The 115343-nt window shown below is 51.1% G+C and carries 93 protein-coding genes, 4 tRNA genes, 1 other RNA gene and 2 pseudogenes; 44 read left to right on the plus strand and 56 right to left on the minus strand.

Annotation, left to right across the window (positions count from 1 at the left end):
* Positions 1–120 precede the first annotated feature (120 nt).
* The gene (locus AC53GJ_RS16585) at positions 121–1539 is read left to right on the plus strand and encodes an aminotransferase-like domain-containing protein (protein ID WP_496729379.1); all 1419 of its coding nucleotides are present in this window, start codon (positions 121–123) and stop codon (positions 1537–1539) included.
* 14 nt (positions 1540–1553) lie between these two features.
* Here AC53GJ_RS16585 and AC53GJ_RS16590 read toward each other — a convergent pair whose 3' ends face one another.
* Positions 1554–3356, minus strand: a complete 1803-nt coding sequence (locus AC53GJ_RS16590; protein ID WP_496729381.1) for a hypothetical protein — start codon at positions 3354–3356, stop codon at positions 1554–1556.
* Positions 3357–3595: 239 nt separating this feature from the next.
* On the opposite strand from AC53GJ_RS16590, the gene AC53GJ_RS16595 reads away from it, so the two are divergent.
* Together AC53GJ_RS16595 and AC53GJ_RS16600 are read left to right on the plus strand one after the other, a co-directional pair.
* Positions 3596–3934, plus strand: coding sequence for a MerR family transcriptional regulator (locus AC53GJ_RS16595; RefSeq protein ID WP_496729383.1), 339 nt, complete (start codon positions 3596–3598; stop codon positions 3932–3934).
* Positions 3935–3990: 56 nt separating this feature from the next.
* Positions 3991–4866: a PhzF family phenazine biosynthesis protein gene (locus AC53GJ_RS16600; protein WP_496729385.1), complete on the plus strand. Its 876-nt coding sequence runs from the start codon at positions 3991–3993 to the stop codon at positions 4864–4866.
* A 72-nt stretch (positions 4867–4938) separates the two neighbouring features.
* Here AC53GJ_RS16600 and AC53GJ_RS16605 read toward each other — a convergent pair whose 3' ends face one another.
* Both AC53GJ_RS16605 and AC53GJ_RS16610 read right to left on the minus strand, forming a co-directional pair.
* Positions 4939–5073 (minus strand): diguanylate cyclase domain-containing protein, encoded by a 135-nt coding sequence (locus AC53GJ_RS16605; RefSeq protein WP_496729387.1) that lies wholly within the window; start codon positions 5071–5073, stop codon positions 4939–4941.
* Positions 5074–5088: 15 nt separating this feature from the next.
* Positions 5089–6063 (minus strand): LysR family transcriptional regulator, encoded by a 975-nt coding sequence (locus tag AC53GJ_RS16610; protein WP_496729388.1) that lies wholly within the window; start codon positions 6061–6063, stop codon positions 5089–5091.
* Between the two features lie 224 nt (positions 6064–6287).
* Here AC53GJ_RS16610 and hutH point away from each other — a divergent pair, with 224 nt between their 5' ends.
* The 3 genes from hutH (at position 6288) to hemH (ending at position 11063) form a co-directional block, all read left to right on the plus strand.
* Positions 6288–7796, plus strand: a complete 1509-nt coding sequence (gene hutH, locus AC53GJ_RS16615; protein ID WP_496729390.1) for a histidine ammonia-lyase — start codon at positions 6288–6290, stop codon at positions 7794–7796.
* 11 nt (positions 7797–7807) lie between these two features.
* Positions 7808–9808, plus strand: a complete 2001-nt coding sequence (gene hutU / locus AC53GJ_RS16620) for a urocanate hydratase (RefSeq protein WP_496729392.1) — start codon at positions 7808–7810, stop codon at positions 9806–9808.
* Positions 9809–9977: 169 nt separating this feature from the next.
* Positions 9978–11063: a ferrochelatase gene (gene hemH, locus AC53GJ_RS16625; protein ID WP_496729394.1), complete on the plus strand. Its 1086-nt coding sequence runs from the start codon at positions 9978–9980 to the stop codon at positions 11061–11063.
* Between the two features lie 317 nt (positions 11064–11380).
* On the opposite strand, the gene AC53GJ_RS16630 is transcribed toward hemH, so the two are convergent.
* Both AC53GJ_RS16630 and AC53GJ_RS16635 read right to left on the minus strand, forming a co-directional pair.
* Positions 11381–12676 carry a type II toxin-antitoxin system HipA family toxin gene (locus AC53GJ_RS16630; RefSeq protein ID WP_496729396.1) on the minus strand — a complete coding sequence of 432 codons (1296 nt, stop codon included), beginning with the start codon at positions 12674–12676 and terminating at the stop codon, positions 11381–11383.
* Complete coding sequence (locus AC53GJ_RS16635) at positions 12676–13026, minus strand: hypothetical protein (protein ID WP_496729398.1); 351 nt, start codon at positions 13024–13026, stop codon at positions 12676–12678. Before AC53GJ_RS16635 ends, AC53GJ_RS16630 begins: the two co-directional genes overlap by 1 nt.
* Positions 13027–13321: 295 nt before the next feature.
* Here AC53GJ_RS16635 and AC53GJ_RS16640 point away from each other — a divergent pair, with 295 nt between their 5' ends.
* The 3 genes and pseudogenes from AC53GJ_RS16640 to tnpC all read left to right on the plus strand — a co-directional run.
* The gene (locus tag AC53GJ_RS16640) at positions 13322–13696 is read left to right on the plus strand and encodes a transposase (RefSeq protein WP_496729400.1); all 375 of its coding nucleotides are present in this window, start codon (positions 13322–13324) and stop codon (positions 13694–13696) included.
* On the plus strand, positions 13693–14040 hold the full coding sequence (gene tnpB, locus AC53GJ_RS16645) for an IS66 family insertion sequence element accessory protein TnpB (protein WP_496729402.1): 348 nt from the start codon (positions 13693–13695) through the stop codon (positions 14038–14040). The genes AC53GJ_RS16640 and tnpB overlap by 4 nt, the downstream gene beginning before the upstream one ends.
* A 49-nt stretch (positions 14041–14089) precedes the next feature.
* A pseudogene (gene tnpC / locus AC53GJ_RS16650) lies at positions 14090–14992 on the plus strand (IS66 family transposase); the annotation flags it as partial.
* Positions 14993–14999: 7 nt separating this feature from the next.
* Here the strand turns inward: tnpC and AC53GJ_RS16655 are convergent.
* A protein-coding gene (locus AC53GJ_RS16655) for an IS3 family transposase (RefSeq protein WP_496732760.1) occupies positions 15000–16174 on the minus strand; the annotation gives its coding sequence in 2 pieces (ribosomal slippage) (positions 15000–15907 and positions 15907–16174; 1176 coding nt in all).
* A gap of 72 nt (positions 16175–16246) precedes the next feature.
* Between AC53GJ_RS16655 and AC53GJ_RS16660 the strand changes: the two are divergent.
* Positions 16247–16747 (plus strand): annotated as a pseudogene (locus AC53GJ_RS16660) (IS66 family transposase); the annotation flags it as partial.
* 303 nt (positions 16748–17050) lie between these two features.
* Here the strand turns inward: AC53GJ_RS16660 and AC53GJ_RS16665 are convergent.
* The 3 genes from AC53GJ_RS16665 to AC53GJ_RS16675 form a co-directional block, all read right to left on the minus strand.
* The gene (locus tag AC53GJ_RS16665) at positions 17051–20668 is read right to left on the minus strand and encodes a leucine-rich repeat domain-containing protein (RefSeq protein WP_496729404.1); all 3618 of its coding nucleotides are present in this window, start codon (positions 20666–20668) and stop codon (positions 17051–17053) included.
* A 178-nt stretch (positions 20669–20846) separates the two neighbouring features.
* Positions 20847–22085, minus strand: a complete 1239-nt coding sequence (locus tag AC53GJ_RS16670) for an IS110 family RNA-guided transposase (RefSeq protein WP_496729406.1) — start codon at positions 22083–22085, stop codon at positions 20847–20849.
* Positions 22086–22646: 561 nt separating this feature from the next.
* Positions 22647–23597, minus strand: coding sequence for a LysR family transcriptional regulator (locus AC53GJ_RS16675; RefSeq protein WP_496729408.1), 951 nt, complete (start codon positions 23595–23597; stop codon positions 22647–22649).
* 107 nt (positions 23598–23704) lie between these two features.
* Here AC53GJ_RS16675 and AC53GJ_RS16680 point away from each other — a divergent pair, with 107 nt between their 5' ends.
* Positions 23705–24139 (plus strand): DMT family transporter, encoded by a 435-nt coding sequence (locus AC53GJ_RS16680; protein ID WP_496729409.1) that lies wholly within the window; start codon positions 23705–23707, stop codon positions 24137–24139.
* A 23-nt stretch (positions 24140–24162) separates the two neighbouring features.
* Entirely contained in the window at positions 24163–24642 is a 480-nt protein-coding gene (locus tag AC53GJ_RS16685) for a DMT family transporter (RefSeq protein ID WP_496729411.1), read from the plus strand.
* A 427-nt stretch (positions 24643–25069) separates the two neighbouring features.
* On the opposite strand, the gene AC53GJ_RS16690 is transcribed toward AC53GJ_RS16685, so the two are convergent.
* The 6 genes from AC53GJ_RS16690 to dnaQ all read right to left on the minus strand — a co-directional run bounded on the left by AC53GJ_RS16690 (position 25070) and on the right by dnaQ (position 27857).
* Positions 25070–25146: transfer RNA gene (locus AC53GJ_RS16690), tRNA-Asp, on the minus strand.
* 54 nt (positions 25147–25200) lie between these two features.
* Positions 25201–25277: transfer RNA gene (locus AC53GJ_RS16695), tRNA-Asp, on the minus strand.
* A gap of 26 nt (positions 25278–25303) precedes the next feature.
* A tRNA-Asp gene (locus tag AC53GJ_RS16700) sits at positions 25304–25380 on the minus strand.
* Between the two features lie 17 nt (positions 25381–25397).
* Positions 25398–25474: transfer RNA gene (locus tag AC53GJ_RS16705), tRNA-Asp, on the minus strand.
* Between the two features lie 107 nt (positions 25475–25581).
* The gene (locus AC53GJ_RS16710; protein ID WP_496729412.1) at positions 25582–27162 is read right to left on the minus strand and encodes a TIGR03503 family protein; all 1581 of its coding nucleotides are present in this window, start codon (positions 27160–27162) and stop codon (positions 25582–25584) included.
* Positions 27150–27857 (minus strand): DNA polymerase III subunit epsilon, encoded by a 708-nt coding sequence (dnaQ, locus tag AC53GJ_RS16715; RefSeq protein WP_496729414.1) that lies wholly within the window; start codon positions 27855–27857, stop codon positions 27150–27152. Before dnaQ ends, AC53GJ_RS16710 begins: the two co-directional genes overlap by 13 nt.
* Before the next feature lie 65 nt (positions 27858–27922).
* On the opposite strand from dnaQ, the gene rnhA reads away from it, so the two are divergent.
* Positions 27923–28390, plus strand: a complete 468-nt coding sequence (gene rnhA, locus AC53GJ_RS16720) for a ribonuclease HI (protein ID WP_496729416.1) — start codon at positions 27923–27925, stop codon at positions 28388–28390.
* An 83-nt stretch (positions 28391–28473) separates the two neighbouring features.
* On the opposite strand, the gene AC53GJ_RS16725 is transcribed toward rnhA, so the two are convergent.
* The 3 genes from AC53GJ_RS16725 to AC53GJ_RS16735 all read right to left on the minus strand — a co-directional run bounded on the left by AC53GJ_RS16725 (position 28474) and on the right by AC53GJ_RS16735 (position 30252).
* Positions 28474–28686, minus strand: a complete 213-nt coding sequence (locus AC53GJ_RS16725; RefSeq protein WP_496729417.1) for a YgaP family membrane protein — start codon at positions 28684–28686, stop codon at positions 28474–28476.
* Positions 28687–28746: 60 nt separating this feature from the next.
* Positions 28747–29508: a sulfite exporter TauE/SafE family protein gene (locus tag AC53GJ_RS16730; RefSeq protein ID WP_496729419.1), complete on the minus strand. Its 762-nt coding sequence runs from the start codon at positions 29506–29508 to the stop codon at positions 28747–28749.
* A gap of 195 nt (positions 29509–29703) precedes the next feature.
* A complete protein-coding gene (locus tag AC53GJ_RS16735; protein ID WP_496729421.1) occupies positions 29704–30252 on the minus strand; it encodes a glutathione peroxidase in 549 nt (182 codons plus the stop codon).
* A gap of 261 nt (positions 30253–30513) precedes the next feature.
* Between AC53GJ_RS16735 and AC53GJ_RS16740 the strand changes: the two genes are divergently transcribed.
* The gene (locus AC53GJ_RS16740; protein ID WP_496729423.1) at positions 30514–30726 is read left to right on the plus strand and encodes a PA3496 family putative envelope integrity protein; all 213 of its coding nucleotides are present in this window, start codon (positions 30514–30516) and stop codon (positions 30724–30726) included.
* A gap of 95 nt (positions 30727–30821) precedes the next feature.
* Here AC53GJ_RS16740 and AC53GJ_RS16745 read toward each other — a convergent pair whose 3' ends face one another.
* From AC53GJ_RS16745 to AC53GJ_RS16755, 3 genes are read right to left on the minus strand one after another with little or no spacing between them, the layout of a single operon-like run.
* The gene (locus AC53GJ_RS16745; RefSeq protein ID WP_496729425.1) at positions 30822–31628 is read right to left on the minus strand and encodes a DUF4198 domain-containing protein; all 807 of its coding nucleotides are present in this window, start codon (positions 31626–31628) and stop codon (positions 30822–30824) included.
* A 1-nt stretch (position 31629) separates the two neighbouring features.
* Positions 31630–32136 carry a DUF2271 domain-containing protein gene (locus tag AC53GJ_RS16750; protein WP_496729427.1) on the minus strand — a complete coding sequence of 169 codons (507 nt, stop codon included), beginning with the start codon at positions 32134–32136 and terminating at the stop codon, positions 31630–31632.
* Between the two features lie 11 nt (positions 32137–32147).
* Positions 32148–32786, minus strand: coding sequence for a PepSY-associated TM helix domain-containing protein (locus AC53GJ_RS16755; protein WP_496729429.1), 639 nt, complete (start codon positions 32784–32786; stop codon positions 32148–32150).
* Between the two features lie 172 nt (positions 32787–32958).
* Here AC53GJ_RS16755 and AC53GJ_RS16760 point away from each other — a divergent pair, with 172 nt between their 5' ends.
* From AC53GJ_RS16760 to AC53GJ_RS16785, 6 genes are all read left to right on the plus strand, one after another.
* Positions 32959–33684 (plus strand): polyphosphate kinase 2 family protein, encoded by a 726-nt coding sequence (locus AC53GJ_RS16760; protein WP_496729431.1) that lies wholly within the window; start codon positions 32959–32961, stop codon positions 33682–33684.
* Positions 33685–33854: 170 nt separating this feature from the next.
* The gene (locus AC53GJ_RS16765) at positions 33855–34106 is read left to right on the plus strand and encodes a twin-arginine translocase TatA/TatE family subunit (RefSeq protein WP_496732808.1); all 252 of its coding nucleotides are present in this window, start codon (positions 33855–33857) and stop codon (positions 34104–34106) included.
* A 2-nt stretch (positions 34107–34108) separates the two neighbouring features.
* Positions 34109–34558, plus strand: a complete 450-nt coding sequence (locus tag AC53GJ_RS16770) for a twin-arginine translocase TatA/TatE family subunit (protein ID WP_496729433.1) — start codon at positions 34109–34111, stop codon at positions 34556–34558.
* Positions 34558–35349 carry a twin-arginine translocase subunit TatC gene (gene tatC / locus AC53GJ_RS16775; protein WP_496729435.1) on the plus strand — a complete coding sequence of 264 codons (792 nt, stop codon included), beginning with the start codon at positions 34558–34560 and terminating at the stop codon, positions 35347–35349. The genes AC53GJ_RS16770 and tatC overlap by 1 nt, the downstream gene beginning before the upstream one ends.
* Before the next feature lie 246 nt (positions 35350–35595).
* Complete coding sequence (locus AC53GJ_RS16780) at positions 35596–37023, plus strand: alkaline phosphatase PhoX (protein ID WP_496729437.1); 1428 nt, start codon at positions 35596–35598, stop codon at positions 37021–37023.
* An 81-nt stretch (positions 37024–37104) separates the two neighbouring features.
* Complete coding sequence (locus tag AC53GJ_RS16785) at positions 37105–37674, plus strand: hypothetical protein (RefSeq protein ID WP_496729439.1); 570 nt, start codon at positions 37105–37107, stop codon at positions 37672–37674.
* Between the two features lie 106 nt (positions 37675–37780).
* On the opposite strand, the gene AC53GJ_RS16790 is transcribed toward AC53GJ_RS16785, so the two are convergent.
* Complete coding sequence (locus AC53GJ_RS16790; RefSeq protein WP_496729441.1) at positions 37781–38134, minus strand: DUF2750 domain-containing protein; 354 nt, start codon at positions 38132–38134, stop codon at positions 37781–37783.
* Positions 38135–38323: 189 nt separating this feature from the next.
* Here AC53GJ_RS16790 and ettA point away from each other — a divergent pair, with 189 nt between their 5' ends.
* On the plus strand, positions 38324–39985 hold the full coding sequence (gene ettA / locus AC53GJ_RS16795) for an energy-dependent translational throttle protein EttA (RefSeq protein ID WP_496729443.1): 1662 nt from the start codon (positions 38324–38326) through the stop codon (positions 39983–39985).
* Positions 39986–40082: 97 nt separating this feature from the next.
* Here the strand turns inward: ettA and AC53GJ_RS16800 are convergent, their stop codons facing one another.
* The 3 genes from AC53GJ_RS16800 to AC53GJ_RS16810 all read right to left on the minus strand — a co-directional run bounded on the left by AC53GJ_RS16800 (position 40083) and on the right by AC53GJ_RS16810 (position 42987).
* Positions 40083–40820: a substrate-binding periplasmic protein gene (locus AC53GJ_RS16800; RefSeq protein ID WP_496729445.1), complete on the minus strand. Its 738-nt coding sequence runs from the start codon at positions 40818–40820 to the stop codon at positions 40083–40085.
* A 152-nt stretch (positions 40821–40972) separates the two neighbouring features.
* Positions 40973–42163, minus strand: a complete 1191-nt coding sequence (locus AC53GJ_RS16805; RefSeq protein ID WP_496729447.1) for an amino acid aminotransferase — start codon at positions 42161–42163, stop codon at positions 40973–40975.
* Positions 42164–42258: 95 nt separating this feature from the next.
* Positions 42259–42987 (minus strand): GAF domain-containing protein, encoded by a 729-nt coding sequence (locus tag AC53GJ_RS16810; protein WP_496729449.1) that lies wholly within the window; start codon positions 42985–42987, stop codon positions 42259–42261.
* 173 nt (positions 42988–43160) lie between these two features.
* On the opposite strand from AC53GJ_RS16810, the gene AC53GJ_RS16815 reads away from it, so the two are divergent.
* Positions 43161–43523, plus strand: coding sequence for a translation initiation factor (locus AC53GJ_RS16815; protein WP_496729450.1), 363 nt, complete (start codon positions 43161–43163; stop codon positions 43521–43523).
* A gap of 72 nt (positions 43524–43595) precedes the next feature.
* Here the strand turns inward: AC53GJ_RS16815 and AC53GJ_RS16820 are convergent, their stop codons facing one another.
* From AC53GJ_RS16820 to AC53GJ_RS16830, 3 genes are read right to left on the minus strand one after another with little or no spacing between them, the layout of a single operon-like run.
* Positions 43596–44909: an amidohydrolase family protein gene (locus AC53GJ_RS16820; protein ID WP_496729452.1), complete on the minus strand. Its 1314-nt coding sequence runs from the start codon at positions 44907–44909 to the stop codon at positions 43596–43598.
* A gap of 2 nt (positions 44910–44911) precedes the next feature.
* Positions 44912–48034 (minus strand): amidohydrolase family protein, encoded by a 3123-nt coding sequence (locus AC53GJ_RS16825; RefSeq protein ID WP_496729453.1) that lies wholly within the window; start codon positions 48032–48034, stop codon positions 44912–44914.
* 24 nt (positions 48035–48058) lie between these two features.
* On the minus strand, positions 48059–51028 hold the full coding sequence (locus AC53GJ_RS16830; RefSeq protein WP_496729455.1) for a bifunctional diguanylate cyclase/phosphodiesterase: 2970 nt from the start codon (positions 51026–51028) through the stop codon (positions 48059–48061).
* Positions 51029–51175: 147 nt separating this feature from the next.
* Here AC53GJ_RS16830 and AC53GJ_RS16835 point away from each other — a divergent pair, with 147 nt between their 5' ends.
* Complete coding sequence (locus tag AC53GJ_RS16835; RefSeq protein ID WP_496729457.1) at positions 51176–51631, plus strand: c-type cytochrome; 456 nt, start codon at positions 51176–51178, stop codon at positions 51629–51631.
* A gap of 64 nt (positions 51632–51695) precedes the next feature.
* On the opposite strand, the gene AC53GJ_RS16840 is transcribed toward AC53GJ_RS16835, so the two are convergent.
* Positions 51696–52370, minus strand: coding sequence for a cytochrome b/b6 domain-containing protein (locus tag AC53GJ_RS16840; RefSeq protein ID WP_496729459.1), 675 nt, complete (start codon positions 52368–52370; stop codon positions 51696–51698).
* 65 nt (positions 52371–52435) lie between these two features.
* Here AC53GJ_RS16840 and AC53GJ_RS16845 point away from each other — a divergent pair, with 65 nt between their 5' ends.
* Positions 52436–54781: a penicillin acylase family protein gene (locus AC53GJ_RS16845; RefSeq protein WP_496729461.1), complete on the plus strand. Its 2346-nt coding sequence runs from the start codon at positions 52436–52438 to the stop codon at positions 54779–54781.
* 168 nt (positions 54782–54949) lie between these two features.
* On the plus strand, positions 54950–56146 hold the full coding sequence (locus AC53GJ_RS16850) for a chorismate mutase (protein WP_496729463.1): 1197 nt from the start codon (positions 54950–54952) through the stop codon (positions 56144–56146).
* Between the two features lie 49 nt (positions 56147–56195).
* Here the strand turns inward: AC53GJ_RS16850 and AC53GJ_RS16855 are convergent, their stop codons facing one another.
* Entirely contained in the window at positions 56196–57602 is a 1407-nt protein-coding gene (locus AC53GJ_RS16855) for an MBL fold metallo-hydrolase RNA specificity domain-containing protein (protein ID WP_496729465.1), read from the minus strand.
* Between the two features lie 192 nt (positions 57603–57794).
* Between AC53GJ_RS16855 and AC53GJ_RS16860 the strand changes: the two genes are divergently transcribed.
* Positions 57795–58688, plus strand: a complete 894-nt coding sequence (locus tag AC53GJ_RS16860; protein ID WP_496729467.1) for an LOG family protein — start codon at positions 57795–57797, stop codon at positions 58686–58688.
* Positions 58689–58774: 86 nt separating this feature from the next.
* Positions 58775–59008, plus strand: a complete 234-nt coding sequence (locus tag AC53GJ_RS16865; protein WP_496729469.1) for a hypothetical protein — start codon at positions 58775–58777, stop codon at positions 59006–59008.
* A gap of 269 nt (positions 59009–59277) precedes the next feature.
* Here AC53GJ_RS16865 and AC53GJ_RS16870 read toward each other — a convergent pair whose 3' ends face one another.
* Complete coding sequence (locus AC53GJ_RS16870; protein WP_496729471.1) at positions 59278–60873, minus strand: isocitrate lyase; 1596 nt, start codon at positions 60871–60873, stop codon at positions 59278–59280.
* A gap of 171 nt (positions 60874–61044) precedes the next feature.
* Between AC53GJ_RS16870 and AC53GJ_RS16875 the strand changes: the two genes are divergently transcribed.
* Positions 61045–61986 (plus strand): LysR family transcriptional regulator, encoded by a 942-nt coding sequence (locus tag AC53GJ_RS16875; RefSeq protein ID WP_496729473.1) that lies wholly within the window; start codon positions 61045–61047, stop codon positions 61984–61986.
* 71 nt (positions 61987–62057) lie between these two features.
* On the opposite strand, the gene aceB is transcribed toward AC53GJ_RS16875, so the two are convergent.
* Entirely contained in the window at positions 62058–63653 is a 1596-nt protein-coding gene (aceB, locus tag AC53GJ_RS16880) for a malate synthase A (RefSeq protein ID WP_496729475.1), read from the minus strand.
* A gap of 285 nt (positions 63654–63938) precedes the next feature.
* Between aceB and AC53GJ_RS16885 the strand changes: the two genes are divergently transcribed.
* The 5 genes from AC53GJ_RS16885 to AC53GJ_RS16905 all read left to right on the plus strand — a co-directional run bounded on the left by AC53GJ_RS16885 (position 63939) and on the right by AC53GJ_RS16905 (position 70149).
* Entirely contained in the window at positions 63939–64559 is a 621-nt protein-coding gene (locus tag AC53GJ_RS16885) for a DUF2726 domain-containing protein (RefSeq protein WP_496729477.1), read from the plus strand.
* A gap of 224 nt (positions 64560–64783) precedes the next feature.
* Complete coding sequence (locus AC53GJ_RS16890; RefSeq protein ID WP_496729478.1) at positions 64784–64969, plus strand: hypothetical protein; 186 nt, start codon at positions 64784–64786, stop codon at positions 64967–64969.
* A gap of 132 nt (positions 64970–65101) precedes the next feature.
* Positions 65102–65815, plus strand: coding sequence for an SIMPL domain-containing protein (locus tag AC53GJ_RS16895; protein WP_496729480.1), 714 nt, complete (start codon positions 65102–65104; stop codon positions 65813–65815).
* Positions 65816–65926: 111 nt separating this feature from the next.
* The gene (locus tag AC53GJ_RS16900) at positions 65927–67729 is read left to right on the plus strand and encodes a PAS domain-containing HWE histidine kinase family protein (protein ID WP_496729482.1); all 1803 of its coding nucleotides are present in this window, start codon (positions 65927–65929) and stop codon (positions 67727–67729) included.
* Positions 67729–70149: a two-component system response regulator gene (locus AC53GJ_RS16905; protein ID WP_496729484.1), complete on the plus strand. Its 2421-nt coding sequence runs from the start codon at positions 67729–67731 to the stop codon at positions 70147–70149. Before AC53GJ_RS16900 ends, AC53GJ_RS16905 begins: the two co-directional genes overlap by 1 nt.
* Here AC53GJ_RS16905 and pelA read toward each other — a convergent pair.
* From pelA to AC53GJ_RS16990, 17 genes are all read right to left on the minus strand, one after another.
* Entirely contained in the window at positions 70146–71387 is a 1242-nt protein-coding gene (gene pelA / locus AC53GJ_RS16910; protein WP_496729486.1) for a pectate lyase, read from the minus strand. The two genes, AC53GJ_RS16905 and pelA, sit on opposite strands and share 4 nt — an antisense overlap.
* A 72-nt stretch (positions 71388–71459) precedes the next feature.
* Positions 71460–74543, minus strand: coding sequence for a TonB-dependent receptor (locus tag AC53GJ_RS16915; protein ID WP_496729488.1), 3084 nt, complete (start codon positions 74541–74543; stop codon positions 71460–71462).
* A gap of 194 nt (positions 74544–74737) precedes the next feature.
* Positions 74738–76360: an aldehyde dehydrogenase family protein gene (locus tag AC53GJ_RS16920; RefSeq protein ID WP_496729489.1), complete on the minus strand. Its 1623-nt coding sequence runs from the start codon at positions 76358–76360 to the stop codon at positions 74738–74740.
* Positions 76361–76405: 45 nt separating this feature from the next.
* On the minus strand, positions 76406–77356 hold the full coding sequence (locus AC53GJ_RS16925) for a sugar kinase (RefSeq protein ID WP_496729491.1): 951 nt from the start codon (positions 77354–77356) through the stop codon (positions 76406–76408).
* A 28-nt stretch (positions 77357–77384) separates the two neighbouring features.
* The gene (eda, locus tag AC53GJ_RS16930; protein ID WP_496729493.1) at positions 77385–78083 is read right to left on the minus strand and encodes a bifunctional 4-hydroxy-2-oxoglutarate aldolase/2-dehydro-3-deoxy-phosphogluconate aldolase; all 699 of its coding nucleotides are present in this window, start codon (positions 78081–78083) and stop codon (positions 77385–77387) included.
* On the minus strand, positions 78080–79639 hold the full coding sequence (locus AC53GJ_RS16935) for a mannitol dehydrogenase family protein (RefSeq protein WP_496729495.1): 1560 nt from the start codon (positions 79637–79639) through the stop codon (positions 78080–78082). Before AC53GJ_RS16935 ends, eda begins: the two co-directional genes overlap by 4 nt.
* A 49-nt stretch (positions 79640–79688) precedes the next feature.
* Complete coding sequence (gene uxaC, locus AC53GJ_RS16940) at positions 79689–81104, minus strand: glucuronate isomerase (protein ID WP_496729497.1); 1416 nt, start codon at positions 81102–81104, stop codon at positions 79689–79691.
* Between the two features lie 43 nt (positions 81105–81147).
* The gene (locus AC53GJ_RS16945) at positions 81148–82791 is read right to left on the minus strand and encodes a UxaA family hydrolase (RefSeq protein WP_496729499.1); all 1644 of its coding nucleotides are present in this window, start codon (positions 82789–82791) and stop codon (positions 81148–81150) included.
* A gap of 105 nt (positions 82792–82896) precedes the next feature.
* Positions 82897–84396 (minus strand): glycoside hydrolase family 28 protein, encoded by a 1500-nt coding sequence (locus AC53GJ_RS16950; RefSeq protein ID WP_496729501.1) that lies wholly within the window; start codon positions 84394–84396, stop codon positions 82897–82899.
* 264 nt (positions 84397–84660) lie between these two features.
* Positions 84661–87696 carry a ligand-binding sensor domain-containing diguanylate cyclase gene (locus tag AC53GJ_RS16955; protein ID WP_496729503.1) on the minus strand — a complete coding sequence of 1012 codons (3036 nt, stop codon included), beginning with the start codon at positions 87694–87696 and terminating at the stop codon, positions 84661–84663.
* A gap of 115 nt (positions 87697–87811) precedes the next feature.
* Entirely contained in the window at positions 87812–88840 is a 1029-nt protein-coding gene (locus tag AC53GJ_RS16960) for a LacI family DNA-binding transcriptional regulator (protein ID WP_496729505.1), read from the minus strand.
* A gap of 91 nt (positions 88841–88931) precedes the next feature.
* Positions 88932–89708: an IclR family transcriptional regulator gene (locus tag AC53GJ_RS16965; protein ID WP_496729507.1), complete on the minus strand. Its 777-nt coding sequence runs from the start codon at positions 89706–89708 to the stop codon at positions 88932–88934.
* Positions 89709–89723: 15 nt separating this feature from the next.
* Positions 89724–91019, minus strand: a complete 1296-nt coding sequence (locus AC53GJ_RS16970; RefSeq protein WP_496729508.1) for a TRAP transporter large permease — start codon at positions 91017–91019, stop codon at positions 89724–89726.
* Between the two features lies 1 nt (position 91020).
* Positions 91021–91518 carry a TRAP transporter small permease gene (locus AC53GJ_RS16975; RefSeq protein ID WP_496729510.1) on the minus strand — a complete coding sequence of 166 codons (498 nt, stop codon included), beginning with the start codon at positions 91516–91518 and terminating at the stop codon, positions 91021–91023.
* Positions 91511–92569: a TRAP transporter substrate-binding protein gene (locus AC53GJ_RS16980; protein ID WP_496729512.1), complete on the minus strand. Its 1059-nt coding sequence runs from the start codon at positions 92567–92569 to the stop codon at positions 91511–91513. The genes AC53GJ_RS16975 and AC53GJ_RS16980 overlap by 8 nt, the downstream gene beginning before the upstream one ends.
* 148 nt (positions 92570–92717) lie before the next feature.
* Positions 92718–93575, minus strand: a complete 858-nt coding sequence (kduI, locus tag AC53GJ_RS16985; RefSeq protein ID WP_496729514.1) for a 5-dehydro-4-deoxy-D-glucuronate isomerase — start codon at positions 93573–93575, stop codon at positions 92718–92720.
* A 39-nt stretch (positions 93576–93614) separates the two neighbouring features.
* Positions 93615–94382, minus strand: coding sequence for an SDR family oxidoreductase (locus AC53GJ_RS16990; protein ID WP_496729516.1), 768 nt, complete (start codon positions 94380–94382; stop codon positions 93615–93617).
* 557 nt (positions 94383–94939) lie between these two features.
* Between AC53GJ_RS16990 and AC53GJ_RS16995 the strand changes: the two genes are divergently transcribed.
* From AC53GJ_RS16995 to AC53GJ_RS17010, 4 genes are all read left to right on the plus strand, one after another.
* On the plus strand, positions 94940–97723 hold the full coding sequence (locus AC53GJ_RS16995) for a TonB-dependent receptor (RefSeq protein WP_496729518.1): 2784 nt from the start codon (positions 94940–94942) through the stop codon (positions 97721–97723).
* 65 nt (positions 97724–97788) lie between these two features.
* On the plus strand, positions 97789–100269 hold the full coding sequence (locus tag AC53GJ_RS17000; RefSeq protein WP_496729520.1) for a DUF4861 family protein: 2481 nt from the start codon (positions 97789–97791) through the stop codon (positions 100267–100269).
* Positions 100269–101417 (plus strand): hypothetical protein, encoded by a 1149-nt coding sequence (locus tag AC53GJ_RS17005; RefSeq protein ID WP_496729522.1) that lies wholly within the window; start codon positions 100269–100271, stop codon positions 101415–101417. Before AC53GJ_RS17000 ends, AC53GJ_RS17005 begins: the two co-directional genes overlap by 1 nt.
* Positions 101414–102286 (plus strand): rhamnogalacturonan acetylesterase, encoded by an 873-nt coding sequence (locus tag AC53GJ_RS17010; RefSeq protein WP_496729524.1) that lies wholly within the window; start codon positions 101414–101416, stop codon positions 102284–102286. The genes AC53GJ_RS17005 and AC53GJ_RS17010 overlap by 4 nt, the downstream gene beginning before the upstream one ends.
* Before the next feature lie 31 nt (positions 102287–102317).
* Here the strand turns inward: AC53GJ_RS17010 and AC53GJ_RS17015 are convergent, their stop codons facing one another.
* Positions 102318–103232 carry a LysR family transcriptional regulator gene (locus AC53GJ_RS17015; RefSeq protein ID WP_496729525.1) on the minus strand — a complete coding sequence of 305 codons (915 nt, stop codon included), beginning with the start codon at positions 103230–103232 and terminating at the stop codon, positions 102318–102320.
* 95 nt (positions 103233–103327) lie between these two features.
* Here AC53GJ_RS17015 and AC53GJ_RS17020 point away from each other — a divergent pair, with 95 nt between their 5' ends.
* Entirely contained in the window at positions 103328–103819 is a 492-nt protein-coding gene (locus AC53GJ_RS17020; RefSeq protein WP_496729527.1) for a PACE efflux transporter, read from the plus strand.
* On the opposite strand, the gene AC53GJ_RS17025 is transcribed toward AC53GJ_RS17020, so the two are convergent.
* Together AC53GJ_RS17025 and AC53GJ_RS17030 are read right to left on the minus strand one after the other, a co-directional pair.
* Positions 103802–104926 carry a serine hydrolase domain-containing protein gene (locus AC53GJ_RS17025; protein ID WP_496729529.1) on the minus strand — a complete coding sequence of 375 codons (1125 nt, stop codon included), beginning with the start codon at positions 104924–104926 and terminating at the stop codon, positions 103802–103804. The two genes, AC53GJ_RS17020 and AC53GJ_RS17025, sit on opposite strands and share 18 nt — an antisense overlap.
* A 20-nt stretch (positions 104927–104946) precedes the next feature.
* Positions 104947–106461, minus strand: a complete 1515-nt coding sequence (locus AC53GJ_RS17030; protein WP_496729531.1) for an NAD-dependent succinate-semialdehyde dehydrogenase — start codon at positions 106459–106461, stop codon at positions 104947–104949.
* A gap of 197 nt (positions 106462–106658) precedes the next feature.
* On the opposite strand from AC53GJ_RS17030, the gene AC53GJ_RS17035 reads away from it, so the two are divergent.
* The gene (locus tag AC53GJ_RS17035; protein ID WP_496729533.1) at positions 106659–108275 is read left to right on the plus strand and encodes a methyl-accepting chemotaxis protein; all 1617 of its coding nucleotides are present in this window, start codon (positions 106659–106661) and stop codon (positions 108273–108275) included.
* A 169-nt stretch (positions 108276–108444) separates the two neighbouring features.
* Here the strand turns inward: AC53GJ_RS17035 and grpE are convergent, their stop codons facing one another.
* Together grpE and hrcA are read right to left on the minus strand one after the other, a co-directional pair.
* The gene (gene grpE / locus AC53GJ_RS17040; protein ID WP_496729534.1) at positions 108445–109020 is read right to left on the minus strand and encodes a nucleotide exchange factor GrpE; all 576 of its coding nucleotides are present in this window, start codon (positions 109018–109020) and stop codon (positions 108445–108447) included.
* A 30-nt stretch (positions 109021–109050) separates the two neighbouring features.
* Entirely contained in the window at positions 109051–110079 is a 1029-nt protein-coding gene (gene hrcA / locus AC53GJ_RS17045) for a heat-inducible transcriptional repressor HrcA (RefSeq protein WP_496729535.1), read from the minus strand.
* Between the two features lie 170 nt (positions 110080–110249).
* Between hrcA and nadK the strand changes: the two genes are divergently transcribed.
* From nadK to AC53GJ_RS17060, 3 genes are all read left to right on the plus strand, one after another.
* Positions 110250–111131, plus strand: a complete 882-nt coding sequence (nadK, locus tag AC53GJ_RS17050; protein WP_496729536.1) for an NAD(+) kinase — start codon at positions 110250–110252, stop codon at positions 111129–111131.
* A 107-nt stretch (positions 111132–111238) separates the two neighbouring features.
* Positions 111239–112915: a DNA repair protein RecN gene (recN, locus tag AC53GJ_RS17055; RefSeq protein WP_496729537.1), complete on the plus strand. Its 1677-nt coding sequence runs from the start codon at positions 111239–111241 to the stop codon at positions 112913–112915.
* Positions 112916–112988: 73 nt separating this feature from the next.
* The gene (locus tag AC53GJ_RS17060; protein WP_496729538.1) at positions 112989–113354 is read left to right on the plus strand and encodes an outer membrane protein assembly factor BamE; all 366 of its coding nucleotides are present in this window, start codon (positions 112989–112991) and stop codon (positions 113352–113354) included.
* A gap of 81 nt (positions 113355–113435) precedes the next feature.
* Here AC53GJ_RS17060 and AC53GJ_RS17065 read toward each other — a convergent pair whose 3' ends face one another.
* Together AC53GJ_RS17065 and AC53GJ_RS17070 are read right to left on the minus strand one after the other, a co-directional pair.
* Complete coding sequence (locus AC53GJ_RS17065; RefSeq protein ID WP_496729539.1) at positions 113436–113780, minus strand: RnfH family protein; 345 nt, start codon at positions 113778–113780, stop codon at positions 113436–113438.
* A complete protein-coding gene (locus tag AC53GJ_RS17070; protein ID WP_496729540.1) occupies positions 113773–114216 on the minus strand; it encodes an SRPBCC family protein in 444 nt (147 codons plus the stop codon). The genes AC53GJ_RS17065 and AC53GJ_RS17070 overlap by 8 nt, the downstream gene beginning before the upstream one ends.
* Positions 114217–114332: 116 nt before the next feature.
* On the opposite strand from AC53GJ_RS17070, the gene smpB reads away from it, so the two are divergent.
* Positions 114333–114815: an SsrA-binding protein SmpB gene (smpB, locus tag AC53GJ_RS17075; RefSeq protein ID WP_496729541.1), complete on the plus strand. Its 483-nt coding sequence runs from the start codon at positions 114333–114335 to the stop codon at positions 114813–114815.
* 160 nt (positions 114816–114975) lie between these two features.
* Positions 114976–115333: a transfer-messenger RNA gene (gene ssrA / locus AC53GJ_RS17080) on the plus strand.
* Positions 115334–115343 lie beyond the last annotated feature (10 nt).

Genomic DNA, 115343 nt, shown 5'->3' on the forward strand with positions numbered 1-115343 from the left:
CCGTAATGGCGGCATTGTAGTGCTGCTAAAAAAAATACACAGATACAAAAAAGTAAAATAAAATAGATACAGTTTAGCCGAGCTCCAACATGGCAATAACCACAGTTTGAGGTAGCAGCAGTGCCGGTATTTCGTTATCAACAACTTTGCGATGAATTACGTCAGGGCATCCAAAGTGGGCGCTGGCAAGCCGGTGAAAAACTGCCGTCGATCCGGGCATTATGCCAGCTGTATCAAAGGTCGCTGGCGACAGTGCAACATGCCTTGCACCGGCTGGAAGCGGAAGGATTAGTCCAGGCGGTGGCTAAAACCGGTTATTTTGTCTGTAAAACTGCGCTGAATGCACCTATGACGACCAGCATACGGCAACGCAGCAGCACAGCTTTGCCAGCGCCGTCGGCAGTGACAGTGCCACAACTGTGGTTTGAACTGATGAACCGTGGCGCTGCTTTTGATTTGTTTCCGGCCGGCCCTGCCAGCACTTTGCCTTATCTGACGTTGCTGTATCGACAGATCGGCAAAGCCATGCGCGCCAGTCCGTATCAGAACGCCATGTATTACGACGAACCAGCCGGCTCTGCTCAGCTGCGTTTTCAACTGCAGGAACATTACCGCACTATTGGTTTAGAGCTGGACGCGGCCGAGCTGGTGATCACTGCGGGTTGTCAGCATGCGTTGTTTCTGGCACTCAGTGCCAGTTGTCAGAATGGCGATACCGTGGCGGTGGAAGCGCCAGCTTTTTATGGTGTGCTGCAACTGTTGCAGCAATTGCAATTAAAAATACTGCCAATCCCATCCTGTCCGGTCAATGGACTGGATGTGACCGCATTGGCGCAGGCACTGACGCAGTGGCCAATCAAAGCTTGTGTGCTGAGCCCGGCCTTTGCCACTCCGACCGGCGCCAGCCTGCCACTGCCGGCTCGCCATGCCTTAATTGCACTGGCCAATCAGTATGATTTCACCCTGATTGAAGATGATATTTATGGCGATCTGGGGTTTCATCAGCGGCCGGTGCCGCTGAAAAGTCTGGATACCGAGCAGCGGGTTATTTTGTGCAGCTCTTTTACCAAGTCGTTATCACGGGATTTACGCGTCGGCTGGATCGCCGCCGGTAAATGGCAACCGGCGGTGCTGCGGTTGAAGCTGGTCAGTCAATTGGCCAGCAGTCCGGCGCTGCAACAAGGTATTGCCGCTTTTATGGCCGAAGGCTATTACAAACGACATCTGCTGAAATTCCGCCAGCAACTGCAGCAGCAGCGCGATCAACTGATCCAGGCACTGCAGCAGTACTTTCCAGCCGACTGCCAATACAGTATCCCGAGCGGTGGCCTGGCGCTTTGGCTGCAGTTACCGCAGCCGCACGACACTGTAGCCCTCTATCAGCAATGCCTGCAGCATGGCATTTACCTCACCCCTGGCCGGATGTTTGCCACCAGTCCGGAATTTGATCACTGCCTGCGGCTCAGCTTCGCCCACCCACTGACCGGCAGCAGGTGGCAGGCCTTGCTGCAAGTGGCGGGGTTGTTGCGCATCTGTTGATCACTGGATCTTTGCTATTTTTGCTCCGGCAATGGCTGGGCATTTAAAAAGCCCCAGACAAAATCCGTCTGTAATACCTGCAGCTCGGGGCTGCTGTTATTGTCGCGATAATACCAGTCGGCATGCGGGATACCCTGGTGGCTGCGGAAATAGCCATAATCCGTCAGGCTGGTTTCAAACACCGACAGCGCCAGAAAATGTTTGAAAGTGGGCAGCGCCGGATTTTTACTGCCCGCTTGTTGGCCAAGTCCGGCCACGCCTGCTCTGGCATGGCAACTGATGCAACTGGAGCCGTCCATAAAACCGGCCTCGGTTACTGAATTGCCGAGCATGGTTGGCTGGCCGACTGAATTGACAAAATCGACCTGTGAGCCTTTTAGCCGGTAATTCAGCCAGGCCTGGTCGGTGCTGGCGGGTTCATGCGGATCTTGATCCGGCAAAGTGCCTATTTGCAGCTTTGTCAGCAATTGCTGCCATTGCGCTCTGGCTTGTTCCACCGGATAACCGGCATCTGGCCGGAATACCACACTGCTGTCATTCAGTCGGTCCGACTGCTGGTTAGGTTTGACATAATTGTCGGCGGTGCCAGCCGGTCTTGAGTCGGCGCTGCGATAACCATAAGCATCATTACAACCAATAGTGTCACAGCGGCCTGGCAGGTTGATGTGTTCAAAGGTGGTCCAGACCCAGTTCGGCGTGTCTTTGGAGGAAATATGAAAGGCAACCAGATAATGCGGTCCAGCCAGATTACATTGGGCATCAGGCTGTTCGCTCAGACCTAGCGGCGCCAGATTAATTTGGGTCGATAAATATTTACTGGCGTAAGCCTTGGCATCTGCCGGTAAACCAAGCGCCGCCATCAACTGATGATGCACCCAGTTGCTTTTAATCATCACTGCATCTGCCGGTAAATCGATTTTCACTAACTGCGTTTTACCAGTGGCGGTGGCGGCAACTGCAGCCCGATGATAAGGCGCTTCCTGCTGCAAATTGGCCTGATTGGCAAAAAACACCTCCAGCGCACCATCGGCATTATATAAATTGTGGCGAAACAGGTAATCGTGAAAAGACTGATTGCGAATAGTCAGTTCGGCATTGGTCTGGCGGATAATCCGACCGACACTTTGCGCATCGGCTGGCTTAAAACTTTTCAAAATGGCTGGTACCAAATCCACTGAACCACTCTGTTGTGGCACTGCACTGCAAGACGGCGTGCTGTTACGATCCGCTTTTAGCATGGTTGTGGCGCTGGCCTGGTGCAGCGAATTCAGTTGATGGTGAAACGGAATGCGGGTATGGCGGTTCAGCTCAGCACTGCGCGCCTGAGCAGCGGCTTTCTCCCCCACGGCGCTGGCAAAGGCTTTTAACTGCAACTGATAACGGCGGCCTGGAAACACCGGACAATGGCTGGCACTATTACCAGCAGCACCGGGCTGGCAACAGGCATTGGCCGCTGGCGACTGGCCGGTCTGGCACAGCGGGTATGGCTGTGCCGGCCAGTTTTGCTGTTCATCCGCCCAATTCGACCAGAATTTATCCTGCACAGCTTCGGCAAACAGTTTCCAGGAAAACATATCGGGACAGGTCATCGCCGGGTTGGAAATGGCCTTGCCAGTATCCCGGTTGATGGCCTGCAACTGGCCATCCGACAGCCGCATACTGCAATAACTGGCATCACGGATATCGGCCTGAAAATACATCGCCGAGTCAATAGCGGTCGGCTTGGGATTGGCGGCACTGGCAACACCACAATACAACAGCGGGAGCACTGTGGCAGCTTTCAGATAAGTGAATGTTTTATTGAATGAGATAGCCATATTGCACTCCTGTGGGTTGCCTGAGATTGATCATACAGTTGACTGACAACATCCACAGACTAGATCCAGCGAGTGCAAATGCCAGCCTGCAGAAAGCGGAACAGATGATAATTCTCTGATAAAAAGTAGCAGTGACTGCAACAGAACCGCGACTTGGCCTCGAGTGATGCCGCAGCTGTCAACCATGGCAAAACAGGTTAAAATCCGTTCTGTTGCCAATCCTGCATGAGTGCCTTCTGATGAAAATTGCTGCCGTCAGCCAACAAACCGGCCTGAGTACATACACCATTCGTTATTATGAAAAACAGGGTCTGATCGCCAAGACCAGCAAAGATGGCAGTGGTCATCGTCACTATACAGACAACGAAGTTGAGTTGCTGAATTGGGTCTCCTGTCTGAAAAAATCCGGCATGTCGCTGAATAAAATCCGCAGTTACAGCCAGGCCTGTCAGCAGGGGGAGCAGGCCCAGGCAAGACTGATTTTGCAGCAACATCTGCAAAAGCTGTTACAACAGCAACAGGATATTGCCCATCATATTGAAGTGACAGCAGCAAAAATTCTGCGATTGGGGTCTTGACTTAGAGCATGCTCTAACTTGTTAGCATCGGTCACAGCTAACAACAGGAGAGCAAAATGAAAGTACAAGTTGCGATAGTGCGGGCATTTGTCGAACATCACCAAGGTGGTAATCCGGCGGGTGTCGTATTACAGGCTGACCAGCTGAGTCAGGCACAAAAACAGGCTGTCGCCAAAGCTGTCGGTTATTCCGAAACTGCTTTTGTGTCCGCGTCTGCCGTCGCCGACTTTAAGCTAGAATTTTTTACCCCAAACCGTCAAATCGCTCATTGTGGGCATGCCACAATTGCAGCCTTTAATCTGCTGCGGGCGCAAGGATTACTGCCACAACAACACAGCAGCAAAGAAACCATCGACGGCATTCGAACCATCCGACTGCAGCAGGATCTGGCCTTTATGCAACAGCAGGCTCCAGTCTATCAGTCGGTAGAAGCGTTCCGGCCACTGATTTTATCGGCTTTAGGGCTACAAAACTCAGACATCAGCGCCAATCCGCTGCTGGTGAATACCGGCAATCCGTTTGTGCTGCTGGGTGTACTCGACAAAGCTCGGTTGAGCGCGATAACCCCTGACTTGAACATGCTGGACAAAATATCACAGCAGATTGATTTAATTGGTTTTTATATATTCAGCACTGATACTTATCAACCAGGGCGAGCCGCAACGACCCGGATGTTTGCTCCCAGATACGGTATTGCCGAAGAAGCTGCCACCGGCATGGCAGCTGGACCACTGGCCTGCTACTTACACGATTTTATGCAGCTGAAGCAACAGACGCTGTTGATTGAGCAGGGTTATGCAATGGCAGAACCATCGCCCAGCCTGTTGCAGGTGGAGCTGACGGTAAAAAATGATCTGATTTTAAATCTGGAAACCGGTGGCCGCGCAGCCGTCAGTCACTGGCTGGAGCTGGAGCTGGACCTGGCGGACTAAAGATTGACACCAGCATTGAGGTCAACAGCCAAGGGTCAGATCCGGCAATCAGCGGTTCTGACCCTGCGCCCCTCAGGCACCGGCATAAATCTGCGTTTGATCCCGGCCTTGTTTTTTCGCCCGGTACAAAGCAGTGTCAGCGGCGGCAAATAAATCATCGGCAGCGGCGGCACACTCAGTGGACGCCAAGCCAATACTGACAGTCACAGGCCACCAGCCTTGTTAGCCAGCTTCAGTGTTGAGTCCTTCACCAACTGGCGTGGCCACTGCAGACGAGCCAGCAATGCCCACAGTGTCCGCCAAGGCCTGATGACAGCGCTGGAGCACCTCAATGGTCGCTTGTGCCAGAGGGGAAGCGTTGTGGTTTTTTGAGGTGATCAGCATCACTGGAATTTGATAATGATATTGCTTTGGCAAGATGGCTTTAAACAGGCCTTTGTCGACCCAGGCGCTGGCGTAATGTTCGGGTAAATAACCGATAAATTGACCGGATAAAATCAGCAGCGCTATACCTTCATCGTGGTAAGCGCTGGCGCTGTGCTGGTAATTCAGGCCGTCGTTGCGACTGTCTTTGTCGCGCAGATAGTTACTGCTCACCACTTCGGCTTGTGCCAGCAGCGCTTTAAGATCTTTGTCAGCACAATCAAACAATGGATGCCCCAACCCGCAGTACAGATAATTGGTTTCATTGTGCAGGGGCAAATAATCCAGCCCGCGGATCGGATGCCGGCTCACGCCGATGCCAACCAAAGAGCGGCCGTTCGCCACTGAGGTCTCGACTTCGCGCGCTTCACAGACATAAATTTCAAATTGCAGATTGTCACTTTTGTGTTTTAGCCTGGCAATCGCCTGCGCCACTGCGCAGCGTGGATCACTGATCAAAGTATCGATAATGGCGATGGTGACCCGACCGGACAACTGATGTTTTGAGCCCGCCACTGTGGTGGCAAAAGTCTCACATTGTTGCAGTAATTCCAGCGATGCCTGATAAGTGATGCGGCCAGCATCGGTCAGTTCAAAACCACTGCGGCCACGTTTACACAGGGTCAGCCCAAGACGGATTTCTAAATCAGATAAATGGGTACTTATGGTGGAACGGCCTATATTTAACCGCGACTCAGCCGCAGATAAGCCACCACATTCAACAATGGTGACAAAAATGCGTAATAACCTTAAATCAACGTCCTGCACTTGCATCTGCCTGCTGTCCTGATTGCGCTGCACCACTGGTGCAGCTGCGACTTTTCAGCAGCAGAGCCCAGAGCACATTAGTTTGATAAAGCCGGAATAAGATACGATTATTATGTATTTATAAAACATCAATCGCAAGCTAGCATGCAGGTATCGCTGCACTCGGCTGCTGGCATCCAAGTCGATTCTGTCGGTGCAGACCATCCCATTCACAGTTGAAGGAGTTACCCATGGCGTTTAAATATGGCATAGACCGGTTGGATCTGGACAGCGTCAATGGCATTGCCGATGGCAGTATTGAGGCTATCCTGTGCCCGGAAGCAATAGCCAAACTGAACCTGAGCCGTAGCCGGGTCGAAGTCATGGCCGCTTCTGATAAAGCAATTTATGGCATTAATACCGGCTTTGGCCCACTTTGCGATACCCAAATATCACCGGCTGAAACCGCACTGCTGCAAAAAAACTTATTAATTACCCATGCGGTTGGCGTCGGTGAACCGATCGACAAAGCCATTTCCAAACTGATGCTGATCACCAAAGTGCATGCCCTGAGCCAGGGGTTTTCCGGCGTGCGGTTAGAAGTGGTTGAGCGGATGCTGAAATTTATCGAATTGGATCTGATCCCAGTGGTGCCAGAACAAGGCTCAGTCGGCGCGTCCGGCGATTTAGCACCGCTGTCGCATCTGTTCCTGCCATTAATTGGCGAAGGCGAATTCTGGCATGGTAAAGAAAGTATCCCTGCCCGCGAGGCACTTAGCCAGCATGGTTTAGCCCCGATGGAATTGCAGGCGAAAGAAGGTTTAGGCCTGATTAACGGCACTCAGTTTATTTTATCGCACGGCATCACTGCACTGACCAAGATGCGTTATTTGCTGGATCTGGCGGATGTGGCCGGTGCCATGAGCATCGAAGGGATGCAAGGCAGCGGTTCACCATTTAGACCTGAACTGCATGAAATTCGCCCTTTTGCTGGCAACATCGAAGTCGCGGCGCGGATGCGGCGTTTATTCAAAGACTCGCAAAATATGGCGTCCCACACCGGCTGTGCCCGGGTGCAGGATCCGTATTCACTGCGTTGTATCCCGCAGGTGCACGGCGCATCGCGCAACGCCTACAGCCACTTAAAAGAATTGGTTGAAATTGAGATGAACTCGGTGACCGATAATCCAATCGTGATCAGTGCCGAAGAAGCACTCTCTGGCGGTGGTTTCCATGGCCAACCACTGGCAATGGTGCTGGATTACAACTCGATTGCCGCCGCTGAACTTGGCAATATCAGCGACCGCCGTTGTTATTTGTTGTTAGAAGGCCTGCATGGCTTACCACGGCTGCTGACTAAAGCCGGTGGTTTAAATTCCGGCCTGATGATCCCGCAGTACACCACGGCCGCCTTGGTGACAGAAAACAAATCTTTATGCTTCCCGCCGTCAGCCGATAGCGTGCCAACCTCAATGGGGCAAGAAGATCACGTCTCGATGGGCAGTATTTCAGGTCGTAAACTGAATCAAATTCTCGGCAACCTGGAAAAAATCCTTGCGATTGAACTGATGTACGCAGCCCAGGCGATTGATTTCCGCCGGCCAAACACCTGTTCGGATCTGATAGAGCAAAACCATGCCATCATCCGGGCCAAAGTGGCCAAACTGGAAGAAGACCGCCTGCTGAAGCCGGATATCGACGCCATGATCAAGCTGGTGAAAACCCAGGCCTTGGTTGTTAACTTTGCCGTGAATGCCTAAGGAGCAGCAAGATGACGTTTCAGGATCAAATTAAACAAGGTATTCCGGCACAATTGCCTAAAGCTAAGCCTTATCCGGCCGATGCCAACCGGGCGCCAAAGCGCAAAGACATCTTAACCAAAGCGGAAAAGCAATTGGCGGTGCGCAATGCGCTGCGCTATTTTCCGCAGCAGTGGCACGCTGAACTGGCGGTGGAATTTGCCCAAGAACTGAATGACTTTGGCCGTATTTATATGTATCGCTTTAAGCCAGAGTTCGCCATTAAAGCGCGGCCTATCAGCGATTATCCAGCGCAATGCCAGCAAGCTGCCGCCATTATGCTGATGATTGACAACAATCTCGATCCGGCCGTGGCGCAGCACCCGGAAGAGCTGATTACTTATGGTGGCAACGGCGCTGTTTTCCAGAACTGGGCGCAATATCGCTTAACCATGAAGTACTTAAGTGAAATGGCAGAAGATCAGACCCTGCACATGTATTCGGGCCATCCGATGGGGTTATTCCCATCCTCAGTGGAAGCGCCACGGGTGGTGGTGACCAACGGCATGATGATCCCGAACTATTCCAAACCAGATGACTGGGAGCGGTTTAATGCGCTGGGCGTCACGCAATACGGCCAGATGACCGCCGGTTCTTTTATGTATATTGGCCCACAAGGCATAGTCCACGGCACCACCATTACAGTGATGAATGCCTTTCGTAAAGTGCTGGCCAAAGGCGACAGTCCGAAGGGTAAAATCTTCTTAACCGCCGGTCTTGGTGGTATGAGCGGAGCCCAACCCAAAGCCGGTAATATCGCCAACTGCATCACCGTCTGCGCTGAAGTGAATGCCAAAGCAGCCACCAAACGCCATCAACAAGGCTGGGTCGACGAGCTGATTGATAACATCGAGACGCTGATTGTCCGCGTTAAACAAGCCCAGGCACAGCAAGAAGTGGTGTCTATTGCTTATATCGGCAACGTGGTAGAAGTGTGGGAAGCCTTTGACCAACATGATATTTTTGTGCATTTAGGCTCAGATCAAACCTCACTGCACAACCCTTGGTCGGGCGGTTATTACCCGGCCGATCTCAGCTATGATGAAGCCAATCGTCTGCTGCGCGAACAGCCGGAATTATTCAAAGAAAAAGTGCAGCAGACGCTGAAACGTCACGCCGCTATTGTGAATAAACACACCAGCAAAGGCACTTATTTCTTCGACTACGGCAATGCGTTTTTATTAGAAGCCTCCCGCGCCGGTGGCGATGTGATGGCACAAAACGGTATCGACTTTAAATATCCATCTTATGTGCAGGATATTTTAGGCCCAATGTGTTTTGACTATGGCTTTGGCCCCTTCCGCTGGGTCTGTACCTCTGGTAAGCCGGAAGATCTGGACAAAACCGATGCCATTGCCGCCGCAGTGCTGCAACGACTGATGGCACAAGCGCCCGCAGAAATTCAACAGCAGATGCAAGACAATATCAGCTGGATTTTGGACGCCAAACAAAACAAACTGGTGGTCGGTTCACAAGCGCGGATTTTATATGCCGATGCAGAGGGTCGTGCTGAGATTGCCGCCGCCTTTAACGAGGCGATTAAGCGCGGTGAGATTGGCCCTGTGGTGCTGGGCCGCGACCATCACGATGTCAGCGGCACCGACTCACCATTCCGTGAAACCTCCAACATCTATGACGGCAGTCGTTTTACCGCTGATATGGCCATTCACAACGTGATTGGCGACAGCTTCCGCGGCGCCACCTGGGTGTCGATCCACAATGGCGGTGGTGTCGGTTGGGGTGAAGTGATCAACGGTGGTTTTGGCATGTTGCTTGACGGCTCTGTCGAAGCCGAGCGGCGGTTAAAATCGATGTTATTTTTTGACGTCAATAACGGCATTGCCCGTCGCAGCTGGGCCCGCAATCAAGAGGCTGATTTTGCCATCCGCCGCGAAATGGCACGCACGCCAAAACTGCAAGTGACGCTGGCCCAGCGGGTCGATGATGACCTGCTCGCACAGTTGCCGTTTTAATCATTGGTCTTGACCAGACCGAGCCGGATAGCACAGATCCGGCCCGGTCTGTTTTTTACCACATTTAATCAGACCGATACTGCTACAATTGCCGCTTTGCTTCGCTAAACCATTCGGGCAAAATTGACGTAATCTTCTTTTCATCAGCCAGCAGAGCAACTTGTTACCTATGCGCTATCTCAACACTCCTGATTACAACCACCAACAAACCGACAAAATAGGTATTTTATTAACCAATCTCGGCACCCCTGATGCACCGACGCCAAAAGCGCTGCGACGTTACCTAAAACAGTTTTTATCCGATCCGCGGGTGGTGGAAGTGCCACGGTTATTGTGGTGGCTGATTTTAAATGGCGTTATTTTGCGGATCCGGCCGCGTCGCTCAGCCAAAGCTTATGCCACCGTATTCACCGAGCAGGGCTCGCCATTGCTGTTTAATACCCAAGCGCAAAGTGATGCCATTGCTGCCCAGTTACAGCAACAGGGCCTGCAAAATGTGGTGGTTGATTTTGCCATGCGCTATGGCAACCCAAGTTTTGACACTGTGCTGGAAAAAATGTTTGCCAAGGGCGTCCGGCAATTACTGGTGTTACCGCTGTACCCACAATATTCAGGCTCAACTTCTGCCTCCACTTTTGATGAACTGGCGAAAAACTTTATGCGCCGGCGCTGGCTACCGGATTTACGCTTTATTTCGCATTATCCTGATCACCCGGCTTTTATTCATGCCGCGGCGGAAAAAATCCGCCAGCACTGGCAACAACATGGCCAGGCCGATAAATTGATTCTGTCTTATCATGGCGTGCCAAAACGCTATTTGCTCAATGGCGACCCTTATCATTGTGAATGTTATAAAACATCGCGCCTGATCGCGGAACAATTGGGGCTGCAAAAAGATCAATATCTGACTACTTTCCAATCGCGTTTTGGCCGGGAAGAATGGTTAAAACCTTATACCGATGACACGCTCAAAGCCTTACCGGCCCAAGGCGTGAAAAGCGTGCAAATATTCTGCCCGGGTTTTGCCGCTGATTGCCTGGAAACCATTGAAGAAATTGGCGAAGAAAACAAAGAGTATTTTTTACATGCCGGTGGCGAGCGTTATGAATACATCACTGCACTCAATGCCGAACCTTTGCATATTGCCGCTTTATGCCAGTTAATTCAGCAAAACCTGCAAGGCTGGCAAGTCAGCCCGGATCCAGACCGGGCCACGCGCGCAGAGTGTCTGCGGGCCGAGAAGTATCCGAAATAACAGGACCCCAAATAAACGCCGCCGGAGTGGATGAGCAAGCTTCAGCCACTCCGTTCTTGTGGCGTCGAAGCAACTACAGCACAATCCAATGACCAACAGTGATCAAATGATTAATTGCGTTTAATTTACCACCTCAGTGCAACCGTTCCTTACCACGTGTTGCAAATTAATCGCACCACCACTGTAAGCGGAAAGTACCACTTCGTCAGATCGCGGCTTTGTACCAATTGCAGACATTTGCATTATAGTTATCAAAAATTAGCTTTCGATCCGTTGCTGATATTCATACCTTATCAATCTAAACGTCAGTTGACACACTACAGCCAAGGGCGTGACATTGTTTCCATTCGCGCTCGAATGCGTTTGAACATGACGAGCTTTAGGTCTTCAAAACCTGCCACACTTTCAAAAGCTTTATCCAAATTTTGCGACATTTTTTTAACCAAAAAATGGATCAGTTTCTTAGCAGCCTTTTGGTCCAGCCCCAGTTGAGCGGCAAACGCAACAAAGTCATGTTCAGTGTAATAGCCATAGTTGTCGTATGAACTGGTGCTTTTTGCGTTTTTTACCTCAGTTTCCATGAGCCAGATACTTAGCTCTGATCCGTCGTACTCTTTGTATGGCGCGACTGATACCATGTCATAGATTTTTGAAAATCCGGTCGCAGTATCACTATCGAGCTGCCTGACCAGACTCAGGTTTTTCAGGTGTAAATCGTTATTACCGGCCAGGTACGCCATTAGCACTTGCAAAAAACCATCCCGAAGCACTTGAGCGTGGTAACCGCAGCTTGCATGGGCAACTTTCAATGCGTATTCGTAGGATAATGCCTCGCTACTTTTATTCCCGGGCGCAACATCCATAACAGAGGCTAAATCTTCGATGAATCCGATGCTTCTGCCGGCGGTGTCCAAATCAAAACGACCTGTCACGTAGGCCAGTTCACCACAGGAAAAGGGGACCAGAGCATGATCTGCTACATTGAACCCAACCAACTGGCATAGCCGCATAATGATAAATTCATTGACCGCTAAATGGGGTAAATCTCGTGGAGATGGTTTCACTATGTATGGACCCATACCTACACTTGCTGTCAATGTTTTCTTGGCGCCAGCTTTATGAGTGAGAAACATTTTAGGCTGAACACCTGAAATGGAAGCTCTGCCAAACGACCTGATGGCAACTTCATTAAATTCATCTCTGGCAAAGTCAATGGTGAAACCTTTTAGGTTTTTCTGTGGTCGCTCTGGTATACGGCCTGCTTCTTCATTTTTCAGCAGACTCGGAAGCACCCTGATCGGTCCGATAAGCTCTGCACCATGCGCAAGCAAAAGGCCAAATTTATCATCTACATCAAGTCTAGCCAGCTGTGCCTGATGGCGCTTTACCCACCCCTCGCTCATTAAATTGGTGAAAAATGCCGGCAGATGGTTTTTGCGCAATGGTGCGTCAGTCAGTGGGAGGTTGGTGCCAATCCTGGCGAGCCCGATTTGCAAGTAATTCGTATCATAACGAAATTCATATTCGTAACCAGCCTGAACCGAATACTCAGTGATAGTCCCTGCCAATCTATCATTGCAGTACACGAAACCTATCCGTGTGGGGGCGTCCATTATTTATTCCCTTGACGCTTGCCAATAAAAAGCTGCAAACCAACAGCACCGATCAGACTGTTGAGCTTTCCTACTGATACCACGTCTACGCGCTGTATCGAGTTGTAATAGGTTTGCATCGATACACCAGCAAAAGCTACCAAATCAGAGATAGAAAGATCGCCTCTGTGCGCCTCTATGCTGGATTGCACTGACTCGCTGCTCACCAACCGATACCCTTCCATTGCTGACTGCTGCAATTTAGTCTGGATGCTTTCGTCCAAATGAGCCATTAGCTGCTGAAGCCTGATGCGCTCTTGAACGAGCTCTGGCAGTGATGCTGCGAGGGAATTTATATTATTTTTTGACATATTTACGCCTCGAAATTAATTCATAAAATACATTATCAAACTTTAGCTTATTTTTTTTATTCATAGAGTAATATTGTGATGAGATTAACTTTACAGACAAACTATATTTTATAAATTTTCGAAAATTAATCTATAGATAAAATATTGAGGCGAAAGGTCTGATGTCATGACGATTTTAACGTGCAATTTTAGCTGGCCAACAGCGGATTTTCGTAAGCGTCCGGCCATCACATCTTTTATTAACTGACTGATCACGCATCATAGCTGTCACTGTTCCCAACCGTGAGAGTTATGAATGTCTGCCTTAAAACCATCCGATGTGCGTCGGAGCTTTTCGCCCGAATTTAAATGGCAGGTTGTGCAGGAATCCAAAGCTAGATTACTGTCGGCCTCTGCGTTAGCGCGCAAATATGATGTGAATACCAATCAGCTGTTTCGTTGGGTGCGGGAGGCTCAGCTTGGTAAAGCCTTGTGGGTCCGGCAGGCCAAAAATGAGCAAGCAACTCCTGAGCAACTAAGCCCGTTCCTTCCCATCAGCGTCCAAGCCACTGAAGCACCTCCGGTTGTTTATCAAGGCGCCGTAACTGTGTCGTTTCGTAGCGGTCACCAATTGGTTTTGCACGATGCAACGCCAGACATGCTGCGTCAACTGGTGGCGGCACTGTCATGATGATGTTATCGCACGATGTGCGCATCTGGCTGTGTGCGGGTTACACCGATATGCGCAAAGGCTTTGATGGTCTGGCAGCCATGGCGCAGCATGTCCTGCAAAAAGACCCATTCAGTGGTCATGTGTTTGTCTTTCGTGGGCGACGCAGTGACCGGGTTAAATTACTCTGGTGGGATGGCCAGGGATTATGTTTGTTTTACAAACGCTTGGAGCAAGGCCAGTTCGTCTGGCCACACGTCAAAACCGGTGCTGTACACTTAACTCAGGCCGAGTTGGCGTTGTTGCTCGAAGGCTTAGATTGGCGGCCACCTGCCCGAAAAAATGCGCCGAAAAACACCACATAAGCGCCATTAATCAATGAGTTAGCTTGTTTTTTGTGCTATGATGCACGACATGAAAACGATGGCATCTTCCTTACCCAATGATCCGAAACAGTTGCAGGCAATCATCCTACAGCTGCAGCAAACACTTGCTCAGCAAGAGTCGGTGATTGCCACCTTACGCCATCAATTATCGGTGTTAAAGCGGGCGCGTTTTGGTCGCTCCTCTGAGCTGCTCAACACGCAAATCCATCAGTTGGAACTGCAACTCGAAGAGCTGGAGATGCAGACTGCTGCGCTTCCTAAGCTCAGTGCGCCAACCACCGAAGACACAGCAACACCACGTCGACGCGCTGCTTTACCTGAGCAACTGCCGCGGGAAGAACTGCGCGTTGAAACTACGTGCCAATGCCCGGCATGCCAGGGTGAATTGACTCATATTGGGGATGACGTCTCAGAAATGTTGGATGTAGTCCCGGCTTCATATCGGGTCATTCGCATTGTTCGGCCTAAATTCAGTTGCCAGCATTGCGACATTTTAGTGCAAGGTGTAGCACCAGAGCGTGTGATTAAAAAAGGACTCGCCAGTGCAGCATTGCTCACGCAAGTGGCTGTTGATAAGTACCTCGATCATCAACCGCTGTACCGTCAGGCAGAGCGGATGGAGCGCGAAGGGATTGATGTTGAACGCTCGACCTTAGCTGACTGGGTCGGGCAAATCGGCGCTTTACTCACACCACTTGCAGATGCCATCGGACGTCATGTCAAAGCAGCGCAACATATCTATGCGGACGATACCACAGCGCCAACCCTGTCTCCGGGCAAGGGGCGCACACAAACAGGCCGGTACTGGACCTATGTGCGCGATGGTCGTCCATGGGGTGATACCACAGCGCCAGCGGTCTGGTTACAATACAGCGAAGACCGAAAAGGCCTGCACCCGACAACCCATTTAAAAGGCTATCAAGGTTCGCTTGTAGTGGTCAACTAATTTTGGCCACATCGTTGTAGCCAAGCCAGTACCTGCGCTCGGATTCATTCGGAGCCAAACCACCGTTATAGTGATGTGGCCTGAGCTGGCTGTAATAGCCCAGCATGTAATTCAGTATCTCTCGTTCTGCTTGAGCAAATGAGCTGTAACCTACGGTCGGAACCCATTCTGTCTTTAAGCTTCTGAAGAAGCGCTCCATCGGGCTATTGTCCCAGCAATTACCACGACGACTCATGCTTTGCCGAATTTGAAAGCGCCACAGCAATTGCCGGAACTTGGTACTGGTGTAATGGCTGCCTTGGTCTGAATGGAACATCACTCCTTCAGGCCGACCTCTGGATTCAAACGCATGACTAAGCGCCTTGCCGGTTAATTCACTGTCAGGCGAGAACGACATGGCCCAACCAATTGGTTTTCTTGCAAATAAATCCATCACTACAGCTAAGTAAGCCCAGCGGTTGCCTGTCCAGATGTAGGTCACATCGCCACACCACACCTGATTTGGTTTGGTTACGGCAAACTGGCGCGCCAGCAAGTTTGGGATATCAATCCGTTCACTGCCTGTCTTTTTATATGAATGCGCCGGTTGCTGGCAGCTGATAAACCCTAGTTTTTCCATGCATTTAGCCGCCAGGTATCGGCTCATTTTAACACCCTGAGTGCTTGCCATCGTTGCAATGCTGCGAGAGCCTGCGGAGCCATTGCTGGCATCAAACAGCTCCCGGACTTTGCTTAGCCGAACAACCTGCTCTGGCTGAATCGCCTTGGGCTTTTTCCAATACTTAAAGCTGCTGCGATGGACTTCAAACACCCGGCACAACTGCGCCACGGCATAACTCTGCTTGAGCTGAGCAATTATCGTGAATTGTTCAGCGAGTCCGACATCAAGAGAGCTGTAGCCTTTTTTAGGATTTCTTTTTCCAGCTCTATCTGTTTGATTCGCTTCTCTAATTCGCGAATTTTAAGTTGGTCTGGCGTCATCGGTGTGGCTTTGGGCGTGATGCCTGAGCGCTCTTCACGCAACTGCCGAACCCATTTATCCATGGTGGATTTACCAACATTCATCGCTGCCGCTGCTTTAGCAACCGAGTAACCTTGGTCGAGCACCAGTTGGGCACATTCCAGACGAAATTCTGGGCTAAAAGTAGGTCTTGTCTTTTTGTTCATCATGTCACCTAATTGCTTACGAGGTATAGCATAACACCTCTAATCAGGTGGCCAAATTCAGTGTGCCACTACAAAGCGATAAAGATAATCCAATCGCTGTATGTGGTTGAAAAGCAAGCACGCGGCCAACCACCGAATGCACGAGAACACATCCGGGCGACACAAGCAAAGCCAATTCTGGAGCGCTTCCATACCTGGTTGCAGGCAACCTTGCGCACCTTATCAAAAGGCTCGCCGTTGTCCAAAGCCATTCACTATGCGCTTAAGCAGTGGGATGCGCTGGTTGCGTATGTCGACAATGGCTATGCTGAATTAGACAACAACAGCGCAGAGCGGTCATTGCGCCCCATCGCCTTGGGCAGGAAAAACTACCTGTTTGCAGGCTCTGTCGCCGGTGGGCAGCGTGCGGCTGTGCTCTACTCGATACTCGGTACTGCCAAACTCAATGGCATCAACCCGAATCACTATCTAACTGCCGTTCTCAAACGCATCGGCAATCACCCAATCAACCGCATCGATGAACTACTACCATGGAACATCGACTTAGCACCACAATCTGGCGACGCAATTTAAGACACTCAGTGTCCACTAAAATTAAGTGGACACTTAAATTAGAGCATCAACCTGTGATCGCCGGACGCTTACGGATTTTCTGCAGTGTTCTCCCCTAAATGCCTGGTTAACTAATGTTGATTTGATAAAACTGGTTAATTGCATTTCATTTACCACCAGATTGCAACCTGCCCTTACCACGTGTTGCAAATCAATCGCATCGCCACTTTCATGGAAAGTACCACTTCAGCGGATAGTGGCTATGTGCCAAAAGCGGACAACTAGGAAATTACAATCTAAACGTCCCTGAGAGATTAATTAGAATTAGAATGCTATACCGCAGCCAGCTAAAAATGCTACGACTCTATTGCTCAGCTCTTTTCCTTTCTCAAGCAATTCAACTACTTCAGCGAAGCGTTCTAATGAGCCTTGGATGATGTGGCTGTTCGGCGTCACACGTTTCAGTTCCTCTTTAACGGATTCAAGGTAGGGTATGAGCGGATTTATACTATTATTTTTCGCTTCTTTTAGCAGATCGAGTAGCTCAGTGACTTCTGCTAATTTATCTGACCGCTCTTTATCATTTGAACCAATATTGATTGTGACGTCTGAATTATTAACATCTCCTAGGATTGCCCCTGGTGAATTAATGTTAGTTCTGTTCATATAAATGTGCTCCTCGTAAATAAAGTTAATGCTTCTTTGTTCGACAGACGGTGATTCTTTAACTGCCATACATTTAATGTCTAGTAAGTCATAGTAAACCATCCCGTGATGAGCTTTGCCGTCATTGTCTATTATGTGTTCGCTTAATAATGCAAACTTTTTAATATCATCGACCTGGCACCACCCTTTATCATTTAGCCGAATTTCCTCTTTGATGGGGGAGGCCACTTTGGTTTCCTCAATGGTCTTTATAACCCTGGGTAAGACTGTTTTAATGCCCCGACTATTACCCCAGAATGCCAGGTTAAGGTACTTGCCTTCCGTATTTGCAGTTATACTGCATTGAATGTTATCGCTAACAACATTGATACCTATGCCATTACGCCACCAGTAACTCTCTGAAGATAAGTGGCTGCATTGGACGATAATCCGCTCTATTGCTAGGCGATGTAGCCACGGGTAATACAGGCGGTATTCCATATAAGCACTATCTGAGGAAGGAACACCTTTGGGAGCATCGTTTGGCAGTAAGGCTGGCACAATAAATATTTGAGAAGCAAATTCCTTGTTTGAGTAGTCTACGAGACCAAATATCATTTGTGCTTGGAGCATAAAATCAACGAAGAGCGCTGTTTCTTCTGGCGAATATACGCTGTATATTTGCAAGAGTTGAATGCCTGTCACTTTTCCGTTTTGACCAAGAACTACCGCTCTAGGATTTCCCAAAATATCACTAATTTCAAACAATCGATATATAGCATTTAATGCCCAATTTTGGTCAATAAAAATCGTGTCACTAAAATGGCTTTCCCTGTAAAACACATCGCCGCATTGGTTCAAATATACTAATAATGTCTCAGCATGTAAGACTCCATGCTTTTGACACAAAGCTTCGAAATCGAACTTTTTTATTACCCCACCTTTTTCCTCAAGTGTTTTTCTGACTTTTCCCCAAGACCGAGGAATTCGAGTTTGAAGCTTACTCTGTGTCTTTATCAACTCAAGAATTGCAGTATTCAAAACATTTACATTTTCATAGTGCAAAGCGCTTATGCGTAAATGCAGTAACTTACAGTAAGGAAAGTCTTCTAGCGCTTCATTGTTAAGACCACGTGTATCGGCCACATCAATTTTATTTTTGACTACTATAACAGGGACATCCGTATTGTTTTCATAAACTAAATCCAGCCAATATCGAAGTGAGTGATTGTGCTCTGTCGTTTCTTCTTGTGTTGTTTCAGTCCATAACAGGCAATAAATTCCAGATTGCGATTGAAACAGACGGTGCGTGGCGTGATAAAGCTCCTGCCCACCAAAATCCCACATTTTTACAAGCCATTGAGTACCCGAAGAGTCTGTAACTTGCCAGTCTAACAACGAAATGCCAATGGTTGATTCATGCAGTGATTTACCAATCTGGGATTGACCATCTTTTAAAGCGTGAGCGAGAGTGGTTTTTCCAACTCGACCATTACCAAAAAACAATAACTTAAAGCGATTGTTTTCAAGAAACCCTGTTTGAAGAATCTCTGATTGGTAGGCTCGAAATTCGCCTATGTTATTTAAAAAAGCTTGAGGGATGTGTTTAATCGGATTGTTGTGACTTGTAAGTTTATTTAATTGAGTTAGATGCTGAACACATTCGAGGCTGGTGAGTTGGTTGTCACTACAGTCTAGCTCTGTCAACGCAGTAAGCTTTTCAACACCTTTGAGGCTGGTGAGTTGGTTCTTCCCGCACATAAGCGTTGTCAGCGCAGTAAGCTCTTCAACACCTTTGAGGCTGGTGAGTTGGTTATCGATGCAGATAAGCGTTGTCAGCGCAGTAAGCTCTTCAACACCCTTGAGGCTGGTGAGTCGGTTTCTAAAGCAGTTTAAGTATATCAACGCAGGAAACTTTTCGACACCGGCGAGGTTGGTGAGTTGACATTTCCAGCAGTCTAGTTCTCTCAGCGAGGTATGCTCTCCAACACTGGCGAGGCTCGTGATTTGGTTGTCATAGCACATAAGCGTTGTCAGCGAGGTAAGCTCTCCAACACCTTCGAGGCTGGTGAGTCGGTTACTCCAGCATTTTAGCCTTGTAAGCAAAGTAAGCTTTTCAACACCTTTGAGGCTGGTGAGTTGGTTGACACTACAGTCTAGATCTGTCAGCGAAGTAAGCTTTTCAACACCGGCGAGGCTGGTGAGTTGGTTGTTAGTACAGTCTAGCGTTGTCAGCGCAGTAAGCTTTTCAACACCTTTGAGGCTGGTGAGGGGGTTGTTCCCGCACCTGAGTTCTGTCAGTGCAGTAAGCTTTTCAACACCTTCGAGGCTGGTGAGTTGGTTGTTAAAGCATCTAAGATCTGTCAGCCGGGTAAGCTTTTCAACTCCGGCGAGGCTCTTTAGTTGGTTGACCCCGCAGTTCAGCAATGTCAGCGCGGTGAGCTTTTCAACACTGACGAGGCTCTTGAGTTGGTTGCTCCAGCAGCATAGCTCTGTCAGCGCATTAAGCTTTTCAACACCAGCGAGGCAGGTGAGTTGGTTGCTCGAGCATTTTAGCTTTGTCAGCGCAGTAAGCTTTTCAACACCAGCGAGGCTGGTGAGTTGGTTTTGTCCGCAGTATAGCTTTGTCAGCGCAGTAAGCTTTTCAACACCAGCGATGCTGGTGAGTTGGTTGTCACTACAGTCTAGCTCTGTCAGCGCAGTAAGCTCTTCAACACTGACGAGGCTCTTGAGTTGGTTGCTCCAGGAGTATAGCTCTGTCAGCGCAGTAAGCTTTTCAACACCAGCGAGGCTGGTGAGTTGGTTTTTTCCGCAGTATAGCTTTGTCAGCGCAGTAAGCTTTTCAACACCAGCGAGGCTGGTGAGTTGGTTGTCACTACAGTCTAGCTTTGTCAGCGCAGTAAGCTCTTCAACACTGACGAGGCTCTTGAGTTGGTTGCTCCAGCAGTATAGCTCTGTCAGCGCATTAAGCTTTTCAACACCAGAGAGGCAGGTGAGTTGGTTGCTCGAGCATTTTAGCTTTGTCAGCGCAGTAAGCTTTTCAACACCAGCGAGGCTGGTGAGTCGGTTGTCACTTAAGTCTAAATATGTTATCTGGTTAAGCCCCTGAATGTCGGCTGGCAAGTCAATAAGACCTAAGCCACGGAGACTTAAGGCTGTATCCTTTCGAGCAAAACAATCATTAATAAGACGTTTCACTTCCTCATGCATTATGTTTGGGTGCTCGCTTTTTGTATAAGGAATGCGATTTATATAGGTGTTTCTTATTAGAGCGTTAATTGAACTAGATATGCTCATTCATCTTGAAAGGTTATCCGTAAAAAAGAACAATGTAAATAGTGACTTATGTTGCATCTTGGATGCCTACAACAGATTCCACTTAGAACAATATGCTGAGTTATTTTGGAGCCGATGTTTTTAGTTAGTTAAAGGCGTGCCATGTCAGCTTCACGCCCTGAGACTTTCGACAAGCTTTTTATGCTTCCAATAAAGGCGACTTTCTATCCTTAAGCGCCTTTAAATACTTTGCTTCGTCGTAACAAGTCTTTGTCTTCCAGCAACGGTAGATAATCCTTATCCACTTAAAAGCCAATGCTCTGATCGCGGACTGATGGGACTTTCCTTTTGCTCGTTGGCTTTGATAGTACAGTTCTGCCCAGTAAGATGCCTGAACTGTTTTAGCGGCCCACTCTACAAACGTTTGCCTGACGAATTTGGCGCATTGCCATCGCCAATGAACCCACGATTTTTGACCACTTCGTTCGGTTACAGGGGCAATACCTGCGTAATTCTGAATTTCTTCAGCGCTGTTGAAGCGATTTCGATTGTCACCTAATGCCGCAAGCATCCGCGGGCCCATGCAGGGTCCCATACCTGGAAGTGATTTGAACAAGTCAGCGTCTGGCAAGGAGTCAAACAACTCATCAATTCGTTCGCTATATGTTTGGATCATCTCGACCACAACTTTGATTTGTGATGCCAATGCCGTTGCCATCAATGCATTGGCTTCGATGACACTATGGTCAGTGGTAAGTGGGATAGCACTAGTAATGCTAGCGACGCGCTGCTCTGTGTGTGGTACAGCGCGACCACCTTTGGCGTTGAGGAAGCGACGAATTGTATCGCTCTTTGCTCGTTTTAGTTGTTGCAAACTTGGCCAGCGAATTAGAAATTCACAGAACAGTGCGCTACCCCTGTGTGAGAACCACTCTAGCGGTTGTGGGTAATACTGCTTAAGCGTGTTGATTAACCGGTTCACAAAACGCCGTTTGTCTTCCACCAGTTGTCTGCGTTGTTCAACTAATTGCTGAAGCAAGCGGATTTGCGGATTACTGGGTTCAATGGGCTTGATCTTGTCTGGGTAGCGCAGCATCAAATCTAACGCTAGCTCGGCATCTTGTGGGTCATCTTTTGCGCCACTTGGCGAGAAGGCCTGGCGATAGCGAGCCAATGACAGAGCATGAACAGGAAAGACAGTGACAAATGGATACTTCTGAAGAGCGTACACTACTGGCCCTTTTTTTAACTCAAGCGCGACCGCTATCTTTCCTTTTACCTTTTTGTGCAAATCGTTGAGCCAGGTATCAAGTGCTTCCGGGGTATGTTCAATTACATGGAATGAGCGCTCACCATTTTTGAGCTGAACACACACATCGTGCTTTTTATCGGCCCAATCCAACCCTACATGGGCAGAATATTGATTTATCGTAGTCATAACCAACTCCTTTTCATTGAGGACTGGTATGCATTCCACGCTCTTCGAAAGAAATATAGCCAGCAGTATATGTGCATGCCCTGAGTATTCGTTTGCGAGCAGTGGAGCACTTACTGACTCGAAAGAAAAGCGGCGATCGTCGAATGATACTCGCTCAATATTCGTAGTCAGTAAGCGCATACCCTGAACCACTTCTAAGTGTAATATTCAGGGCGTGAAAGACTATAATTCGCTCATAGCTAACGCTCAATTAACTGGATGATTGCTGAAACTGGTGGTTACATGAAAGTGCAACTGGCGGTAAGCATCCAGTGATCGTGGTGGTAAATTGGGGTGACGTTTTACAATCAAACCGGTAACGCTAAAAAAAACCAGCACCAGGCTGGTTAATTTTTTTATTCAATTAGCGTTAGTCAATTTACCGGGCTCTTTCGTCTACCATCAGGCTGACCCCAACACAGACCAGGGTTCAAGAGCATTCGTTGAGCAAGTTATCTTTATCAGCGTTAGATAGCTGAATCAAGATAGACTTATCAGCTGTTTTCATCAAAATACAGTGCTTTACTCCAACTGCCAATAAAGAGGCGAGCCATAGACTGCAATAAAATAGTCAATCAGCACACGAACATTCAACGGTGGATGGCGAACATGAGGGTAAATAGCCGCTATACACTGCGGCTGCGTTTTAATAGCAGCTTCATAGTCGGGTAATACTCGGATCAGCTTGCCTTGTTTCAGGCTGTCGCCAATCAGCCAGTCAGGAAACAGCACCAGCCCCATACCTGTTAGCGCTGCGGTAAATAAGCTGTCGGCATTGTTGGACGTTAAAATTGCGTTGACTGGTAAATGAACCCAACTGGTTTGTTTTTCTTTGGCTTGGACTTCCCTAAAAAGCCAGCGATTTGGCCCTGAAGAGCCGCGATACACCAAGGCCTGATGCTGTAGAAGATCGGCCGGTGTTTTGGGTTCGCCGTATTTGTTGATATAGTCAGGCGATGCCGCCAGATAATAAGTTTGGTTTCCGATAACCCGCGCATGAAAAGAGGAATCCGCCAAAGCACCAATACGGAAAATCAGGTCGGCCGCTTCACGGTGAGGGTCAATAAAATCGTCGGTTAGACTCAGTTCTATTTGTAGTTTTGGGTATCTGTTGCTTAATTCGGCTAACCAGGGTGCTATATGTTTCTGGCCAAAAAATACCGGCGCATTAACCCGAACCACACCTGCTGGCTGCTGTGTTTTATCCTGCAACTCTTTTTGCGCTGCAGTTAACTGCTCTGCCATGGTTCGCGCATAGTCCGCAAAAATCCGCCCCGCTTCTGTTGGCATCACAGCCCTGGTATTGCGATAAAACAATTGTTGACCCAGTGCATCTTCTAATTGCTGCACAGAACGCGACACCATAGAAGCAGACACCCCTTCCCTTCGCGCCACTCTTGAAAAACTCTGTGCATCAAACACGCTGATAAAAAACAGCAGATTTCTGATACTAATTGCATTTAAGTCATTCATTCGTGCAAATCCTGCAAAAGTAATTTCTGGATTATAGCGTTTTTCGCAATCAAGCACTGCTATATGCTGCGCTGCTTGAATTAACCTCTGAGTCGTGGAGAAAAGTTATGCAGTTGTTGTTATTGCTACTGGTGGTGGCAGGTGGCATGGGATTGTCGGTGGAGGCAGGTTTACTAGGGCCATTGGGGCTTGAAGTGGGTAAGTTATGGGCCACCTTCAGTATTTTTGCTGTGGGTGCCGCCATCACTTTTATGTTGATGCTGTTTTTTAGCCCACGTAACAGTCCGTCTTTTTTTAGCCAGCCGTCATGGCAACTGCTCGGTGGCGTATTAGGGCCTGTCTATGTGGTTATTCTGACTGTTGCGGTGCCCATTATTGGTATAGCTATGACTATGGTCGGCATTTTGGCCGGTCAGGTGTTTAAAAGCCTGCTCATTGATCACTATGGCTGGTTTGGTGTGCCGCACCGCAGGATGGATACCAAACGTCTGCTCGCACTTTTTTTCATTGTGATTGCATTGGTATTAATGGCCAACAGCTAATAATCAAACTCTAAGGAAAAACCATGACCATTTTAATGATTATCCTGGCTGTGCTTGCCGGCTCGGTCTTAAGTATTCAGGCCGCTATTAATGGCCGTTTGGGCACTCAGGTCGGCGTGTTTCACTGTGCTTTTTTAACCTTTGCGTTAGGCGCATTAATCACGGCTTTATTGATCTTTTTCTTTGAACCTAAATACAGCGTCACTTTGCTGGATGTGCCTAAATGGCAATTACTGGGCGCGCTACTGGGTGTGCCTTACATCTTGATTATGGTGCTGGCAGTGCAGCGTATTGGCACAGCTATAGCCACTGTTGCGGTAATTTTTGGTCAGTTGACGATGAGTATGTTGATTGATCATTTTGGCTGGCTGGGCAACAGCGCCATGCCACTTTCAGAACAGCGGCTTGGCGCTATTGTATGTTTGGGTAGCGCACTATGTTTTATTTATAGCAGCGGCAAAACTAACGAAGCTAAGCCAAGCAACAACTTAGCTTCTGAATAAACGAAGCAGCAAAATCAGGATGAAAAAGCAGCTACTTAGTTTGTGGCTGCTTTTAAAACCGCTGGTGAACAGGCTGCAGGCCCTGAATATGTGGCGCTCATATAACAATGATTGCCAGAAACATCGAATTATTATGGCTGCAAGTAGACACAGTCTTTCTGCTATTTTTGAAAATGTAAATCATTGACTTGCTGTGGTGGGCCGGGCGGATTTTATAATTATTCGCAAAAAAACTTGCACGCTGGTTGGAGGAAGAACTGTGTCCAGGCTGACACCCAGCCTATGTATAGAAACACCCAGCATGACAGGCCGGTTTGTTTCACAAAGAGTAACCAACTGAACTATCTTCGCCAGACGGCCACATTCAACAATAAAAAAAACCAGCACTAGGCTGGTTGATTTCTTTACTAAATTAGTTTTAGTAAAGTGGCGGAGCGGACGGGACTCGAACCCGCGACCCCCGGCGTGACAGGCCGGTATTCTAACCGACTGAACTACCGCTCCGCGCTGGAGTGAGCTTGCGCTCTTTGGCATTTGCCTTGCGGCTACTTTCTGAAGTGGCGGAGCGGACGGGACTCGAACCCGCGACCCCCGGCGTGACAGGCCGGTATTCTAACCGACTGAACTACCGCTCCGGAATCAGAAAGCGTTTTCGACGTAGTGGCGGAGCGGACGGGACTCGAACCCGCGACCCCCGGCGTGACAGGCCGGTATTCTAACCGACTGAACTACCGCTCCGGTGTACATCGAAAAATTGGCGGAGCGGACGGGACTCGAACCCGCGACCCCCGGCGTGACAGGCCGGTATTCTAACCGACTGAACTACCGCTCCGCGCCAAGCAATACAGCATTTTCAATTGGGTATGCTGCGTTGCGGAGCGAATAATACGGATCCACGGATAGGCCGTCAACACCTTTTTTGGTGCATTTGGCTATTCCTTAATCATCCGGTAACGAAAGGTCTAAAATTTCATCACGCTTGCCGTTTTTTTGCGCTGTTGCACTGTTTTGTGTCGCAGCGGGCGGCATCTTCATTTCAGTCGCACTGGCATTTTTGCCTTTCAGCAACAGTTTAGGATTCAGTTTCGCCAGGATCATGGTCAGCATCGTTTTGGCTTGATCATTCATCAGCACCAGAATAAAGCCACCACCAAGCAGCAGGATCAGCAGATTCACACCAATCACCAAACCAACTGGAAATGGTTCCGGTTCAGGCGCAACGGCTTGCTCAGCTAATGCAGTGACAGAACCGGCGGATTTATCTTTCACCAGGATCACCTGCGAGGTGCCGCTGCCATCCGTTGCGGCCGCAGGGGCTGCGGCTATTTCCGGCACTGCCACTTTCTGGCCAACAGCAGCAAAGGTCACTTCCGGCAAACTCAGCACAAAATCGCGACCCGCCACGGTTTTACCAAACATGGTATTTTCCACCCGGTAAGTGCCAATCCCGGCATTGGCAATGCCAAGAGTACGTTTAACCCCAGGTTGTTCGCCAATGGTATAACTTTGCACTTCGCCATTCGGGAAACGGATGCGGCCTTGTAAGGCAATGGAATCGCCTTGCACGACATCGACTGCCACCAGATAGCTCAGTTGATGTTTATCAGCCTCGCTAAAAGATTCTACCACTTCGGTTTTGACCGGAGCACGCGCAATCACCACCGGATCCTGCAACAACTCACGGGTATAAAGCGGAGTTTTCACAATATATTTCGGGATCCACTCGCCAGCGGGCATATCCAGTTTAAATTCACCGGTAAAGATGGCATCCCTGGCGCGTTCATCATAGTTTTTACCATCATCACGAAACGAGGTAAATTCGAGCACTGTCTGGTTAAAGTTATCGTATTGCTCTTTTTGCGTGCTGATCAGTAATACGTCCAGTTGCAGCACATCACGAAAATCGCGGGCATTAATTAACTGGCCGTTATTGGTGAGCCGCGCTGTCACTTTTAAGGTTTCACCAGCCATCATATCTTTTGGCAAGGGGTCGACCACCAGATCGATATCGGTCAGCACCATGATCCGGCTTTCCGGTAAAATCTCACCGACGGCTTGCCAGGGGCCTGGCGTCGGTTTTTTCATTTTAATCAGATCATAGGTTTTATCGTCATGCCATTCCATCTGCTGTTCTTTTGCCGTGCGGGCATACACTTTGCTGCCATCCGGTTTCACCAGCACCACCGAAGGGCTACCTTTTTTGCGGAAAAAAATCAGCGTAATTTCTTCCACCGCTTCATCAATGCGGAATCTGTTATCCAGCAGTGGAATTTGATTGGAAGCTGAAACCGGCGGCAGTTCAGTTAAACCCAGACTTGATTCAGCCTGGACTAGCGTGGGTGCTGTGCTGTCAGCCGGGTCAGACTTGTCAGCAACAGCTGTGGTTGCTTTCGCAGGCTCTGCCGTTTGCTGCGCCTGCAGCGGCGCTGCCAGCCAGCAAAAAGTGCAGAGCCAGAATAACCAAGCCCATTTGCCTGCCGTCAGTTGATGCCGACCGCCGCCAACCGTTAATTGCGCCACAAACAGCTCCCACCTTTTTTCTGCACCAGATCCAGTCGTTTTTCATGAGCAGCCAGTTCTTCAGCCGAAGCGGCTATCACCCGCAAGGCGCCGCGCCGGACCAGCCCTTGTTGCTGCTGTTGTTGCTGTTGTTCGGCATTGTCCTGATGCGACGCCAGATTCAGACTGACCTGACCGCCGGTCATCGCCAGATAAACATCGGCCAGGATCTCAGCATCGAGTAATGCACCGTGGAAAGTCCGGTGACTGTTATTGACGTCGTAACGACGACACAGCGCGTCTAAGTTATTTTTCTGGCCTGGGTGCAGATCACGCGCCATTTTCAGCGTGTCCAGCACAGTACAAATACTTTCCACCGGCGGTAGGGCTGGATTGAGCAGCCCAAACTCGTGATTAATAAAACCGATATCAAAGGCGGCGTTATGGATCACCAACTCAGCGCCCTGAATATAATCAAAAAACTCGCGGGCAATTTCCCGAAAGCGCGGTTTATCGGCAACAAACTCATTGGTAATGCCGTGTATGTTGATAACTTCCTGATCCATAAAACGATCAGGGTTGATATACACATGAAAGTTCTGGCCGGTTAACCGGCGGTTGAACATCTCCACACAGCCGATTTCGACAATGCGGTGGCCTTCCTGCGGGTTAATACCTGTGGTCTCGGTATCAAGAATAATCTGTCGTTTTGCCATCTTGGTTTCGTTTTTCTGCGCTTTTGCGTTAGATTATACGCCGTTTAAGCGGGTGGGAAGTGTTGATGCGTAAAACTGTGGCGATCTTTACCGATGGTTCTTGTCTGGGCAATCCGGGTCCTGGCGGTTATGGAGCTGTATTGAAATACAAACAACATCTGAAAGAGCTCAGCGGCGGTTTCAGTTTGACCACCAACAACCGGATGGAATTGATGGCAGCCATAGTGGCGCTGGAGAGTCTGACCGAGGATTGTGACGTGGTGCTGACCACGGATAGTCAGTATGTCCGGCTCGGCATCACCCAATGGCTGAAAAACTGGAAACGAAATAACTGGCGCACCAGCCAAAAAGAACCAGTCAAAAACAAAGATTTATGGCAGCGGTTAGATGCCGCCAGCCAGCGCCATCAGATTGATTGGCGTTGGGTGAAAGGCCACGCCGGCCATCCGGAAAATGAACGCTGTGACGAACTGGCCAGAGTCGCCGCCAGCGACAAACCCAGCACACCAGACAGCGGTTTTAGCGCGGATTAGCAACAGCCTCAGCTTGTGGCAGGCCACACTGGCAGGCCACACTGGCACGCCACAAGCTGATGCAAAACACCGGATAAAAATGCTCAAGCTCTGGCTTTTTCTGCTTCTGTTGGCAAACCCAGCACTTTTTTCAGCACTATGGCCGCCGGACAAAAACCGGTAAAAGCACTTTGCAACAAGTTGGCACCGACAAACAACGTCAGCCAGACAAAATTCGGATCGAGCCACAACGTCAGCGCGACCGAAAGCAGGACCATAAAACCGGCAAATGCCATTATTGCACGTTCAACTGTCATATCCACCTCACTTAAGAATTAACTAATATAAAGATCAACAAAATGCCCTTGTCTGCGTTGTTAAGCCCGCAATACAGTTTTTAGCAATAGCAGAAGCGCTAGCATCAGCAATAACAACGCAAACCCCCTGCGCAGCAACATCTGTGGTAAGCGCTCACTAAAGCTCAGCGCCAGCAAACTGCCAAGGGCCCCTATCCCGCCAATCATCCCAATCAGCGCCAGATCCGGCTGCTGACCAAGCTGCTGTAAGTGCAGATAATGAGTGACAAAACCACTGCTGCTTTGCAACACAATCAGCGCCAGACTACAGCCTATCGCTGCAGGCACCGTCAGGCTGGTGAATGCCAGTAACAGTGGCACAATCAGAAAACCACCACCGACACCAATCAAACCTGTGACGCAGCCCAATCCGGCACCGACCAACAACAGCTGCCAGCTTCGCCGCAGTGGAAAAGACCAGAGTTGCTGTCGCCACATATTGATGGCACTGGCAGCCATCAGCACTGCCAGCAGTGCCAGTTGCCAGCGACTGTCCAGCCACTGACTGGCAACACCACCCGCCCAGGCACCAAGGATCCCCGGCACAGCTAACTTAGCCAGTAAAGCCCAGCGCAGATGGCCACGCCAGATATAAGGCAACAAAGCCATGGCACTGATCAACGCAACTATCCCCAGCGCAGTCGCAATCGCCACTTTCTCTGGTAAATGCAGCAAATACAGCAACACCGGCACTGTCAGAATAGAGCCGCCGGAGCCAAATAAACCCAGTGCCAAGCCAATCAGCAGTGCACAAAGCAATGTCAGCGTTAGCTCCATCTGCATCTCTTATTCAATTGAGGAATATGCTAATAACTAAATGAGATATTAGACCTGCCGCCGGTCTGATGCAAGCACCCAATGGCGTAATCCATCGAAGGATTGTGCTGAAGGTTGTAACAACAGCCCAACAGCGAGTTGGCGCTGAAAAAACAAAAAGCCCGACAGGCGGGCTTTTTCTGGTTGGCATGCAATAGGTGATTATTGCGCCAGCATTTTTTCAACTTCAGCAATAAAGCCTGCATCCATTGGGCTGACTTTGCTGCCAAAATGCTGCACTGTCTGCTCATTTTTGCTGACTAAATATTTATTGAAGTTCCAGGATGGTTTTTCGCCGGTTTTGGCAATCAAGGCTTTAAACACCGGATTGGCGTCTGAACCACGGACAGCGCTGGTGGAAAACATCGGGAATTTCACACCATAATTGATATAACAGACTTCAGCGGTTTTGCCTTCGTCATCATGCTCCTGCATAAAATCATCCGAAGGGAATCCCAACACCACCAGACCTTTGTCGGCATATTTTTCCTGCAACGCCTGCAGTTCTTTAAATTGCGGAGTAAAACCACATTTACTGGCGGTGTTGACGATCAGCAGGGTTTTATCTTTAAACTGCTCACACAGATCAACAGTTTCTTTGCTGCGCAACTGCTGCATAGAGTGACTTAAAATGTCACCACATTGATTGGCCTGTACCAGCGCACTTTGTCCTGCCAACATCACACTTAATCCTAATATCCAATGACGCATCTCAGTTCTCCTATTGGGGGCCGTGCTGGTTACGGTCAAGCTGTCACAGCGGATCGCAAAATTCGCCGTGAAAATGAGCAGACAATCAGCCAAATTGGCCATCACCATAGCTGAAGTCAGGCTGAATATCCAAAGAACTGCGATAGATGGCAATCACTTAGCGCTTAATCAAGTAAAATTTATCGTGACAATAAAAATAAATCGCTTTAGTGTGGAAATATTTAACGCTACAACAAGTTCGCGCAACAAGATAAAAAATCCATGGAAGTAATAAAAATGGCAGAAATGATCGTTGGGGACTACGACACTGCAGATCTTGCAGCAGAGTTGAAACTAAGTAAGGCAAGCAGCAAAGAAAGTAAAAATAAACATAAGCTTGAAGCCAGACGCAAAATCGATGATTTACTGGAACAAAAGCGCTTACGCCGTTTGCTGGATTTGGACGACGAAGACGACCTGGGAATTGATTATTGATCCTTTGGCAAAAAAAGGCCGGTAAATAAAATTACCGGCTTTTTTAACAAACGACTGCTCAGCTTGATGCTCAACCAGCCATTGCCTGCAGAGGATTAAGGTAAAGCCGCTTCAAAACTTACGGTAAAACCTTCCCGCACTTTATCCGCCAGTTCAGACTTACTGTCCGCCTGATAAGAGGCTTCTAACAGATAACGACCCGCCTCCGGCGCTGTGAAGACAAACTTACCACTGGCATCTGTGCTGTGGTGGACACGGCCAGGTTCATTCCGGTACAGCTCGCCATCACGGGACAGGTCCAGTTCAACGCCTTTCGCTGGTTTGCCATCCATCAATAAAGTCACAGTCACTTCCTCACCAGCAACAATATCAGCCGGGTGACGGTCAAACTGGAATTCGAGGCCCTGATTGCTCAGCTTTAACACAGTTTCAGACGGCTTATTCACAGTCACAAAAGCCATGGCACGGCTGCGACCTTGGGTGGTGACCACTTTTTCTGCGCCGGCTGGCAATTTCGCTGCCCGCTCCTGCTTATTGGCCATCAACCGTTCGCGTTCACCTTTTAATTCATAGCTGGTGAAATAACGGACGCCATTACCCAGTTCCAGTAAATAAGTCCCTTCTTTGGCCAATTCGACATCGGCCTGCGATTTGCGTTTACCTTGATACACAGCGCCTGGTTTGACTTTGCTGCCATCTGGCAGATAGACATGAAAGGCGTCCAGTGGGATGCCTTTATCGGCCTGGAAAGTCATGTTAGAGGCAGAAACATCCACACTCACCCAACCACCGGTTTTTGACTGGACATAATGAGATGGCACCACAGTCAGCGTATGCGCAGCCACTTGGGCGGCAAACAGGGAAACCAATAAACCTAAAGCGGATTTTTTCGCCAGCGACATATTATTTTGCTCCTTTGGTTAAATGGACAGCGCCAATTTCGCTGCCGGCTTTGATCTGAATATCTACTGCTGAGCCATCCCAGGCAAAAGCTTGTTTCACCAGATTACGACCGCCGTGTTCACGTGCCGCTTCCAGCACCAACTGATATTGACCTGGTGCTACAGCTTTGCCGTCATTGTCTAAACCATCCCAGCTCAGACTATATTGACCCGGGCCTTTGGTGGCGCCAGTCCGGGCATCGACCAGCGCCTGATCAGCACGGCCGGTTTTGCGCCAGAAGCGACGTAAATCTTTGATCCAATCTGGTTTTTCCCGCCAGATTTCCAGCAAACGTACCGGTTTTTCCTTGGCATCTTCAACCCAGACCGCGACATAAGGCCGATGATAAGGGCCGTGTTCCGGTTTAGGTAACTCCAGCTTAATCAGCAGCGTATCTGCCGCCAGCACGGACGTTGTGACCAAGCTGCAACCCAGCATCAGCGCTGCGCCAATCCGATGTAACTTCATGTTTTCCTCATTCAGTGCAAAGCGGCCAGATAGGCCAGTAACAACACAATCAGACCGGCAATCGCGGTATTGACGCCACTGCGTCTTCGCGACGGTTGCCGCCATAACAGATAAAAACCGGTCAGACCAAACAGCAGACATGCCACGGCTGTCACGTCAATCAGCCATTTCCAGCTGGTGCCGGCATAACGGCCTTTATGTAAATCGTTGAAGAGCGCCAGGGTGCCAGCAAATTCGGTACTGAGTTCGACTTGACCGCTGTCGAGTTCAATCACGGCGTTGCTGTAACCGGCTGGTCTTTTAAAATCCAGCTCTAACAGTTGTTCGTCCGGCTCAAAACTAAAATTAAAGACCGCGCCTTCCACCTGATGCTGCTGGCGTAACCAGGCGGCTATTTTGCCGGCCTGAGTAGCTTGTTGCAGCGCATCGTCTGTCCACTCCAGTTGTTGCAAGGCGTCGGGCAATTGCAATTGCTGTTGCGCACTGCTGGCACCCCAGGCACTTTGCCAGTCAGGATGATTCAGCGTGATGCCGGTCGCGGCAAAAAACAGCAGCAGGATCAACACCAACATCGAACTATAAATATGGATAAGCCGCATCCATTTACTGAAACGGGCTTTGGCCGGGCTGGTTGCTTGTACTGCTTTCATCGTCTGACTGCTTCTGGCTTGATATAGCGATCTTACTGAGAATCTTTCTCATTAGCAATCCAGTTCAGTCGTTTTTCACCGCTCTTTACCTGATCTTTACCTTGCGCCAGCGCAACATAAGTCATAGCAAAGCCGGTTATACTGCTGTCATCGCTATGTTTTATCGGAGCAGATGATGGACAAAAAAGCTGAGCTGGTCGCGTTACAACATCAGCTGGCGCTATTGCAACAAGCGATGGGCCGGCAACAACAAAGCACTATTCTGGTGCTGGAAGGACCGGATGCAGCCGGCAAAGGTGGCATTATCCGCCGGATAGGCTGGTGTCTGGACCCACGCTGGCTGCATGTCTGGCCGATCAGTGCGCCGGATGCCGCAGAGCAGCAACAACATTGGCTGCAGCGCTTCTGGCAACGGGTACCGGCACGTGGCCACTTTGCGATTTTTGACCGTTCCTGGTATGGCAGAGTGTTGGTCGAGCGCGTGGAAGGTTTTTGCCCGCCAGCGGCCTGGCAACGGGCTTATCAGCAAATCAACCAGTTTGAACAATGCTTGCTGGATGAAGGGATCAAGCTGGTGAAAATCTGGCTGGATATTTCCGAGCAGGAGCAACTGCAGCGTTTCCGGCAACGTTTTGACGATCCGGCCAAAGGCTGGAAACTCACCGCCGAAGATTTGCGCAACCGCGCCCGCTGGCCCGATTATCAAACCGCTCGTACTGAAATGCTACAGCACACCAGTACCAAAGATGCGCCCTGGCATCTGATTGATGCCAACCAGAAACAGCAGGCACGGCTGGATTGTTTTAATTTGCTGCTGACACAGCTAAGGCCAGGCGTCGATTTAACCACCCCGCCCCAACCGGAATTTCTGCGTCAGTTTTTTGCTGATACCGAATAAACCCGTCGCAACAGCCCGCAATATCACAACGCAGTCAGATTGACTGGTAACAGCCAGCAATCTGACTGACAACCGCAAGTCCCCGTCTGCTGTTGCCAATTGTTCATTTTTCAGTCACACAACCGCAATACCGGCACTGCAGCATATCAGGCAGGATTAATTTGGAATTGATGATGATGAGTCTGAGTATCTGGCAAATTTTACTGGTGGTGGTGCTGTTTATTCTGTTATTTGGTCGTGGCCGTATCCCGGCGCTGATGACGGACTTAGCAGCCGGTATTCGCAGCTTCAAGCAAGGCATTGCCGAGCCCGAAAGCACGCCGGCATCCCCCGATACCCACAATGAAACGACGGTGCTGAAGGATACCACCACAGCGCCCGTCACTCCGGCTGCGGTAGATCATCGCGACAGACCGGTCTGATCATGTTTGAATTAAGCTGGGCTGAGTTACTGCTGGTGGCGGTATTGGCATTGTTGATCATTGGGCCAAAAGATTTGCCGGTGTTGTTTCGCAATCTGGCTAAAGTGGTGGCTCAAGGTCAGCGCTTATGGCGCAAGTTATTGCTGAGTATGCAACAATTAGAGCGTGAAGTGAGTCAGAGCCCCCCTGCGGCCAGCAACGAAGACTGGCAACAATGGCTGCCGGAACAGCTGCGGCATTTACCCGCCGATTATTTACCTGGTTCGATGACGGCAGAACAGCATGCCGCCCGTCAGGCTGAACAACAACGCTTGCTAGAGCAAGCCCGACAGCAGCTACATACCGAACAGAGCGCTGCATTGCCGCCACCCCAAAGTGCCGGGCCGGCGGCGATAGCCGACAGCCCTGGAGTAGCGCCAGCCGCAGTCGCTCAACAGCACAGGAGTTTGTGATGACATCTGCACAGGCTAAAGCACCGATACTGAACCATCTGACTGAATTACGCCGTCGTTTGTTATATTGCCTGGCATTTTTCAGTCTGGCTTTTTTATTGTCTTATCAGTATGCTGGCGTTATTTATCAGTTTTTACAACAGCCTTTACTGGATATTTTTGGCGCCGACAGTGGCCGCAGAATGATTTATACCGCCTTGCATGAAGCCTTTTTTACCTATCTGAAACTGGCCTTTTTCAGTGCTTTATTCTTTACCCTGCCGTTGTTACTGATCCAATGCTGGCGTTTTCTGACCCCAGGTTTATACGCCCATGAACGGCAGGGCATACAACTGTTGTTTTGGTTAACCCCGCTGCTGTTTTTACTCGGCGCTGCGATGGCGTTTTATCTGGTGATGCCACTGGCCTGGCAATTTTTTATCAGTTTTGAACAAACTGGCGCTGAGGCGACGCTAGCGGTGGCGCTGGAGGCGAAAATCAGCGAGTATCTGACGCTGGTCATCCAACTCATTTTAGCATTTGGCCTTTGTTTCGAGTTACCGATTTTATTACTGGTGCTGGCCAAAGCCGGACTGGTCAGTGCCATGCAATTGGCACAATATCGTCGTCATGCCATTGTGCTGCTGTTTTTAGTGGCGGCCCTGTTAACGCCACCCGATCTGATTTCGCAAATTGCCCTTGGTGTGCCCCTGGTATTGTTATACGAGTTGTCGATTTGGCTGATCCGCTGGACTGCTTCCGATCAAATAGCCCAACAACGTGCCGCCAGACGCGCTGCCGCAGAGTTATAATTTTATCCCCGCGCTGCTGGCTGCAGCTTTAACTTGCACTGCAGCCATGCATCTGACTTGCGCAGCAGTGTTAGACCAAAAGTCTGCACTTGTCACAAGCTGTTCATTTTTTAATCAAACAGCTGTCATTTCAATTCCTTAGTCTGGTTTGGCTGCGCGCAAGCCAACGCGGCCAAACCCAAAGTAAAAATAATCCCCTGAAAAAACAACGCAGCCCAGGCTGCACTAAAAAACAGGTATAAAAAAATGACTGATCATTTAACTGCAGGCGCTGAACACGAACTCCAAGTCAATCGCCGTGATTTTATTAAAGGCACTGGCGTTGTTGCCGCCAGTACTGCTTTTGCCATGCTGGCCAGCAAAGCTGCAGCCGCCAGCCTGCCTTACTCAGATTCCTATGGCCCACTGAGCGTGAAAGCCTGTAAAGCGACAGGTTTAAATTTACTGGCATTACCTGAAGGTTTTGAATATACCTCATTTGGCTGGACTGGCTCTGTCCAGTCCGATGGTCAGCCAACCCCAGGCCTGCACGACGGTATGGGAGTCGCAGCAGCCAAAGGCAATGTAATTTGTCTGGTCCGCAACCATGAACAGGGCAGCAGCGGCCATACTTCAGCCCCACGTGGTGGTCGCGGTGTCTACAACAGCGCGCAGCGTGGTGGCACCACCAATGTGTTATTTGATGTACTACAAGGTAAATTCTTATCTTCTTACAATAGCTTAGGCGGTACTATCCGCAATTGCGCTGGCGGTAGCACCCCATGGGGCAGCTGGTTATCCTGTGAAGAAACCTATCAGACGGCGCAAGGCAAGTTGCATGGTTATGTGTTTGAAGTTCCGGGTTTTGGTATTTCCGATGGCAAACCTATTCGCGAAATGGGCCGGTTTTCGCATGAGGCCGCCGCTGTCGATCCAGCCACTGGCATCGTTTATCAGACCGAAGATACCGGCAGCAGTGCTTTTTACAAATTTGAACCAGCCGGTGCCTGGGGCGATTTACGCTCCGGTGGTAAATTATATGCCATGGTGCTCAATGCCAGCTCTAGGGTCGATCTGCGTGGCGGCCTGGCCGATGGCAGCAGTTGGGATGTCAGTTGGCAGGAAATTGCCGATCCGGATGCCATCAATCAAAGTTGCTACAACCAGGCTTACAACGCCGCCATCATTGCCCGTGGTGAAGGCTGCTGGTACGACGACGGCAAAATTTATTTTGTCTCAACCTCCGGCGGTGCCGCTCGGATGGGCCAGGTATTCTGCTACGACCCACGCCAGGAGTTACTGACACTGGTATTTGAATCCAAAGGCCGTCATCAGGTCGATGGGCCGGACAATATCGCGGTCAGTCCACGCGGCAATTTATTGATGTGTGAAGACGGCGGCTCTAATCCAAAACGGTTAGTCGGTCTGACGCTGGCAGGAGAAACTTTCCTGTTTGCTGAAAACCGCATGGCGATGGATAAAGGCGATTTGGCCAAAGTAGATGCAGTTTATCCGGGTACTCAGGCCAATTTCCAAACCACAGTGGGCAATTCAGTCGACGGCAGCGCCAGACGCAGCATGAGTGGCAACGAATGGTGTGGCGCCTGTTTTTATGGCCGCTGGCTGTTTGTCAATCTGCAAACCCCGGGCGTGACTTTTGCCATCACCGGCCCTTGGGAAAAAGGTGCGCTTTAACCCAGCCTTTGACACAATTTTTGCGCTCAGTTTCTGCCTGCGAACCGCAGCCACTGAGCAGTCGCAATGTTATGGAGTTTTATGATGAATTTAATCAAATCAGTCTGTAGTACCCTCTTGCTCGTCGGTACATTATTGTATGGACAAACAGCGCAAGCTGGTATTATTCAAACCAATGCCAGCGCCTCAGTACAGTCCATAGTGACTGCTGACAATGGCTGGACCAATAACTTTGGTAACGGTGAAGTGGATTTCTGGTGGTTTGAACTGACGCAGGACAGCTGGTTTTCCGCCTCCATCCTGGCGGATATAGTGTTCGGACTGAGTCTGTATAGCGGTCAGGTGCAGCAAGACCCTGGCATGTTGTTCAGCAATTTTTCCGATTTTAGCGGTTTTGCCGGCGAAAACTTAACTTATCTGACCGGTACTGATCCATTTACCCCTTTGTCTGGCGGTAGTCTGGACAAAATACTGCTCAAAAGTGGCGTGTATACGCTGGCAGTCGGTGGTAATGACATCGGTTTTGACCCCATTGGCCAATATAATTATCAATTAGCGCTGCAAAGCTCTGCGCTGCAACAAGTACCAGCACCTGCCCCCGCGATGTTGTTGGCACTAGCTCTGGCCGGACTTATGCTCCGTCGGCGCTAATGTCAGGAGGATCTGAATAGAACTTGCCCGGCTAGCCGGGCAAGTTCAACGCTTGGCGGCAATTAAAGCAGAACCACCAGCAGTTCTGCTCAAGTTTAATCAAGCCTTATTGCACGGCAGCCAGCGCTTCCAGTACTTCGCGGGGTTCAACTTCCGGACCGTTTAACGATTCGTCCCAGTTAGTCCCAATCAATACACCGTCGTCGTACATTTCTTTTAACCAGCCTTCACAGAACACGTCCAGTGGAATGGCTTCCGGCTTGTATTCGGCCCACTCTTCACTGCAATGCGCGACAGCAGCCGCTTCATCTGACCAGAATGGCATCACATCAGTATCTTCAAAATCAACCGATTCGACCACCAGTAAATCTTCACCATGCGCCAGTACCCAAACCTGACCATGGGTGCGAGCTTCGGCGATAAACGCTTGAAATACAGGATCATTAGTGTACTCAGACATGATTGTTACCTTTTGTTGAAATAAAAAGACGCTGCGCTACTGCAGCCAATGCACTATTAGACCAGAAAGCGCCCCCTGCTGGCGAATTTATTCTGCGTAAGCGTCGAACCTGTGCCTGACAACTTTCCGTTCTGGCGCAAAATGACGTACAATTTCGCCACTTCTCACAACCTTGGATGATCAGGCGTTATGGCGCAGTTTATTTATTCAATGTACCGGGTGTCAAAAGTTGTACCACCCAAAAGAACCATCTTAAAAGATATCTCATTGTCGTTTTTCCCGGGTGCCAAAATTGGTGTGCTGGGTTTAAACGGCTCAGGTAAATCCACACTGTTGCGGATTATGGCCGGTATCGACAAAGAATTTGAAGGCGATGCCAAGCCACTGGCAGGTACCAAAATTGGTTATCTGCCGCAAGAGCCTGAGCTGGATATGAGCAAAACGGTGCGTGAAGTGGTGGAAGAAGCGGTGGCTGATGTCAAATACGCTTTAACCCGGCTTGATGCCGTGTACGCCGCTTATGCCGACGAGAATGCTGATTTTGACGCCCTGGCACGCGAGCAAGGTGAATTAGAGGCCATCATTCAGGCCAAAGACGGCCATAACCTGGATAACACCCTAGAGCGTGCTGCTGATGCGTTACGTCTGCCGCCTTGGGATGCCAAAATTAATGTATTATCTGGTGGCGAGCGCCGCCGGGTGGCTATCTGCCGCCTGCTGCTGGAAAAACCAGATATGCTGCTGCTGGACGAACCAACCAACCACTTAGACGCCGAATCTGTCGCCTGGTTAGAACGTTTCCTGCACGATTATCCGGGGACTGTGGTCGCGATCACGCACGACCGTTATTTCCTCGATAATGTTGCTGGCTGGATCTTGGAGCTGGACCGCGGCGAAGGTATTCCATGGGAAGGCAATTACTCCAGCTGGCTGGAACAAAAAGATGCCCGTCTGCAGATAGAAGAAAAAACCGAGAATGCCCGCCAGCGTTCAATCAAACAAGAGTTGGAATGGGTCCGGACCAATCCAAAAGGTCGCCATGCCAAGTCTAAAGCGCGGATGGCACGGTTTGAAGAACTGCAAAGCCAGGAATTCCAAAAACGTAACGAAACCAACGAATTGTTTATTCCGCCTGGACCACGTTTAGGCGATAAAGTGTTGGAAGTGACTAACTTACGTAAATCTTATGGCGATCGGGTATTGATTGACGATTTAAGCTTCAGCATTCCTAAAGGCGCTATCGTCGGTATTATCGGGGCCAACGGTGCCGGTAAGTCAACGCTGTTCCGGATGTTGTCCGGCGCAGAACAACCAGACAGCGGTAATATTTCATTGGGTGAAACCGTACAGCTGGCCAGTGTTGATCAGTTCCGCGATAATATGAATCCGAAAAATACCGTCTGGCAGGAAATCTCCAACGGTCAGGATATGCTGCAAATTGGCAGCTTCACCATCCCAAGCCGGGCTTATGTCGGTCGCTTTAACTTCAAAGGCAATGACCAGCAGAAGTTTATCGGTGAATTGTCCGGTGGTGAACGCAACCGGGTGCATTTAGCTGCGCTGCTCAAAGCCGGCGGCAACATGCTGTTACTCGATGAACCGACCAACGATTTGGACGTGGAAACACTGCGCGCACTGGAAAACGCCATCCTGGATTTCCCGGGTTGCGCCATGGTGATCTCGCACGACCGCTGGTTCCTGGACCGGATCGCGACCCATATTCTGGATTATCGTGACGAAGGCAAAATTAACTTCTTCGAAGGTAACTACTCAGATTATGAAGCCTGGGTCAAAGCCACTTATGGCGCTGCCGCGCTGGAACCGCACCGGATCCGTTACAAGAAAATCTAAGTGGTCAGGCTACCGGAACTGCTGCTAGCGCTGAAAATCCCCGCTCATTTCAGGCGGGGATTTTTTTGCTTAGCTTCGGCATAACCAGGCGCTGCGTTTAACGACCGCTCTGTTGCACACCAGCCGCCTGCAATCCTTGCTGAAACTGCGGTTGCTGCGATAACCGCTGATAGCTGTTTCGAAGCGCCGTCAGCAAACCAGGCGAACTGTTTTTATTCAGCGCCAGCCAGGTTGGTTGCGCCAGTTCCGGAATAAACCAGGCAAATTCGACTTCGGTTGCCGAAATGCCGAGCTTTTGTAACATCGAATTGATCGCCATCGGATCATCCACCAGTAAATCAGCTTTGCCCAGCAGCAACATCCGCCAGCTCGCTTCAATGTCTGGCTGAATTTGCAGTTGAGTCCCAGGCCGGAATTGTTGCTGCACCAGCCATTCAGTGGCGAAGTCGCCACGCTGCACTGCAATATTAAAGGCTCTTGCATCATCGAGTGTATTGATTTTAATGTCAGCTCTTTGTTTTAACCGCACAAAGCCAAGCCGGTAACCGGCAATGGGGCCAATCCATTCAAATTGTGCTTCACGCTCTTTGGTACGGGCCATATTGTAAATCAGCACATTTGGCGTCGAGGCGGCAATTTTCACCGCTCTGGCCCAGGGATAGACTTCAAAAGCCGGTGCCAGTTGCAGTTCAGTCAGCAGTTGGCGCACCAAAATGGTGGTCAGGCCCCCGACCTCCCCCTGTTGCCAGGTCTGATGCGGCGGCGAGATTTCCAGCACCACCCGTAAGGGCGGTTGCAATTCAGCTAAAGCCAGGTCAGCCTTTGCTGTTACCACCGGACTGCAGCAAAGCAGACAACATAACCAGAAAAATCTCACAACATCTCCAAACCCGGCCAGCCACTGAAATAACATAAGCGCCAACAAGCACAAAGGCAACCCGAAGTTGCCTTTGTGCTGTTTCTGCAGTCAAGAACAGCGATAATGGCTTATTTCAGCACTGCGGCCACAGCTTTGGCGAAATAATCGATATTGCTATGGTTTAACCCGGCAATACTGACACGGCTGGAGCCAACCATGTAGATGCTGTACTCAGCACGCAGCCGATCAATTTGCGCCTTGTTAATGCCAAGGAAACTAAACATGCCATGTTGTTTGGTGATAAAACTGAAATCCTGCTGCACACCTTCGGCTTTCAGTTTATCAATGATCAACTGCCGGTAATCATTGATACGGTTGCGCATCACTGCGAGTTCCTGTTGCCATTCTGCCGTTAACTCAGCGCTGTCCAGAATATGACTGACAATAATAGCGCCATGCGCAGGCGGCATCGAATAGATGCTGCGCACCACAGCCAGTAAATTAGTGCGGGCCGTTTCCAGCATGGCGTTGCTGTCGACGACCACTGAAACCGCCCCAATCCGCTCGCGATATAAACCGAAGTTTTTGGAACAAGAGGTACAGAGGATAAGCTCTGGCACTTCGTTGGCCAGATGACGCAGACCGGCCGCATCTTCATCTAAGCCCAGGCCAAAACCTTGATAAGCCATGTCGACCAGCGGGGTAAAACCTTTTTCTTTGGCCAGTGCGGCAAAACGCTGCCACTGCGCGAAGGTTAAATCCATCCCGCTTGGGTTATGGCAACAGGCATGCACCAGCACCACGTCACCGGCCGGCACTTGCGCCAGTTCAGCAAACATCTGCTCTTCCTGCAGCCCCTTAGTGCTGTAGTCGTAATAAGCGTATTCCTTTACTTTCAGACCGGCAGCCTGGAATAACGAAATATGGTTGGCCCAGGTCGGATTGGTCACCCAAATGGTGGCATCCGGATTGGCTTTTTTGATAAATTCAGCCGCAACCCGCAGTGCACCGGTGCCGCCAGGGGTGTGGGCTGTGGTGGTACGGCCTTCGAGCAATACTTTGTGCGCACCAAATGCCAGCTTTTCGATATGGGCATTAAAGCTTAAATCCCCTGCCATGCCGATATAAGTTTTGCTGTCTTCCAGATCCAGCCGCAGTTTTTCCGCTTTTTTCACAGACTCCAGCACCGCCGTATGGCCTTGCTCATCTTTATAAACGCCAACCCCCAGGTCGACTTTCAGTGGATTCGGATCTTCTTTATAAGCCGCCATTAACCCTAAAATTGGATCTGTTGCGACTGGCTTTAACTGAGAAAACATACCAGGTTACCTGCTTCTGTTGCTGCAAATGGACAAAACCGGCCATTGCCTGTTTTGTTGAACTGTTGTGACCGGAGTGACACCGGCGACCCGCCTCAATCCTGAGCCGAGGTCCATAAAGTTGGCACCACCAGCGCGGTGGCAATTAATAACGCCAGCTCCTGGCCATTAAATAAATTTTTGGCAAAAGCTTCTGAATCAATAATGCCAGTGACTTGTCCGCCAGCATCAAACAGCGGAATACAAGCTTCAGCCAGCACCTTGGGATCACAAGTATAATATTCGCCGCCGGTCGCCAGATAGGCCGGCACATCATTGATAATACGGGCTTTACCGGATAAACCTACAGTGACATTATTACTGATAGCAGCAAATTCTGTCGTCAATGGAAACTCGGCACGGGACGGGGCACCAAAATAACTCAGCTTCACCAGTACAGGGTCACCCTGCGGATTGACCCGGCGCTGATAAATACCAAACCAATCACTTTGACTCTGCTGCTGGTAAAACTCAGTCACTAACGCCAGTTGCGCCAGTAACCGCTGATTTGCCGGGGTCTGGCCAGAGAGGATCGCCGTTAAATCATAAGGTTGTGCCGCTAACTGACCAAACAGAGAACAAGCGCCACCTTCACCAAGTTCCGGCACCTGATACTGCCATTGCAGCCGCTGTTGTAATGCTGGCGCCGCTAAATCGGCAGTTGCCAGTAAATCCGTCAGTTGTTGCTGGAACACAGCAACTTGTTGTTGTAACTCTGACTTTACAGCCGCAGTTGTTGTTGCAGGCAGTATTGCACTTAATTCGATATAACCAAGCATTGACATCAGCCGTCCAGATATCTAAAAAACCGCGATAGTCTAGCAGAAGACAGAAAAAAACCAACGCCTTTGCCTGAGATTTCGCCAAATAAAACCCCGTGCCCAGCCAATACTTGCCGTCGCAGGGAAAGATGCTTTATCTTGCCATTATTCGCCAAGCGACAACAGGGACATCTGGCATGAGCTCAAAAAAAATCTCGCTATCTGACTGGCAGCAACAGTCGTCCACTTTAGTGTACAGTACAGAAACTGGTACAGTGGCGAACGAAAAAGCCGAAAAAACCGCCGGTTCTGCTTTTACTGACGGGAAACTACGGCTCAAACGTGAAACCAAAGGCCGCAATGGCAAAGCGGTTATCACCATCGCCGGTATTGCCGAATCACATGAAAAACTCACTGAAATTGCCGCCTTACTGAAGAAAAAATGCGGCTGCGGTGGTTCCGTCAAAGACGGTGTCATTGAAATTCAGGGCGATCAACGCGAGGTGATTAGTGCCGAGCTTACCCGGTTGGGTTATGGCCTGAAATGGGCAGGCGGTTAAGCTGTCGCTTTGAGCACGACTTCACCAGATCAAAGCGCGTTTGCCATCGCAAACGCGCATCCACACAGAACCTTATTGCGCCGGGCGCTGCTGGTATTTTTGCTGTAGCTGGGTATTGCGGTTGGCTAAATCCACAGCCCGGCCATCAATCCACATATAACGTACCTGATGACTCAGGTAATCAAAAATATCCCCATCTGACACCACCACAGTCGCGGCTTTACCTACCTGCAACGAACCGATGCGGTCAGCAACGCCGGCAATTTCAGCGGCATGCAAAGTCAGCGCAGCCAGCGCCTGTTCCTGGCTCAGACCATAACTCATGGCCTGACCAGCCCCAAACACTACATTGCGGGTATCCCAGTAACCATCCAGCGACAAGGCAAACTTGACGCCGGCTTGTTGCAACAAGGCCGGGGTTTTAAAGGCCGTGTCATTGGCTTCATCTTCTCGCTCCGGAATACCATAAGGTGCGGTAAAGATCACCGCCACCTGAGCTGCCGCCAATTCATCGGCAATACGCCAGCTGTCACGGCCACCCACAATCACCAGTTTAAGCTGATATTCTTTGGCCAGTAACATAGCCTGCCGGATCTGACGCAGATCATCCGCATGCACAAACAACGGCCGTTGACCGGCAAATACCGGCAGCATCGCTTCCCAACGTGAATCCAGCGCCCGGTTCAGCCCGGCTTGTTTGGCCTCAGCATAAGCTTTGGCCTGGACAAAATACTGCCGCAGTTGCTGTAACCGCTCCGCATTTTTTTTCGCTACATCTTCTGGCTTATCTTCACTCCACCAAGGCGCCACACTGCTGGCCGATGGCCAGTTGAGATGCAAACCGACGCCATCGGCAACAGTCGCATCCTGCCAGTTCCAGGCATCAAGCTGCATCAGGCTGGATTGCCCCATCAGCGCACTGCCTTTCGGATAGACCAGACTGTAACTGAAACCATTGGAACGTACGGTTGGGATCACTTCAGAATCAGCATTGTAGGCAATTCTGGCCCGCACATCCGGATTGGTGTCTGTCACTTCATTGGTATCATCAGTAGCACGGACGGCTTCAATTTCAATCAAACCCAGCTGATTCGCCAGCGCAATCAGGCCAGGGTACAGATGTTTGCCCTGCATCGACAGCACTTTGGCTCCGGCTGGCGCCGTTAAATCGGTGCCAATCGCCGCAATTTTGCCATCGACCATCAGCAGATCGGCCTGTTGCAGTACCCCCTGACTGGCGGTATGAATAGTGGCATCTGTCAGTAAAATCGGTTGCTGTTGCTTGGCGCCCGGCACTATATCGTGCGCCAGCAATGGCATTGTTGCGCTGACCAACAGCAGACTGAGCCATGTTCTGTGGGTCAAATTCAGTTTAGTTTTCATCATCTTTACTCCTGCTGGCCATGCTGATGCTGATGCACGCCGCCGGCAAAGCTAAAATGCAACCAGTCGCCATTGTCTTCACAATGCCAGATCGGATCGTCTTTTTTATAACTGGCACCACTGCCTGCTTTGTCATCATCGGCCGCCGACAGCACTTTTTGCAGCAGTTGTTGTTTTTCCTGGGCCAGTTGCAGTTGCGCCTGCTGATCACGTTGTCGATCGTAATAAGGCACCCCATCAATCCAGGTTTGCTGGGCTTTGGCATAAACCGATAATGGATGAGCGCTCCACAGCACAAAGTCTGCTTGTTTGCCTTCGGTGACCGATCCCACTTTATCTTGAATATTCAACTGGATAGCCGGATTAATCGTCACCATATTCAGTGCGTCTGTTTCCGACATGCCACAGTATTTCACCGATTTAGCTGCTTCCTGATTCAACCGGCGCTGCAAATCCGGGCTATCGGAGTTAATCGATACCAGCACACCGCGCTCGGCCATCAGACAGGTATTGGCCGGAATGGCATCCTGCACTTCCATCTTATAGGCCCACCAATCGGCAAAAGTGGAGGCGCTGGCGCCATGCTTTTTCATCTCATCGGCCACTTTGTAGCCTTCGAGAATATGGGTAAAGGTATGGACTTTAAAACCAACTTCATCGGCTAAATGGATCAGCATCAGAATTTCTGAAGCGACATAAGAGTGGGTATGCACAAAACGTTGTTTATCCAGAATTTCGACCAGCGTCTGCAACCGGTAATCACGCCGTGGTGGTGCCACTTTGTCTTTGGCACTGCGGGATAAATCCTGATAGGCCGCCCAAGCCGCTTTGTACTCTTTCGCTGCCTGGAAGGCATCGCGGATCACGGTTTCTACCCCGACCCGGCTTTGCGGATAACGGCTGGTAAAGGCCTCCCCCCAATTGGCTTGTTTAACGTTCTCACCCAGCGCGAATTTAATACTGGGCGGCGCGCCATCAAACTTCAGTTGCTCTGGCGTGACGCCCCAGCGCAACTGAATGATCTGGGCCTGACCCCCGATTGGATTGGCACTGCCATGCAGCAGTTGCGCTGTGGTGGTACCACCCGCTAACCCCCGGTAAATATTGATATCATCCGGATTCAGCACATCGCCAATCCGCACTTCGGAGGTGACCGCATCTGAACCCTCGTTGACGCCCATTTCAATGGCAATATGCGAATGTTCGTCGATAATACCGGCGGTCAGATGTAACCCTGTGGCGTCAATTACCTGCACGCCACTTGGCGCCGATAAATTGCGGCCAATGTTGCTGAATTTACCGTCTTTGACCAGTACATCGGTATTTTCCAGTTTACCGGCTTTATCTGAAGTCCAGACGGTGGCGTTTTTAATCAGCACAGATTGCCGCGCTGGCACTGTACTAAAACCAAAAGAACGGTTTGGATAAGTCAGCTGGGACATTAACTGCACCTTAGTCTCCGCTTTGGCTTTATCTGCACTACTGTCCGCGCTGACATCAGCATTGACATCGCCCTGGCGCGCCAGCGTGGTTTTCAGCCGCTCACCGGCGGGTAACAGCAACTCACTGTGCAGAGCTGTGCCATCAACCACAGCGCTGAGTTGCAGCACGCCCTGACCTGCGTCAATTTCAGCCAAATCAGCAGTAAAACTCAGTCGTTGCTGCAGCAACTGCAGATTAGCCAGCTTGACCGACTTATCCCCGGAGTGCAATTTACCGGCAAAATCTTCGCCACTGCCACTGAATTCCAGCATCAGACTCTGACCACTGACAGGCAACGGATAACGGCCATTCACAGCAACTGGCTGCAACGGCTTAAATTGTTGCTCTTGGCCCCGGGTCCAGGTCGCGACAATTTCACCATCGGCAAATAAATCGCCCTGGCTGATGACTAAATCAGCCTGATAGCCAACCGCAATTTTACCCAATTGCTGCTCCAATCCGACAATTTTTGCCGGCACTGTGGTCAGTGCAGCCAATGCGGTATCGACTGGTAAGCCATGCTTGATGGCTTTACGCAGATTGGGCCAGAACTGAGATTTTTTCTCCAACTGATGGCTGGTCAAAGCAAAAGGTACCCCGGCTTTGGCCAGCGCAGCCAGATTAGCTGGCGCTCGTTCCCAATGCCGTAAATCAGCCAGGCTGACATCAAGCTGGTCATCCAGTTTTGCCACCGCAGGTGCGGCCGGATAAGCCAGCGGCACAATCAGGGTACGGCCAGTCTGCGCCAATTCCTGCACTCTGGCATATTCGTAACCGTTGCCAAGTAAAGCAACATTGGTGAGAGCAAATTCTTTTAATAAAGCATCAATCCTGAGCAAAGCGCGGTCATTGTTGGCAGCAAACACCAGACCGGTTTGCGGCAACTGACCCAATGCAGCTAAAGCAGCATTAAACTCGGTGGGCTGGCCCTGAAAACGCAGATCCGTTTTGCCATAGGCTTGCTGATACCAGTTGGCATCGGCCAGCGTTTGCCGGATCAGTGCAATACTGCCCATCAAAGAGGATGGATAACTCTGGGCGGAGCTGCCTTTACTAAATGACATAAAATGGCTGGCATTGGCTTTTAACACCAGTTCACCCGGTAAACCTTTACCCAGCGAGGCGACAAAAGCCTGGCCCTGAAAAATACCATCCTGCCGTGCCGATTGCACTACAGTAAAACCTTGTTCGGTATAGTCTTTGGCATCAGCGGCGACAGGCACAAACTGGTGTACCCAGCTTTGCTCTGCATGAATAGCGCCATTGCTGGCATTGCCGCCCTGACGCTGGTTTTGATATTGAGGAGCATCTCCTTCGCCATCAGCGGCGGCTGCAGTCTGCGACAGGCCATAACTGCTGTAAGGGTCGATAAACCCCGGATAAATATGATGGCCAGCTGCATCGATGCGGCGGTAACCGGCCGGTATCTCACGACTGCCAACGGCGGTAATTTTGCCGTCAGCCACTAACACTGTGGCATTATTGAGGGTTTTACCCGGTTCGGTGTGGACTGTGGCATTGATAAAAGCAAGCAACTGCGGTGTGTTGTCACGGATCCCTTGCAATGGGCTGGTCTGATCGGCAACAGCTGGCGCTGCGCCCAACAGCACAGCCATGCTTAGCTGCGACAGGCGGAATAACTTCATGATCGGGTCCCTAGTTAGCAAAAATTAACTGAGCGAGGGGTAACTTAAGCGGGGTAATTCCTGTTCAGCCAGTGGCATACTGTAGAAGTAACCTTGTACCAGATAACAAGCATTATTTTTTAAGAAGCTCACCTGCTCAGCTGTCTCAACACCTTCAGCGACAACACGCAGGTCCATTTTCTGTGCCATCGCAATAATGGCAGCGGTAATGTCCATATCGTTTTTATCTTCGGGAATATCTTTGACAAAAGAGCGGTCGATTTTCAGCTCGTCAACCGGGAACCGCTTTAAGTAACTCAACGATGAATAGCCTGTACCAAAGTCGTCAATAGATAAAGCCAAACCGAGCCGTTTTAACTCATTTAACTGGACAATAGCCGCATCGGTATCGCCCATCAACATACTTTCAGTGATTTCGAAGATCAGATGCGCCGGTGAAGCACCGGTGCGTTTAATAATCATCTCGACCAAGGCAGGCAGATCCTGATCGGTAAACTGCCGGGCCGACAGATTGATGGAGACCGTGATCATATGACCACGCGCATGCTGACGGGTCAGGAAACGACAAGCTTCCCAGATGATCCATTCACCAATCTGCACGATCAGACCTGTTGATTCCGCCACCGGAATAAAACGCAGTGGCGGCACCATGGTATTGTCCGGCCTTAACCAGCGCAGCAGTGCTTCGTAGCCAATGATCTGTTCAGTGCGGATATCAATTTTTGGCTGGTAATACAGCATAAACTGATGTTCTCGGATGGCTTCGCGTAACTGGTTTTCAATCTGCAGCCGCTCTTTGGCAGCGTCATTCAGATCCTGACTGAAAAAGTGAAAGGTATTTTTACCACGGGCCTTGGCTTCATACATCGCCAAATCCGCGTGTTTGAGTAACAACTCTTCTTCATCGGCATCTTCCGGCGCTATGGTGATACCAATACTGGCGCTGATCGAGACATCATGACCGGCCAGTTTTACTGGTAGCGCAAAAGCCTGCTGTAGATTGGTGGCAATCAGCGCCGCCTGCCGGCGATCGGCAATGCCGCTTAAAATCACCGCAAATTCATCTCCCCCCAGCCGCGCTATGGTGTCTTCTTCGCGCAACCGGCTGATCAGCCGCCGTGCCACTTCTTTCAGCAGCTCATCGCCAGAATCATGACCGAGGGTGTCGTTGATCCGTTTGAATTCATCCAAATCAAAATACAGCAGGGCAAAATGATAATAACCACGACTCGACATTGCGATGGCTTTACGCAGTTGATCGCGGAAATAACTGCGGTTGGCAAGTCCGGTCAATACATCGTAATAAGCCAGTTGTTCCATCTTGCGCTGGCTTTCTTTAATAAACGAAATATCCTGCATGGCACAGACGTAATTACTGACTTCACCTTTGTCATCGCGGATCGGCGCTATCGCCATACTGGCCCAGAATTGTTTCACGCCTTGCTGTAATAACATGTCACCGCGCCAGTGATGGCGTTCATGCAGACTTTGCAAAATATCTTCGGCGACAAAGCGCATTTCCTGGGCAAATAATAAACTCAAGGGTTTGCCGACTACCTCTGTAGCATTGTTGCCAATCATTTCCAGTAAAAACGGATTGACGTATTCAATCACTAACTGATGATCGGTGATCACAATACCGGAGCTGGAAAAAGCCACCGCTTTACTTAGTTTACGGGTGGCGCGTTCAGCATCTTCTTTTTCCTGGATCCGGGTATTGAGGCCAGAAATGAGCTGATGAATTTCGGCCGACATCCGGACAAAGGCGCGGTTTAATAAGCCAATTTCATCGGATCTGTTATCCAGTTGCAGACTGCCACTGTCACCATACGACAAACGTTGCACTGCGGTCGCCAGTCGGGTGAGGCGCTTGAGGACAAATTTGTAGATAAAAAACTGCAGCGCCAGCGCGACAATCAGCGCCACCAGTAAAAATAACAGCACCACTTTATTGCGGTAATCATCCAGACTTTTAATCACATCCGCTTTGCTGTGATAAAGCGCCACATACCAGTCAAGCCGTTCGATGCGGGCGGCTGAAGCCACATAATCCGGCATCAGTTTACTGTTGGCTTGCTGTTGTTCCGGTTGCGCTATCACCTGACGAATAAAACGACTGAGTTCGTTATTGTCGGTTTCGACCCCAACCGCTAACTGATTCATCACCGGCTGGTTCAGTACCTGCTGCATCGTGTTATTGCTGTCATGCAATAAATTGCCTTTACCGTCGAATAAAATAGCTTCGCGGCCTGGCTCCCACTGAGAAATCTGACTGAGATTGGCAAAAACATCGTCCAGCACGACATCAGTGCCGGTAACCCCGACAAACTCATCATCCAGATAGACCGGGATCACCAGACTGGTCATCCATTTTTGCCAAATGGCGTCGTAATACAAAGGCGTCCAGCGCGGCAAGCGGGCCGGGTTTTGTGTTGGGCTGGCAATTTTAAAAAAAATGTCCTGGCGGAAATCATGTTCAACCGGCACTTCCAGCGCCCAATCGGCCGGGGTAATGCGGATAAAACCGCTTTGAGAGATAAAATAAAAATTAAAAAAATCATCCAGCATCACAGGAGCCAGTTGCTGCCATAACAGTTCAGTTTTTTCAAATAACTGGTGTGGCTGCTGCTTAAACTTTTGCCTGGCCTGAAACGCCGCTGACAGATCGTCTTTACTGCGCAAACTGCCATCTGGCAGCGTTTCGATGTTGGCTGCTGCAACTTGCTGATTTTTGGCTAAAAAGCGACTAACGACCTGATTGGCACTGATGGCTTTTTTTTCTTTTTGCCAGAATTCAGTATCCAGTTGTTTGGCATAACGGCTGGTGGTCTGGATCAGCTTTTGCCTTTCCTGCTCCAGCAACACATCCTGTTGCAAGGCCAGCATCGCAAACGCAATCACCGTACTTGCGATCACAGTCAGCAAAAATACCAGCGCTGAAAATTTAATACTCAGCGAATTAAGTCCACTGGTTTTGTCGATTGCTTCCTTCACTCGCTACGCCTGATGGTTAAAATTGCTGTCATCCGATTGATTTGATGTCCCTGATTGCGTTATACCTGTGCGGCAAAACGTGGAAGACCAAAGCGCTGAAAAGCTTTAACATTATTGCATGCTATTCAAACAAATGAGAATGACCCAATGAAAAAACTGTTATTAAGCGCCAGTTTACTGGCCATATTCAGCACCCCGCTTCTGGCTGGCAGTGCTTTTACTGATGCAGAAGATGCAATCGAATACCGCAAAGGCAGTTTCCAGTTGATCCGCCACAATATGATGGACCTTGGTGATATGGTCAGAGGCAATATTCCTTTTGATGCCAGTCGGGCACAAAAACGCGCTGCCGCACTGGCCGCCTTAACTACCCTGCCGTGGGAAGCCTTCAGTGTACCGGGTGCTGACAAAGCCTCTGGCGATGCCAAAGCGGAAATCTGGCAAAATTTACAGGATTTCCAGAAAAAAGCGGCTGGTTTTCAGCAAGATGCCAAAGCATTAGATGTGGCAGCCCAAACCGGTGATCAGGCGAAAGTCAAAGCAGCTTTTGCCGCATTTGCCAAAAATTGCAAAGCTTGTCACGACCAGTATAAAGCGGACTAAGTGCCGTCAGGCAGGCCGAAAGCAGCGGTTTACCGCGCTTTCGGCTGTTGCCAGCAGCTTGGTTTTAGGCTAAATCCGCCACAAATAACGCCAGCACCGTCTCGCCCTGCCACAGATAAAATCCGCTCAAGAACAGCACAAAAAGCAACAAATAATGCCAGAAAGGCCGAAATTTCAGCACAGTCTCTGCCGGTACTAACTCAGCTTGCTGCTGCCCGCTTAGCATGGCCTGCACCAGCCGATCACCGCGGTATTGATGCCAGAGCGCCCCTGCGACATGAATGGCGGTCAGGATCAGCAGGATATCTAAGTTCAACTGATGAAAGCTGCTGGCAAGTGCCACCCAATCTGACGATACCAGCGCCACCAAGGGACCGTCGGTCAGCACCTGATCACTGGTCATCAATCCACTGACAAACTGCAATAACACTAAGGTCAACAGCAACACAATCATATAGCCTGATAATGGATTATGACCGGCGACTTTGGGCTGCGGCCGTTGCCGCCACCAACGCCAGACCTGTGGTGGTGATTTGACAAAATGACTGAATCTGGCATTGTCGCTGCCAATCAGTCCCCAGCACAATCTGCTCAGCAGCAGCGCTGCCAGTACATAAGCCAGCGACATATGCACGCCATACAGCTCCTGTTCTGCACTCCACCATAAAGCGCCCAGTAACATCAGTTGGCTCCAATGAAACAACCGGACAGCCCCATCCCAGATTTTGCGGGTTCCCATACCTTCTTCCTCGAAATTAACTATGCTAACCTGCAGATTCTAACGGAAAAACGGTTGAATTATCGATGAAATGGTACAAAAGCCTGAGTTACACCGCAGTCAGTCTGCTGCTGGTCGCAGCGGGTTCTGGTTATGCTTTATTGTCCGCCAGCCTGCCAGATTATCAAGGTGAGCTGGGTGCTGACGTCAGCGCCAAAGTACAACTCCAGCGCGATACGCGTGGTCATCTGACGATCCATGCAGCCAATCGACAAGATGCTGCGCTGGCACTTGGCTTTGCCCATGCCCAGGATCGTTATTTTCAAATGGATTTATTGCGCCGCAATAGTGCCGGTGAACTGGCAGAATTGTTTGGTGAAAAAGCGTTGCCGCTTGATCAACAACGCCGTTTGCATCGTTTTCGCGATCGGGCTGACGCTCTATTGCAAAGCTTACCCAAAGCACAACAACAACTGTTGGAACATTACAGTCAAGGCGTGAATCAGGGCCTGGCAGCACTGACGTTACCGCCTTTTGAATATCTGCTGCTAATGCAAGCGCCACGCAGCTGGCAACCGGCCGATTCGTTGCTGGTGGTGCTTAGCATGTATCTGGATCTGCAGGGTTCAGATGGCAAAGACGAATTAGCCCAGGGCGTGTTAAAAGATGCCATTGCAGCGGATTGGTATCAGTTCCTGAATCAGCATAGTGCCGACTGGCAAGCCGCGCTGGACAATTCCGCCGTGCAAGCAGTGCCGGTGCCAAACAGCCCTTATCCAGCCGCGCTGCAGAGCCAGCAACAAGCCTGTGCCGACTGCAACTGGCGCGACAGCCGTGATATTGGCAGCAATAACTTTGCGGTCGCAGGCAGCCGCAGCAACACAGGCGCGGCCATCTTAGCCGATGATATGCATCTGGGCATGCGGGTGCCTGGGATTTGGTTCAAAGCCAGATTACAGCTGAATCAACCGAAGCTTGATATCACTGGCGTGACCTTGCCGGGCACGCCGCTGCTGATTGCTGGCAGCAATGGCCAGATTGCCTGGGGTTATACCAACAGCACTGCCGACTGGCTGGATGTAATTAAACTGCAACCGGGCAGCCAGACGCAGTATTACCAGACACCGGGTGGTGAAAAAGAATACAGCTACAACAATGAAGTGATCAAAGTCAAAGGCCAGCCGGATCACGTGATGCTCATCAAAGAAACGCAGTGGGGACCGGTGCTGGCGCCACCTTTCCAGCAGTACGCTCTGCGCTGGGTTGCGCATGATCTTGCTGCCGTCAATCTTAATTTATTGCAATTAGAACAAGCCAGTTCGGTGGATCAGGCGCTGAAAATTGCCCCCACTGTCGGTATTCCGGCGCAAAATCTGCTGGTGGCAGATGCCAAAGGCAATATCGGCTGGACTATTATCGGCCCTATTCCCGGGCGGACGTTGCAGGATATGGATACACCGCAAGACTGGAGTCAGGGACTGAATCAATGGCGCGATTATCTGGGAGCTGGCGCTTATCCTGTGCTGAAAAATCCGGCCTCCGGCGTGCTCTGGAGTGCCAATGCCCGCACAGTTGGCGGCAAAGCGCTGCGCCGGCTCGGTGATGGCGGTTACGATGTTGGCGCACGCGGTCAGCAAATTCGCGACGCTTTACTGGCTCAACCCAGCCACGATGAAGCCAGTTTGCATCAGATCCAGCTTGATCACCGCGCCTTGTTTTTGCAGCGCTGGCAACAACTGTTATTAAGCCAACTGAACGCTGATTTTGTCGCCCGCCATCAGTTACAGCAATACCAGCAACTGGTGAGCGGCGACAACCTTGCCGCTAGCCCGGATTCGGTCAGTTATAGCCTGGTACGCGAATTTCGCGATAGCACGTTACAACTGATGTTTGCCCCGCTGGCGACTTTGCTGGAACAGCAGCAATTGGCGCTGAGCGACCTGAAAATGAGCCCGGAAACGCCGGGTTGGGCTTTAATACAAGCCAGACGTAGCGATACCCTGCCGAATGGTTTTAATAGCTGGCCTGAACTTTTGCAACAAGCTATTTTGCAAAGCCGGCAACAAATCATCGCCAAGCTTGGCCCCGATCTGACCCAGGCGCGTTGGGGCCGGCTCAATCAAGTGCAGATCCAGCATCCATTGAGTCAAGCCATCCCGATGCTGAGCAGGCTGCTGGATATGCCAGCGACAGAAATGGCCGGCGATCGCCATATGCCCAGAGTACAAAGACCGGCGCATGGCCAGTCGCAGCGGCTGGTGGTAACGCCTGGACAGGAGCAAAACGCCATCCTGAGCCTGCCAACCGGCCAGTCCGGCCATCCGCTGTCACCATTTTATCGCAGCGATTTTGCCGCCTGGCGGGATGAAGAGGCGCTCAGCTTATTACCAGGCGAACAAAAATATCTGCTGGAATTGCAACCACAAGGTTGACTTTAGCCATCCAGACTGATTATTGTATGAAACATGAAAACATTTAAGCTCGCTGCCCGCTTCTTTTTTAACTTTACCACCCAACTTGGGAGGTAATTGGCTGCGCGCGTCAAACACCAGTCAAAAACCTCCCAAGCGGGAGGTTTTTTTATTTAAGGAACCGGAAAAATGTCGACCCCACTGCCAATTGAACTTGATGAAATCCGCCAGCAAATCAGTGACACTGATCAACAATTGCTGGGGTTATTGTCCAAACGCCGGGCGCTGGCGCTTTGTGTGGCTGCCGCTAAACTGGCGCAGAACAAGCCAATCCGAGATCAGAAACGGGAACAGGAACTGCTGCTATCGCTGATTGATAAAGGCAAAGCGCTGGAACTGGATGCCGGTTATGTCACCAAGCTGTACCATGTCATTATCGAAGATTCAGTGCTGCAGCAACAAGCCAGAGTACAAGGCCAGCTCAATGGCGACAATGGTCCGGTCTGCCGGGTGGCCTTCCTTGGCCGGCAAGGCTCTTACAGTTATTGGGCCACGCAGAAATACTTCACCCGCCGCGCCGAAAAACTGATTGAAATTGGCTGTGACAGTTTTAACGAAATTGTGCAGGCGGTGGAAACCGGCCATGCCGATTATGCGGTGCTGCCGATTGAAAATACCTCCAGCGGCAGTATCAACGAAGTGTTTGATTTACTGCAGCACACCAGGCTGTCCATTGTCGGTGAACTGACCCATCCAATTAAACATTGTTTATTGGGCTTACCCGGCACTGAACTGGCCAATATCCGGCAAATTTGCGCCCACCCGCAAGTGATTGCACAATGCAGTAATTACCTGCAAGGTCTGTCGCAAGTCAAAATTGACTACTGTGAAGCAACCAGCGATGCCTTTGAGCGGGTCCGCCAGGCCAAAGATCTGTCGGTGGTGGCCATTGGTGGTGAAGAAGGCGGCCAGTTGTACGGTCTGCAAGTACTGGCACGCGATCTGGCCAATCAAAAAGACAATGTCAGCCGCTTTATTGTGGTGGCGCGTAAAGCCATTGCAGTGGCCAAAGCCATTCCGGCAAAAACCACTTTTATCATGTATACCGGCCAGCAACCCGGCGCCTTGGTGGATGCGCTGATGGTGCTGAAAACGCATGGCATCAGTATGGGTAAACTCGAGTCACGTCCAATCCCGGGCAATCCATGGGAAGAAATGTTTTATGTCGACGTGCTGGCCAATCTGGAAGATTACGCGATGAAAAGGGCGCTGGATGAACTCAACCGCATCACCCACTTTGTCAAAGTGCTCGGCTGTTATCCAAGTGAAGATGTCAGCCCGACACAAGTGCAGACCTCAACCACGCCACCACCAAACCAAGCCTGATCCTTGCCACCACAGGGCTGGCAACAAGTACCAGCCCTGTCACTCAAACTTACAGCAGCACCTGCTGTTTTGGCTCGGCAATGGCAACTGTTAACCCCAGCTGTTGCAGCTTATCCTGCAACACCAACTGCGCGGCCGGTTCGCCATGCACCAGATAAAACTGCGGCTGTCCGGCAATAGCTTTGGCCCAATCGATCAATTGGCTTTGACCGGCATGGGCCGAAAAACCACCTATGGTATGGATACTGGCTTTCACCACTATCGGTTGTCCCAGCACTTTGACCCGGGTTTCACCATCGACCAGCCGCCGGCCTAAGGTGCCTTTGGCCTGAAAACCAACAAAGATAATGTGGTTGGCATTTTTCCATAGATTGTGTTTCAGATGATGGGTGATCCGACCGCCATTACACATGCCGGAACCTGCGATGATAATAGCGCCTTGGTTGATCCGGTTGAGTGCCATCGATTGTTCGACTTTTTCGCACAGGTGCAAAATAGGTAAAAAGCTTTGCAAGTCATGAGCGCCATAACGGGCGAACACCTTGGTATCTTTGCGATCAAACTCGTCGATTAATTTATTGTAAATTTTGGTGATTTCAATCGCCATCGGACTGTCCAGCACCACCATTTTTTGTTTCAGCCGGCCCTGATGATACAAAATACCCAGGTAATACAGGATTTCCTGCGACCTTCCAAGTGCAAAAGCCGGAATAAATACATTGCCGCCAGCGCGGTCAGCCGCCTCCAGCGCTGCGGCAAACTCTTCCAGCGTATCATTCAGTTGTTGATGGTCTCTGTCGCCATAGGTGCTTTCCATCAGCACCACATCGGCACTGGCGACTGGACTTGGGTCATGCATCAGCACAGTGGCCGGATTGCCCAAATCGCCGGAAAACACCAGATGACGCATGCCCTGCGCCCCTTTGATCCACAGCTCAACAATAGCTGATCCCAGAATATGGCCAGCATCTAGAAACTTCAGCGCCAAACCTGGTAACACATCCTGCAGGCTCAGATACGGCAATGGTTGCAGGCTTTTCACCACCTGCTCGACATCTTTTAAACTCATCCGCGGCTCCTGCTCAGCTTTGCCAAGCCGCGCCCGCTGCCGGTTTTGCCATTCCAGATCTTTTAGATACAACATGCAGGCATCTTTGAGCAAAATAGGTAATAAGCTGGCGGTGCCTTCAGTACAGAAAATCTTGCCATGAAAACCATGTGCCACCAGCAGGGTCAAGAGTCCGCTGTGATCAATATGTGCATGCGATAAAATGACGGCATCAATATCCTTAGGCCGGAAGGCAAAGCGGAATTTATTCAGATCAGTGACCTGATCGCCGCCCTGCACCATGCCGCAATCCAGCAGCACTTTTTGATTATTCCAGTCCAGCAGATAACAAGAACCAGTCACCTGACCGGCGGCACCATAAAAAGTAACTTTGGCATTGAGTGGCATGGGTCTATCCCTTCAGTCTGTCCAGTTGCTAGCCACAGCTTAGCAGAGTTGATTACCAGCAAATTTAAGCTGTATCAAACTTCTGTTTGACATAACACTGGGTTCAACTGCTTTTTTTTGCTATTAATAAGGCCCAATCTGCCACTTAGCCTGGCTTTAGCAGCCTTGGCAGTGACATCTGCAGGAGTCTTTATGTCAGCCAATAATTCTTTGTATCAACGCCATTTATCTTCAGCCCGGGAAGCCATGCTGCAGGCGACCCAATTACAGGCCCATCCTTCTTATCAGTTGGCCTTTAACGATAAAGATTTTTTAATGCAGGACGAACTGCGCCATGTCCGGTTACAACTGGAATACCTCAAGGCGCAAACCATTCTGGAACAACATCAGATTAAAGCCACTATTGTGGTGTTTGGCAGTGCCCGCTTTGTCTCACCGGAGCAGGCTTCCTATTTGCTTGCTAGGGCCCAGCAACAACTGGCCAGGCAGCCGGATGATGCTGATACCCAGCAAGCACTGGCGAGTGCCAAACGGCAAGTCCGTAACAGCAGGTACTATCTGGAAGCGCAACGTTTTGCCACTCTGGTCACCAGTCACAGTCTGCAATGCCCGAAAACCGCAGTGACTATTATCAGCGGTGGTGGCCCTGGCGTGATGGAAGCAGCCAATCGCGGTGCCTATGAAGCCGGTGGTAAAAGTATTGGCCTCAATATTGTGCTACCACATGAGCAGCAACCGAATCCTTATATCACACCGGAATTTTGCTTTCAGTTCCATTATTTTGCCATTCGAAAAATGCATTTTCTGCAGCGCGCCCGGGCGCTGGTGGCCTTTCCGGGCGGTTTTGGCACCCTGGACGAACTGTTCGAAACCCTGACACTGCTGCAAACCGGCAAAGCGGCTAAAGTACCGGTGATTTTATTTGATGAGCAGTTCTGGCGCCGGTTGATTAATTTTGACTTGCTGGTGGAGGAAGGCTTAATCCATCCGCAGGATCTGGCATTGATCCGCTTTGTCGACAGCGCCGAAGCGGCCTGGCAGGCCATTTGTGATAGTTATCAGTTGGAGACGGCAGGCAGCCGCTAAAACGTCAGCAAACCGTCAAATCACTGTCATTGTTGCCCCTTAGACTACCGCCTGTTGACGTCATAATTCGGTTGTTCAGGGGTAACATGACAAGTGCAATGGATAAAAATACGGTTAAATCCATCTTGTGTGAACGTTTAACTTTAGCCGCTATTCCGTTTTCGCGTCAGGGTAATCAAGTTTTTACCCAGCATGCCAGTTTGCAGTTTCAAGCCGAAACGCTAATTTTACGCAAAACCGGCAAAGCCGAGCGCCACCTGCCATATCACAAAGTCCGGATCAGTCAATTGCTGGCAAATTTGCAGCCAGCTGAGCACTGAGCTTAATGGTTGCACGCCCACGCTGATGCCAGGGCTAGTGCAACTTCAGCAATGCAGCCTAGCTTGTTCCCGACCACAAGGCTGTACCATCCGTCCCTGGATATAAAAAAGGCAGCCACTGGCTGCCAAAGTCGTTTTGCTATCTTCCCTGCAGTGCAACACCTGACTGGCATCGCGCTGCAGTTGGTTTGCCCCCGACCACGTAACTGGTTATTCAGCAAGGCGGCAACGCTGTCCGGACGCTGCCGCGGATCATCAATCAGCTTCCCTCAAAACTGATTCATGGTATTGTCTTTACCGGCCGCTTTTAATGCGGCTTCACCGGCAAAGTATTCTTTATGGTCATCGCCAATATCTGAGCCTGACATATTCTGGTGTTTGACGCAGGCAATACCCTGGCGGATTTCCTGCCGTTGCACGCCTTTGACATAACCCAGCATGCCCGCTTCGCCGAAGTATTCTTTCGCCAGATTGTCAGTCGACAAGGCGGCAGTGTGATAAGTCGGCAAGGTGATCAGATGATGAAAGATACCGGCCTGGCGGGCCCCATCGGCCTGGAAGGTCCGGATCCGTTCGTCCGCTTCTAGGGCTAATTCAGTGCTGTCATAATCGACGCTCATCAGTTTAGCTCTGTCATAAGCCGACACATCCTGGCCAGCCGCTTGCCAGGCATCAAATACTTGCTGGCGGAAATTCAGCGTCCAGTTAAAAGACGGGCTGTTGTTGTACACCAGCTTGGCATTGGGCACCACAGCCCGGATCCGATCGACCATCTGCGCAATCTGACCCACATGCGGTTTTTCCGTTTCAATCCACAATAAATCAGCGCCATGTTGCAAGGACGTGATGCAATCAAGCACTACCCGATCAACGCCCGAGCCTGGTTTAAACTGGAACAAACCACTGGCTAAGCGTTTTGGTTTCAGCAATTTACCATTGGCTTTCACCACCACATCGCCATTTTGGATATCGGCAGCGCTGTCGATATAATCGCCATCGAGGAAGCTATTGTATAAATCGCCTAAATCGCCAGCTTCGTTGGTCACCGCAATTTGTTTGGTCAGGCCGGCTCCTAATGAATCGGTGCGGGCGACAATAATGCCGTTTTCAATACCCAGCTCTAAAAAGGCGTAGCGCACGGCATTAATTTTTGCCAGAAAATCGGCATGTGGCACTGTCACTTTACCATCCTGGTGGCCACATTGTTTTTCATCCGATACCTGATTTTCAATCTGAATGGCACAGGCACCCGCTTCAATCATTTTTTTCGCCAGCAGATAAGTAGCTTCGGCGTTACCAAAACCGGCATCGATATCGGCAATGATTGGCACTACATGGGTGTCAAAGTTGTCGATTTTGGCTTGCACTGCGGCCACTTTGGCTTGATCGTCCACCGCTCTGGCCGCGTCCAGTTCACGAAACAAACCACCCAACTCACGGGCATCGGCCTGGCGCAGGAAGGTATATAACTCTTCAATTAAAGCCGGCACTGCAGTTTTTTCATGCATCGACTGATCCGGTTGTGGACCAAACTCTGAGCGCAGCGCCGCAATCATCCAGCCGGATAAATACAGGTAACGACCTTTGGTGGAACCAAAATGTTTTTTAATGGCAATCAGTTTTTGCTGGCCGATAAACCCATGCCAGCACCCCAAGGATTGGGTGTACTGACTGCTGTCGGCATCATAAGCGGCCATATCAGCCCGCATAATGTCAGCAGTGTACTGCGCGATCTGCAAACCGGTTTTAAAACGGTTTTGTAACTGCATCCGGGCGGCATATTCAGCACTAATGGCATTCCAGGCCGGTCCCTGCGCTTGCAGGGTTTGTTCAAGAGATTGGATATTCTGTTGGTAGGCTGACATTGCTTAATCCTCTGATATAACCACTGGCTTTCGTTGCACACCGCACAACATTTCTGTCGGCGTTGTTGTTACCAATCACTATAGGTTTCATTTTTGAGATTCATGTAGCTGATTTTTTTGATTCTGAGCATTCATTGTGTGAATATACAAAGCCTGACTCTGGAGGCCTTGATGAATATCAGCAAAATTGATTTAAACCTGTTGGTGTATCTGGATGTGTTACTGCGCGAAAAGAACGTCACCCGCGCTGCGAACCAGCTCAGCATCACCCAGCCAGCCATGAGTAATGGCTTGAAAAGACTCAGAGATTTACTGAATGACCCTATTCTGGTGCGAACCAGTGATGGCATGGTGCCAACCGAACGCGCCAAAGAACTGGCACCTGTGGTGCGGGGGATTTTGCTGACGCTGGAAGAAACCTTGCAACCGAATAAAGATTTTGAACCCAGCCACAGCCAGCGGGTATTTCGTATTATGGCCAGTGATTATGCCGCGTCCACGCTGATCCCAGCCCTGCTGAAACGGCTGCGGGCGCAAGCGCCAGGCACCTCGCTGGATATTATGACGCCTTCAGATGTGACCTTTCACGACGTTGAAAATGGTCGGGTCGATATGGCCATCAACCGTTTTGATCAGTTACCGCAATCCTTCCACCAAAAGACCATCTGGCGCGATAGCTTTGCTTGTCTGGTGCATAAACAAAATCCTATTTTAGCCAATTTTAATCTCGATACTTATTTAAAAGGCCAGCATATCTGGGTCAGTAAAACTGGTTTTGGCGTTGGCGTTGGCATGGATCCGGCGGATGTGCAGAAGCTGGGTTGGGTCGATGAAGCGCTGGCAAAATTTGGCAAACAACGCAATATCAGCGTCTTTACCCGGAATTATCATGTGGCGATGCATCTGGCGGTGGAAACCGATTTGATTGCGACCTTGCCATCACGGGCGGCTGGTTTGTATAAAAATGACCCGACGATGCAGGTGCTGGATCCACCTTTTCCCATCCCGTCTATTGAGCTGAAAATGATCTGGAGCCCGTTATTACATCAGGATGCCAGTCATATCTGGCTGCGGCGCTTGATTGTTGAAATTGCTGAAGAATTGGCGCATTAAGCATTCTACTATACGCATGCAAGCAACCCGGCTTAGTCTCAGCAAAAGCTAAGCCGGGTTGATTGTATTATTTACCCTAATAACTCATAAGCTGGCAGGGTTAGGAAGTCCACCAGCTCATCAGCCGTGGTGATACTTAACAACAGCGCCGCCGCTTTGTCAAAGTTTTGCTGCTGCCACAGTTCCTCGCCCACTTCAGTTTTCACCACCGCCGACTCTTCCGCCAAAAACTGGCTAAACAGCGTTTTATCGATTAATTTGCCATTGGACAGCGACTTGCCATGCTTGATCCATTGCCAGATGGAGGTGCGGGAAATTTCCGCAGTCGCCGCATCTTCCATCAGGCCGTAGATCGGCACACAACCTTTACCGCTGATCCAGGCGGCAATATATTGCAACGCCACCCGGATATTGGTGCGCATACCGGCTTCAGTACGCTCACCTGTCGATGGCTGTAACAAATCGCTAGCAGTCACCGGCGCATCTTGCTGACGCAGGATATGAAGCTGATTGCTGCGCCCACCAAGCTGGGCTGCAAACACCGCATTGGCCGTGGCCGCCAGTCCGGGATGCGCCACCCAGGTGCCATCATGACCATTACTGGCTTCCAGCTGTTTATCAGCCGTCACTTTGGCCAGAATGGCTTCGTTTTGCGCTGCATCTTTGGCCGGAATAAAAGCCGCCATCCCGCCCATCGCCAGTGCACCGCGGCGGTGACAAGTTTTGATCAGCAATCTGGAATAGGCGCTTAAAAACGGCTGCTCCATCGTTACCACTTGCCTGTCCGGTAGCACCCTATCAGGATGATTCTTTAACGTTTTGATATAACTGAAAATGTAATCCCAACGGCCACAATTGAGCGCCACGATGTGGTCTTTTAAGCTATATAAAATTTCATCCATTTCAAACACCGCCGGCAAGGTTTCAATCAGCACTGTAGCGCGAATAGTGCCCACCGGCAGCTGAAAATAGGCCTGAGTGAAGCGAAACACCTGATCCCACCAAGCGGCTTCCTGATGGCTCTGTAATTTTGGCAGGTAATAATAAACGCCGGAGCCTGTGGCCCGACGATGTTGATAATTATGGAAAAAATACAAGGCAAAGTCAGTCAGCGAGCCGGGGATCTGCTCGCCATCGACCGTTAAATGCCGCTCCCACAGATGTAAGCCCCGCACCCTGGCAATTAACAACGCCGGATTGTCCCGCAGTGCATATTGTTTACCTGACGCCGGATCTGCATAACTAATAGTGCCAAGATTGGCATCGCGTAAATTAATTTGGCCTTCAATCACCCCACTCCAGCTAGGCGCCTGCGAGTCTTCAAAATCGGCCATAAAGACTTTCACGTCGGCGTTAAGCGCATTGATGATCATTTTGCGATCAACCGGCCCCGTGATCTCGACCCGGCGGTCTTGCAAATCGGCTGGTATGGCGGCTACTTGCCAGTCGCAACTGCGGATATGTGCCGTTTCTGCTAAAAAATCAGGTAAGGCGCCGCTATCATAGCGCGCCTGCACTTGCTGTCTGGTCGCCAGTAATGCTTTGAGCTGCGGCCGGAATTCTCTGACCAGTTTGACCAGAAAAGCACAGGCATCCGGCGTTAAAATTTCAGCATAAGCCGCTGGCATAGCCCCGTGGATCATTAAATTGGCGCATTCTGTTGTCATGGTCTGGTCCTTGTCATTACTGCAGCCAACTGCTGCAAGGAAAATGGAGCTGAACACTGTGAGACGGGCATCAAAGCCATCACAGCGGGTTCCTTACTATAAGCGCAAAGGCCTTGGCTGCCTTTATCATTGCCATTAATGCAAACAATGCCTGATATCATTTTAAAAAATAGTTATGCTCAGCAAGTTCCTGAAATTTTGGCATAACTTCTGCAAAGACTCGATACCCCATGCCGGCAGCAAGTTAGAACTGCCCAGAGCGTCAATTTTTTGTCAGAGGTGTATATGGAAGTCATTATTTTATTACTGGTGCTGTTAGCTGTGATTGCCGCATTGGTGCTAAACAGGATGATGCATCATGGCAACCCTTTTCCGTTTAGTCGGAAAAATCAGTTATTTACGCAAATCGAACGGTCATTTTTAACTCTGCTGGAAAAAGCCGTTGGTGATCAATACAAAATTATCAACCGCGTCAAACTGGCCGATATTATTGATATCAAACCCGGTGCTGATGTCAAAACCAAAAGAGCGGCTTTACTGAAGCTCAACGCCAAATATCTGGATTATGTGTTGTGTAACAGCAGCGATATGAGCATAGTTGCAGTGATTGATCTGGTAAACAATTCCAACAAAGAAGGTCATAAAGCCATTCCGGACTGGTTTGTTAGTGGCGCATTGGAGGCCTCAGGTGTGCCTTATTTACGGATGAAAATTAAAGCCGGTTATGCCGTATCTGATATCCAGCAGGCGCTGGCGGCTAAACTTGGCAAAATGCCGGTAGTGCCGGAACCCATGTTTAAAGCCACAGTGAAAAAAGGCCCAACCCGGCCAGTACGCCCGCTGACACCAGCACTGGTGCAGCCAGCACTCAAAACCAATTCAACTGCGCTGGTGCAAATCAGCTAAGCCCTCTGAGGTGCAGTGTTTGCCATTAACGGTCAATGGCTGGACCTTTTTGTCGGCGGTGCAGCCGACAAGAAGGTCCACGCCATTAACCACGAATGGCCAGCAGCACCCGTCAGTTTAAATTCAGAAATAATACAACAACTTACAAAATAACCACTGCAAACCGCTCAAGTTTAAGCCATGCTGTCCGACAACCTGACAGCTGTGTTCAGACAGGAGAAACTATGACTGCCAGCATTGGAAGTACCGCCGCCAGCCAGAGTATGGAAGTACTGGGTGCTGTAATGGCAAATAAACAACAGAAACAGGAAGCGAAAATGACGATGCAATTGCTGCAAAGCGCAGCAGCATCAGCGCCGCCACCTGTGGCTGTTGGCAATATTGGTCAGAACATCAATATCAAAGTGTAATCATTGCCAGCGTGCAAGGATCACATGTATCTCAAACGGGCCTTAGGGCCCGTTTTCTTTGGTCGATTCACGGCCAATTCAGCCTCAGGCGCTAGACTTGTCATCAATTTAATCACAGATAACGAGTTTATAATGTCTACTTCAAATCAACCAGCCTGGATCCTTGGTCTGACCCTCAGTCTGGGTCTGGTCGGTGCCAGTTTTATTTTTGGTCAGCAACTACTGACGCTCAAAGCCATGGAAAGAACAGTCCAGGTCAAGGGCTTGTCGGAGCGTGATGTCGCGGCCGATACGGTGATTTGGCCGATTAAATTTAATGATGTGGGCAATGAGCTGCCCGCATTGGTCGGCAGTGTCGAGCGCAAAAATGAGCAAGTGATCGCGTTTTTAAAACTGCATGGTTTTAACGATAATGAAATCAGCGTTTCAGTGCCCGCTATTGTCGATCGCCAGGCTGGTTACAATGATGGCAATCCGAATCAGCCGCGTTTTACCGCCAGTTCCATTGTCACTTTGTACAGCAATCAGGTTGATCAGGCCCATCTGGCACGGCAAAAACTGATTGAACTGAGTAAAAATGGCATTGCGCTGGCCGGTCAGGATTATGACAGTAAAGCGGAGTACCTGTTTACCGGTTTGAACAGCCTGAAACCCGCTATGATCGAAGAAGCCACCCGCAATGCCCGTGAAGTGGCCGGCAAATTTGCCGCCGACTCCAACAGTAAAGTTGGCAAAATCAAACAGGCCAATCAAGGTCAGTTCAGTATCAGTGATCGTGACAGCAGCACGCCTCATATTAAAAAGGTGCGGGTGGTGGCCACTGTGGATTATTACCTGGCCGATTAATCAGCCTGCACGACTATCAGCTTGTTTGCTGCGGCTTGCCGCAGCAGTTTGTTATTCCCTAATTTATTAACTACAGTTAAAGTCCTTCTGGCCAGGCAAAGGAATCGCAGCGTGGCTGTATCCACCCCAATCACCGAACAGCAAAAAGCAGCGATGTTTGATTTGTTATGGCCGCAGTTACCGATGGGCGTTGCCATTTTAGCGCCGGACTTTTCTGTGTTATTGCTCAATCAGACGCAGGCTGACTGGCTGCATGCTGATAGTGCGACGCTGCAGGGACAATGCTTTGCCAGCATCCAACCGCAACTGCAAGTGGCTCTGCAACAAGTGCGTAGCACTGCCTGCCCGCAGTCATCGATTAGCTTCAGCACCCCTGCTGGCGGCACTGGTCAACTACAGCACTGGCAATGTCGCTGTCTGCCGTTACTGCAGGCAGGTGAACTCAATGCTATTGCCGTACTGACCGAACAACTCAACCAGAGCCAACAGCAACAGCAGGGTTTACAACGACTCAGACAAGTGCTGGACAACCTGTTTGCCTTTGTTGGTATTTTACTGCCAGATGGCACCCTGATTGACGCCAACCGCTCGCCACTGGAAGCCGCTGGCATCCAGCTCAGTGATGTGTTGCAGAAAAATTTCAGCGACTGTTTTTGGTGGCAACATGACAGCAAGGAACGGCAGCGCATCTCAGCAGCGATGCAGGCGGCGGCAGCGGGAGAAGTGTGCCGCTTTGATGTCACGGCGCAGATGAAAGATCAAATTATGACGCTGGATTTTATGCTGGCGCCACTGTACGACGATCAAGGCGAATTACGGTATCTGATCCCTTCTGCCATTGATATTTCTGATCGCACCCGCAGTGAAACAGAGCTTAGAGACAGCGAGTTACGCTTTCGCCGGGTGTTTGACAGTGCAGCGGATGGTTTGATTTGTGTTGATCAGCAGGGGCGGATCACCTTGTGTAATCACAGAGCACTGGAAATGTTTGGTTATAGTGCCGAGGAGTTAAACAACCAGCCAATCGAAGTGCTGGTGCCGTCTGAACTGACCTCGCCTCATCAACAGCACCGCCAGCATTATTTGCGCCAGCCCAGCAGCAGGCGGATGTCCGAACGGACTGAACTTTATGCCCGTCGGAAGGATGGTTCGTTATTTCCGGTGGATATTGGTCTAACCCAGCTGAATATAACAGGCGATGCGAAAGTGCTGGCCACAGTGACGGACATCACAGCACAGAAACTGGCACAGCAAAAATTGCAGTCGATCGTTGATGAAAAAAGTCAGCTGCTGCATGAAAGAACCACTTTACTGAATGAAGTCCATCATCGGGTGAAAAATAATCTGCAAATTATTTCCAGTTTGCTGAATTTGCAATGTCGTCATGCCGGCGCCGAAGTCCGGCAAGCGCTGACCGAAAGCCAGCTCAGAGTCAAAACCATGGCGCTGACCCATCAGTTGTTGTACGAAAAACGTGATTTTTCATCAATTACGCTCAGTGCTTATTTACAACAGCTGTGCCAGTTGGTACGACAGAGCCTGAGTCAGCAATGCCAAATCCAGTTTGATTTTTCCGCTGTTGACCAACATCTGGTACTGGCACTGCAACAGGCAATCCCTTGTGGTTTATTTGTCAATGAAGTTCTGACCAATGCCTTAAAGCATGCCTTCCCCGGCCGCAGCCAGGGGCTGATCCGGCTCGAACTGGCACAACAGGATGATAGTCGCATCAGGCTGGCCATCATTGATGATGGCATCGGACTACCGGCATCGGCACAATTAGGCGAAGGTCAGTCGCTGGGATTTAAACTGATCCCAACTTTTATCGCCCAACTGCGGGCTGAGCTTGAGTTACGGCGCCAGCCCGGCACCGGTTTTGTCATTCGATTTAAACCGCTACAGGAGCCTATTTGATGCAAAGCCAGATCATGATTGTCGAAGATGAACAAATCGTGGCATTGGATCTGAAAATGTCGCTGGAGGATCTTGGCCATCAGGTGGTCGCGACTGTAGCGTACGGCGAAGAAGTACTGGCGCGGGCGACTCAGCTAAAACCCGATCTGGTGCTGATGGACATTCAATTGGCAGGTCAAATGCGCGGCACTGAAGCTGCCCAATTATTGCAACAGCAAATGCAACTGCCGGTGATTTTTTTGTCAGCGTTTTGCGATAGCAGTGTGTTGCAGGATGCGGGTTTAAGCCTGCCGTACGGTTACCTGATCAAACCTTATGATCGCAAAGAACTGGACGCCTCGATCCGGATGGCATTATACCGACATCAGGCCGATCAGCAATTACGCCGCTCCGAGCTGCGGTTACAAATGGCGATGTCGGCCGCCAAACTGGGGTTATGGGAGCTGACACCAAGCCAGGATAGCTTATTAAGCTCGGGCCTGGCCAGTGAGTTATTGCAACAGCCCCCCGATGTCATTTGCAGCGGCATCGACCGGCTGTATCAATTATTTGCCACCACTGAACAACCAAAACTGGCGCGGGCGCTGGCCAAACAACAGGATATTCAGCTCACCCTGAAACTGGCCTCAGCCAGCCCGGTACGTTGGGTCGAACTGTTTGGCCGTCATGTGCTCAGCGCCGGCCAGCCCATGGTGATTGGCGTGATGCGGGATGTCACCAAGCAACAACATGAGCAGCTCCAGTTACGGCAAGCGTATGCGGTCTTTCAAACTACAGCGGAAGCCATGTTAATTCTGGATCAACAACATCGGGTGCTCTCCGCCAATCCGGCCTTCAGCCAACTGACTGGCAACAGTGTTGCCACAGTCAAGGGTTTAACGCCAGAGCAATTTTTGTATCCGCCATCACAACGGCCTGCTATCAGCGCTATCTGGTCTGAACTCGGCAACCATCATAGCAGTAGTGAAGTGCTGTGCCGGCGGCAGGATGGCAGCCAATTCCCAGCCTGGCAACATATCTGTCAGGTCAAAGTCCATGATCCGACTGAACATGGCAGCCATTATGTACTGACTTTTTCTAATATCTCAGCCCTGCGCCGAGCCGAAGAACATCTGGCGAAGCTGGCATTTCATGATCATCTGACTGGCCTTGGTAACAGAGCCAAACTGGAAAAAACGCTGAGAATTGAAGTAGAACGCGCCAGCCGCAATAAAAGTATGCTTGGGGTGATGTATCTGGATTTAGACGGTTTTAAACTGGTCAACGACACCCAGGGCCATCATATGGGCGATCGCTTACTGCAAGTGATTGCCGAACGGATCAATGCGCTCACCAGAGCCGGCGACACGGCAATCCGGGTCGGTGGCGACGAATTTGTCGTGATCACTCCTGACGCTGTCCACCCGAGCTTTTATCACAGAGTGGCAGAAAAATTACTGCGTAGCATCAGTGAAGATATTGAGCTGGACAACACTGTGGTGTCGGTGTCCTGCAGTATCGGTATTGCCTGTTATCCGGAAGATGCCTGCAGTTATGATGAACTGCTCAAATGCGCCGATCTGGCGATGTTTGCTGCCAAAGAAAGTGGCCGCAATCGTTATTCGTTTTTTAATGTGGCAATGGCGAATAAAACCCAGCAACGGGTCTTTATTGAAAAAGAACTGAAGCAGGCATTACCAGACGGTTGTGGCCTCTGCTTGTATTATCAGCCACAAATCGATTTACAGCGACAACAATGGTATGGCGTCGAAGCGCTGCTGCGCTGGTTCCATCCGGAGTATGGCCAGCTTAACACCGAACAATTTATTCAGGTCGCTGAGCAAAGCCATCTGATTGTTGAGCTTGGCAACTGGGTCATTGCCCAAGTCTGCCGCGATATGGCGGCCTTACAGCAATTAAGACCCGGCCTGATAGTATCGCTGAATTTATCAGTACGGCAATTGGAAGATGAGGCGCTGTTAAGCCAGTTGGATCAGTCGCTGCTGCGTGATCAGGTGGACGCTGGTTTATTGCAGTTTGAAATCACCGAAACGGCGCTGCAGGATCTGGACGATAAAGTGGCCGTGCTGACCGCTTTACGTCAACGCGGCGCCACTATTGCGATTGATGACTTCGGCACCGGTTTTTCTTCGTTAAGCCGATTGAAACACTGGCCTATTAACTGCGTCAAAATTGATCGCTCTTTTGTGATGACGATACCGCAGCAGACCAACGATATGGAAATCACCCGGGCCGTCTGTGCGCTTTGTCATGCCTTGCAACTGAAAGTGGTGGCGGAAGGTGTAGAAACTGCGATACAACAACAATTTTTACAACAGCTGGGCTGCCACTATGGCCAGGGCTATTATCTGGCCAAACCTATGCCACTGGCGCAACTGGCCAGTTGGTGGCAGCAGTATGACGCCAGAGCAAAGCCTTAACCGGACTTGCCTTGCCAGCGCTGTCGCCAGGCTGGATAGGCCTTCAGCACTGTGGCCGGCCGGTTTTGATACCAGCCATAACCCAACTGCCGCTCCAGCGATAATTGCGACAGTTTGGCATAACGCTGGCCATCCCGATCGACAAACAAGGGTTGCTGCTGGGCTAAATCATAAAATCGGGCCCACAGAGGTTTAGCACCCGGACTGGCCTGTAGTCTGACCCCTTCGGCATCCCGCAGTAATGCCTGGTCACGGATTTGCTGGCGTTCAAACCAGCGGACTGCCGCCTCCACACTGTCAATGATGGCCATGGTGGGTGGCTGCTCCATCAATAACAAGGTGATACCGGCACTCTCCGAACTCACCAGCGCTGGCCGTTCATAAGTGCGCGCAGCAACTGCAGTAAGCGCTACCGGATGATATTGTGCAGCCCAAACGGTCAGCTCGCCGTTTAACCGCAACTGGCAGCGCAACAACAATTGCAATCCCAACTGAAACTGACTGGCGGCCTGAGTTTTCAGGTCCTGCGGTAACATGGCAAACGTTGGGCTGAGCGCAACGTCCTGCAACAACCGTAATAAGGTTTCCATCACCCCATCATTGAGCGTCATGGCATCATGGTAACCGCCACGCAATGGATAGGTCTGGGCAAAACCGCCGTTGGGATATTGTGCCGCCAGCACAAAAGCGACACCGCGCGCTAAGGCTGACAGCAGTTGCTGCTGTAAAGCCGCATCTGCATAAGGATAATAACTTGCCAGCCAGCGCAATTGGGTACTGGTGGCACCGTTATCAAAGGTTGGAATATAGTTTTTCTCCACCCCATACTGCTGACCAGGCTGCCGCTGCTGACTGGCCATATCGGTTCTTTTGCTCCAGCCACCTGAAGGGGTCTGAAATGACAAAATCACTTTGGCTTGTCTGGCAGCTGCAGCACTTTGCCAGAACTGAGGTGCAGGCTGCGCAGCAAAACCAAAGGCTTTATGCTTTGCGGGTAACTTTGGCTGCGCCCGTTTCAGTTGCTGCAACTCAGTGTCCAGCTGTTGCTGGTCCTGCTGTCGTAAGGTGGCACTATGGCTAAAATAAGCATGCCAGCGGCTATCCCTGGCTGCTTGCTGGCGCCAGTCCTGGCTCCAATCCAATGCAGGATCAGCCTGTAACAGCGGACACCACAGCAGTGCCAGCCAGCAGGCGGTTTGGCGCCAAACAGGCCATGTTCGAAAACGACCTTTCATCATATTAACATTATCCTTTTGTCAGCACCGGACTGCCACAACAGACCGGTGCTGTAAGCTGTCACCATGGCGCAGTTAAAAACTACCGCGGATCCCCAGCAGATACTGCCGGCCTGTCAGCAGGTATTCTGCTGGCCGCGGTACATAGACATCACTCCATTGCTCTGTTGCGGCATTCGTCAGGTTGATGGCTTCAAAGGACAATGATAACTGATCGCTGATTTTGTAGCGTGAGGAAAAATTCAACTGGCCTTTGTCCTCATAACCACGACCATAACCGGCTTCATCTTTGTATTTATCCAGATATTCTTTGATATAACGTTCGCGGAAATTATAAGAAATCCGCGCGCTCCACTGCTCGGCTTCATAATACAAAGTGTAGTTATAACTCAGTCGCGATGTCTCTTCTGCCAGCAAACTGACCACAGTTTTACGGAATGGATCTGTGATATCCAGTTTGTAATCAATCCAGGTCAGGTTGCTCTGCAAACCAAAGCGATGCCATGGCTCAGGTAAAAAGCTGAACGGTTGTTGATAAATCAGCTCGGCACCGGTCACACCTTCGGCGGGTGTATTCATCAGTTGCGTGACATCCCAGGTAATAGTGGCGGGATCCATATCGCCCAAATCGATGCCCATGGCGCTGAGCTGATCCCGGTTGTACACTTCCTGCTTGGAACCTTTACTGAGTCCGGTAATATCCTTATAAAATACCGCCGCCGCCAGCAAAGATTCCTCGGCAAAATACCATTCCAGCGCCAGATCAACCTGATTGGACAAATAAGGCCGCAAGGTCGGCCCTGCGCCTTGTTCAATGGTGGCGGTCGGATCTTTCGCATCCGGCGTATTCACTTTAATCGCGGACGCTAAATCCGCAATCGCCGGTCTGGTAATGGCTTTAGAAAGACTCAGCCTTGCCACCAGATCCTCGGTCAAGTCATAAGCCAAATTCAGCGCTGGCAGTACATTACGACTTTCACTGACGGTTTCCCGCCAGCCATAGCCCCCCGATAGAGTGGCACCACCACCACGGCCCGGCGTATAACCGTCGGCATAAATATGGTCAAGATTGACGATGGCGGAAGTATTGGTGTTATCAATCAACCGCACCCCGACATTACCGCGCAGTTCTTTGCCCCAAAGCATCTGGGTGAAATCCAGTTGCAGATAAGCCCCCAGCACTTCTTCGCTGACATCATAAGTGGTGGCATAGCGTTCTTTGGCGGCAAAAAAGGCGGCATTACCAAAAGTCGCCAGCACCTTGTCATAATCTGTGGTCAGCCAGCTGCCGGCATTCAGCACAGAGTTGGCAGGCACTGTGGCCGCATTGCCAAAATGCTGACCAGCGCTACTGAGGGATAAACCATATAACTGACCCTTGATCTGATCGGACGCTAGCTGTTGCACCAGTACTTCAGCACTTTCACCACTGGTTTTATTGGTACTGGTATTCAGCGCTTTCCAGGCATTATCCCCCTGCACGTTGGCCGTGCTGAATTTTCGTTGGTTGATGCCAAATTTCAGGCTGTAAACATCATTCAGCAAATAATTGAAACTCAGGCTGAAGTTGGTGTTTTCACTGTTAATCGCCTGGGTCTTTTTCCGGGTCAGACCCAAACTGTATAACGCCGGATCCATCATCAACTGCTGTAATTCAGCGGCGCTGTAAGATTTGCCAGCTGGCTGGGCCGGTGCAAAAGCAAAAGCCGGGATATCCATATTCATCCCGGCAGTCCCGAGCTGAGTACCGGTCTGCCCCAGCAAAGTGACCGGATCTATCGCACTGTCGTAGCTATAAGCAAAAGTGGAATTAAAGGAATCCAGTGCAAAGGTGTGCTGAAACGGAATATCCAGTTTCGATTCACCAAAACCAGCCAAAGCCACCAGACTCAGCTGCTCAGTCAATTGCCAGTCGGCACTGAGGGTAGCCTGATTAAAATCAGAATTAGAAACATCTTTACGCGCTTCGGAACGGATTGGCACGCCGGATAACGCTCCGGCGACGACGGTATTATGAGCGTCCACCAACAGATTTTCGGCATAAATTTTGGTTTTGCTGCTGAGGTTGCCACGCAACAAGGCCGAATACTGGAATTCATCCATTTCACTGTCGAGTTTGGCATGCAACAGATCCAGATCCAGCCGCAAATCATCATGCAACTGATATTGCACCGCTGTAGTGATACCAAGCCGGTCCTGCGATTTATTAAAAATTGAATAACGTGGGATCCGCGGCAGATAGAGCCCTTCCATATTCTGGTTGCTGTAAGCGCCTTTAGGGGATAACTGAAACACCGGCGCTGCGGATAATTTATTGTCGCTACTGCCGGCTTTGAATGCCGGATGGTTGATATTCCAACGGCCGGTGGTGGCACCTTCACTTTGCACCAGGCCTTCGGAATAGGCCACTGAGAATAACAGGCCGACATGATTGTCCCAGTTTTTGCTGAACATCAACGAAGCCCGTGGTGTCACTTCTTCTGCCACGTCGTTGTAACGGGCGTTCAGGTTATAAGCAAACTTGTCTTGCTGATACTGAAAAGGCCGGGCAGTCTGCAAATTGACATTACCGGAAATACCACCATCCTCCAGTTCAGCCGCTGCCGTTTTATGCACATCGATTTGAGTAAAGAGCTCAGCAGCAAAGACGTTAAAATCAAAAGCCCGGCTTTTATTGGCGCCGCCAGCGGCGTCAGTAGCAGCGCCGGCGGAAGCTGACTCCATACCATTAATGGTGGTTTTGACAAAACTCGCGCCTAAACCACGTAAACTGATCTGACGACCCTCACCGGCATCCTGCTCAATCGCCACCCCAGGGATACGCGACAGCGAATCAGCTATATTCAGATCGGGAAATTTGCCCAGATCCTCAGCCAGAATTGTCTCTTTTGCCCCGACTGCCTGGCGTTTAGACAACAAGGCCACATTTAAACTGCCGCGGTAACCTGAAATTTCAATCACTTCAATGGCTTTGTCTGCTGCAGTCGTCTGCTTGGCTGTGCTGTCAGTCACTGCGGCTGCAGGCTCAGTTGCAGTGCTTTGCGCCAGCTGTTGCGCTTGCAACGGCAAAGCCAGTAAAGACAAGCCCCCCCCCAGTAACATGGCATGGAATAAAGGTTGGATAGCAGGCGCTGACCTGCGATGGTGTGTTGTCGTCATTATAGTTCCCTGTTGTGGTTTTATTGTTGTCAACGGCTCTGAGGCCTTTTGGGTCGAACTGGTGTTGGCTGGCAACACGTTAAAAAAATGCTTCATATGCAATTAACAGCTGCAAAATAATAACTAAAACATCAAGCCACCGGTGGCAACTTAGCAGCAATAGCAGCGCTCACGGACAGCACCGCTGCGCAGCTTTAAAACAAAAAATCAGTCGCAATAAAACCAGAACTGCGCTGATGGATCATCGCTTGCAGTAATGCAATCTGGCTGGCGTTTTGTTTAGTCGCCACTAAGGTTGGAATCGAAAACTGCAGCAGCGCATCTTCGACTGATAAAGTGCCTTCAGCCGAATCTTTGCGACCGGTAAATGGAAAACTGTCCGGGCTGCGCTGACATTGGCTATTGAGATTAATCCGGCCGACCTGATTGGCAAAAATATCAATCAGCACGCCGACTTGCTGCGGCTCGCGGCCAAAGATACTCAGTTGCTGGCCATAGTCGGCATGGATAACATAATCAATCACCTGCGCAATGTCATCAAAAGGCACCACCGGCACCAGCGGCCCAAATTGTTCCAGCTGATACAACTGCATCGCAGGGGTTACTGGATATAACACTGCCGGTTTAAACAAAGTCGCGGCCACTTCACCGCCACCGGCATTCATCACCTTGGCGCCATGCGCCAATGCATCTTGCAACATAGCCGTCAGCGCAGCCGTTTTACCGGGTTCCGGCAACGGCGTAATTTGGGCACCGGCTTGCCAGGGCATCGCCAGTTGCAACGCCGACACTGCGCTGGCCAATTGCGCTACCACCGTATCGGCAATCGAGCTGTGGACAAAAATAATTTTCAGTGCCGTGCAGCGCTGGCCATTAAAACTCAAAGCGCCAGCGACAATTTCGGGGATAGCGGCCGCCACATCAGCACAAGGTAATATAATGGCAGGATTTTTCGCATCTAGTCCCAGCACAGCACGTAACCGGTGAGGTTTAGGGTGTAATTTCTTTAAATCGCTGGCACCTTTGTGAGTACCTATAAAAGCAAACAAATCAATGCGGCCACTTTCCATCAAAACGCCGACCGTCTCGCGGCCACGACCATAAATTACATTGATCACCCCTGGCGGAAAACAATCGGCAAAGGCTTGTAACAACGGCTGGATCAGCAACACACCATATTTGGCAGGCTTAAATATCACGGTATTACCCATGATCAACGCCGGGATCAGCGTGGTGAAGGTTTCATTCAACGGATAGTTAAAAGGCCCCATACAAAGCGCCACCCCGACCGGCACCCGGCGGATTTTGCCGATAGTGCCCTGTTCGACGATAAAATGCGCCGCATTACGATCCTGCTGTTTCAGCGCATGAATAGTGTCGCGGATATAATCGCAGGTCCGGTCAAATTCCTTGCTGGCATCGGCAACATTTTTACCAATTTCCCACATTAGCAGCCGGATCACTGCGGCGCGGCATTGCAACATCGCCTGCAGAAACTTTTCCACATGCAGCACCCGCTGTAACACCGGCATGCTAGGCCAGGCGCCCCGGCCCAGATCATAAGCGGCTAAAGCCGCATCCAGCGCACTGAGCGCCGCTTGACCATCCAGCAGTGGCGTTGCACCAAGCACATAAGGAGTCAGGCTGTTGTTTTCGGCAGCACGCAAACAGACCGGGCTCAGCACCTGTGCTAATTCACCCGCCCAGTGTTTTAACGCACCACCAATCAGATATTCGCGCTGATAAATCGGCTCACCGGCGGCAAACTCGGCCGGAATTTCCTGCGGTAGTGGAAATAAGTGGCTTAATTCGGCCATTGCATCACTGCTCCCTTCTGCATCAAAAGTACATCTAACTGAGGCTTAAACTGCCGTCAGCGGATATTGTTGTTGAAAATCAGCAAAGTGCTGCGCACTGACAATAGCGCCAGTGTGCTCCACCACAAAGGCGGCGAGCCTGGCAGCATACTGACAGGCCTGTTGTGCTGATTTGCCCTGTAATCGGGCCGCCAGATATGCCCCATTAAAAGAATCGCCAGCTGCTGTGGTATCCACCACTTTTTTCACCTGCACCGCCGGACAATGGAATTGTTCGCCATCGACCAGCGCCAGCACACCATCTTTGCCATTTTTCACCACAATTTCAGTGACGCCATCCTGCTGCAACCTGGCCAATACGGCTGATTGATCGGTATCACCAAACAACACCCGATGATCATCCAGCCCCGGCAGCGCCAGATCTGATAAGCGGTAAGCGCGGCTAAACGCAGCTGCCGCCTGTTCTGGGTGCGGCCACAAAGCCGGCCTGTAGTTGGGATCAAAACCAATCCGGCAACCACGGGCTTTTAACTGAAGGATCAGGTCAAATAACAGCTCGCGATCCTCGGCTGATAAAATGGCCAGGCTAATACCAGAGAAATAAAACCAATCAGCCGCCAGCACTTCGGACTGGCGTTGCTGTGCCTGCATACACTGCAGCACTTGCTTGGCCGCTGAGCTATCGCGCCAATACACAAAACTGCGCTCGCCAAAACAGTCAGTGTTAATCATATACAGGCCAGGACGCGCTGTTTTGCTGCGCAGTAAGAAGTCAGTACCAATTTTTTCGTCCTGCACCGCCCTTAATAATTTATCGCTGATCAGATCGGTGCCGATGGCACTGAAAAATTGCACCTCAGCGCCAGCGCCAATGCTGCGTTTTAAATAAACGGCGGTGTTAAACACATCACCGGCAAAATTCTGGTGGTAGACGTTTTCAACCAGTTGAAATAACTCCACCATACATTCGCCGAGCAGCAGGATTTTTGTTGTCATCTGGCTTACTCCATCCAAGGTCAAAAGTTCAGGCGCTGCGTTGCGGTCTGAGCCCAGCCGCAACATCCACGCGACCAGCACTTACTGCAGATTGCTGACAGGCCAGCGCAGTACTCACTGCGGCCGCCGCCAGTGCGGTGATTTGCTGCCACTGCGCCGCTTTTACCAGCGCCGGTGGCGAGATCCAGGACCCACCCACCACAAACACATTGCTCAGTTGCAGATAGTCAGCCAGGTTATGCTGGGCGATACCGCCGGTTGGGCAAAATCGGATCCGCTGGTAAATGCCGGCCAACGCCGACAGCATGGCGGTGCCGCCACTTAAATGGGCCGGAAAAAACTTTAATTCAGTCAGGCCCATTTCCTGTGCCAGCGCGACTTCCGAACTAGTGGCCACGCCGGGAGCCAAAGCCAGCCCTGTATCCAGCATGGCCTGCAACAGCGTCGGGGTGCTGGCCGGGCTGACCAGAAACTGGGCGCCGGCATTTTTACAGTTTTGCGCATCGGCCTGACTCAGCACTGTGCCAGCCCCCACCAACAACTGCGGACATTGCTGGCGGATGGCACTGATCGCAGCAAGCGCCGCACTGGTACGCAACACCACTTCCACTGCTGTAATACCGCCCTGCTGCATCGCAGTTGCAATTTGCACTGCCTGCGCTGGCGTATCGGCCTGAATAATCGGCAATAATGCCGGTCCTGTTAACAAAGAGGATAAAGCGGTCATGCCGAAACTCCGAAAGGCTGCACTTGCAGCTGCTGCGCTAAAGTCGATAGGTGCAACTGATCCAGTTGCTGATAAGCCTGCACTAAAGCGGCGACAAAACGCCGGTCCAGCGCCAGCTTGGCTGGAAATACTTCATCAATGGCTAAAAACAGCGCCACGTCTGTCGTTGCATCATTGCTGCATTGGGCTGCCACTGCCAGCAATCGGCTGGCCAGCGGATCGACCAAAGGCAGCGAAGGCTGTTGACTGGCTCGGAGCCGGATAAAACGACACCAGGCGGCCACGGCTAGCGCCAGCAGAGCCACCGGGCGCCCGACTGTCAGATTGTCCTGAATAATCGGCAGCAACCGCATCGGCAGTTTTTGCGAACCATCCCAGGCAATTTGCGCCAGTAAATGCCGCACCGATGGATTTTGGAAACGACGGAAAATATCCTGACTGTAACTGTCGACCGCCAGTTCGGCCGGGGGTTGAAACGACGGTTTGATTTCACGGTCGACCAGTTGCTGTAAAAACTGCACTAAAGCCGGTTGTTGCATGGCGGCAAACACAGTGTCCAGCCCAAGCAGCACGCCAAGATAAGCCAGCGTCGAATGCGGCGCATTGAGCAGCCTGAGTTTGGCTTTTTCAAAAGCACTGACATCACTGGTATAAATCACCCCGGCTTTGCCCCAAGCCGGCCTGTCGGCAGGCAGGATGTCTTCAATCACCCACTGGCAAAACGCTTCCCGTTTCACCGGCCAGGCATCTGCCAGGCCCAGTTCTGTTACCACCGCCTGTCGCAGTGCGTCATCGGTGGCTGGGGTGATGCTGTCGACCATAGTGCCCGGACTCAGCAGTTGCTGCGCTAACCAATTGGCCAAAGCCGGCGACTGCTGCGCCGCAAATGTCAGCAAAGCTTGTTTTAGCTTATGACCATTATCTGTCAGGTTATCGCAGCTAATGACTACAAATGGCGGCACATTGGCAGCAAATCGCTGTTGCAACGCTTTAACCAATAAGCCGATAGCTGACCTGGGCTGCGCCGCTGGCGACTGCTGTAAATCATGCACAATATCGGCATGGGTCAGATCCAGCTCACCGGCCCTGTTGAGACAATAACCTTTTTCGGTGATGGTCATGGTGACATAACGGGTGCTGGCTGCAGTCAGTCTGGCCAGCACCTGGCTGAACTGAGTAGGCGCCACCAGCACCTCTGCCACGGCCCCCAGCAATTGATAGTCGGTCTGTTGCTCCATTATCGCCAGGGTATAAAGGCCGTCTTGCGGATTCAGCGCAGTGGCGACGTCGGTGCTGCGCATTGACACCGCGCAAATCCGCCAGTCACCGCCGGCCAGTAACGCCTGATGGGTATACCAGGCCTGATGGCCGCGAAAAAATGCGCCCGGTCCCAGATGGACAATACCAATACCGGGCGCCCGGCCACCGGTCAGATAAGCCGGTAACGCCAGCGCTGCGCCGTCCGGCTGCGCTGCTAAAGCGCTTGTGCTGAGCCTTGCCAGCGGTGGCACTTTGGCTGTCCTATCAGCTGTGTTCTTCAAAGGGGGATTGCTCATACATTCACTCTGTGTAATGGTCAGACGATTGTTGTAAAGCCAACTGCTGTTAAGGCAACTGATAAGCTTGTTTCACCAGACCATAGGTCAGTTGATAAGCCAGCTCAGCGGCTTCATCTTCGCCCAGTCGGTGTTCGGCAACCAATCCAGCCAGAAAACGGCAGTCAATGCGGCGTGCCACATCATGCCGCGCCGGGATCGAGAAGAAAGCCCGGGTGTCATCATTAAAACCAACGGTATTGTAAAAACCGGCAGTTTCCGTTACCTGATGCCGAAACCGCAACATGCCTTCCGGACTATCATGGAACCACCAGGCCGGACCGAGTTTCAGGCAAGGATAATGACCAGCCAGTGGCGCCAGTTCACGGGCATAGCTGGTTTCATCTAAAGTAAACAAAATAATCTTCAGCGCCGGTTGGTTACCGTATTTGTCCAGCAATGGTTTCAGATTGCTGACAAATTCAGTAGCTGTCGGGATATCAGCCCCTTTATCCGGACCAAAATTTTGAAAAATCAATGGATTGTGATTGCGAAATGCCCCCGGATGAATTTGCATCGTCATGCCATCTTCCAGACTCATCCCAGCCATTTCTGTCAGCATCTGAGCACGGAATAATTCTGTTTCCACTGTGCTGGCGCTACCCGCCAGGCAACGGCTGAATAAAGCAGCGGCTTCAGCGGGCGTTAAATCGGCCGTTTTCGCCGTTGGGTGGCCATGATCGGTCGCGGTAGCGCCATGCTCGCGAAAAAATTGCCGTCTAAGTCGCAGCGCTTGTAAATAGCCGCTCCAGCTTTGGGTGTCCTGACCGGTCAGTTCCGCCAGTTTCGCCACATTGACGGCAAAATCGGCCCGGTCAGCATCGACCACATCATCAGGCCTGAAGGTGGTGATGACTTTTTTGTCATACCCTGTACCTTTGAGGGCGGCGTGGTGGCTCAACGAATTAAGCGCCCCCTCAGTGGTGGCCAGCAACTCAATATTAAATCTGTCCAGCAAAGTGCGGGGTTTAAACGCTGGCAACAGCAACTGGGCATTGATGGCATCGTAATAATTATCCGCAGTCGCTGCACTCAGTGCCTGGGTCAGACCAAACACCTCATTGAACACATGGTCCAGCCACATTCTGGATGGGGTGCCACGGAATAAATGATAGTTGCTGGCAAAGATGCGGAAAATTTTGCGGTAATCGCTTTCCACGACCGCACCATCTTTACGCCGGATGCCAAGGCTTTCCAGCGCGATGCCCTGACTGTATAACATCCGGAACACATAATGGTCCGGCAGTAATAACAGGCTGGTGGCATTGTCAAAGTTACGATCTTCAGCAAACCATTTTGGATCGGTATGGCCATGCGGACTGACAATAGGTAAACCGGCAATTTCGCGGTATAAGCGCTGGGCAATAGCCCGCACTGTTGGATCGGACGGAAATAACCGGTCTGGATGTAACGTGAATGCGGCCATCAGGGCTCCTCTGTTGCAGACTGCGCTGCAAAATCATCAAAAATTAAAGCGTGACGCCGTTTTTCCACAGCGCTATTTCTTTATTGTCCGAGCGTTCATTGCGGGTGTATTGCCCTGACGCCACCTGGATTAAATAACGGAAAAAATCATGGCTAAATTGCTGGCTGTCGATGCCTGGCTGCAACATGGCGCCGGCGTCATAATCAATCCACATCGGTTTACGCGCTGCCAGCGCCGAATTGGAGGCTATTTTTACTGTCGGCACCGGAAAACCCAGCGGCGTGCCACGACCTGTGGTGAACAACAATAAGGTGGCGCCCGCTGCGGTCAGCGCTGTCGAAGACACTGCATCATTGCCGGGACCTTCCAGCAACGTCAGACCGGGGCTACTGGCTTGTTCGCCATAACGGATCACGGCCTCCACCACAGCACTACCGCCTTTTTGGATGGCGCCCAGTGACTTCTCTTCCAGCGTGGTCAAGCCGCCGGCTTTATTGCCTGGACTGGGGTTTTCATAAACCGGCTGCTGATGGTCAATAAAATACTGTTTAAAGCGATTCACCAGCGACACCAGTTCAGCAAAAACAGCCTGATTGCGGGCACGTGCCATCAGCACCTGCTCAGCGCCGAACATTTCCGGCGTTTCAGTTAAAATCACTTTGCCGCCGCAACTGGCAGCCAAATCGGCGACCTGACCAACCAGCGGATTGGCAGTGAGTCCGCTCAGGCCATCCGAGCCCCCGCATTTCATGCCAAACACCAGTTCTGATACCGGACAAAGAGTACGGCGATCCTCGGCCATGAATGCCAGTAATTCACTGACCGCTGCCAGACCCTGTTCGATTTCATCTTCCACTTGCTGGGCGTTAAAAGAACGGATCCGCGCCGGATCAATGCCAGGGGCGGCTGCTAATAACGCTGCCAGTTGATTGTTTTCACAACCCAGGCCAACTACCAGCACAGCGCCAGCATTCGGATGTTGCATAAGGCCAGCCAGAATAGTGCGGGTATGGCTTAAATCGTCGCCCAATTGCGAACAGCCAAACGGATGGGTATAGGCAAAAACGCCATCTATCTGCTGATAACCTTGATCCAATTGGGCGGCTAACCGCCGGTTCGCTTCGGCGGCAATCCGACTGGCGGCTTTGTTGACACAACCGACGGTATTGATGATCCAAAGTTCATTGCGGGTGCCCACTTTGCCGTTCTTGCGCCGATAACCCAAAAATGAGCTTGGTAAATCAGCAGGATAAGTTAATGTCGTGCCCTGGCAGCCCTGATAGTGATAGTGCTGCTCGCCACTAAGCTGGGTGGCAGTATTGTGGGCATGCACATGCTGACCGGCGCAGATCGCCACTGTGGCAGCGCCAATGGCAAAGCCATATTTGCGCACTTCACCGCCTGGGGCTATATCACCAAGCGCCACTTTATGGCCGGCCGGAATATCTTCCAGCAATTGCAAGTGCTGATAAGGTGCAGCCAACAACTCGCCGGCACTCAGAGCACGTAATGCCACCAACACATTGTCTCTTGGGTGCACTTGCCACAGCGCGACCTGGTTAGTCACCAGGGCGGCCGGTGCGGCCAATGGCATGGCGCTCTGTGCCGTCAGTGGTGCACTGCAACTGGTGGCAGTGCTGTCAGCAGCGGTCACGGTCGTGGTGCTGACTTGTTCAGTCGTCATCATTTTCTCTCCTGGCAGATGCTGCTGGCAGCGCGAACGGCAGGCTGCGGCCAGTGCTAAACCGCCGACTGTCTAGCGGTGGCAAATTGTGACAAAAAACTGCTGCGGTCATGGCTGCCCCGCCAAAGTCAGCGGCTGACCATTGAGCGACACCTGCTGCAATTGCAACTGCGGTGCTAAGCTCACCACGCCAAGCGAAGCTTGCCTAACGCTGACGTTATCAAGTTGTACTAAGCCAACCGGTGCGCGCGGCAAACCACGAATTTCAAACAAACGATTGGCCTGACGAATGTGCAACTGGCTGATATAAATATTCTTCACCTGAGGTAAATGGTCGCCAGCATCGCCTTCTTCATAATAAAAATTGATCACGATGGCATCTTTCACTTCACCGATTTGCACTTCGGTAAAGAGCACAGTATCAATCACACCACCGCGTAACGAGTTGGTTTTGATCCGCAGCCCACGCTCCAGATCCGGGCTGCTCATTCTTAACCTTCTGGCAAAAATATTGCGGGCACCGCCAGAGATTTCGCTGCCCAGTACCACGCCACCATGACCGGCTTTCATCACACAATCCTGGATCACTACATTTTGCACTGGCTTCGCCAGCCGGCGGCCGTCATTGTTACGGCCGGATTTCAGCGCAATACAGTCATCGCCGGTATCAAACAGACAATCGCTGATCAGCACCCGGTTACAGGATTCCGGATCACAACCATCGGAATTCGGGCCATGACTGAAAAAATTGACCTGACGCACAATAACATCGGTGCAAAGCACCGGATTGAGTAACCAGAACGGGGAATTGCGGATAGTGACGCCTTCCACCAGCACCCTGCTGCAACGATATGGCTGAATAAAAGGCGGCCTTAACCAGTTGCTGGCAAACACCCGCTCGCTAACCGGCACCCCGGCTTCCGCCATCCGGAATAACGGATCGCGGGTTTGTTGTTGATCGACGCTGGCATCAAGTGGCCACGGTGTATGTTTCCATTTGCCTTTCCAGGGCCACCAGTGGCTAACACTGCCACCGCCTTCGAGGATACCTTCACCGGTAATGGCAATATTGTCCTGCTCAAAGGCATAAATCAGTGGCGAGTAGCCCATCAGTTCCACACCTTCCCAGCGGGTCATCACATAAGGCAGGTAAGCGGCCGGATCGCTGGAAAAGACCAGCACGGCATCTTTTGCCAGGTGTAAATTCACATTTGAGCGCAGGTGGATAGCGCCGGTCAGCCATCGGCCGGCCGGGATCAGCACCCGACCACCACCGGCCTGGTGACAAGCGGCTATAGCTTTGGCAATTGCAGTGCTGACATCTGTTAAGGCCTGACTGCCGGTGTTGGTTTGGATAAAATCCGTCAGCACAAAATCACGGGCCGGGAATGAGGTGGGCCTGATACTGGCAATAATGGCATCGGCCTTGGCATGTAATTGCGCGACCTGATCACTGTCTGATCTCAGTTGCTGACAGCCGCCCACTGCGGTGGCGATGGCACTCATGGCAGCTGCGCCAGGGAACAGCGGCGCGCGCAGTTGACGACCCAGCGCCAGGCTGATGGTAGCTAAGCCCCCTTTTAGATGCTGTCGTTTTAATGGATCCATACTGCTACTGCTGCCCTATTTGCTGGTCTGTCTGCTGAGTTGGGATCATGGCGCTGCTTAGCGCAGGTTCATCTGCCTGACCCGATCTGGCCGGATAACCTGCGGCATCGACTGCCTTTCCCTTGTTGATATTGACAATATAACGCAACTGCCACCGGTGGCAATAGATTGACAAAAAATTTTGCCACCGCATGCCAAATCAACCGTTTTTGTTTCAGATATGAAAAATATCTACCGTCTAAAGATGATCAGTCGCGCCGAAAGCTAACCGCAAATCCGGTTGCGACCTTGCGCTTTGGCTTGGTACAACAGACTATCAGCACGGGAAATCAGCTTATCGTAATGCGGCAAGCCAGTATTGACTGTCACACCAAAGCTGGCAGTCACCTGCAGCCCTGGCGCTATGGCAGAAAAGTCCAGTGCCTCGACGGCCTGACGTAAGCGCTCACATACTTCCAAGCCCTGTGCTAATGAAGTCTGCGGCAATAACAGTGCAAATTCTTCCCCGCCCCAGCGCGCGGCCAAATCAATTTCCCGGCAGAAGGTTTTCAACACCAGCGCCAACTGTTTCAGTACTTCATCACCGACCAGATGTGACCAGCTGTCATTGATCGCTTTAAAATGATCAATATCCAGAATCACCAGACATAACTGATGTTGCAAGCGCTGTGCTCTGGTAAATTCAGCCGCCAGCTGTTCATCAAAAGCGCGCCGGTTAGCAAGACCTGTCAGGCCGTCTTCGCGTGCCTGTAAAGCAAAAGCAGTCGCTTGTTGATGGAGTTGTTCCGCCAGCAAGGTTTTATCGGCGACTGCCGCCCGCAATTCGACCGCATGCTGTTGTAACTCGGCGGTTTTCTCCTGCACCTGTTGCCGCAGTCGTTGTTCACTGTGCCATAAACTGCGTACCCGCCAGCGATAAAGCAGCACCAGCGTCAACGCCAGCAACAGCAGCACCGCCAGCATAAATATCGGCCGCTGCCAGAAAAATGGTTTAATTTCAAAGCGGATCGAAGCAGGTTCTGCTGACCAGTCGCCATCCGGATAAGCAGCACTAACCAGAAACTGATAGCTGCCGGGCTGTAAGTTGGTATATTCAGCCACATGCTGCGAGCCCCGTTCCACCCAATCCTGATCAAAGCCAATCAATTTAGTGCGGTATTGGATCCGGGTTGGCATCACATAACTCAAACCGGCAAATTGCAGCTCAATCCGGCGGGTACCGGCAGCAAAACTGGCTTGTTCCGGCTGAAATTGCTGACCATCGGCACTGAGTTTTTGCACCACCACAGGGGGGGTCCGTACGGCAAACTCTTTTAATCGGGACGGGTCGACCATGGCGACGCCTTGCGAAGTGGCAAACCATAAAGCGCCATTCCGTCTGGCCATCGCCGCCGGACTCGAGCCGCCATTGGCCTGGGCACTGAGCATGCCATCACTTTCCCCATACAATTCATACCCAAGTAACTGCTCTGCCTGACCTGTAGCTACTGCCAGGGCTTCCTGCTGCTTGATCCGCAGCACGCCGCGATTGGTACTCAACCAAAAATAGTCCCGCTTTTGTGGCACTATGGCAAAAACTTTATCAAAGGGTAAACCGGCGGCACGCCCGACCAATTGCAACTTTAAGGTGTCTGGTTCAACCCGGGCTATACCTCTGTCTGTGGCAAACCAGATGTCTTCAGAATCAGGTATTTGATAAAAATCAAATACATAATCAGACTTATCTAGCGCAGCAATAGGTAAAGTGCGGAATTTACCGTCTTGTCTGACCGACAGACCGCTGCCAGTCCCGACCCACAACAAGCCATTTTTCTGCAACGACAAGGCGGTGATAAATTCGCCAGCTAAGCCGTCCGGCACATGAAACTGTTGCAGTTGATCATCTTTGAGCAGCACCAGGCCACCGGCCGTGCCAATCCAGCTACTGCCATCGGCCAAGGGTAAAATAGCTCTGACTTCATTGGCGGGCAGTCCATTCTGGCGGTTATACCGCGCCACCAATTGCTGCTGACGGAAACGCAATACACCTTCGGCGTAGGTGCCAACCCAGACATCGCCATCTGGCCCTTCGGCCAGACTCAGCACCGAACTGACAGTTTTACCATCCGGTAACAGTACCTGACTGACTTTGCCAGCCTGCACCCGGTTCAAACCATAACTGGTACCAACCCAGGCTGTACCATCACTGTGTTCCAATAGAGTGCGGACATAGTTGTCAGATAAACCTTTGGCGATGGTCAGGTTGGTAAAAGGTGAATCACGTAACCGGAATACGCCACCGTTGGTGCCAATCCAGATACTTTTTTCTCTGTCCTGAAACAGCGCCAGTACCCTGTTGTTTGGCAAACCATCTGCCACTGTCAGCTGTTCCAGGCCAAGCGAAGTTAACCTCATCAGGCCACTGTGCACGGTACCGAGCCAAATTTGCTGTTGCTGATCAACCATCAGCACGGAAACCGCCACATCGGCGAGCTTCGGGTGCAGCAGTTTAAACTGGTGACCTTGTTTTAGATAAGCACCTTGTTCGGACCCAACCAGCAAAGTCCCATCCGCCGTTTCGGCTAAAGCGAACACCGAGGTAACAGCCATGCCCTGCTCAGGCCCAACCAATTGAAAAGTCGCATCTTTTTGCTGCGGATTGATCCAGTACAAACCTTGTTGCGTCGCCAGCCAAATCACGCCGTCTTTATCTTGTAATAACCGGTAAATCACCGTCGGCGGCAAGCCATCTTCAGCGCCAAAGTGCTGACTGCGGCCATCCGGCGTCTGAATAAATAAGCCACCGCCTTCGCAAGCAATCCATAAATGGTTATGACGATCGCGGATGATATCGTTGATCAAGGTGCCGATAGCAGGCAGCGTTTGCCACTGACCGCTGTGATGCCGAGCCATGCCACCACGCGAGCCGCCAATTAATAATTGGCCATCATAATCAATGTACAAAGCCCGCATGCCAGAATCCGGCATCCCTGGAATGTCGTTGCGGCCATACACGGTGAAATTGCGACCATCATAGCGGGCTGCACCTTCCCAGGTGGCAAACCACAAATAACCATCCTGACTCTGAATAATGCCATTGATGGTGTTATGCGGCAGACCATCGCGGGTGGTCCAGCTTTCACGGAAATAATCGGTTAAAGGCACTGTGGCAGTCGCAACAATATCGGCCTGATGCTTGCTCTGAACCGGCTGATTTGCTGCCATCAACGCCTGTGGCCAGAACAGCAACATCACACCCAGCCAACCGGCACGCAAGGCCATCACACTGCAGAAAAAAAACCGGAAAAACAAATTGCGCATCAACACCACAAGCCACAACCGTTGTACAGCACGAATAGCGCTAAGATAACGCAAAGTGCGGCTATTGGGCAGTCTGTTGTCAAGTTTTCAGCATAAATTCACCGCGACTTTAGTCTTAAGACGCGGTCAATCGCGCCGTCGATTCCCGAACCACCAGCGTCGGTGCCACTTTGGCTGCGACATTACCGGCGGCTTTGCTGTTGTGCTCGATATCCATAATAATTTTGCTGGCCGCCAGTTGCGCCATTTGCCGCACTGGCCGGCGGATCGTGGTCAGCGCCGGGATCACCCGCGAAGCCAATAAGTTATCATCGAAACCAGCCACCGACAGTTGCGCCGGTATCGCCACCCCCAAATCATGGGCAGCTTTGAGCACGCCGGCCGCCATCTGATCGTTATTGGCAAAAATAGCAGTGGGCAGGGTTGGACCACTGAGTAACTGACGGGCACATTCAATGCCGGTTTCATAGCTGTTGTTGCCTTCCAGCACCCGCTCCGGTTTTAACAGGATGCCATAAGCCGACAAGCCTAATTTAAAACCTTCCATCCGTTCGGTCGAAGATTTATAACGCTGCGGGCCACTGATAAACGCAATATCGTGATGGCCCAGCTGGGCAAAATAGCGCGCCATTTCAGCAGCCGCAGCTCTGTCATCCGACACCACACTGTGACGGGTTTCATCCAGCAACACCGATGTCAGCCGCACATAAGGCCGGCCTGCTTCTTTGAGTGCGGCCGCCAAATGATCCAGCTCCGACACCGGCGGCAACACTATCACCCCATCTAGCTTGGACCTGTTGATAAAATTAAAACAATCCTGCACCAGCGTCTCGCTGCGGTAACGACAAGGATGCACCACCAGTTCATAACCCAATTGCGAACAGACTTCCAGCACACCACGTTGCACATCATCCAGATACAAGGCATCCGGGTTATCGTAAATCAGTCCCAGCAGGTAAGAGCGACTTGAAGCCAGGCCACGCGCCTGGGTATTTGGCGAATAATTCAGTTCACTGATAATTTTTTCGACCCGCGCCCTGGTGCTGTCGCCGACACTTAAAGAGCCATTGATCACCCGTGACACAGTGCGTTTTGACACGCCGGCAAGCCGGGCAACGTCATTAATGGTCGATGTTTTGTGCATAAATTACCTGATTAGACTGCTGTCATCGTCAATAAAAATAACCATGGTGGCGGATAGCCGCTGTGGCATTCAGGGCTTATCAGCGCTTTGCTTAGCGGACCGCCCTTAACAGCTCGGGCCGGTAAGTGGCGAGTGCGACCTGAATCGCCGCCTGTTTTAACTGCGCAGCCACTGTGGCGGTTGCCTGCGGCGGAAATAACTGCAATGGCCCGGTCACGCCAAGCGCAGCCACAACCACCCCGCGCTGGTCACGGACCGGCACCGCCAGACAACGGATGCCATCACGGTATTCCTGTTCATCCACCGCGTAACCGCGGGCCTGAATGCGCTGCAATTCTACCCTGAGCGCAGCCGGATCGGTAATGCTTTGTGCGGTATGGCGGTAAAAGCCGGCCTCAGTTGCCAGTTGTGCCAGCTGATCAAAGTACAAATGCGCCAGAAACAGTTTACCGGCCGCCGAACAATGCAAGTCAGCACAAAAACCTGGCCGCGCCGCCATACTATATTGACTCGGACAGTCAACCACTTCTGCAATCAGGGCAGAGCCTTGTTGTGGCAGTACCAACTGCGCACTCAGTCCGGTCTGCAGCGCCAGTTGCTGTAACTGCGGTAAAGCTTGTTGCTGCAACGGGTGATGGTTGATTAAGTCCAAGCCAAGACCAAATAAAGCACTACCAATCAAATATTTACGGTTTTGTTTCACCAACATTTGCTGCTGACACAAGGTCTGTAAAATCCGAAAAGTCGTGGTTCTTGGCAACTGCAATTGCTGCTCCAACTCGGACAAACTCAGCCCCTGCGGCGTTTTTGCCAACAACACCAACAAGCGACAGGCATTGGCTAAGTTGGGGATCACATAACTGCTCATCGCAGACTCCTGAGGTTATAAACCAAACAGCGCCGGTAACCATTCGCTGATCGCCGGAATATAAGTGACCAGCATCAATACCACAAACATCGCAACATACATTGGCAACAAGGGTTTCATCAATTGTTCCAGCCGGACTTTGGCAATAGCACAGGCCACAAACAACACACTGCCCACCGGCGGCGAGACTAAACCAATGGATAAATTCAGGATCAGCATAATGCCAAAATGCAGCGGCGACATACCAAGCTCAACCGCAACTGGCAAAAAGATCGGCGTAAAGATAAGCACCGCTGGCGTCATATCCATAAAAGCGCCGACAATCAATAAGATAATATTGATTAATAACAAAATCAGCAATGGATTATCACTCAGTGTCAACAACCCCTGACTGACCGTCTGCGGAATATTCTCATAAGACAATATCCAGGACATCGCCGCTGAAGTGGCAATCAATGCCAGCACAATGGCGGTGGTTTCCGTTGATTTTAATAAAATATTGCCAAGCTCAGACAGTTTGACTTCACGGTAAATCCCAACGGCCAGTACAAAGGAATACAACACGGCAATAGCACCGGCTTCAGTCGCGGTAAAAGCACCGCTGATAATACCGCCGATCACCAGCACAATCATCAGCAGACTAGGAATAGCAGCCGCCACTTTTTGCGCCACCAGTTTCAACGGCAAACGGGCACCAACCGGATAACCTTTCACTTTGGCATAACCAGCGCACACCAGCATAAGCGCCAGCCCAAGTAAAATACCGGGTAAATAACCGGCGACAAACAGCGCCGCAATCGACACACCGCCACTGGCGATGGCGTACACAATCATAATATTTGACGGCGGGATCAACATGCCGGTGGTGGCAGCTGCGGCGGTCACTGCTGCGCTGTAACTATCGTCATAACCTTGTTTTTTCATCTCCGGCAGCATAAAACTGCCGATGGCAGAAGTGGCCGCCACGGCAGAGCCGGAGATGGCGCCAAACAACATGCATGACATCACATTAACCAGCGCCAGTCCGCCCGGTAAAGCGCCAACCAACGCCATGGCACATTCAATCAGCCGTTTGGCGATACCGCCCCGCCCCATCAGCAGACCGGACAACACAAAAAACGGGATGGCCAGCAAGGCAAAGCTATTCAGACCACCAGCCATTCGTTGTGCCAGCGTCGTCAACGCTGGCAACAGATCCATACTCAGCAGCATAGTCGCCAGTGTCGCCAGACCAATACAAAATGAAATCGGCACATTGAGCATAAGTAACAGGAAAAACACCACCAACAACATCAAAGCAGACCATTCCATGTTAACAATCCTCCGCTGGTGTTAATTCGATATGCTGCCACAGGCAACGCAACTGGCAGCAGCCATAAAATGCGATCAATAAACCACTGAGCGGCAATGCCAGATAAATCCAGCTGATACGAATGCCAAGGGCTGCCGACATTTGATCCAACTGATAGGTCAGCAGCACCAACTGACCGCCACCGCCAACCATCACCGCCAGCGCAAACAACACCACGGCGCTGGTCAGCCCCAATGCCAGCCGCTGCTGCCACGCCAGTGGCAATTTTCGGGTCAGAATATCCAGCCCCAGATGTTGACCGGTGCGGTAAGCAAAAGCCGCTCCCAACATCCCAATCCATAACAACAGACAACGGGCAATTTCTTCAGTCATTGAACTGGGTGCCGCCAGCACAAAACGGGATAACACCTGCCAGCACACCACCAACACAATAGCGGCCATCAAGCCAATCAGTGTGCGCCTGAGGTACAAATCTACCCAAAATACGGTTTTATTCATGCTGGCCTCCTGCAACCGGGCTGCGGTCTTGAGCTGGCGCAGTGCCAACCTGACTGATTTGCTGCAGTAAGTCACCAATCACGGTGCCCTGCTGCTGGGCTAACAAGGGTTGGACTGCGGCCATAAAAGCGGTTTTATCCGGATAAATCAGTTGCACGCCATGCGCTTTTACTTTCGCTAAGGCGTCATCACTGGCTTGTTGCCACAGTTGTTTCTGATAGTGCACAGAATCTGCCATCGCCTGTTGCACCCACTGCTGTTGCTGTGCGCTCAGCTGTTGCCAGATATGCTGACTCATCAGGATCAGATCCGGCACCATACTGTGCTCATCCAGAATGTAATATTTCGACAATTCATAATGGCGGGACAAATAAAAACTGGGTGGATTGTTTTCCGCGCCATCGACCACGCCTTGTTGCAGTGCGGTATAGAGCTCACCCCAATCGACGGGGGTGGCAGCGCCGCCGAGCGCCTGCACCATGGCCACTGCAGTCTGACTATTCGGGACGCGAAATTTCTGTCCGACTAAATCAGCCGGGCTGTGCAAAGCTTTGCGGGTGGTGTAAAAACTGCGCGCTCCGGCATCATAATAACCCAGCCCTTTTAACCGGACCGGCGTCAGCGCCGCCAGCATTTGCTGGCCAATCTCCCCATTCAGCACAGCCCATAAATGGGCGCTGTCACGAAATACATAAGGCAGGCTGAACACTTTCATCACAGGCACAAAACCTTCCAATGGACTGGCTGATACTTTGGTCAGCGCCAGACTGCCGATTTGCAGCAGTTCAATCAGCTCGCGCTCTGAGCCGAGCTGGCCGCCGCTGTAGATCTGAATCTGCATACTGCCAGCGGAATAAAATGCCAGCCGCTCCGCCATCTTCAGCATAGCTTTGTGCACTACATGCTGCTGGTCCAGCGTATGCCCCATCCGCAGTGTGACCACTTGCTGCTGCTCCTGACAACTACCAAGCAGCAGCAGACTACCAGCCAGCAGCAATAAGCCTGCAGGCCTGAACCAGCGCTGTCGCAACTGGTGAGTGAAAAGATTCATGTTGTTACCCTGTTGAGTTTTATTTTATTTTTTGCCGCCGCGCAAACAGCGTACCTGGACTGTCTTTGACAGTCAGCCTAGCGGCACAACCCGATCATCTGTGCGATCAGTGTTGTGCCTGAGTAAAAGTGGATCGAACAAAACCGGTTTAGCGCAAAGCACTGGCCGGAAATTTATCCATGTCGTGATAATCCAGATTTTCCCCCGCCATACCCCAGATAAAAGCATAATTGCTGGTACCACAGCCGCTATGAATCGACCAGGGCGGTGACACCACCGCCTGTTCGTTGCCGACCCACAGATGGCGAGTTTGCTCGGGCTCGCCCATAAAGTGGCAGACCTGCTGCTCCTGCCCCAGCTCAAAGTAAAAATAAGCCTCCATCCGCCGGTCATGCTGATGGGCCGGCATGGTATTCCAGACGCTGCCCGGCTGCAGCACTGTCAGTCCCATCTGTAACTGACAACTTTGCACCCCATCGCGGATCAATAACTGATAAATCTGCCGCTGGTTACTGGTTTCCAGTGCCCCCATTTGCAACACATGACATTGCGCCATGGTGATATGGCGAGTTGGGTAGTGACGATGGGCCGGGCTGGAATTTAAATAAAATTTGGCTGGTTGCTTTGGCTCCAGACTATGAAAACTAACTTGCTGTGCGCCCATGCCGATATACAAAGCTTCTTTGGCGGCCAGCGCATAATCCTGACCGTCCACCTGGACCACGCCCGGACCACCGATATTAATCACGCCGAGTTCACGCCGTTGCAGGAAAAAATCAGCTTTCAGCGCATCGACTGTGGCCAGCGCAACAGGCGCGCTGACCGGCACCGCAGAGCCGACAATCATCCGTTCATAGTGGGTGTAGTTCAGCACCAGCCGATCCGGCTGCATCAAATTATCCAATAAGAAATGTTCGCGCAGCGACGCGGTATCATAATGTTTGACATCCGAAGGATGGGTGGCATAACGCTGGGTGAACAGCGGTTCAGACAATTTTGCCGACATAGTCTTGCTCCAAAAAAGAATCAATCAGGCTGGCGACTGTTATCGTGCCAGCCAGCCTCCATCAACGGCCAATACATGACCATTGACATAATCACTGGCCCGGCTGGCTAAAAATACCGCAGCCCCGGCTAAATCCTCAGGCTGGCCCCAGCGTCCGGCCGGTAACCGCGCCAAAATTTGCCCATTGCGCTGCGGATCTTGCTGTAAGGCTGCGGTGTTATCGGTATTAAAATAGCCCGGTGCAATCGCATTAATATTGACGCCAAAGGGAGCCCATTCATTCGCCAGCGCTTTAGTCAGACCGGCAATGGCATGTTTACTGGCGGTGTAAGCCGGCACGTTGATACCACCACTGTAAGAGAGCATCGAGGCGATATTGATAATTTTGCCTTGCCGTCTTGCCAGCATGCCCTCGCCCAGTAACTGACAGAGTAAAAAGGCGGCATCCAGATTCACCGCCAGATTCTGCCGCCATTGCGGCAGCGGAAACTCCAGCGCCGGTGCGCGGAAAATAGTGCCGCCACAGTTGATCAGAATATCAATCCGGCCTTGCCAGCCAAGCGCTGCCGCAGCCAGTTGCCGTACTGAGGCTTCGTCCGCCAGATCGGCTGCCAGCGCCAGCGTGGGCTGACCACTGGCAGCAATAGCGTCGGCAGTCTGCTGTGCGCCTGCCAACTGACTACTGGCACAAATGACCTCGGCACCGGCTGCCGCCAGTGCTTGCGCTATGGCTTGGCCTAAACCCCGGCTGGCGCCTGTCACTAAGGCCACCTGGCCGGTTAAATCAAATAACGTGCTCTTGTTCATGTTGCTCCTTTGGTGCTATGCCGCTGTCCTCAAACCACCCGATCTGCCAACCTGCGCCATGGCGAGTCTGTGCGATGCGAACCAGGTTGTAGCAAAGTCGGCTGCCGATGCCGGGATTTTTGTGCCACCTCAGCAGTAAATTTTTTCCAACTTCAGTCGCAGATGACGCTTCAGTCTTCGCCGTCAACGACTATCCAGCAACGTTGCGAAAGTCCAGCGACTGCGGGCCGCCCAAAGATTCCATATCTGAAACCAAAACTGAGTTAGCCGCCGCTATTAAAATAAACAAAAACATTAAAATTCAACAACTTAAAAACAAATAACTGGATAAAACCGCAACGACCACTGATTTATTTTTGCGCACTGTTTGACAGTATGATTTCGTTGGTGTTAGCTTTTTGCCATCGGTGGCACAAAATAGCAAGCACTTTTTAATCTAAAATGCCACCGGTAGACAAAAATCAACAGGGAGCCACATCTTTGTGTCTTCCATAGAAAAAAATGTCGCAGGCACGTACCTTAAGCGATAACAGACGACACTGGATGAGGAAAGCACTATGGCTGCTCAAGGTTTTAAATTTCGTCGCACTTTAGTTTCGAGCGCACTGCTGCTCGCTGGTTTAGGTTTGCTTAACACGCCACTGGCGGTTGCCCAGCAATCGAGTTCAGCCCAAGCCAAAGACCAGGACATCGAAGTCATCCAGGTCACTGGCAGTTTTCGGGACAGCCTCAGCAATGCGCTGAATCTTAAACGTTCGGCCGACAGCGCGGTCGATTCCATTCTGGCGGAAGATATCGCCGACTTTCCTGATTTAAACCTGGCCGAATCGTTGCAACGAATTCCTGGCGTGGCGATCAGCCGTGCTGCCGGTGAAGGCCGACAAATTTCTGTCCGCGGCTTAGGCCCGGAGTTTACCCGTATTCGTATCAATGGCATGGAAGCGGTATCAACCAGTGGCGGCACTGACCAAATCGGCGGAGCCAACCGCGGCCGTGGCTTTGACTTTAATACTTTCTCGTCAGATTTATTCAGTTCACTGACAGTGCGTAAAACCGCCAGCGCCGATGTCGAAGAAGGCTCATTAGGCGCCACTGTCGATCTGCGCGCCGCCCGGCCATTTGATTACGATGGTTTTACTTTCGCCGCCAGCGGCCAATTGGGTTATAACGATTTATCGGAAAAATCTGATCCCAAAGCCTCTTTTTTAATCAGTGACACCTTTGCCGACGGTACTTTTGGCGCGTTATTTTCTGCCTCTTATTCCGAGCGCAGCTTATTGGACCAAGGCGCCAGCACAGTGCGCTGGGCGAATGTCAACGACTTTGGCCGTTTCAAAGGCGATAGCAAAGCGGCTGAACTGGACAACATCAATGCCGCTTTCCGGCCAAGATTACCGCGTTATGACTCTTATACCCATGACATGGAACGGCTGGGCTTAAGTGGCGCTTTGCAGTTCAAACCCAACGACGACACTCAATTTGACCTGGATTTGTTGTATGCCAAAACCGACGCCAGCCGCAATGAAGTTTTTATGCAGGGCATTCTGAACGCAGGTGCAAACCGGTTAACCACGGCAACCGCCGGCACCCTCAATACCGGTGCGATGAATGTGCTGGATTATTTTATTGATGACAGTAACAGCATGACCTATGGCCGTTTTGAAAATACCACCATTCGCGCCGAAAACCGTTATGACGAATTGGGCACCGACTTTTTCCAGTTGACCTTGCACGGCAGCCATCAACTGAGCGATCAACTGAAACTGGAAGGGCTGATTGGCAGCACCAGCTCCAAATTTGATAACCCTATTCAGACCACACTGGTGATGGAAAAAACCGGCGTTGATTTTAGCTACGACTATCGCGGTGCGTACCGCGATGATCCGCAACTCACTTTTGGTGACAGTATCCGCCAAGCGACCGGCTGGACTTCAAACTCAGTCCGGCTCAGACCTTTAGGCGCCGAAAACAGCTTTGATACCGCCGAGCTGAATTTATCCTGGCTGCTGAACGATGTCTGGACCTTAAAAACTGGTGCCCATTATAAAAAGTTTAATTTCGAAACCTATGAAGGCCGTCGTAGCACTGAAAATGGTGCCGGTATTGTCTACACCGCCGATTTGATAAAAAGTTATGACTCAGGTCTGGGACCAAATCCGCTGTGGTTAGTGCCAGATTTTGCCGCTATCGACGCCAAATATGGCATTTACAGTAATAGCGGTGTGTTTGCCGTGAGCCGTGATAATCGTCGGCCCGACAACTATAGCGCCGAGGAAACCACCGCAGGTCTTTACCTGATGGCCAGCTTTAATGCTGAGCTGACCGGCATGCCATTCTGGGGCAACTTCGGTGGCCGCCAGGTCGATACCGATCAAAGCTCTACTGCCTGGGCTATCGTCGGCGGCAAAGCGACCCAGATCACAGCTGAGCATGATTACAAAGAGTTTTTGCCGGCGCTGAATTTAAACTACGAGCCATTTGAAGATGTGATAGTACGCTTTGGTTATGCTGAAGTCATGGCTCGCGCTGGTTTAGGTTCGATCCGGCCAGATGTATCCGTCTCGGTCTCCGGCGGCAGTCGCACTGTGTCGGGTGGCAATCCGCAACTGGAACCAACCAAAGCCAAAACCTTTGATTTGGGCCTGGAATTTTATTTCAGCGATGAAGCTATGTTAGGACTGGCGCTGTTTCGCAAAGATATCGACAGTCATGTGCAAAGCCTGCGCGAAACCAAAAGTTTTGCCGCTACTGGCCTCCCGCTGCAACTGGCCATTGACGCTTGTACTGCTGGGCCGGGTTATGGCAATGGCTGTGATGAAAATACCGACTGGCAGGTCACGACGCCACTGAATGGTCCTGGCGGTGATTTAACCGGCTTTGAAGTCAGCTATCAACTGCCTTTTACCTTTTTGCCTGAATTCTGGAATCGTTTTGGTTTTATCGGTAACTATACCCAGGTCAAAGCCGAGATGGATTACATCAACCAGACTGGGGTGGTGGTCGCTACCCGTGATTTACAAGGTTTATCACGCAATACCATAGCCGCCACACTTTATTACGAACATGAAGCGCTGAATGGCCGCATCAGTCTGGCAAAACGGGACCGTTATCTGACCACCGCAGTCGGCCGCGAGGGCAATGATATGGAAGGCACCAATGCCACCATCAATGTCGATGCGTCTTTCAGCTACGCCCTGTCTGAACAATGGAAACTGACCTTTGAAGCGCTGAACCTGACCAATGAAGTGGATGATCAATGGGTCGATGATGCCGGCGACCGGTTAACCTATTACCACGAAACCGGCCGGCAATATTATCTTGGCGCACAGTACAAATTTTAACCAATCATCACAGCTCGGCGACAAGAAGCCGCCGAGCTGTGATCTGCAGACAAAGGGTCATTACATTGAAGAAGCTGAATTTTGCTGCCGTTTTGCCCGGCAGCTTTTTATTGTTAGTCAACGCTTGCTCAGCGCCGGAAGCTGTTACCAACCCAATAGACAGCCGCCAGACCAGCCAGAATAGCGCCGTGATTGCCGATCTGCGTATCGACAATCCATCCGATTTTGCCAGAGCGCAACAACCGATTTTACTGCCGCTGGCCGATTTAGGCCTGACGATGGCCAGTGCCGGATCCTTAGCGGTTCATCACGCTGGCACACCACAAGAAGTGCCGTCGCAACTGATCGACCGTGATGCCAATGGCGCCTCCGACCATCTGCTGCTGGCAGCCGATTTAGCCGCGGGCGGATCGCTCCAACTGCAAATCCAGCAACAAGCTTCAACGACAACAGCAACCCAATGGCCAAAACAAACCCAAGCCGAAATCTCACATAAAACCGGCGGCCACTGGCAAGGCAGCAAATATATCGGCGGCAATTTTGTCAAGGTGAAGCAACTGACACCACCGGCGCCCTATACCGACCACAGCGAATATATCCGTTATGAAGGGCCTGGTATTGAATCGGATAAAGTCGCTTACCGGATTTATCTGGACTGGCGCAACGGTTTTGATATTTTTGGCAATAAAACCGGCCAGCCAATCTTGCAACAAATTGGCCAGGATGGTTATCAGTCGTACCACGCCATGCTGCCCTGGGGCACAGATGTACTGAAAGTCGGTAAAGCCGTTGGTGCTGGTGGTTTTGGTTATTGGGATGGCAAAGCCCTGCAACGGGTGTCAAAACTGGACGGCCACAGCGTCAACATTATTGACGATGGCGCTTTGTATTCCGGCCTGACCATTCAATACCGTAACTGGCAGATTGCCGATAGCACACTGGATGTCAGCGCTCACTTATCCATGCATGCCGGCAGTCGCTTGCTGCAAAACCGGCTGACGTTAAGCAAACCGCTGGATAATCTGGCGATTGGTCTGGTGAAACTGCCCAATACCCGGCTACTGACCGGCACACTGGAAAGCAGTGGTCACAGTTATACCTATCTGGCGACCTATGGCCAGCAAAGTCTGGATGGCGCTAACCTCGGCATGGCGCTGCTGTTTAAACGCGGCAAGCTGCAACAACTGACCACAGACGAGCATAACCATGTCGCCGTGATGAATGTCTCGGGTCAGCACCTTGATTATTATATTGCCAGCGCCTGGCAACATGAAAAAAATGGCATTCAGGATGAAGCGGCATTTATCGCTTATCTGCAGCAAGAAGTGGAAAAGCTGACGCTCACGCCCAGACTGACGTTAAAAACCAGCCTGAGTGCCAGCCAAACCAACCAGCCGCTGACCGCAGCACGGGCTTTGTACTGGAGTCAGCAATTGGCAAACAGTGAATTATCGCGCCAGGCCGGCCAATATTATTGGGGTGGCTGGGATACTGAACGTGACCGTCCTGTCAGTTTTGAATACACCACCGGCTTACTGCTACAAGCCTACGATGATTTACAGCGGGTCGCTCCCAATCCCGCCTATCAGGCCGCCATTCTGAAAATGGCCGATAGCTTTGTCACAGCAGATGGCCTGATCCACAGCTATCAACTGGACAAATTTAATATCGACAGTATCAATAGCGGTAATCTTTTACTGAGAGTGTTTGAACAGACTGCAGAGCCAAAATATCAACTCGCCGCCAGTCAACTGCGCCAGCAATTAAAGCAACATCCGACCACCAGCAATGGTGCCTTCTGGCATAAAAAAATCTATCCACATCAGCTGTGGCTGGATGGCGTTTACATGGGCATGCCGTTTTTAGCCTATTACAGCCAGTTGTTTGAAGCTGGCAGCAGTTTACCGCAAGTGGTGCATGAGTTTGAGGTGACCCGGCAAATGCTGCGAGATCCAGCCACGGGTTTGTATTTCCATGCCTGGGATGAAAGCAAAAGCATGAACTGGGCCAATCCACAAACCGGCCTGTCCCGTTATTTCTGGAGCCGTGGCATCGGCTGGCTCGGCATGGCACTGGTTGATGTGCTGGACCGGATCCCGCCGAGTAAAACTGAATTACGCCAACCGCTGCTGCAAATGGTGCAGGAATTGGCCGACAGCCTGCTGCGCTATCAGGATCCGGCCTCCGGCGTCTGGTGGCAAATCACTGATAAAGCCGCAGAGCGCGGCAATTATCTGGAATCCAGCGCCAGCAGTATGTTTGTCTATTTTCTGGCGAAAGCACAAAACAAAGGCTATCTGGATCCAGCCATTTACTTGGCCGCCACCAAAAAGGCGTATCAGGGGTTGCTGAATGAGTTTGTGCTGGTGCATCCGGCTGGCCGTATCAGCCTGACCAAGATGGTACAGGTGGCTGGCCTCGGCGCCGGTCGTGATGGCAGTTACCGCTATTATCAGAGTGAGCCGATTTACCGCAACGATAGCAAAGGCACGGCCCCTTTTATCATGGCAGGTGTGCAAATGGCTCAGTTGCTGGCAGAACATTGATGCGTCGTAGTACTTTTGCTCGCGCTCTGGCATGGTCGATAGCTGGCATGTCGGCTTTGCTGCTGAGCGCTTGCCAGTTGCAGCCCGCAGCTCGCCAGCTGCAACCAGGCGCACCATTGCAATTGTGGGTCGCCGCTGATGGCAGTGCCGAGTTTCAGACTATCAGCGCTGCGCTTGAAAGCTTGCCACTGCGGGCGCCTGATCCAACCCAATGGGTGTTGATCCGCATCGGTCCGGGCGAATACCGTGAAAAAATTTTCCTGCGCCGCGATAAAGTGGTGCTGGCCGGTGCTGGCCGAGACCGGACTCTGATCCGCTATCCCGAACTGCGGCAACATTTCCTGGCCCGACAGCAAAAAATCCCCCCCGCGAGCCAACAGCCCATGCAGCTGCCCACTGGCGCAGCGCTGAGCCAGGATTGGGGCGCTGCCGTGGTGAATATCCAAAGCTCAGACATCGCCCTGCTGGATTTAACCGTACACAATAATTATGCCGAGGCTTTTCCGGCCGATCCGTTGCGCTTTGAACATCAATTTGCCTTGCGCGGTTTTGAACAGGCCAGTCGCATTATCACCGACCACTGTGCATTATTAACCTCAGGTGCTGACACCTTAAGTTTATGGAATAAAACCGATGGTATGTATTTTCACAGTCACTGCCGTTTTGTCGGCCGGGTCGATATGGTCTGCCCACGTGGCACCGCTTTTATCCGCCATAGTGAGTTTTATAATTTAGCGGCCAGCGCCACCTTATGGCATGACGGTGAGTTAGCTGTGGCGCAGAAATTGGTGGTGATGCATTCAAGCTTTGACGGCGTGAATGGTTTTCAACTTGGCCGGCGCCATTATGATGGCCAGTTTTACCTGTTGTTTAACCGTTTTGCCAACACTTTGGCCGATCAGCCGCTGTACCGGCGCACTTATCCGCTACAGCCAGAGCGCGATCAAGCCAATTTGTATGGCGATCGAAATTATTTTTATAAAAATCAAGGTCCTGACTATCAATGGTTGCAGGATAACTTAACTGAAACTCAAGCACAGGCCATCGATGCCGACTGGACATTCGCTGGCCGCTGGCAACCTGAGCAACAACTACTGCAGATCAGACGCTGGCTGGCTGACTCCGGCAGCCAAGGAATATCCCAATGAACACTCCAATCCACCCAATCTGCAACAACAAGCTGCCCAAACTGACAAAAACACTTTATGCTGCCCTCTGGATAATCTGCCTCGGCCTGCCTGCAATGACCCATGCCAGCAACACCAATAGCAATGCAGTGCCAGAAACAGGAATTTTAAGCCCTCAGGCTGCCACTGCGCAAAGCCCTGCCCGTGCCAGCTTGCATCTGGTCGGCGATTCGACGATGGCAACAAAAACCAACCTGGCGTATCCGGAGCGAGGTTGGGGCCAGCTGTTGCCTGAATTTATGCTGCCTTCGCTCAGTATTGTCAATCATGCCGCCAATGGCCGCAGCACTTTACGATTTCTGAATGAAGGGCGCTGGCAATTGCTGCTAACTGAGCTTAAAGCCGGTGATTATGTGCTGATCCAGTTTGGCCATAATGATCAGAAAAAGGACGATCCCAGTCGTTATGCCGCCGTCGACAGCACTTATCCTGAGTTATTACGCCAATTTATCCGGCAGGTACGGCAACAGCAGGCCCATCCCATGCTGGCGACACCTATTTGTCGGCGCAGTTTCACTGCTGAAGGTCAATTGGAGAATAATTTGCACCCTTATGCCGACGCCATGCGTCAGGTCGCCACTGAGCTGCAAGTGCCGCTGTTTGATCTGAACCAGCAAAGCTGCGCTTTCTTATCAACATTGGGCCCAGAGCAGAGCCAAGCCTTTTTTATTCAGGTGCCGCCAAGTTTATATCAGCAATTTCCGGCTGGAAAAGTGGATAACACCCACCTGACTCTGCAAGGCGCCAGTTGGATAGCGCAATTATTTATCCGCGATTTACAAGCGCAGCAACATCCACTGGCCGCGCTGGTGTGGCGCGAATTGTTATAACAGCTTTGTAGCGTCGGACTTGCACCGCAGCTCAGGCCGCTGCGCCCGCCAATTGCAGCAGTCGCTGCTTCAACCATTGACCGGCCAGGCCCAGCGTTTTGCCGCGGCGTTGCCATAGTTCTAACTGCAGCGGCAGCCCCGGTAAGCTAGTGGCTGCGCTTGGTAGCGGTTCAGGCTGCAAGGATAATTGCACTAAACTGCCGTCTTGCAGCGCTTGCTGACACAGCGGTTTGGGTAAAAAAGCATAACCCAACCCCTGCAACACCAGACTTTGTACTGCCATATCCCCTTCCGCCCACCAGACCTGCAAGCTTAGACGTCCACGTTGTTTTTCCGCGCCATTGGCGCGGTCAGTCACCAGAATTTGCCGCTGTTGCAGCAATTGCTCTAACCGGATCGGGGCACTGGCCTGTGCTGCCAGCGGATGTGAAGGTGCCACCGCCAGCACAAACTCCAGCGCCAGCAAAGGCCAGCTCTCAATCTCTGCCGGGGGTTGCTGTGGCTGAAAACCAATCGCCAAATCGGCCTGCCCCTGCTGCAATAGCAGAGTCAAGTCGTCCAACAACGGAAACAACAACCTCAGTTCCAACGCCGGAAACTGCGCTGCCAGTTCCGTCAGGATCGGCGCCAGCCAGGGTAACTGGCCTTCATCATCTACCGCCAGGGTTAAACTGGCTTCCATGCCCCGGTGAAACTCACTGGCCAGGGTGCGAAACGCCTGACACTGACGTTCAATCAACTGCGCTTGTTGCCATAACCGCTCACCAGCGGCCGTCAGCTTTGGATAACGGCCACTGCGATCAAACAATTGCACAGCACAATCAATTTCCAACTCGGCAATGCTCATACTGACCGCCGACTGGGCTTTACCCAGTTTCCGGGCCGCTGCCGAAAACGAACCGGTGGCCACCACCGCCAAGAAGGTTTGCAGTTGAAGCAAATTCATCTATCAGTTTTCCTGATGGTATCTAACTTTAATATCTGAAAATTAGTTGATAGCATCGCCGTCTGTCAAGCATAACCCCTATTTTGGAGTTGAAGATGTCAGTTTCTGTTCCCAGCCAGCCACCACAGGTCGTTGCAGTCAGTCGCAGCACATTTGATCGGATCCGGATGGCGATAGGTTTTGAACTGCTGGGTTTAATGCTGCTGGTGCCGGTCAGCAGTTTGTTACTGGATAAACCAGCGCTGCAACTGGGCGGACTTGCGGTGATGATGTCGCTACTCGCGACCTGGTGGAATTATCAGTTTAACCTCTGGTTCGACCGTTTTTATCTGCAGCCACGTGGCCGGCAATTAAAAACCCAACCAGAACGGCTGGTGCATGCCCTGCTGTTCGAGTTGGGTTTATTGGCGGTATTTCTGCCGTTAACGGCCTGGTATCTGTCAATCAGCCTGCTAGAGGCGTTTTGGCTGGATCTGGCTTTTATGCTGTTTTATCTGGTGTACGGTTACCTCTATCACTGGGCTTACGATAAAGTATTCCCACCAGCAACCAAAGTGCTCAGGCCGGTCTCAGATGGCGCTGAGTAATTTGGTCAGCACAAACTGGCTCAGCACTTGCTCTTGTTGCTGCGGATCGGCCGGTACCGCTTTTGCCAGCACAATCAGCGAAAGTTGCTGTGCCGGCAAAGTCAGCACCCACTGACCGGCCAGACCCCGGCTAACCCACATCGGCTGATTACGCCACTGCCCAAGCCAAAGGGCATAACCATAATGACTGACGCCAAGCCCGGCCAGTTGATTCAACACTGGCAGTTTGGCCTCAGTCGCTGGCAGCATAAAGGCTGCCGGGATCAGTTGCTGTTGTTGCCAACGGCCACCTTGTTGCCATAACAGCGCTAATTTGGCCAGATCACGCGCCCTTAGCTGTAAACCATCCGCCGCATTATGATAACCATCTGACAGCTGCTGCCACTGAAACTGACTGATGCCAAGCGGGGTGAAAATTTTCTGTCTGGCGTAATCAGCCACTGTCTGGCCAGTGGCTTTTTGCAAAACCGCCGCCAATAATTGCGTGGCAGCAGAATTAAGCCGAAACTCCAGACCAGGCGTCGTCAGCAAATCCCGTTGTAAGATGTAGCGGATCGGATCCGGTTGCTGCCGCCAGTTTTTATCAGTGGCATCTTGCTCGTTCCAGCTCAAACCTGAGCTCATCGTCAACAGATGGCCGACCGTCAGCGTGGTTTTGTTATTCAGCAGGGCCCCATAATCAGTGGCCAGCAGCCGGTAAATTGGCAACTCCAGACTACTGATTTTCCCCTCTGCCACCGCAATGCCAATCAAACTGGCCACTAATTGCTGGGTAATAGCGCCGACCGGCAACAAGCTATCAGCCGCAGCCGGATAATAAGCTTCCCCCACCAGCCGATCACCTTTGAGCAGCAATAAAGCCGCCAAACCGGCGGTTTGACTGCCTTGCTGATAGGCCTGATCCAGGGCTGTGGTGGATAAACCTTCCGCAGCAGCAGTGCTGACCGGCCATTCCGCTGATGCTGCTGGTTGCCATGCCACCGGCGACACCTGCACCGGCGGGGTCGGCGTCACTGGCGCAGTCAGGCTGCCGCCGCCGCCACAACCTGCTAATGTCAGACTAACCATTGCAATGCCCAGCAGGCAGCACGCTGTATCGACTTTCATCTTCACCTCCTTGTTGCTGATCAGTTGGCTGATAAACCCCAGCACAGATGTTTAATCTGCTGATATTCCGCCAAACCGTAACCAGATCCTTCGCGGCCGAGGCCAGATTCTTTCACCCCGCCAAAGGGGATCACTTCCGAGGAAATGGCGGTTTCATTAATCCCTACCATGCCACATTGTAAGGCTTCACTGCAACGCCAGATCCGCGCTGGATCCCGCGTATACAGATAAGCCGCCAACCCGGCCTGAGTGGCATTCGAAAGCGCCAGTGCCTGCTGCTCAGTACTGAAGCTTTGCACTGCGGCAACCGGACCAAAAATTTCCTGCTGCGTCAACAACATTTCTGCATTCACATCCAGCAGCAAGGTCGGTGGATAATAGCCGCCGTCCTGATGCAATGACCAGTCACGCCCCACCACCCGCCGCGCGCCGGCAGCAAGCGCCTGCCGGACCAGCCCATCGACTCTGGCGGCGGCTTGTGGCGTAATTAAAGGACCCAATAGCATCCCGGCTTGCTCAGCCTTGCTTGCGGCCGCAGGCCCGCTGCGCAGCAAGCGGATTTGCGCCGCCAGCAACTGACAAAACTCATCCAGCACTGCGGCCTCGACGTAAATCCGGTTGATACAGACACAAGTCTGACCGGCGTTACGAAATTTCGCCGCCATAATGCCAGCCACCGCCTGTGGCAGATCCGCATCGGCAAACACCAGCACCGGGGCATTGCCGCCCAATTCCAGCGACACCCGCTTCACCGTATCAGCACACTGGCGTAATAATAATTTACCGACCGCAGTCGAGCCGGTAAACGTCAGCTTCTGCACTTGTGGGCTCTGACAGAGCAACTGGCCAAGCAAGGCGGACTGACTGCCCGGCAATACCTGAAACAACGCCGCCGGGATGCCAGCTTTGTCCGCTAAATCGGCCAGTGCCAGCGCCGTCAGTGGCGTCAGCTCTGAGGGTTTGAGGATCACGGCACATCCCGCCGCCAGCGCTGGCGCAATTTTGCGGGTCACCATCGCAGCCGGGAAATTCCAGGGCGTAATGGCCGCCACCACCCCAACCGGTTGGCGGATATTCAATAAGCGGCGGTTTGCCTGGGGAGATGGAATGACATCACCATAACTGCGCCTGGCTTCCTCGGCGAACCATTGGATAAATGCGGCGGCATACCGGATCTCCGCCACGGCCTCAGCCATAGGTTTGCCTTGTTCCAGACTGAGTAATGCGGCTAATGGCTGCTCAGCCGCCAGCACTTGTTGATACCAGTTTTGCAACCATTGCGCTCTGACGGCCGCTGGCGTTTCGGCAAACTGCGCCTGAGTCTGGCTCGCCGCAGCAATCGCCTGCGCCACTTCGGCCGCGCCGGCTTCACTGACATGGGCAATCACTTCGTTCGTCGCCGGATTTTTCACCACAAAAGTCTGCTGGCTCTGTTGCCACTGTCCGGCCAGCCACAACGCTGGCGTCAGTGGATAGATGGCCATTGCCCCGGCCGATAGCCGGGCAGGCTGCACCACGCTAGTTTGTTCTGTCATACATGCTGTCCCTTTCGGTAACCAGGTTAAAATGCTGTCATGAAAAGCTGCCCGTCACAGGGCTGGCTAAGCGGATCTGTCGGTATAAATCAATGTTCCGAATGGAGAAAATGACAAATTCGGCTCATACTCTGTGTACAACAACACCGGCACCATCCCAGTGCCGTCATTTATTGCCACGACACAAGGATTCTGCCATGAATTTGCACAGTATTCGCGTTAAAAGTTCAATTCCGATGTTGCTGCTGGGGTTCACCTTATTAATCGTCATTGCCATGTTCAGTTACTTATCGTCGTTGCAAAAAGCAGCGCTGGACGCTCAGGCCAATCATTTCCTCAAAGCCATCTCGGTGGTGCTCAATGCCGATCGGGATTTATATCAGGCCAGGCTGGCCAGTACTTACCTGCAACATGGCGTGGGTGATGCAGAGGCACAGCGGCAGGAGGTGCAGGACAATGCCGCTCAGGTGGCAGAGCGGTTTGGCCAGTACTTACAACATCTGCAGTCTTACCCAGAGATTGGCCGCCAATTCTCTCAATTTAACCAGCAATTTAGCCAATGGCAGCAAAGTAATCAGCAATTGCTGCAAACGGCCGATACCAGCCCTGAGTTCGCTGCCCTTTATCAAACCGAAGATCAACATTTTGCTGCATTACGTAAATTATTAGATCAGGCTGGTGAAGCCGCGCTGGACACTTCGATTGCCCAGCAACAGCAGTTAAGCAGTGATATCGCCACCTTCCAAAGCATGGCTTATGGTATCAGCCTGCTGATCCTGTTACTGGCTGGTTGGTACAGCTATAAAATTCCACGCCAGTTAACCGGCCAAATTACCACCCTGACCGAGCGGATCCAGGAAATTGCCAGCGGTGAAGGCGATTTAACCGCCCGGCTCAAAGTACTGTCCAAAGATGAATTTGCCGATCTGGCGCAAGCTTTTAATGGTTTTGTCGGTAATCTCAATCATTTAATTGCATCCGTGCTGCAACAGGCGCGGCAGTTACAGCAGCTGACCGAACAATTGTCCAGCGCCGCCAACGAAAGTAAACAAGTGAATCAGTCACTGAATCTGGCCTCTGATTCGATTGTCAGTGCTGTGCATCAAATGGCAGTTGCCAATCGCGAAATGGCCACTGTCGCCACCGGCTCAGCCCAGGAAGCAGAGCTCGCCAGCCAGAATGCCAGCCAGGGCATCAGCGTGGTCAATCAGGTGAATCAAAGCATGGCGCAGCTATCATCAGATGTGGATTCAGCGTTACAGTATTCAACAGAACTGGAGCAGAGCTCTGGCAACATCGCCTCGGTGCTGGATGTGATCCGCGCTATCGCCGAGCAAACCAATTTACTGGCGCTGAATGCCGCTATCGAAGCGGCACGGGCTGGTGAACAAGGTCGTGGTTTTGCCGTGGTGGCAGATGAAGTACGCACTCTGGCATCCCGCACTCAACGCAGCACTGAAGATATCCAGCAAATGATCCAAAACCTGCAAAGCCGGGTGAAACAAGCGGCGATGGCGATTCACAGCGGTAAATCCAATGCCGACCGCACTGTCGGTTTTTTCACCGCAGCGGAGCAGGTATTCCAACAATTGCAACTATCGTCGCAGCGGGTTAATGATATGGCAACCCAAACCGCCACCGCTACGGAAGAGCAGAGTCTGGTATCAGAGGAAATTACCCGCAATTTGTCGGCACTGCATGATCAGGCCGCCGCTGCCGGGCATATTGCCGACAGTAACAACAGTTTATCGCTGCAAATCCGTCAGCTATCAGAAACTTTGTTTGGCCTGGTTGGCCGTTTTCGAATTCAGTAAAGCACAGAGCCAGCGCTCACTGAGAGCAAGCTGCGTTGTGGCAACACAGCAATTATGCAGCGGACTGCGCCAGTAAAAAAACGGCGCTGATGTTTTTGACATCAGCGCCGTTTTATCTGAATTCGATGGTTGCGCCATGCGGGTTGAACCACATCAGCTCAACACTGGATTAATCAGGCTTTTTCGACACACCAACCATGGCTGGACGCAATAACCGGCCATTCAGCTCATAACCTTTTTGCATCACGAAGATAACGGTATTGGCTGGTAAATCAGCATTGGGCTGAATCGACATTGCTTGATGGAAATCTGGATTAAATGGTTGATCCTGAGGGTTAATTTGCTGCACCCCATATTTGGCAACTGTATCCAGTAAACCTTTTAACGTCAGATCAACCCCTTCCGCCAGCGCTTTAACCGCTTCGTTGTCACGGTCGATATAACCTAAAGAACGCTCCAGGTTATCCAGCACCGGCAATAAATCAGCAGCAAATTTTTCCAGCGCAAATTTATGCGCTTTATCAACATCCTGCGCGGCCCGACGTTTGGTGTTTTCTGCTTCCGCTTTAACTCGCAACGCCAGATCCTGCTGATCGGCCGCCTGTTGCCGTGCTGTTGCCAATTCAGCTTCTAATTTGGCAATAATGGCTTGCTCACCAGACAATTCAACGGTATCCGCTGTCGTTTCAGTCACAGTTTCTGCGGTCAGTTCCTGCTCGTTTTGTACCTTTTCTTGCTCGTTCATCTGTTCACTACTCCAAACTAAGTTCGGCTATTATGGGGATTGTTGCGCCTGATTCAAGTGCTTTGATAATTGTTGTGCACAGGCTTCGACTAACGGGATCAATCGGGCGTAGTTCATCCGGCGTGGGCCGAGCAGCGCCAGATAGCGATGGGGGGCGGCCTGATACCGCACAGTAATCACACTGACATTATGCAATTCGGCGATGCCGGACTCCCGCCCCAGGATCAGCCGGATATTATCATCCAGCGTCAGCGGTTTCAGTAACTGCATCAGGCAAGAGGGTTGTTCCAGTAATTGCACCACTTGCTGCAGCGCCGGATCTTTTTGTGATTCAGCAGCTTGCAATAAATGATGCTGACCGAACACCAAAGGTTGATTCTGCTGCATCTCATCCAGACTGAGTTGCCCCATCACCGCCTGCACCAGCGTGGCAATAGCCCCCTGCTCGGTTTTTAACATCAGCGCCAGCCTGGAAATACCATCCAGCCATTGCTGACCACACAAAGCGGCATTCAGCAGACATAACACCCGGCTCAGCGTCATGGCATCGACACTTTGTTGCTGCCACAACACCCGATGCAAAATATCGCCTTCTTCGTCAATCACCACCAGCAACAAGCGGTCGGTCGCCAGCCGGACCAAATCCACCTGACGAATAATACGCCCACCGGCTTTGGGCGCACTGAAAATGCTGACCAGACCTGTCAGGTTGGCTAACAACTGACCCGCGCGTTGACACAACAAAGATAATGGCAATTGCGGCACCAGATTCGTCTGGATCTCATGCTGCCAGCGTGCTGATAATGGCTCCAGCTGCAACATTTTATCAATAAACAACCGGATCCCCTGAGTGGTCGGGATCCGGCCGGCAGAGGTATGTGGCGACCGAATCAGGCCCGCATGTTCCAGCTGCATCATGGTGTTTCGTACAGTGGCAGAACTTACTTGTAAAGCACTGTTTTCAGAGATTATTTTTGATGATACCGGTGAGCCGTCCAGCAGATACTGCTCGACAATCAATTTTAAAACCAGCTCTGAACGATTCAGACCAGTAGTCATAGCTATACCTGTGCAACAAAAACCTGAGTTATAGTGGGGGCATGCCGGAAAAAATCAACCACGGCCAGCCCGGCGTTTGGCAAAAGCTGGTACAGCGGCAAGGCTCTGAGTATACTCAGGACACTTCTTTTTCAGCTCAAGATTGATTGAGCCATGCTGTGAGCAATGCTATGAGCCATGCTTTTTTAAAAATCGGCCTGATTGGTAAACCAAATCATCAGGGTGCCAATCATACGCTGGTCAGTCTTTATCATTTTTTAAAGCAGTATCAGTTGCAGGTTTTTGTCGAAGAAAAAGTAGCTTCCTCTCTGGGTTTGCCAGATATCCAGGCGATGGATTTGGTCGACCTTGGCAAAAACTGTGATTTGGCGATTGTGGTCGGCGGCGACGGCAATATGCTGGGTGCGGCCAGAGTGCTGGCCCGTTTTGGCGTGGCTGTGCTCGGCGTCAACCGCGGCAATCTTGGCTTTTTAACCGATTTATCCCCAGAAAACTTTCAGGTGCCGCTGGCCGAAGTGCTGGCTGGCAACTATGTCAATGAACTGCGCAACCTGCTGGAAATTGAAGTCCACCGCAACGACAGCATTAAAAGCAGCAACAGTGCGGTGAACGAAGCGGTGCTGCATGCCGACAAAGTGGCCCATATGATTGAGTTTGAAGCTTATATCAATGATGAATTTGTGTTTAGTCAACGCTCTGATGGCCTGATTGTCAGTACCTCCACCGGCTCTACCGCTTATTCACTGTCCGGTGGTGGTCCAATATTAACGCCGGAGCTGGATGCCATGTGCCTGGTGCCGATGTTTCCGCACACGCTGAGCAGCCGGCCGCTGGTGGTGAGCGGCAACAGTGAAATCCGCCTCAAAGTGGCACCGCGTAACGATGCCCATTTGCAAATCAGCTGCGATAGTCACGTCATTCTGGCCGTGATGCCGGGTGATGAAATTGTTATCCGCAAACACCCAAAACCACTGAAATTAGTACATCCACCTGGCTACAGCTATTTTAATGTACTGCGCAATAAATTAGGCTGGGGTGCAAAACTTTATTGATACTAGTAAGTTAGCTAGCTGCTAGAAAAAATTTTTTGCAGGCTCTTGCCAGTTACTGAATCACTGTATAAATTAACAGTAATTCTTAGCAGGTTGCGGAGCCTGACATGCTTACCCATCTTCATATCAGTAATTTTGCCATAGTGCGGGCGCTGGAAATCGAATGGTTACCTGGCATGACCACCATCACAGGTGAAACCGGTGCCGGTAAATCGATTTCTCTGGACGCGCTGGCGTTATGTCTGGGCGAAAGAGCCGATGGCGCTGTGGTCAGGCCTGGTGCCGATAAAACCGATTTAGTCGCCACTTTTGATGTTTCGGCGCTCCCTGCCGCCCGGCAATGGTTGCAACAGCAGGATCTGGCGATGGGGCCGGATTGTCAGGAATGTATTGTCCGCCGGGTGATTGGTGCCGAAGGCCGATCGCGTGGTTATATCAATGGCGTGCAGGTGCCAGCCCAACAGCTGAAAACTCTCGGCCACTATTTACTCAGTATCCATGGCCAGCATGCCCATCAACAATTACTTAAATCCGACTACCAGCGTCAGTTGCTGGATGCCTTCGCCGATCAGCCACAACTGCTCGGCACTCTCAAGCAACAGTGGAAAAACTGGCAACAGCTACGCCAGGAATATCAGGAACTGCGCACCTCAGCCCAACAACGCGAAGCACAGCGCCAGTTGCTGGAATATCAGGTGGCTGAACTGGATCAGTTTGCGCCGCAGGATGATGAGTTTTTACAGCTTGAACTGGAACATCAACGCCTGAGCCACAGTGCTGGTTTGATTGAAACCAGTCAGCAGGCTTTGTTATTGCTGTCTGATCACGAAGACGCCACAGTGCTGGCCTTGCTCCGACAAGCCGCCCATCAGCTCAGCGACGCCTGCACTATTGATCCAAGACTCAGTGCTATTGATCAGATGTTACAAGATGCGCTGGTGCAGGTGGATGAAGCCAGCCGCGAGTTGCGCCGCTATGGCGACCGGGTGGACGTTGATCCAGAGCGGCTCAGTGAGATTGATCAGCGCCTCAGTCAATGGCTGACGCTAAGTCGTAAACACCAGATCCCCAATGAACAGCTGGCGCTGCATCATCAGCATCTGAGCCATCAGTTACAACAACTGGCTGGTGACGACGAACGGCTGACAGAACTGGAACTGGCCATCAGCCATGCCACCCGTCAGTACAGCGAAACCGCCGCTGAGCTCAGTTTACAACGCCAGCAGGCGGCGTTGGAACTGAGTCACCGCATCGCCAACAGCATGACTGAACTGAGCATGCACAATGCCCGTTTTGAAATTGCGGTACAAACCCTGCCGCTGGATAAAGCCAATGCACTGGGACTGGATCAGGTCGAGTTTCTGGTCAGCACCAACCCAGGTCAGCCGTTACAGGCGATGCATAAAGTGGCGTCCGGCGGTGAACTGTCGCGGATCAGTTTAGCGGTGCAAGTGATCCTGGCCGATAAAGTCACCACCCCAACGCTGATTTTTGATGAAGTGGATGTGGGGATCAGCGGACCCGTAGCCGCTGGTGTTGGTCGCCTGTTACGTCAGCTTGGCAGCACCACCCAGCTTATTTGTGTTACCCATTTACCGCAAGTGGCCAGCCAGGGCCATCAGCAGATGTTCGTCGAGAAATATACCGACGGCATTCATACCGAAACCCGCATGCGTGCGCTTTCTGATGATGAGCGGGTGCAGGAAATTGCCCGCTTGCTGGCGGGTGAAAATGTCAGCGCCAGTGCAATTGCCAATGCGCGCGAACTTTTATGCACGCCTTAGGTCAGAAGGAGGGTTTAATCTCCCCCCTCGCTTGCGGTATGATGCAAGCCTTACTTGGAAAATGAAGAGTGTTATGGCAGCTGTATTCACAAAATCAGTCAGCAAATTGCTGATTGTCGCCTGTTGTGCCTTGTCAGTCTCGGCCTGCAGCAACTGGATTTACCGGATCGACGTGCCTCAGGGCAACTTTCTGGAGCAAAAAGATATTAACAAACTGCGCATCAGCATGAGCAAAGAGCAAGTGCAGTATGTTTTAGGCAACCCGGTGGCAGAAAATAGTTTTGATGACAACATCTGGCACTATTTCTACGCGCTGAAAAGTGGTCGTGGTCAGAACTTCGAAAAACAGCTGGTATTAAATTTCCAGGATAACAAACTGGTCAAAATGACCGGTGATTTTGAAGTCCCGGCGGAATTTAATACCCCGCTGGATCAGTAACCAAAGCGCAGGCGGCATTCGCTTGATGCCGGATTGACTCAGCAGCAGCCGGTACTGATACCGGCTGTTTTTTATTCTGATTTATTGCTGGCTCGCTGTCGCCTTGATCCGACCACCAGTGACCTGATCGGCGCGGCCTTCGTCTTTGGCTTTTTCCGCCCGCCGCCGCCGCATATCTTTTGGATCTGCCACTAAAGGCCGGTAAATTTCAATCCGATCCCCAGCATTGACCATTTCATCCAGCTTGGCAGTGCGGCTCCAGATACCGACTTTATTCTCTGCCAGATCAATTTCCGGAAAAGTCGCTAAAATACCACTACGTTCAATTGCCTGCCTGATGGTACTACCAACCGGCACCTGCAGACTGAGTAACGTCTGGCGCTTTGGTAAGGCAAAAGCGACTTCAATAGCAATGAGTTCACCCATGTTGTGCTCCGTACACCGTTTTGGCACGCTCGGTAAAAGCTTGTACCATGGCCATGGTCAGTTCATTAAAAATTTTGCCAAAAGCAAATTCAACCAGCTTGCTGGAAAATTCAAACTCCAGCGCCAATACGACTTTACAGGCCTGCTCATTGAGCGGAATAAATTGCCAGCCACCGCGCAAAAATTTAAAAGGACCATCCACCAGTTCCATCCCGAGAGCGCTGTATGGCAGCAAAGTATTGCGGGTGGTAAAACTTTTACTGATCCCGGCTTTGGAGACTTCCAACTTCGCGGTCTGACACTGCCCGTCAAAAGCCAATACTTCAGCGCGGCTGCAACCCGGTAAAAACTGCGGATAAGCCGGTACATCGGCAACCAGCTCAAACATCTGCCGGGCGCTATAAAAAACCAGCGCGCTACGTTCAATTTGTGGCATACTCACTCCCCTGAATCAGGTCGCGATTGTAGCAGAACCAGCGCCTGTAACAAGTTTCACGGGCAAGATCCCCGGTTTTCAATCTGATTGCCCCTTTGAGCATACCCTGAGCAAGCATGAGTAAAAAAACTAACAAAACCAATGAAGGCGGCACTATCGCCCTCAACCGAAAAGCCAGACATGAATATTTCCTGCAGGACCGTTTTGAAGGCGGTATGGCCTTACAGGGCTGGGAAATTAAAAGTATCCGTCAGGGCAAAGCCAATCTGAGCGACTCTTATGTCATTCTGAAAAACGGTGAAGCCTTTTTATTCGGTGCTGTGATTACCCCACTGAACAGCGCATCGACGCATGTTATTTGTGATCCAGAGCGCTCACGCAAACTGCTGTTGAACAAACGCGAACTGAACAAACTGATTGGTGCGGTTGAACGCGATGGTTTTACCCTGATTGCTACCGCCATGTACTGGAAAGGCCCTTGGGTGAAACTGGAGTTTTATCTGGCCAAAGGTAAACGCGAATTTGATAAACGCGATGATATTAAAGACCGCGACTGGTCACGCGAAAAAGAACGGATGATGAAACATTCAAAACGTTAAGGCAGAAATCAGTCGCTTGGGGTTGAAACTGCGCAAAACATCACCACTTAACTCAACAGACCAGGATAAAAGCGACAAAGCTGAATAACAGCGCTTGCTGCTATCCTTGTCAGGGCGTAGAATGCCCACGTTACTGAAGCGTTCGCTTCACGAAGAATTCGGGGCTGATACTGGATTCGACGGGATTCACGAACTCCTAAGTGCATGCCGAGGGGCGGTTGGCCTCGTTAAAAGCCGCAAAAAAGTAGTCGCAAACGACGAAACATACGCAATCGCTGCCTAATAAGCAGTAGATGCTCTTCCCCTCACGCATGCCTATAAGCTGAGACTCTGGAAGATCACCCCTAATAGGATCGCATGGCGGCTTCGTCCGGAGCCAAGATGCTAAAACCAATCGGACTCGCCCGACGATAGCCTGCCATTCGGCGCTCATAGGGTTAACTAAACGAATGGATAAGCATGTAGTACTGAAGACGTAGGTTTTTCGGACGGGGGTTCAAATCCCCCCAGCTCCACCAATAAAGCAAA

Source organism: Rheinheimera sp. B2H12, assembly GCF_059620065.1.

Excerpts from the sequence above, each read along its gene's own strand:
- AC53GJ_RS16590 (WP_496729381.1), bottom strand. The coding sequence starts at position 3,356 with ATGGCTATCTCATTCAATAAAACATTCACTTATCTGAAAGCTGCCACA.
- AC53GJ_RS16595 (WP_496729383.1), top strand. The coding sequence starts at position 3,596 with ATGAAAATTGCTGCCGTCAGCCAACAAACCGGCCTGAGTACATACACC.
- AC53GJ_RS16600 (WP_496729385.1), top strand. The coding sequence starts at position 3,991 with ATGAAAGTACAAGTTGCGATAGTGCGGGCATTTGTCGAACATCACCAA.
- AC53GJ_RS16610 (WP_496729388.1), bottom strand. The coding sequence starts at position 6,063 with ATGCAAGTGCAGGACGTTGATTTAAGGTTATTACGCATTTTTGTCACC.
- hutH (WP_496729390.1), top strand. The coding sequence starts at position 6,288 with ATGGCGTTTAAATATGGCATAGACCGGTTGGATCTGGACAGCGTCAAT.
- hutU (WP_496729392.1), top strand. The coding sequence starts at position 7,808 with ATGACGTTTCAGGATCAAATTAAACAAGGTATTCCGGCACAATTGCCT.
- hemH (WP_496729394.1), top strand. The coding sequence starts at position 9,978 with ATGCGCTATCTCAACACTCCTGATTACAACCACCAACAAACCGACAAA.
- AC53GJ_RS16630 (WP_496729396.1), bottom strand. The coding sequence starts at position 12,676 with ATGGACGCCCCCACACGGATAGGTTTCGTGTACTGCAATGATAGATTG.
- AC53GJ_RS16635 (WP_496729398.1), bottom strand. The coding sequence starts at position 13,026 with ATGTCAAAAAATAATATAAATTCCCTCGCAGCATCACTGCCAGAGCTC.
- AC53GJ_RS16640 (WP_496729400.1), top strand. The coding sequence starts at position 13,322 with ATGTCTGCCTTAAAACCATCCGATGTGCGTCGGAGCTTTTCGCCCGAA.
- tnpB (WP_496729402.1), top strand. The coding sequence starts at position 13,693 with ATGATGATGTTATCGCACGATGTGCGCATCTGGCTGTGTGCGGGTTAC.
- AC53GJ_RS16665 (WP_496729404.1), bottom strand. The coding sequence starts at position 20,668 with ATGAGCATATCTAGTTCAATTAACGCTCTAATAAGAAACACCTATATA.
- AC53GJ_RS16670 (WP_496729406.1), bottom strand. The coding sequence starts at position 22,085 with ATGACTACGATAAATCAATATTCTGCCCATGTAGGGTTGGATTGGGCC.
- AC53GJ_RS16675 (WP_496729408.1), bottom strand. The coding sequence starts at position 23,597 with ATGAATGACTTAAATGCAATTAGTATCAGAAATCTGCTGTTTTTTATC.
- AC53GJ_RS16680 (WP_496729409.1), top strand. The coding sequence starts at position 23,705 with ATGCAGTTGTTGTTATTGCTACTGGTGGTGGCAGGTGGCATGGGATTG.
- AC53GJ_RS16685 (WP_496729411.1), top strand. The coding sequence starts at position 24,163 with ATGACCATTTTAATGATTATCCTGGCTGTGCTTGCCGGCTCGGTCTTA.
- dnaQ (WP_496729414.1), bottom strand. The coding sequence starts at position 27,857 with ATGGCAAAACGACAGATTATTCTTGATACCGAGACCACAGGTATTAAC.
- rnhA (WP_496729416.1), top strand. The coding sequence starts at position 27,923 with ATGCGTAAAACTGTGGCGATCTTTACCGATGGTTCTTGTCTGGGCAAT.
- AC53GJ_RS16725 (WP_496729417.1), bottom strand. The coding sequence starts at position 28,686 with ATGACAGTTGAACGTGCAATAATGGCATTTGCCGGTTTTATGGTCCTG.
- AC53GJ_RS16730 (WP_496729419.1), bottom strand. The coding sequence starts at position 29,508 with ATGCAGATGGAGCTAACGCTGACATTGCTTTGTGCACTGCTGATTGGC.
- AC53GJ_RS16735 (WP_496729421.1), bottom strand. The coding sequence starts at position 30,252 with ATGCGTCATTGGATATTAGGATTAAGTGTGATGTTGGCAGGACAAAGT.
- AC53GJ_RS16740 (WP_496729423.1), top strand. The coding sequence starts at position 30,514 with ATGGAAGTAATAAAAATGGCAGAAATGATCGTTGGGGACTACGACACT.
- AC53GJ_RS16745 (WP_496729425.1), bottom strand. The coding sequence starts at position 31,628 with ATGTCGCTGGCGAAAAAATCCGCTTTAGGTTTATTGGTTTCCCTGTTT.
- AC53GJ_RS16750 (WP_496729427.1), bottom strand. The coding sequence starts at position 32,136 with ATGAAGTTACATCGGATTGGCGCAGCGCTGATGCTGGGTTGCAGCTTG.
- AC53GJ_RS16755 (WP_496729429.1), bottom strand. The coding sequence starts at position 32,786 with ATGAAAGCAGTACAAGCAACCAGCCCGGCCAAAGCCCGTTTCAGTAAA.
- AC53GJ_RS16760 (WP_496729431.1), top strand. The coding sequence starts at position 32,959 with ATGATGGACAAAAAAGCTGAGCTGGTCGCGTTACAACATCAGCTGGCG.
- AC53GJ_RS16765 (WP_496732808.1), top strand. The coding sequence starts at position 33,855 with ATGATGATGAGTCTGAGTATCTGGCAAATTTTACTGGTGGTGGTGCTG.
- AC53GJ_RS16770 (WP_496729433.1), top strand. The coding sequence starts at position 34,109 with ATGTTTGAATTAAGCTGGGCTGAGTTACTGCTGGTGGCGGTATTGGCA.
- tatC (WP_496729435.1), top strand. The coding sequence starts at position 34,558 with ATGACATCTGCACAGGCTAAAGCACCGATACTGAACCATCTGACTGAA.
- AC53GJ_RS16780 (WP_496729437.1), top strand. The coding sequence starts at position 35,596 with ATGACTGATCATTTAACTGCAGGCGCTGAACACGAACTCCAAGTCAAT.
- AC53GJ_RS16785 (WP_496729439.1), top strand. The coding sequence starts at position 37,105 with ATGATGAATTTAATCAAATCAGTCTGTAGTACCCTCTTGCTCGTCGGT.
- AC53GJ_RS16790 (WP_496729441.1), bottom strand. The coding sequence starts at position 38,134 with ATGTCTGAGTACACTAATGATCCTGTATTTCAAGCGTTTATCGCCGAA.
- ettA (WP_496729443.1), top strand. The coding sequence starts at position 38,324 with ATGGCGCAGTTTATTTATTCAATGTACCGGGTGTCAAAAGTTGTACCA.
- AC53GJ_RS16805 (WP_496729447.1), bottom strand. The coding sequence starts at position 42,163 with ATGTTTTCTCAGTTAAAGCCAGTCGCAACAGATCCAATTTTAGGGTTA.
- AC53GJ_RS16810 (WP_496729449.1), bottom strand. The coding sequence starts at position 42,987 with ATGTCAATGCTTGGTTATATCGAATTAAGTGCAATACTGCCTGCAACA.
- AC53GJ_RS16815 (WP_496729450.1), top strand. The coding sequence starts at position 43,161 with ATGAGCTCAAAAAAAATCTCGCTATCTGACTGGCAGCAACAGTCGTCC.
- AC53GJ_RS16820 (WP_496729452.1), bottom strand. The coding sequence starts at position 44,909 with ATGATGAAAACTAAACTGAATTTGACCCACAGAACATGGCTCAGTCTG.
- AC53GJ_RS16825 (WP_496729453.1), bottom strand. The coding sequence starts at position 48,034 with ATGAAGTTATTCCGCCTGTCGCAGCTAAGCATGGCTGTGCTGTTGGGC.
- AC53GJ_RS16835 (WP_496729457.1), top strand. The coding sequence starts at position 51,176 with ATGAAAAAACTGTTATTAAGCGCCAGTTTACTGGCCATATTCAGCACC.
- AC53GJ_RS16840 (WP_496729459.1), bottom strand. The coding sequence starts at position 52,370 with ATGGGAACCCGCAAAATCTGGGATGGGGCTGTCCGGTTGTTTCATTGG.
- AC53GJ_RS16845 (WP_496729461.1), top strand. The coding sequence starts at position 52,436 with ATGAAATGGTACAAAAGCCTGAGTTACACCGCAGTCAGTCTGCTGCTG.
- AC53GJ_RS16850 (WP_496729463.1), top strand. The coding sequence starts at position 54,950 with ATGTCGACCCCACTGCCAATTGAACTTGATGAAATCCGCCAGCAAATC.
- AC53GJ_RS16855 (WP_496729465.1), bottom strand. The coding sequence starts at position 57,602 with ATGCCACTCAATGCCAAAGTTACTTTTTATGGTGCCGCCGGTCAGGTG.
- AC53GJ_RS16860 (WP_496729467.1), top strand. The coding sequence starts at position 57,795 with ATGTCAGCCAATAATTCTTTGTATCAACGCCATTTATCTTCAGCCCGG.
- AC53GJ_RS16865 (WP_496729469.1), top strand. The coding sequence starts at position 58,775 with ATGACAAGTGCAATGGATAAAAATACGGTTAAATCCATCTTGTGTGAA.
- AC53GJ_RS16870 (WP_496729471.1), bottom strand. The coding sequence starts at position 60,873 with ATGTCAGCCTACCAACAGAATATCCAATCTCTTGAACAAACCCTGCAA.
- AC53GJ_RS16875 (WP_496729473.1), top strand. The coding sequence starts at position 61,045 with ATGAATATCAGCAAAATTGATTTAAACCTGTTGGTGTATCTGGATGTG.
- aceB (WP_496729475.1), bottom strand. The coding sequence starts at position 63,653 with ATGACAACAGAATGCGCCAATTTAATGATCCACGGGGCTATGCCAGCG.
- AC53GJ_RS16885 (WP_496729477.1), top strand. The coding sequence starts at position 63,939 with ATGGAAGTCATTATTTTATTACTGGTGCTGTTAGCTGTGATTGCCGCA.
- AC53GJ_RS16890 (WP_496729478.1), top strand. The coding sequence starts at position 64,784 with ATGACTGCCAGCATTGGAAGTACCGCCGCCAGCCAGAGTATGGAAGTA.
- AC53GJ_RS16895 (WP_496729480.1), top strand. The coding sequence starts at position 65,102 with ATGTCTACTTCAAATCAACCAGCCTGGATCCTTGGTCTGACCCTCAGT.
- AC53GJ_RS16905 (WP_496729484.1), top strand. The coding sequence starts at position 67,729 with ATGCAAAGCCAGATCATGATTGTCGAAGATGAACAAATCGTGGCATTG.
- pelA (WP_496729486.1), bottom strand. The coding sequence starts at position 71,387 with ATGATGAAAGGTCGTTTTCGAACATGGCCTGTTTGGCGCCAAACCGCC.
- AC53GJ_RS16915 (WP_496729488.1), bottom strand. The coding sequence starts at position 74,543 with ATGACGACAACACACCATCGCAGGTCAGCGCCTGCTATCCAACCTTTA.
- AC53GJ_RS16920 (WP_496729489.1), bottom strand. The coding sequence starts at position 76,360 with ATGGCCGAATTAAGCCACTTATTTCCACTACCGCAGGAAATTCCGGCC.
- AC53GJ_RS16925 (WP_496729491.1), bottom strand. The coding sequence starts at position 77,356 with ATGACAACAAAAATCCTGCTGCTCGGCGAATGTATGGTGGAGTTATTT.
- eda (WP_496729493.1), bottom strand. The coding sequence starts at position 78,083 with ATGACCGCTTTATCCTCTTTGTTAACAGGACCGGCATTATTGCCGATT.
- AC53GJ_RS16935 (WP_496729495.1), bottom strand. The coding sequence starts at position 79,639 with ATGAGCAATCCCCCTTTGAAGAACACAGCTGATAGGACAGCCAAAGTG.
- uxaC (WP_496729497.1), bottom strand. The coding sequence starts at position 81,104 with ATGGCCGCATTCACGTTACATCCAGACCGGTTATTTCCGTCCGATCCA.
- AC53GJ_RS16945 (WP_496729499.1), bottom strand. The coding sequence starts at position 82,791 with ATGATGACGACTGAACAAGTCAGCACCACGACCGTGACCGCTGCTGAC.
- AC53GJ_RS16950 (WP_496729501.1), bottom strand. The coding sequence starts at position 84,396 with ATGGATCCATTAAAACGACAGCATCTAAAAGGGGGCTTAGCTACCATC.
- AC53GJ_RS16955 (WP_496729503.1), bottom strand. The coding sequence starts at position 87,696 with ATGCGCAATTTGTTTTTCCGGTTTTTTTTCTGCAGTGTGATGGCCTTG.
- AC53GJ_RS16960 (WP_496729505.1), bottom strand. The coding sequence starts at position 88,840 with ATGCACAAAACATCGACCATTAATGACGTTGCCCGGCTTGCCGGCGTG.
- AC53GJ_RS16965 (WP_496729507.1), bottom strand. The coding sequence starts at position 89,708 with ATGAGCAGTTATGTGATCCCCAACTTAGCCAATGCCTGTCGCTTGTTG.
- AC53GJ_RS16970 (WP_496729508.1), bottom strand. The coding sequence starts at position 91,019 with ATGGAATGGTCTGCTTTGATGTTGTTGGTGGTGTTTTTCCTGTTACTT.
- AC53GJ_RS16975 (WP_496729510.1), bottom strand. The coding sequence starts at position 91,518 with ATGAATAAAACCGTATTTTGGGTAGATTTGTACCTCAGGCGCACACTG.
- AC53GJ_RS16980 (WP_496729512.1), bottom strand. The coding sequence starts at position 92,569 with ATGAATCTTTTCACTCACCAGTTGCGACAGCGCTGGTTCAGGCCTGCA.
- kduI (WP_496729514.1), bottom strand. The coding sequence starts at position 93,575 with ATGTCGGCAAAATTGTCTGAACCGCTGTTCACCCAGCGTTATGCCACC.
- AC53GJ_RS16990 (WP_496729516.1), bottom strand. The coding sequence starts at position 94,382 with ATGAACAAGAGCACGTTATTTGATTTAACCGGCCAGGTGGCCTTAGTG.
- AC53GJ_RS16995 (WP_496729518.1), top strand. The coding sequence starts at position 94,940 with ATGGCTGCTCAAGGTTTTAAATTTCGTCGCACTTTAGTTTCGAGCGCA.
- AC53GJ_RS17005 (WP_496729522.1), top strand. The coding sequence starts at position 100,269 with ATGCGTCGTAGTACTTTTGCTCGCGCTCTGGCATGGTCGATAGCTGGC.
- AC53GJ_RS17010 (WP_496729524.1), top strand. The coding sequence starts at position 101,414 with ATGAACACTCCAATCCACCCAATCTGCAACAACAAGCTGCCCAAACTG.
- AC53GJ_RS17015 (WP_496729525.1), bottom strand. The coding sequence starts at position 103,232 with ATGAATTTGCTTCAACTGCAAACCTTCTTGGCGGTGGTGGCCACCGGT.
- AC53GJ_RS17020 (WP_496729527.1), top strand. The coding sequence starts at position 103,328 with ATGTCAGTTTCTGTTCCCAGCCAGCCACCACAGGTCGTTGCAGTCAGT.
- AC53GJ_RS17025 (WP_496729529.1), bottom strand. The coding sequence starts at position 104,926 with ATGAAAGTCGATACAGCGTGCTGCCTGCTGGGCATTGCAATGGTTAGT.
- AC53GJ_RS17030 (WP_496729531.1), bottom strand. The coding sequence starts at position 106,461 with ATGACAGAACAAACTAGCGTGGTGCAGCCTGCCCGGCTATCGGCCGGG.
- AC53GJ_RS17035 (WP_496729533.1), top strand. The coding sequence starts at position 106,659 with ATGAATTTGCACAGTATTCGCGTTAAAAGTTCAATTCCGATGTTGCTG.
- grpE (WP_496729534.1), bottom strand. The coding sequence starts at position 109,020 with ATGAACGAGCAAGAAAAGGTACAAAACGAGCAGGAACTGACCGCAGAA.
- hrcA (WP_496729535.1), bottom strand. The coding sequence starts at position 110,079 with ATGACTACTGGTCTGAATCGTTCAGAGCTGGTTTTAAAATTGATTGTC.
- nadK (WP_496729536.1), top strand. The coding sequence starts at position 110,250 with ATGAGCCATGCTTTTTTAAAAATCGGCCTGATTGGTAAACCAAATCAT.
- recN (WP_496729537.1), top strand. The coding sequence starts at position 111,239 with ATGCTTACCCATCTTCATATCAGTAATTTTGCCATAGTGCGGGCGCTG.
- AC53GJ_RS17060 (WP_496729538.1), top strand. The coding sequence starts at position 112,989 with ATGGCAGCTGTATTCACAAAATCAGTCAGCAAATTGCTGATTGTCGCC.
- AC53GJ_RS17065 (WP_496729539.1), bottom strand. The coding sequence starts at position 113,780 with ATGGGTGAACTCATTGCTATTGAAGTCGCTTTTGCCTTACCAAAGCGC.
- AC53GJ_RS17070 (WP_496729540.1), bottom strand. The coding sequence starts at position 114,216 with ATGCCACAAATTGAACGTAGCGCGCTGGTTTTTTATAGCGCCCGGCAG.
- smpB (WP_496729541.1), top strand. The coding sequence starts at position 114,333 with ATGAGTAAAAAAACTAACAAAACCAATGAAGGCGGCACTATCGCCCTC.